At 63.3% G+C, this 110420-nt stretch carries 113 protein-coding genes and 1 pseudogene (1 of these 114 running past the window's edge); 65 read left to right on the top strand and 49 right to left on the bottom strand.

Annotation, left to right across the window (positions count from 1 at the left end; genetic code table 11):
- The 9 genes from AC5ZG1_RS27255 to AC5ZG1_RS27215 all read left to right on the top strand — a co-directional run.
- A protein-coding gene (locus AC5ZG1_RS27255; RefSeq protein WP_496134602.1) for a glycoside hydrolase family 113 crosses the window boundary here: on the top strand, nucleotides 1–1562 show its 3' portion. 1285 nt of this gene lie to the left of the window's left edge; only the last 1562 of its 2847 coding nucleotides appear in the window; its start codon lies off the left edge, out of view; it ends in the stop codon at nucleotides 1560–1562.
- A gap of 83 nt (nucleotides 1563–1645) precedes the next feature.
- Nucleotides 1646–2773, top strand: a complete 1128-nt coding sequence (locus tag AC5ZG1_RS27250; RefSeq protein WP_496134601.1) for a zinc-binding dehydrogenase — start codon at nucleotides 1646–1648, stop codon at nucleotides 2771–2773.
- Nucleotides 2774–3001: 228 nt separating this feature from the next.
- The gene (locus AC5ZG1_RS27245) at nucleotides 3002–3553 is read left to right on the top strand and encodes an NADPH-dependent FMN reductase (protein WP_456644381.1); all 552 of its coding nucleotides are present in this window, start codon (nucleotides 3002–3004) and stop codon (nucleotides 3551–3553) included.
- A gap of 44 nt (nucleotides 3554–3597) precedes the next feature.
- Nucleotides 3598–3915, top strand: a complete 318-nt coding sequence (locus tag AC5ZG1_RS27240; protein WP_208822764.1) for an FtsB family cell division protein — start codon at nucleotides 3598–3600, stop codon at nucleotides 3913–3915.
- A 326-nt stretch (nucleotides 3916–4241) separates the two neighbouring features.
- Nucleotides 4242–5207, top strand: a complete 966-nt coding sequence (locus AC5ZG1_RS27235; RefSeq protein WP_496134600.1) for a GAF domain-containing protein — start codon at nucleotides 4242–4244, stop codon at nucleotides 5205–5207.
- A gap of 131 nt (nucleotides 5208–5338) precedes the next feature.
- Nucleotides 5339–6850 (top strand): helicase HerA domain-containing protein, encoded by a 1512-nt coding sequence (locus AC5ZG1_RS27230; RefSeq protein WP_496134599.1) that lies wholly within the window; start codon nucleotides 5339–5341, stop codon nucleotides 6848–6850.
- A 363-nt stretch (nucleotides 6851–7213) separates the two neighbouring features.
- Nucleotides 7214–7636 (top strand): DUF2721 domain-containing protein, encoded by a 423-nt coding sequence (locus AC5ZG1_RS27225; protein WP_245475074.1) that lies wholly within the window; start codon nucleotides 7214–7216, stop codon nucleotides 7634–7636.
- Between the two features lie 124 nt (nucleotides 7637–7760).
- A complete protein-coding gene (locus tag AC5ZG1_RS27220; protein ID WP_496134598.1) occupies nucleotides 7761–8081 on the top strand; it encodes an ArsR/SmtB family transcription factor in 321 nt (106 codons plus the stop codon).
- Nucleotides 8078–8476, top strand: coding sequence for a VOC family protein (locus AC5ZG1_RS27215; protein WP_456644378.1), 399 nt, complete (start codon nucleotides 8078–8080; stop codon nucleotides 8474–8476). Before AC5ZG1_RS27220 ends, AC5ZG1_RS27215 begins: the two co-directional genes overlap by 4 nt.
- Nucleotides 8477–8635: 159 nt before the next feature.
- Here the strand turns inward: AC5ZG1_RS27215 and AC5ZG1_RS27210 are convergent, their stop codons facing one another.
- The 6 genes from AC5ZG1_RS27210 to AC5ZG1_RS27185 all read right to left on the bottom strand — a co-directional run bounded on the left by AC5ZG1_RS27210 (nucleotide 8636) and on the right by AC5ZG1_RS27185 (nucleotide 13428).
- Nucleotides 8636–9577, bottom strand: a complete 942-nt coding sequence (locus AC5ZG1_RS27210) for a PDR/VanB family oxidoreductase (protein WP_496134597.1) — start codon at nucleotides 9575–9577, stop codon at nucleotides 8636–8638.
- Nucleotides 9574–10152, bottom strand: a complete 579-nt coding sequence (locus AC5ZG1_RS27205) for an MOSC domain-containing protein (protein ID WP_496134611.1) — start codon at nucleotides 10150–10152, stop codon at nucleotides 9574–9576. Before AC5ZG1_RS27205 ends, AC5ZG1_RS27210 begins: the two co-directional genes overlap by 4 nt.
- Before the next feature lie 9 nt (nucleotides 10153–10161).
- Complete coding sequence (locus AC5ZG1_RS27200) at nucleotides 10162–10551, bottom strand: RidA family protein (RefSeq protein WP_130229886.1); 390 nt, start codon at nucleotides 10549–10551, stop codon at nucleotides 10162–10164.
- Between the two features lie 39 nt (nucleotides 10552–10590).
- Nucleotides 10591–11211 carry a DJ-1/PfpI family protein gene (locus tag AC5ZG1_RS27195; protein WP_496134596.1) on the bottom strand — a complete coding sequence of 207 codons (621 nt, stop codon included), beginning with the start codon at nucleotides 11209–11211 and terminating at the stop codon, nucleotides 10591–10593.
- 91 nt (nucleotides 11212–11302) lie between these two features.
- The gene (locus tag AC5ZG1_RS27190) at nucleotides 11303–12514 is read right to left on the bottom strand and encodes an MFS transporter (RefSeq protein ID WP_496134595.1); all 1212 of its coding nucleotides are present in this window, start codon (nucleotides 12512–12514) and stop codon (nucleotides 11303–11305) included.
- A 323-nt stretch (nucleotides 12515–12837) separates the two neighbouring features.
- Nucleotides 12838–13428: a helix-turn-helix domain-containing protein gene (locus AC5ZG1_RS27185; protein ID WP_245475073.1), complete on the bottom strand. Its 591-nt coding sequence runs from the start codon at nucleotides 13426–13428 to the stop codon at nucleotides 12838–12840.
- 319 nt (nucleotides 13429–13747) lie between these two features.
- Between AC5ZG1_RS27185 and adh the strand changes: the two genes are divergently transcribed.
- From adh to AC5ZG1_RS27135, 10 genes are all read left to right on the top strand, one after another.
- Entirely contained in the window at nucleotides 13748–15265 is a 1518-nt protein-coding gene (adh, locus tag AC5ZG1_RS27180) for an aldehyde dehydrogenase (protein ID WP_130229882.1), read from the top strand.
- Between the two features lie 199 nt (nucleotides 15266–15464).
- Nucleotides 15465–16487, top strand: a complete 1023-nt coding sequence (gene pdhA, locus AC5ZG1_RS27175; protein WP_028167546.1) for a pyruvate dehydrogenase (acetyl-transferring) E1 component subunit alpha — start codon at nucleotides 15465–15467, stop codon at nucleotides 16485–16487.
- Nucleotides 16488–16525: 38 nt separating this feature from the next.
- On the top strand, nucleotides 16526–17926 hold the full coding sequence (locus AC5ZG1_RS27170) for a pyruvate dehydrogenase complex E1 component subunit beta (protein ID WP_456644373.1): 1401 nt from the start codon (nucleotides 16526–16528) through the stop codon (nucleotides 17924–17926).
- A gap of 3 nt (nucleotides 17927–17929) precedes the next feature.
- Nucleotides 17930–18235 (top strand): DUF5076 domain-containing protein, encoded by a 306-nt coding sequence (locus tag AC5ZG1_RS27165; protein ID WP_028167548.1) that lies wholly within the window; start codon nucleotides 17930–17932, stop codon nucleotides 18233–18235.
- A gap of 2 nt (nucleotides 18236–18237) precedes the next feature.
- Complete coding sequence (locus AC5ZG1_RS27160) at nucleotides 18238–18690, top strand: nucleoside deaminase (RefSeq protein ID WP_028167549.1); 453 nt, start codon at nucleotides 18238–18240, stop codon at nucleotides 18688–18690.
- 96 nt (nucleotides 18691–18786) lie between these two features.
- Nucleotides 18787–20151, top strand: a complete 1365-nt coding sequence (locus AC5ZG1_RS27155; RefSeq protein ID WP_496134594.1) for a pyruvate dehydrogenase complex dihydrolipoamide acetyltransferase — start codon at nucleotides 18787–18789, stop codon at nucleotides 20149–20151.
- Between the two features lie 3 nt (nucleotides 20152–20154).
- Nucleotides 20155–20340 carry a hypothetical protein gene (locus tag AC5ZG1_RS27150; RefSeq protein WP_130226390.1) on the top strand — a complete coding sequence of 62 codons (186 nt, stop codon included), beginning with the start codon at nucleotides 20155–20157 and terminating at the stop codon, nucleotides 20338–20340.
- Complete coding sequence (gene lpdA / locus AC5ZG1_RS27145; RefSeq protein ID WP_130226389.1) at nucleotides 20340–21761, top strand: dihydrolipoyl dehydrogenase; 1422 nt, start codon at nucleotides 20340–20342, stop codon at nucleotides 21759–21761. Before AC5ZG1_RS27150 ends, lpdA begins: the two co-directional genes overlap by 1 nt.
- Before the next feature lie 18 nt (nucleotides 21762–21779).
- A complete protein-coding gene (locus AC5ZG1_RS27140; protein WP_496134593.1) occupies nucleotides 21780–23021 on the top strand; it encodes a threonine synthase in 1242 nt (413 codons plus the stop codon).
- A 27-nt stretch (nucleotides 23022–23048) separates the two neighbouring features.
- The gene (locus tag AC5ZG1_RS27135; protein ID WP_496134592.1) at nucleotides 23049–24017 is read left to right on the top strand and encodes a tripartite tricarboxylate transporter substrate binding protein BugD; all 969 of its coding nucleotides are present in this window, start codon (nucleotides 23049–23051) and stop codon (nucleotides 24015–24017) included.
- Between the two features lie 259 nt (nucleotides 24018–24276).
- Here AC5ZG1_RS27135 and AC5ZG1_RS27130 read toward each other — a convergent pair whose 3' ends face one another.
- A complete protein-coding gene (locus AC5ZG1_RS27130; protein ID WP_496134591.1) occupies nucleotides 24277–26478 on the bottom strand; it encodes a lytic transglycosylase domain-containing protein in 2202 nt (733 codons plus the stop codon).
- Between the two features lie 809 nt (nucleotides 26479–27287).
- On the opposite strand from AC5ZG1_RS27130, the gene ilvD reads away from it, so the two are divergent.
- Together ilvD and AC5ZG1_RS27120 are read left to right on the top strand one after the other, a co-directional pair.
- On the top strand, nucleotides 27288–29012 hold the full coding sequence (ilvD, locus tag AC5ZG1_RS27125; RefSeq protein WP_130226392.1) for a dihydroxy-acid dehydratase: 1725 nt from the start codon (nucleotides 27288–27290) through the stop codon (nucleotides 29010–29012).
- Nucleotides 28999–29838, top strand: coding sequence for a tetratricopeptide repeat protein (locus AC5ZG1_RS27120; protein ID WP_028165610.1), 840 nt, complete (start codon nucleotides 28999–29001; stop codon nucleotides 29836–29838). The genes ilvD and AC5ZG1_RS27120 overlap by 14 nt, the downstream gene beginning before the upstream one ends.
- A gap of 78 nt (nucleotides 29839–29916) precedes the next feature.
- Here the strand turns inward: AC5ZG1_RS27120 and xth are convergent, their stop codons facing one another.
- On the bottom strand, nucleotides 29917–30714 hold the full coding sequence (xth, locus tag AC5ZG1_RS27115) for an exodeoxyribonuclease III (RefSeq protein ID WP_130226386.1): 798 nt from the start codon (nucleotides 30712–30714) through the stop codon (nucleotides 29917–29919).
- 16 nt (nucleotides 30715–30730) lie between these two features.
- Entirely contained in the window at nucleotides 30731–31237 is a 507-nt protein-coding gene (locus tag AC5ZG1_RS27110) for a GNAT family N-acetyltransferase (RefSeq protein ID WP_496134590.1), read from the bottom strand.
- A gap of 202 nt (nucleotides 31238–31439) precedes the next feature.
- Between AC5ZG1_RS27110 and AC5ZG1_RS27105 the strand changes: the two genes are divergently transcribed.
- Complete coding sequence (locus tag AC5ZG1_RS27105) at nucleotides 31440–32573, top strand: efflux RND transporter periplasmic adaptor subunit (RefSeq protein ID WP_496134589.1); 1134 nt, start codon at nucleotides 31440–31442, stop codon at nucleotides 32571–32573.
- Between the two features lie 3 nt (nucleotides 32574–32576).
- Nucleotides 32577–35699: an efflux RND transporter permease subunit gene (locus tag AC5ZG1_RS27100; RefSeq protein WP_456644365.1), complete on the top strand. Its 3123-nt coding sequence runs from the start codon at nucleotides 32577–32579 to the stop codon at nucleotides 35697–35699.
- A 43-nt stretch (nucleotides 35700–35742) separates the two neighbouring features.
- On the opposite strand, the gene erpA is transcribed toward AC5ZG1_RS27100, so the two are convergent.
- A complete protein-coding gene (erpA, locus tag AC5ZG1_RS27095) occupies nucleotides 35743–36072 on the bottom strand; it encodes an iron-sulfur cluster insertion protein ErpA (protein ID WP_130226383.1) in 330 nt (109 codons plus the stop codon).
- Nucleotides 36073–36211: 139 nt separating this feature from the next.
- On the opposite strand from erpA, the gene AC5ZG1_RS27090 reads away from it, so the two are divergent.
- The 12 genes from AC5ZG1_RS27090 to surE all read left to right on the top strand — a co-directional run bounded on the left by AC5ZG1_RS27090 (nucleotide 36212) and on the right by surE (nucleotide 48130).
- Nucleotides 36212–37423 carry a deoxyguanosinetriphosphate triphosphohydrolase gene (locus AC5ZG1_RS27090; RefSeq protein ID WP_496134588.1) on the top strand — a complete coding sequence of 404 codons (1212 nt, stop codon included), beginning with the start codon at nucleotides 36212–36214 and terminating at the stop codon, nucleotides 37421–37423.
- Between the two features lie 9 nt (nucleotides 37424–37432).
- Nucleotides 37433–39229, top strand: coding sequence for an arginine--tRNA ligase (argS, locus tag AC5ZG1_RS27085; RefSeq protein ID WP_496134587.1), 1797 nt, complete (start codon nucleotides 37433–37435; stop codon nucleotides 39227–39229).
- A gap of 117 nt (nucleotides 39230–39346) precedes the next feature.
- Nucleotides 39347–40879 (top strand): SPOR domain-containing protein, encoded by a 1533-nt coding sequence (locus AC5ZG1_RS27080; protein WP_496134586.1) that lies wholly within the window; start codon nucleotides 39347–39349, stop codon nucleotides 40877–40879.
- Nucleotides 40880–40925: 46 nt separating this feature from the next.
- Nucleotides 40926–41948: a beta-N-acetylhexosaminidase gene (gene nagZ, locus AC5ZG1_RS27075; RefSeq protein ID WP_496134585.1), complete on the top strand. Its 1023-nt coding sequence runs from the start codon at nucleotides 40926–40928 to the stop codon at nucleotides 41946–41948.
- Nucleotides 41945–42775 (top strand): segregation and condensation protein A, encoded by an 831-nt coding sequence (locus AC5ZG1_RS27070; RefSeq protein WP_455997429.1) that lies wholly within the window; start codon nucleotides 41945–41947, stop codon nucleotides 42773–42775. The genes nagZ and AC5ZG1_RS27070 overlap by 4 nt, the downstream gene beginning before the upstream one ends.
- 21 nt (nucleotides 42776–42796) lie before the next feature.
- The gene (gene scpB, locus AC5ZG1_RS27065) at nucleotides 42797–43597 is read left to right on the top strand and encodes an SMC-Scp complex subunit ScpB (protein WP_496134584.1); all 801 of its coding nucleotides are present in this window, start codon (nucleotides 42797–42799) and stop codon (nucleotides 43595–43597) included.
- 157 nt (nucleotides 43598–43754) lie between these two features.
- Nucleotides 43755–43991, top strand: coding sequence for a twin-arginine translocase TatA/TatE family subunit (locus AC5ZG1_RS27060; RefSeq protein WP_028165598.1), 237 nt, complete (start codon nucleotides 43755–43757; stop codon nucleotides 43989–43991).
- An 87-nt stretch (nucleotides 43992–44078) separates the two neighbouring features.
- Nucleotides 44079–44609: a Sec-independent protein translocase protein TatB gene (gene tatB, locus AC5ZG1_RS27055; protein ID WP_028165597.1), complete on the top strand. Its 531-nt coding sequence runs from the start codon at nucleotides 44079–44081 to the stop codon at nucleotides 44607–44609.
- On the top strand, nucleotides 44606–45415 hold the full coding sequence (gene tatC / locus AC5ZG1_RS27050) for a twin-arginine translocase subunit TatC (RefSeq protein WP_496134583.1): 810 nt from the start codon (nucleotides 44606–44608) through the stop codon (nucleotides 45413–45415). Before tatB ends, tatC begins: the two co-directional genes overlap by 4 nt.
- A gap of 111 nt (nucleotides 45416–45526) precedes the next feature.
- Nucleotides 45527–46870, top strand: coding sequence for a serine--tRNA ligase (gene serS, locus AC5ZG1_RS27045; protein WP_028165595.1), 1344 nt, complete (start codon nucleotides 45527–45529; stop codon nucleotides 46868–46870).
- A 14-nt stretch (nucleotides 46871–46884) separates the two neighbouring features.
- Nucleotides 46885–47274 (top strand): hypothetical protein, encoded by a 390-nt coding sequence (locus AC5ZG1_RS27040; protein ID WP_130226375.1) that lies wholly within the window; start codon nucleotides 46885–46887, stop codon nucleotides 47272–47274.
- Between the two features lie 88 nt (nucleotides 47275–47362).
- Nucleotides 47363–48130, top strand: a complete 768-nt coding sequence (gene surE / locus AC5ZG1_RS27035) for a 5'/3'-nucleotidase SurE (RefSeq protein WP_028165593.1) — start codon at nucleotides 47363–47365, stop codon at nucleotides 48128–48130.
- A gap of 58 nt (nucleotides 48131–48188) precedes the next feature.
- On the opposite strand, the gene AC5ZG1_RS27030 is transcribed toward surE, so the two are convergent.
- Nucleotides 48189–48566: a response regulator gene (locus AC5ZG1_RS27030; RefSeq protein WP_028165592.1), complete on the bottom strand. Its 378-nt coding sequence runs from the start codon at nucleotides 48564–48566 to the stop codon at nucleotides 48189–48191.
- Nucleotides 48567–48855: 289 nt separating this feature from the next.
- On the opposite strand from AC5ZG1_RS27030, the gene AC5ZG1_RS27025 reads away from it, so the two are divergent.
- Nucleotides 48856–49506 (top strand): protein-L-isoaspartate(D-aspartate) O-methyltransferase, encoded by a 651-nt coding sequence (locus AC5ZG1_RS27025; RefSeq protein ID WP_496134582.1) that lies wholly within the window; start codon nucleotides 48856–48858, stop codon nucleotides 49504–49506.
- Between the two features lie 110 nt (nucleotides 49507–49616).
- Nucleotides 49617–51011 (top strand): peptidoglycan DD-metalloendopeptidase family protein, encoded by a 1395-nt coding sequence (locus AC5ZG1_RS27020; RefSeq protein WP_496134581.1) that lies wholly within the window; start codon nucleotides 49617–49619, stop codon nucleotides 51009–51011.
- 141 nt (nucleotides 51012–51152) lie between these two features.
- Here the strand turns inward: AC5ZG1_RS27020 and AC5ZG1_RS27015 are convergent, their stop codons facing one another.
- Nucleotides 51153–52124 carry an ATP-binding protein gene (locus AC5ZG1_RS27015; RefSeq protein ID WP_456644354.1) on the bottom strand — a complete coding sequence of 324 codons (972 nt, stop codon included), beginning with the start codon at nucleotides 52122–52124 and terminating at the stop codon, nucleotides 51153–51155.
- A gap of 183 nt (nucleotides 52125–52307) precedes the next feature.
- Here AC5ZG1_RS27015 and yajC point away from each other — a divergent pair, with 183 nt between their 5' ends.
- Genes yajC through AC5ZG1_RS26990 form a run of 5 tightly spaced genes read left to right on the top strand, consistent with a single transcriptional unit; the run spans nucleotide 52308 to nucleotide 56600 of the window.
- A complete protein-coding gene (gene yajC, locus AC5ZG1_RS27010) occupies nucleotides 52308–52670 on the top strand; it encodes a preprotein translocase subunit YajC (protein WP_028165588.1) in 363 nt (120 codons plus the stop codon).
- A gap of 38 nt (nucleotides 52671–52708) precedes the next feature.
- Nucleotides 52709–54313, top strand: a complete 1605-nt coding sequence (gene secD / locus AC5ZG1_RS27005; RefSeq protein ID WP_496134580.1) for a protein translocase subunit SecD — start codon at nucleotides 52709–52711, stop codon at nucleotides 54311–54313.
- 10 nt (nucleotides 54314–54323) lie between these two features.
- Nucleotides 54324–55349, top strand: a complete 1026-nt coding sequence (secF, locus tag AC5ZG1_RS27000) for a protein translocase subunit SecF (protein WP_496134579.1) — start codon at nucleotides 54324–54326, stop codon at nucleotides 55347–55349.
- A gap of 4 nt (nucleotides 55350–55353) precedes the next feature.
- Nucleotides 55354–55737 (top strand): Mth938-like domain-containing protein, encoded by a 384-nt coding sequence (locus AC5ZG1_RS26995; protein ID WP_028165585.1) that lies wholly within the window; start codon nucleotides 55354–55356, stop codon nucleotides 55735–55737.
- Nucleotides 55734–56600: a phytoene/squalene synthase family protein gene (locus tag AC5ZG1_RS26990; protein ID WP_496134578.1), complete on the top strand. Its 867-nt coding sequence runs from the start codon at nucleotides 55734–55736 to the stop codon at nucleotides 56598–56600. Before AC5ZG1_RS26995 ends, AC5ZG1_RS26990 begins: the two co-directional genes overlap by 4 nt.
- A 9-nt stretch (nucleotides 56601–56609) precedes the next feature.
- On the opposite strand, the gene AC5ZG1_RS26985 is transcribed toward AC5ZG1_RS26990, so the two are convergent.
- From AC5ZG1_RS26985 to AC5ZG1_RS26970, 4 genes are all read right to left on the bottom strand, one after another.
- The gene (locus tag AC5ZG1_RS26985) at nucleotides 56610–56885 is read right to left on the bottom strand and encodes a DUF1488 family protein (protein WP_130226368.1); all 276 of its coding nucleotides are present in this window, start codon (nucleotides 56883–56885) and stop codon (nucleotides 56610–56612) included.
- A gap of 75 nt (nucleotides 56886–56960) precedes the next feature.
- Nucleotides 56961–58064 carry a serine/threonine protein kinase gene (locus AC5ZG1_RS26980; RefSeq protein ID WP_496134577.1) on the bottom strand — a complete coding sequence of 368 codons (1104 nt, stop codon included), beginning with the start codon at nucleotides 58062–58064 and terminating at the stop codon, nucleotides 56961–56963.
- A gap of 3 nt (nucleotides 58065–58067) precedes the next feature.
- Complete coding sequence (gene trmFO, locus AC5ZG1_RS26975; RefSeq protein ID WP_496134576.1) at nucleotides 58068–59501, bottom strand: methylenetetrahydrofolate--tRNA-(uracil(54)-C(5))-methyltransferase (FADH(2)-oxidizing) TrmFO; 1434 nt, start codon at nucleotides 59499–59501, stop codon at nucleotides 58068–58070.
- A 126-nt stretch (nucleotides 59502–59627) separates the two neighbouring features.
- Complete coding sequence (locus AC5ZG1_RS26970; protein ID WP_080663824.1) at nucleotides 59628–59780, bottom strand: DUF1127 domain-containing protein; 153 nt, start codon at nucleotides 59778–59780, stop codon at nucleotides 59628–59630.
- Nucleotides 59781–60612: 832 nt separating this feature from the next.
- Here AC5ZG1_RS26970 and AC5ZG1_RS26965 point away from each other — a divergent pair.
- A complete protein-coding gene (locus AC5ZG1_RS26965) occupies nucleotides 60613–60876 on the top strand; it encodes a hypothetical protein (RefSeq protein WP_028165580.1) in 264 nt (87 codons plus the stop codon).
- A 152-nt stretch (nucleotides 60877–61028) separates the two neighbouring features.
- Here the strand turns inward: AC5ZG1_RS26965 and AC5ZG1_RS26960 are convergent, their stop codons facing one another.
- Entirely contained in the window at nucleotides 61029–61841 is an 813-nt protein-coding gene (locus AC5ZG1_RS26960; RefSeq protein ID WP_496134575.1) for a lytic murein transglycosylase, read from the bottom strand.
- Between the two features lie 215 nt (nucleotides 61842–62056).
- Nucleotides 62057–62965, bottom strand: coding sequence for a DUF2189 domain-containing protein (locus AC5ZG1_RS26955; protein WP_496134574.1), 909 nt, complete (start codon nucleotides 62963–62965; stop codon nucleotides 62057–62059).
- 297 nt (nucleotides 62966–63262) lie between these two features.
- On the opposite strand from AC5ZG1_RS26955, the gene AC5ZG1_RS26950 reads away from it, so the two are divergent.
- Nucleotides 63263–63658: a DUF3597 domain-containing protein gene (locus tag AC5ZG1_RS26950; protein WP_456644347.1), complete on the top strand. Its 396-nt coding sequence runs from the start codon at nucleotides 63263–63265 to the stop codon at nucleotides 63656–63658.
- Between the two features lie 88 nt (nucleotides 63659–63746).
- Nucleotides 63747–64538, top strand: coding sequence for a fumarylacetoacetate hydrolase family protein (locus tag AC5ZG1_RS26945; RefSeq protein ID WP_456644346.1), 792 nt, complete (start codon nucleotides 63747–63749; stop codon nucleotides 64536–64538).
- Nucleotides 64539–64553: 15 nt separating this feature from the next.
- Here the strand turns inward: AC5ZG1_RS26945 and AC5ZG1_RS26940 are convergent, their stop codons facing one another.
- Together AC5ZG1_RS26940 and AC5ZG1_RS26935 are read right to left on the bottom strand one after the other, a co-directional pair.
- On the bottom strand, nucleotides 64554–64826 hold the full coding sequence (locus tag AC5ZG1_RS26940) for a GNAT family N-acetyltransferase (protein WP_028165575.1): 273 nt from the start codon (nucleotides 64824–64826) through the stop codon (nucleotides 64554–64556).
- Between the two features lie 17 nt (nucleotides 64827–64843).
- Nucleotides 64844–65122, bottom strand: coding sequence for a GNAT family N-acetyltransferase (locus AC5ZG1_RS26935; protein ID WP_456644345.1), 279 nt, complete (start codon nucleotides 65120–65122; stop codon nucleotides 64844–64846).
- Nucleotides 65123–65334: 212 nt separating this feature from the next.
- Between AC5ZG1_RS26935 and AC5ZG1_RS26930 the strand changes: the two genes are divergently transcribed.
- From AC5ZG1_RS26930 to AC5ZG1_RS26920, 3 genes are all read left to right on the top strand, one after another.
- A complete protein-coding gene (locus AC5ZG1_RS26930) occupies nucleotides 65335–65739 on the top strand; it encodes an SPW repeat protein (RefSeq protein ID WP_028165573.1) in 405 nt (134 codons plus the stop codon).
- Nucleotides 65740–65872: 133 nt separating this feature from the next.
- Complete coding sequence (locus tag AC5ZG1_RS26925) at nucleotides 65873–67513, top strand: acyl-CoA synthetase (RefSeq protein WP_496134573.1); 1641 nt, start codon at nucleotides 65873–65875, stop codon at nucleotides 67511–67513.
- A gap of 2 nt (nucleotides 67514–67515) precedes the next feature.
- Nucleotides 67516–68382 (top strand): PCC domain-containing protein, encoded by an 867-nt coding sequence (locus AC5ZG1_RS26920; RefSeq protein WP_130226359.1) that lies wholly within the window; start codon nucleotides 67516–67518, stop codon nucleotides 68380–68382.
- A 954-nt stretch (nucleotides 68383–69336) separates the two neighbouring features.
- Here AC5ZG1_RS26920 and AC5ZG1_RS26915 read toward each other — a convergent pair.
- Nucleotides 69337–69675: a hypothetical protein gene (locus tag AC5ZG1_RS26915; RefSeq protein ID WP_496134572.1), complete on the bottom strand. Its 339-nt coding sequence runs from the start codon at nucleotides 69673–69675 to the stop codon at nucleotides 69337–69339.
- Between the two features lie 92 nt (nucleotides 69676–69767).
- Here AC5ZG1_RS26915 and AC5ZG1_RS26910 point away from each other — a divergent pair, with 92 nt between their 5' ends.
- The 4 genes from AC5ZG1_RS26910 (at nucleotide 69768) to AC5ZG1_RS26895 (ending at nucleotide 72990) form a co-directional block, all read left to right on the top strand.
- Nucleotides 69768–70550, top strand: a complete 783-nt coding sequence (locus AC5ZG1_RS26910; protein ID WP_456644341.1) for an AAA family ATPase — start codon at nucleotides 69768–69770, stop codon at nucleotides 70548–70550.
- Nucleotides 70551–70564: 14 nt separating this feature from the next.
- A complete protein-coding gene (locus tag AC5ZG1_RS26905; RefSeq protein WP_496134571.1) occupies nucleotides 70565–71356 on the top strand; it encodes an AAA family ATPase in 792 nt (263 codons plus the stop codon).
- Between the two features lie 156 nt (nucleotides 71357–71512).
- Nucleotides 71513–72055, top strand: a complete 543-nt coding sequence (locus AC5ZG1_RS26900; RefSeq protein ID WP_496134570.1) for an SRPBCC family protein — start codon at nucleotides 71513–71515, stop codon at nucleotides 72053–72055.
- 2 nt (nucleotides 72056–72057) lie between these two features.
- Nucleotides 72058–72990, top strand: a complete 933-nt coding sequence (locus AC5ZG1_RS26895) for a YVTN family beta-propeller repeat protein (RefSeq protein ID WP_496134569.1) — start codon at nucleotides 72058–72060, stop codon at nucleotides 72988–72990.
- A 304-nt stretch (nucleotides 72991–73294) separates the two neighbouring features.
- Here the strand turns inward: AC5ZG1_RS26895 and AC5ZG1_RS26890 are convergent, their stop codons facing one another.
- The 4 genes from AC5ZG1_RS26890 to AC5ZG1_RS26875 all read right to left on the bottom strand — a co-directional run bounded on the left by AC5ZG1_RS26890 (nucleotide 73295) and on the right by AC5ZG1_RS26875 (nucleotide 78792).
- Entirely contained in the window at nucleotides 73295–73948 is a 654-nt protein-coding gene (locus AC5ZG1_RS26890) for an HAD-IA family hydrolase (protein WP_496134568.1), read from the bottom strand.
- 117 nt (nucleotides 73949–74065) lie between these two features.
- Entirely contained in the window at nucleotides 74066–74629 is a 564-nt protein-coding gene (locus AC5ZG1_RS26885) for a hemerythrin domain-containing protein (protein ID WP_496134567.1), read from the bottom strand.
- A gap of 123 nt (nucleotides 74630–74752) precedes the next feature.
- Nucleotides 74753–77728 (bottom strand): excinuclease ABC subunit UvrA, encoded by a 2976-nt coding sequence (uvrA, locus tag AC5ZG1_RS26880; protein WP_130226931.1) that lies wholly within the window; start codon nucleotides 77726–77728, stop codon nucleotides 74753–74755.
- 308 nt (nucleotides 77729–78036) lie between these two features.
- The gene (locus AC5ZG1_RS26875) at nucleotides 78037–78792 is read right to left on the bottom strand and encodes an outer membrane protein (protein ID WP_028165564.1); all 756 of its coding nucleotides are present in this window, start codon (nucleotides 78790–78792) and stop codon (nucleotides 78037–78039) included.
- Nucleotides 78793–79243: 451 nt separating this feature from the next.
- Here AC5ZG1_RS26875 and AC5ZG1_RS26870 point away from each other — a divergent pair, with 451 nt between their 5' ends.
- Both AC5ZG1_RS26870 and gyrA read left to right on the top strand, forming a co-directional pair.
- The gene (locus tag AC5ZG1_RS26870; protein WP_130226929.1) at nucleotides 79244–79741 is read left to right on the top strand and encodes a single-stranded DNA-binding protein; all 498 of its coding nucleotides are present in this window, start codon (nucleotides 79244–79246) and stop codon (nucleotides 79739–79741) included.
- A gap of 415 nt (nucleotides 79742–80156) precedes the next feature.
- On the top strand, nucleotides 80157–82895 hold the full coding sequence (gene gyrA / locus AC5ZG1_RS26865; RefSeq protein WP_496134566.1) for a DNA gyrase subunit A: 2739 nt from the start codon (nucleotides 80157–80159) through the stop codon (nucleotides 82893–82895).
- A 181-nt stretch (nucleotides 82896–83076) separates the two neighbouring features.
- Here the strand turns inward: gyrA and AC5ZG1_RS26860 are convergent, their stop codons facing one another.
- Both AC5ZG1_RS26860 and AC5ZG1_RS26855 read right to left on the bottom strand, forming a co-directional pair.
- A complete protein-coding gene (locus AC5ZG1_RS26860) occupies nucleotides 83077–84987 on the bottom strand; it encodes a potassium transporter Kup (protein ID WP_035690748.1) in 1911 nt (636 codons plus the stop codon).
- Between the two features lie 120 nt (nucleotides 84988–85107).
- The gene (locus AC5ZG1_RS26855) at nucleotides 85108–85368 is read right to left on the bottom strand and encodes a hypothetical protein (protein WP_456644333.1); all 261 of its coding nucleotides are present in this window, start codon (nucleotides 85366–85368) and stop codon (nucleotides 85108–85110) included.
- Nucleotides 85369–85583: 215 nt separating this feature from the next.
- Between AC5ZG1_RS26855 and coaD the strand changes: the two genes are divergently transcribed.
- The 5 genes from coaD (at nucleotide 85584) to queA (ending at nucleotide 88768) form a co-directional block, all read left to right on the top strand.
- Nucleotides 85584–86081 carry a pantetheine-phosphate adenylyltransferase gene (gene coaD / locus AC5ZG1_RS26850; protein WP_028165554.1) on the top strand — a complete coding sequence of 166 codons (498 nt, stop codon included), beginning with the start codon at nucleotides 85584–85586 and terminating at the stop codon, nucleotides 86079–86081.
- A 38-nt stretch (nucleotides 86082–86119) separates the two neighbouring features.
- Entirely contained in the window at nucleotides 86120–86683 is a 564-nt protein-coding gene (locus AC5ZG1_RS26845; RefSeq protein ID WP_456644332.1) for a peptidylprolyl isomerase, read from the top strand.
- Nucleotides 86684–86692: 9 nt separating this feature from the next.
- Nucleotides 86693–87127 (top strand): UCP034077 family protein, encoded by a 435-nt coding sequence (locus AC5ZG1_RS26840; protein ID WP_130226925.1) that lies wholly within the window; start codon nucleotides 86693–86695, stop codon nucleotides 87125–87127.
- Nucleotides 87103–87570 carry a peptidylprolyl isomerase gene (locus tag AC5ZG1_RS26835; RefSeq protein WP_130226924.1) on the top strand — a complete coding sequence of 156 codons (468 nt, stop codon included), beginning with the start codon at nucleotides 87103–87105 and terminating at the stop codon, nucleotides 87568–87570. The genes AC5ZG1_RS26840 and AC5ZG1_RS26835 overlap by 25 nt, the downstream gene beginning before the upstream one ends.
- Before the next feature lie 106 nt (nucleotides 87571–87676).
- Nucleotides 87677–88768, top strand: coding sequence for a tRNA preQ1(34) S-adenosylmethionine ribosyltransferase-isomerase QueA (gene queA, locus AC5ZG1_RS26830; RefSeq protein ID WP_496134565.1), 1092 nt, complete (start codon nucleotides 87677–87679; stop codon nucleotides 88766–88768).
- A 209-nt stretch (nucleotides 88769–88977) separates the two neighbouring features.
- Here queA and AC5ZG1_RS26825 read toward each other — a convergent pair whose 3' ends face one another.
- The 4 genes from AC5ZG1_RS26825 to AC5ZG1_RS26810 form a co-directional block, all read right to left on the bottom strand.
- On the bottom strand, nucleotides 88978–89601 hold the full coding sequence (locus AC5ZG1_RS26825; RefSeq protein ID WP_456644330.1) for a PepSY domain-containing protein: 624 nt from the start codon (nucleotides 89599–89601) through the stop codon (nucleotides 88978–88980).
- Nucleotides 89602–89652: 51 nt separating this feature from the next.
- Nucleotides 89653–89931 carry a hypothetical protein gene (locus AC5ZG1_RS26820; protein ID WP_456644329.1) on the bottom strand — a complete coding sequence of 93 codons (279 nt, stop codon included), beginning with the start codon at nucleotides 89929–89931 and terminating at the stop codon, nucleotides 89653–89655.
- Between the two features lie 308 nt (nucleotides 89932–90239).
- Nucleotides 90240–90953 (bottom strand): TetR/AcrR family transcriptional regulator, encoded by a 714-nt coding sequence (locus AC5ZG1_RS26815; RefSeq protein WP_456644397.1) that lies wholly within the window; start codon nucleotides 90951–90953, stop codon nucleotides 90240–90242.
- A 100-nt stretch (nucleotides 90954–91053) separates the two neighbouring features.
- Entirely contained in the window at nucleotides 91054–92091 is a 1038-nt protein-coding gene (locus AC5ZG1_RS26810; protein WP_496134564.1) for an aspartate-semialdehyde dehydrogenase, read from the bottom strand.
- A gap of 306 nt (nucleotides 92092–92397) precedes the next feature.
- Between AC5ZG1_RS26810 and tgt the strand changes: the two genes are divergently transcribed.
- The gene (gene tgt, locus AC5ZG1_RS26805; RefSeq protein WP_496134563.1) at nucleotides 92398–93531 is read left to right on the top strand and encodes a tRNA guanosine(34) transglycosylase Tgt; all 1134 of its coding nucleotides are present in this window, start codon (nucleotides 92398–92400) and stop codon (nucleotides 93529–93531) included.
- A 3-nt stretch (nucleotides 93532–93534) separates the two neighbouring features.
- Here tgt and AC5ZG1_RS26800 read toward each other — a convergent pair whose 3' ends face one another.
- Nucleotides 93535–93750, bottom strand: a complete 216-nt coding sequence (locus AC5ZG1_RS26800; protein ID WP_028165546.1) for a hypothetical protein — start codon at nucleotides 93748–93750, stop codon at nucleotides 93535–93537.
- A 231-nt stretch (nucleotides 93751–93981) separates the two neighbouring features.
- On the opposite strand from AC5ZG1_RS26800, the gene cysK reads away from it, so the two are divergent.
- Nucleotides 93982–94959, top strand: coding sequence for a cysteine synthase A (gene cysK, locus AC5ZG1_RS26795; RefSeq protein WP_496134562.1), 978 nt, complete (start codon nucleotides 93982–93984; stop codon nucleotides 94957–94959).
- 2 nt (nucleotides 94960–94961) lie between these two features.
- Nucleotides 94962–95201 (top strand): BrnA antitoxin family protein, encoded by a 240-nt coding sequence (locus tag AC5ZG1_RS26790; protein ID WP_028165544.1) that lies wholly within the window; start codon nucleotides 94962–94964, stop codon nucleotides 95199–95201.
- 72 nt (nucleotides 95202–95273) lie between these two features.
- On the opposite strand, the gene AC5ZG1_RS26785 is transcribed toward AC5ZG1_RS26790, so the two are convergent.
- Together AC5ZG1_RS26785 and AC5ZG1_RS26780 are read right to left on the bottom strand one after the other, a co-directional pair.
- Nucleotides 95274–96716 (bottom strand): caspase family protein, encoded by a 1443-nt coding sequence (locus AC5ZG1_RS26785; protein WP_496134561.1) that lies wholly within the window; start codon nucleotides 96714–96716, stop codon nucleotides 95274–95276.
- Nucleotides 96717–96898: 182 nt separating this feature from the next.
- A complete protein-coding gene (locus tag AC5ZG1_RS26780; protein WP_496134560.1) occupies nucleotides 96899–97777 on the bottom strand; it encodes a DMT family transporter in 879 nt (292 codons plus the stop codon).
- A 163-nt stretch (nucleotides 97778–97940) separates the two neighbouring features.
- Here AC5ZG1_RS26780 and AC5ZG1_RS26775 point away from each other — a divergent pair, with 163 nt between their 5' ends.
- Together AC5ZG1_RS26775 and AC5ZG1_RS26770 are read left to right on the top strand one after the other, a co-directional pair.
- Nucleotides 97941–98339, top strand: coding sequence for a RidA family protein (locus tag AC5ZG1_RS26775; RefSeq protein WP_456644325.1), 399 nt, complete (start codon nucleotides 97941–97943; stop codon nucleotides 98337–98339).
- Nucleotides 98340–98348: 9 nt separating this feature from the next.
- Nucleotides 98349–98549, top strand: coding sequence for a hypothetical protein (locus AC5ZG1_RS26770; RefSeq protein ID WP_496134559.1), 201 nt, complete (start codon nucleotides 98349–98351; stop codon nucleotides 98547–98549).
- A gap of 51 nt (nucleotides 98550–98600) precedes the next feature.
- Here the strand turns inward: AC5ZG1_RS26770 and AC5ZG1_RS26765 are convergent, their stop codons facing one another.
- The 6 genes from AC5ZG1_RS26765 to AC5ZG1_RS26740 all read right to left on the bottom strand — a co-directional run bounded on the left by AC5ZG1_RS26765 (nucleotide 98601) and on the right by AC5ZG1_RS26740 (nucleotide 102573).
- Nucleotides 98601–99152: a hypothetical protein gene (locus AC5ZG1_RS26765; RefSeq protein WP_456644324.1), complete on the bottom strand. Its 552-nt coding sequence runs from the start codon at nucleotides 99150–99152 to the stop codon at nucleotides 98601–98603.
- A complete protein-coding gene (locus AC5ZG1_RS26760) occupies nucleotides 99097–99453 on the bottom strand; it encodes a hypothetical protein (RefSeq protein ID WP_496134558.1) in 357 nt (118 codons plus the stop codon). The genes AC5ZG1_RS26765 and AC5ZG1_RS26760 overlap by 56 nt, the downstream gene beginning before the upstream one ends.
- Nucleotides 99454–99650: 197 nt before the next feature.
- Nucleotides 99651–100250 (bottom strand): formyltransferase family protein, encoded by a 600-nt coding sequence (locus AC5ZG1_RS26755; RefSeq protein WP_028165538.1) that lies wholly within the window; start codon nucleotides 100248–100250, stop codon nucleotides 99651–99653.
- A gap of 196 nt (nucleotides 100251–100446) precedes the next feature.
- Entirely contained in the window at nucleotides 100447–101736 is a 1290-nt protein-coding gene (locus AC5ZG1_RS26750) for a hemolysin family protein (RefSeq protein ID WP_496134557.1), read from the bottom strand.
- 271 nt (nucleotides 101737–102007) lie between these two features.
- Nucleotides 102008–102256: a hypothetical protein gene (locus AC5ZG1_RS26745; RefSeq protein ID WP_028165536.1), complete on the bottom strand. Its 249-nt coding sequence runs from the start codon at nucleotides 102254–102256 to the stop codon at nucleotides 102008–102010.
- 113 nt (nucleotides 102257–102369) lie between these two features.
- The gene (locus tag AC5ZG1_RS26740; RefSeq protein WP_496134556.1) at nucleotides 102370–102573 is read right to left on the bottom strand and encodes a hypothetical protein; all 204 of its coding nucleotides are present in this window, start codon (nucleotides 102571–102573) and stop codon (nucleotides 102370–102372) included.
- A 1266-nt stretch (nucleotides 102574–103839) separates the two neighbouring features.
- On the opposite strand from AC5ZG1_RS26740, the gene greA reads away from it, so the two are divergent.
- Complete coding sequence (gene greA / locus AC5ZG1_RS26735; RefSeq protein WP_130226912.1) at nucleotides 103840–104325, top strand: transcription elongation factor GreA; 486 nt, start codon at nucleotides 103840–103842, stop codon at nucleotides 104323–104325.
- 30 nt (nucleotides 104326–104355) lie between these two features.
- Here greA and AC5ZG1_RS26730 read toward each other — a convergent pair whose 3' ends face one another.
- The 9 genes and pseudogenes from AC5ZG1_RS26730 to AC5ZG1_RS26690 all read right to left on the bottom strand — a co-directional run.
- Nucleotides 104356–104586 carry a hypothetical protein gene (locus AC5ZG1_RS26730; RefSeq protein ID WP_028165532.1) on the bottom strand — a complete coding sequence of 77 codons (231 nt, stop codon included), beginning with the start codon at nucleotides 104584–104586 and terminating at the stop codon, nucleotides 104356–104358.
- Nucleotides 104587–104828: 242 nt separating this feature from the next.
- On the bottom strand, nucleotides 104829–105002 hold the full coding sequence (locus AC5ZG1_RS26725; protein ID WP_456644320.1) for a hypothetical protein: 174 nt from the start codon (nucleotides 105000–105002) through the stop codon (nucleotides 104829–104831).
- Nucleotides 105003–105058: 56 nt separating this feature from the next.
- Entirely contained in the window at nucleotides 105059–105328 is a 270-nt protein-coding gene (locus tag AC5ZG1_RS26720; RefSeq protein ID WP_130226911.1) for a hypothetical protein, read from the bottom strand.
- Nucleotides 105329–105937: 609 nt separating this feature from the next.
- Entirely contained in the window at nucleotides 105938–106144 is a 207-nt protein-coding gene (locus AC5ZG1_RS26715; RefSeq protein ID WP_028165531.1) for a hypothetical protein, read from the bottom strand.
- Nucleotides 106145–106367: 223 nt separating this feature from the next.
- Nucleotides 106368–106808, bottom strand: coding sequence for a hypothetical protein (locus tag AC5ZG1_RS26710; protein ID WP_208822928.1), 441 nt, complete (start codon nucleotides 106806–106808; stop codon nucleotides 106368–106370).
- A gap of 3 nt (nucleotides 106809–106811) precedes the next feature.
- Entirely contained in the window at nucleotides 106812–107180 is a 369-nt protein-coding gene (locus AC5ZG1_RS26705; protein ID WP_456644318.1) for a nuclear transport factor 2 family protein, read from the bottom strand.
- A gap of 81 nt (nucleotides 107181–107261) precedes the next feature.
- Entirely contained in the window at nucleotides 107262–107732 is a 471-nt protein-coding gene (locus AC5ZG1_RS26700) for a MarR family winged helix-turn-helix transcriptional regulator (protein WP_496134555.1), read from the bottom strand.
- 1813 nt (nucleotides 107733–109545) lie between these two features.
- Nucleotides 109546–109731 carry a hypothetical protein gene (locus tag AC5ZG1_RS26695; RefSeq protein ID WP_130226907.1) on the bottom strand — a complete coding sequence of 62 codons (186 nt, stop codon included), beginning with the start codon at nucleotides 109729–109731 and terminating at the stop codon, nucleotides 109546–109548.
- 456 nt (nucleotides 109732–110187) lie between these two features.
- Nucleotides 110188–110390, bottom strand: a pseudogene (locus tag AC5ZG1_RS26690) (ATP-dependent DNA ligase); the annotation flags it as partial.
- Nucleotides 110391–110420: the final 30 nt, after the last annotated feature.

Raw genomic sequence — 110420 nt, 5'->3', positions numbered from 1 at the left:
CTTTTTCCGTCACCTTCAACAATCCGGGCACCGTCCACAGCCTCGACATCGAACTCGTGAATTCGACGCCGGGGCGAGCCCTGCACCTGAAGAACGTCTCGATCAACGGCATCGCCGTCAGCCCGAGCGATGCCACCAATGCCAGCGCGCCGGGAACGTTCGATCTCTACGTACGCATGATCCACTTCGATACCACCAACCACCAGGACTGGTTCCTCGGCGGCACCACCGATAACGATGTGATCGATGGGGGCGCCGGCAATGATTACATCAGCGGGGGCGCTGGCAACGACGTCGTCGACGGTGGTGAGGGCCTGGATACCGCGCTGTTCTCCGGCAAGAGGTCGGACTACGACATCGCCGTCTCCGGCAACACGATCACGGTCAACGACCATGTCGCCGACCGCGACGGCGCCGATCGTCTGACCAACGTCGAGTACCTGAAATTTGCCGACACCACGGTCGTCACCAGCACGATGCTGGCAGCCCTGGCCGGCGTGCAGGAAACGCGGACGCTCGATGTCACGGGGTCGCAGACCACCGAGACCATCCGTCACACCGACGGTTCGCGCGATATCTTTATTTCGGGCGTTGCCGACAAGGACTACGCCTCGCAGCATGTCGTGACCGACACGTCGGGCCACAGCATCCTGATCGAGCAGTTCCGCACTGATGGATCGCTGCTCTTGACACAAAGCATCGACATGAACGGCGTCAGGACGCTGGATCGGTACGATGCCAGCATGCACCTTGTCGAGGAGACGGTGACGCAGACCGATGGGGCCTACCAACAGTCGACCTACGCGGCGGACGGCAGCCTGGCCGCGGAGATCTTGCGTCATGCCGACGGCTCACGTGATGTCTTCAATTTCAATTTCGTCGACAAGCCCTATGCGTCGCAGCATGTTCTTAGTGACGCCGCCGGCCACAGCCTTTTGGTGGAACAGTTCCGTGACGACGGCTCGCTTTGGCTGAAGCAGATGGTGGATGCCGCGGGCGTCAAGACGCTCGATCTCTATGACACTGCCGGGCACGTGACCCTGCAAACGGTGACTCAGACCGACGGCAGCTACGTCCAGTCGAACTATGACCCCGACGGCGGGCTGACGGTGCAGACCACGCGGCACGCCGACGGCACCCGCGAGGTCGATACCTACCAAATCCAGAGCCAGGCTTATTCGGCCAAGCATGACCTTCTCGACACCGCGGGGCACCGGCTCGCGACCACCTACGACAACAACGACGGCTCGCACACGATGTCCGCTGCCGTGCCAGGCGTCACCCTGGCCTCGACCGCCGGCAAGGATATCATGAACAGCGCCGGTGGCGACACCTTCGTCTTCAAGGAAGCCTCGGGTCACGACGTCATCAACCATTTCAGAGCGGGCGAGGGGCCCGGCCACGATGTCCTGCAGATCGATTCCTCGGTCGCCAGCGACGTCTCGCACCTCGCAGTCCACCTTGTTGGGCACGACACCGTCATCGATCTCGGCCATGACGCCTCGATCACGCTGACCGGCGTCACGGCACCGCTCACGCAGCATGATCTCCTGATCGTCTGACAGACGCCTCTTTCGGGCCCTTGTTTGTTGCGGCCGCCCCGCCTAACTGAAGGCGGCCGGACAACAGGCAAGGGAGGGCTACGATGGCATCCGACGGCAAGACTGGGCTTCAGCTTCGTTCGTTGAGCGGCGAGCTGGAAATTTCGCTTGTAGAGGTGCCAATCCCCGAACCCGGCCCGGACGAGATCGTGGTCCGCGTCGAGGCCACGCCGATCAATCCGTCCGACCTCGGGCTCCTGATCGGCCCTGCCGACCCCTCGACCGCCAAGGCTTCCGGTACCAAGGAATTTCCGGTTATCTCCGCCAAGGTGCCGCAAGCGGCGCTTGGCGGGCTTGCGGCGCGGCTCGACCAGTCGATGCCGGTCGGCAACGAAGGCGCCGGCGTCGTCGTGAAGACCGGATCGTCTGACGCGGCGAAGGCGCTGCTCGGCAAGACGGTCGCGCTGCTCGGCGGCGCGATGTATGCGCAATATCGGCTGGCGCGGGCGAAGGACGTGCTGGTGCTGCCCGAGGGCACCACGGCTGCGGAAGGCGCCTCCTGCTTCGTCAATCCGCTGACGGCGCTCGGCATGACCGAGACCATGCGGCGCGAGGGCCACAAGGCGCTGGTGCATACCGCGGCCGCCTCCAATCTCGGCCAGATGCTGAACAAGATCTGCCTCAAGGACGGCATTCCCCTGGTCAACATCGTGCGCAACAAGGCGCAGGCCGACATCCTGCACAAGATCGGCGCCAAGTACGTCGTCGATTCCTCCGCGCCGACATTTATCGACGATCTCACCAATGCGCTGGTCGAGACCGGCGCCACCATCGCCTTCGATGCGATCGGCGGCGGCAAGCTCGCCGGCCAGATCCTCAATGCGATGGAAGTCGCGATCAACAAGACCGCCAAGGAATACAGCCGCTACGGCTCGGCCGTGCACAAGCAGGTCTATGTCTATGGCAGCCTCGACACCGGACCGGTCGAATTGCCGCGCGGCTTCGGCATGGCGTGGGGCGTCGGTGGCTGGCTCCTGACCTATTTCCTGCAGAAGCTGCCGCCGGCGGATTTCGCAAGGTTGCGTCAGCGTGTGGTCGACGAACTCAAAACGACCTTTGCAAGCCACTACACGCAGGTGGTGTCGCTGCCGGAAGCGCTGTCGCTTTCCAACATCGCCATCTATGCCAAGCGCGCAACCGGCGAGAAATTCCTGATCAATCCGAATAAGTAGCGTCGTAGCCCGGGTGAAGCGCCAGCGTAACCCGGGACCTTCCTAGACGTTGATGCAGATGCCCCGGGTTGCGGGTTCCGCTCCACCCGGGCTACGGGCGCCACATTTCCCGCCAGGCTCATTTCCGCGAACGCTGTGTTTCTGCAATTGCATGTTCCATGCACTTGCATTCTTTTCGGCGTGGCGGCTTAAGTCCCCCGTCGAACTCCTCGATCAAAGGGAAACCAAATGGCCTACACCGTCGTCACCATCGCAGGCAGCCTGCGCAAGGAGAGCTTCTCGCTGAAGATCGCTCGCGCGCTTGCCAAGCTTGCGCCGTCCTCGCTGAAGCTCGACGTCATCACGCCAGCCGGCATTTCCTTCTTCAACCAGGACCTGGAGGCCAACCCTCCGGCCGACTGGCTGGCGTTCCGGGAGAAGCTGCAGCAGTCGAACGGCATCCTGTTCGTGACGCCGGAATACAATCGCTCGATCCCGGGCGTGCTGAAGAACGCCATTGATGTCGGCTCGCGCCCCTATGGCAAGAGCTCGTTCAACGGCAAGCCGGTCGGCATCGTCAGCAATTCGCCGGGGCCGCTCGGCGGCGTGTTGGCCGCCAAGCACCTGCAGAACATTCTTCCGGGGATTACGGGGCCGATCCTGCAGCAGCCGGAGATCTATCTGAATGCGATCGGCGACGCCTTCGACGCCAATGGCGAGGTCACCAAGGACGCGCTGCGGCAGGTGCTGCAGCAGTATATCGACGCGTTCGCGGCGCACGTTGAAAAGCACAACAAGTGATTTCGTTTTAGGAGTCCATTAACCGCGGCGTCCCAAGCTGCGGCATGGTCTCCCGCACGCGCCTCAAGTCGATCCTGACCGGGCTCGCCCTCTACACGATGGCGGCCCTGATGATCGGCTATTTCGGCGTCAATGCCTATACCGGCAAATACGGCCTGAACGCGCGGCAGGAGCTCGACCAGGAGATCATCGCGCTAACCTCCGAGTTGCAGCGGCTGAAGAAGGAACGCGCTGAGGGCGAGAAGCGTGTCGCGTTGCTCCGGTCCGAAAGCCTCGACCCCGACATGCTGGATGAGCGCGCCCGCTACCAGCTCGATTACGCCAGCCCGCGCGACCTGGTGCGGATCAGCAGGCCGAACTAGAGCATTTTTCGGTTCTGATTGAATCAGAACCGAAGCTCTAGATTCTTGTTTTGACGCGTTTTCTTTACGCGAACCGGCGTCCACCCTCGGATCGAGTCCGAGGGCATGCTTCGCTTGAAAACGCTCTAATTGTCGAGTCGTCCCAACTGCCGTAAGGTGGAAGCGCTTCGAGCGCAGTAGCCCCGTTGGGGCAAAAAGAACGCATCAAACGCCGGCGAGCCCCGCGATGGCGGTCCAGCTCCTACCGTGACTGACTTTGACGAAGGTCAAGCAAGCCATGGTCCGCAGGCCCTATATTATTGGGTTAAGGGAGGAGTATCAGCGGGATGAAGGAGCTCAAGCTCGCTCATCATGCGGCCCGTGTCGAGGTCGCGATCGAATCCGGCCAGGCCGCGCGATCCGCGCTGGTGGCGTCATGGCGACGGTCTTCCCGATTGCATCAGCTTGATCCCGCCGGCACACGGCCGCCGCAACGGCTGACCGAGGCTGAGTTCCAACAGGCGCGGGAGCGCATCGCGCCGCTATTGCGCGCGGCGCAAGCCAGCATGGATCGGCTGTACCAGGCGGTGGGTGCCGCCGGCTGTTGCGTGCTGCTCGCCAATCACGATGGTATTCCGCTGGAACGGCGCGGGCATGCGGCTGATGATTCCACCTTCGAGGAGTGGGGCTTGTGGACGGGGGCGATCTGGAACGAGGAGCATGAGGGTACCAATGGGATCGGCACCTGCCTGATCGAGCAGCGCGTCCTGACCATTGACCGCGAACAGCATTTCTTCACCCGCAACACGCTGCTGAGCTGCACCGCAGCCCCGATCTATGACGAGCATGCAAGGCTCGTCGGCGTGCTCGATGTGTCCTCGTGCCGTGCCGACCGCACTGATGCCTTTGCCAGCCTGATTGCGCTCGCGGCGGGCGAAGCGGCGCGGCGGATCGAGGCCGAGCTGTTCCGCAACGCCTTTGCGAATGCCCGGATCGTGCTGACGCCGCCGACCGAGGCCCATGGCGGCGGCTTGCTCGCGATCGACGGCGACGACCTCGTGATCGGCGCCACGCGTTCGGCGCGGCTCGCCCTGGGTATCCCGCCCGACCGCGCCCTCCGGCCGGTTCCGGCCGCCGACCTGCTCGATGGCCGGGCAGGGCGCTGCGAGCACCTCGGCGACGCGCAGCGTGCGGCCCTGCAGCGGGCGCTGGCGCGGGCACAGGGCAATGTCTCGGCCGCGGCGAAAGCGCTCGGCGTCAGCCGCGCCACCTTGCACCGCAAGCTGAAGCGCTTCGACCTCAAGGGGCATTAAGGCGGAACCGCGCGATTCGGCGCTGACGGTGGACGCTGTGTGTGGAACACGGGATGATTGGCCGTGTGGCGCTCGACGGGCTGTGATCAGGTTGATAAGCCCCTCTCCGCAAGGAGAGTTTGAGTCGGGACATGACCGTTGCGATCGAGATGGGGCACACGACAGCCGGCGCCCCGGCTGTTCTGGATCTCGAGGAATTGCTGGCGACCCGCCTCTTGGTGCAGGGCAATTCAGGCTCCGGCAAATCCCATCTGCTGCGTCGGCTGCTCGAACAGAGTGCCGCCTGGGTGCAGCAGGCCATCATCGACCCCGAAGGCGACTTCGTGACGCTGGCCGATCGTTTCGGTCACCTCGTGATCGATGCCGAGGACCATACCGAGCGCGGCCTGCAGGTTGCCGGCGAGCGGGCGCGCATCCATCGCGTCTCCACGGTACTCAATCTGGAGGGACTGGACGCAGAGAACCAGATGCGCCGCGCCGCCGCCTTCCTCGGCGGACTGTTCGACGTCGAGCGCGACCATTGGTACCCGATGCTTGTGGTGGTGGATGAGGCGCAGCTCTTCGCGCCGGCGATCGCCGGGGAAGTGTCGGACGAAGCGCGCAAGCTCTCGCTCGGCGCCATGACCAACCTCATGTGCCGTGGCCGCAAACGTGGGCTTGCGGGGATCATCGCGACCCAGCGACTTGCGAAGCTCGCCAAGAACGTCGCGGCCGAGGCCTCCAATTTCCTCATGGGCCGGACTTTCCTTGATATCGACATGGCGCGTGCCGCCGATCTTCTCGGCATGGAGCGGCGGCAGGCGGAGGCCTTCCGGGACCTGGAGCGCGGACAATTCATGGCGCTGGGTCCGGCACTGTCCCGCCGTCCGCTAGGGCTGCGCATTGGCGCGACGGATACCCACGCGCGCAATGCGACGCCGCGCCTGCTGCCGCTGCCGGAAGCGACGCTGGAAGATGCGCGCGCCGTGATCCTCGCAGCGCCGCCGCCCGAGGCTGGCCGGCCGCAGCGCCGGCCGGCGCCGGATCTTCTCGAGCAACTCAGGGCGGCGAAGTCCGCGGTCCCGGATATCAGCCCCGAGGCGATCGAGCTGCCAATCAGCGACGAGGAGCTGGCCGAGCGGCGCGAGCAGGTGGACCGGATCCTGAGCGCGGTCCTGGCAGAGCCCGATGCGGGCTTCCGCGCCATCGGCGTGCTCTATCAGGAGTTCGTGGTCCGCTGCCGGATCGAGGGTCTCGGTTCGGCCGTGCCGGACCTGAATGACTTCCGCCGCATGCTGACGCGCGCCCGCGCCGGGCTCGGCTCCGATCTGGTCGAGGATGACGCATGGCAGGATGTCTCGCTTCGCGCCTCCATTTTGCCGGAGGACATGCAGGGCGTCTTCATGATGATCGCTCGCGCGGCGAAGGAGGGCTGGCCGTGCCCCAGCGATGCAGCGATCGCGCGCGCCTATGGCTCGCACTCGCTCCGCCGCGCCCAGCGCCTGCTGACCTATATCGAGGATCAGGGCCTGATCGTCTGCCAGCTTGACGGTGCAGGTCGGCGGATCGTGACGCTCGTCGAGCTGGCCTGGGCGACCGCCCCAGGCGGCCCGAATGCCGAGGAACTGCCGGCGGAGCAAAGCTGCAGCACTGCGTCGCTGTGATGCGACGATCGGGCTGGGCTTTCTTGTCGGCCCCCTACCTGATAGTGTGAAGTTATGAGGCTCGATTGGCGACTGCCTTTGAAGGCGGGATACGCTGTTGATTGCGGTTGGGCCTAACCGTCGTACCCGGAATCGGCAGTATCGATTGAAACGGTGAAACTCGTTCGCTGCGAGTAACCTATGGGCAACGTCGGGTTTGCGACACGCGTACCGTTATCGCATGATTTCCACCATCCGGGCATGACCTGGATTCCAGGCGGCACATTCCGGATGGGGACAGACAATTGATGAATGGAAGCATCCTTAGGCGCTCTCCTTACTGCCTGTCGAACGATGCAAGGTGTAGCGGATTTGATGCCAGTCATGCCTTCGGTCGACCAACTCGGTCGTATCATCGCCACTGTCGCAGCTCCGGCGTTCCTTCTTGGAGCCGTCGCCGCCTTTATCTCTGTGCTCGTTTCCCGGATCAACCGGATCATCGATCGCGCGCAGTTTATTCACGGCATTCCTGACGATGATTCCTCCAAATCATTCCTCAAGGCTGATTTGCCCCGCCTCAAACGGCGGGCCGCGCTTCTGAACAGGGCGCTGTTCTGCGCTGTTGTCTCGGGAATTCTCACGGCGCTCATCATCATTGTCGCTTTCGTCAGCGCGATGTTCGATCTGGCGCACGAGTACGGGGTCGCGCTGTTGTTCATCGGCGCGCTCGTCCTGTTTTGCCTGTCTCTGATCGACTTGGCGCGCGAGACGCGAATTTCCCTTCATGACAACGATCTGCGCGGGTAGGCCCAAAGGCCATCCCGTCAACGGCGTTTGCGTAATCGTGGGCTGCGCCGTCATCGCATCACTCGGAGACATATGGTCGCTGCTCCCTTGCGACGCGCAGCTTGACATGCAGTAAAATTACTGCATGTTGATCTCGGTGGACGACGACCAACTCGACAATGTCTTCAAGGCGCTCGGCGATCCCGTGCGTCGCCGCATCCTTGATCGCCTGGCGAAGCGTCCCGGGCAGTCCTTGTTTGAGATCTGCGCTTCGTCGGTCGCAGAGGATGGCAGAAGCCTGTCGCGACAAACGATCTCGCAGCACCTCGACATGCTGGAGCGGGCTGGGCTGGTCCAGACGCATTGGAGCGGGCGCACCAAGATGCATAGCTTCGACACTGCGCCTCTGCGGAAAGCAGCCGATGCCTGGCTCAACAAGCATCTGAAAAAAGGGAGTGGAACATGAGGATCTATGTCATGAGCGTCTTCGTTGACGATCAGGCCAAAGCCCTGGATTTCTACACGGAGAAGCTGGGCTTCATCGTCAAGCACGACATCCCGCTCGGTGGCGATCATCGCTGGTTGACTGTTGTGTCGAAGGAGGCGCCGGAAGGAACCGAACTCCTGCTTGAGCCGAGTGAGCACCCTGCCGTCGGGCCATACAAATCTGCGCTCGTGAACGATGGGATTCCTGCAGCGTCGTTCAAGGTGGATGATCTCGAAAAGGAATTCGAGCGGTTGCGCCAGCTTGGTGTCGAATTCACGGTACAGCCGATGGATGCTGGCCCCGTCAGAATGGCTGTCTTCGATGATACATGTGGCAATCTCATTCAGCTCGTCGAAATGGTCGACGGAAGGTGAGGGCGGCAACGTCAACGGCGCGGCCTCACATATCGGCTACGGGTCGGAAGCGGCGAAGCCTAGCGCATGTCATACCCGATCTGTCGTCGGCGGCAGGTGTTCGAGCCGGTTCTGGCGGCGTCGGGCTCCTTTGACGCGCGTGAAATGAAGGAACCTTCACTACAGCTCCAATGTTACACTCACCCGAGCGCGCGAGACGCATAGCATCAGCCGGTCCTGCCGCTTCGACGTCGGCAACACCTTGTCGCGATGCAGGACAATACCGTCGCGATAGCCACATTCGCAGGAGCCGCAGACGCCCATCTCGCAGGACGACGGCAGCGGGAAATCATGCTCGCGCAGCACATCGAGCAACGACTTGTCCGCAGGCACCAGAATCCGCTGCCCGGTGGACGCCACGGTGGCTTCGAACGGCTCGGGCTTGAAGTTCTCATCCACCGTCATCTGAAAATGTTCGCAGTGAATCTGCTCCTCGGACCATTCCGACAGCGACGACTGCACGGCATCAAGCAACCGTTGCGGTCCACAGATGTAGACGTGGGTGCCGGGACTGGGCGGACCGATCACCGCCGGATCGAACCGTTCGCCGTGTTTAGAGAACCAGCACTGCAGGTGATTGCCGCAGACCTGCGCCAGTTCAGCGAGCAGCGGCGCCTCCGACGGCGACCTCGCACAATAGTGGAGCGTAAATGCCTTGCCCCACTGCTTCAGGCTGCGCGCCATCGCTAGCAATGGCGTGATGCCGATCCCGCCCGCGATCAGGACATAGCGTTCTCCGTCCGACATTAGAGGAAGATTGTTGCGCGGCGCGGAGATGTGGACCTCGCAGCCCTCCTTCAGCGTCTGATGCGCCCACACCGAGCCGCCACGGCCGTTCGCCTCCCGTTTGATGGCGATCTCGTAGCGCGCGGTGTCGGCCGGATCGCCACACAGGGAGTATTGCCGCACGCGCCCGTCGGGCAGGCGCATATCCACATGGGCACCCGCGCTCCATTCAGGCAGAGCGGGCCGCAGGGGATGAACGAGCTTCAGGTGAACAACGTCCGGTGTCGAGAAGCTCAGCTTCTCGACACGCAGCTTCATGATCAAACGTGCTGTCATGGGCTGAGCAACTCGATCTCGTCGCCTGGGCGGATGATGCCGCCGCGCTCGATGCCGCAGTTCAGTCCGGAGCGATTGTAGAGCGGGAGGAAGACCGGCAGACCCAAAAGCTCTTCCAGGTACTTGCACGGAAAGTTTAGCCGCCCGCCGCGCAGGATCACGTCGCCGACGCGAAAGCGCCTCCCGACGAGATGGTTCAGCGGCACGCCCTTCACTGTCAGATTGCGGCGGTGGTCGCGCGGCTCCAGCGCGATCGGCCCCTGCTGCAACGGAGGATCGTTGCGGGAGAGCGCATCCAGCGCTTCCTGCTCGATCAGCGTGACCTCGCGCACATCGGGCTTCGGCGAATAGGTGCCGAGACCGTTATAGTAGCGGTCGCCGACGATTCCCCGCCCGGCCACGCATTCCGCTTCGGCAAGCTCTTCCATCTCGTAGCTGGCGCTTGGCGCGACGTGGATGTGCAGCAGGACGCCGCGCCACTGCGTGGCGCCGCCGTCTTTGATGATGGCGACCGAACCTGCGGGATGCGCGAACGCCTCGATCATTTTCGGCGGCGGCCGCTCTGGCGAATGCATGTTCACGGCTCATCCTTTCGTGCGTAGCGCAATGGCTTCGACTTCCACCAGCGCATCCTTCGGAAGCCGCGCGACCTCGATGGTCGAGCGCGCCGGAGGCGCATTGCTGAAGAACTCGGCGTAGATCCCGTTCATCACGGCGAAGTCGTCCATGTTCTTCAGGAACACCGTGGTCTTGACGACGCTCTCGAAGGAAGCGCCGCCTGCTTCCAGCACCGCGGACAAATTGGCCAGCGACTGGCGTGTCTGCTGTTCGATGCCCTCCGGAATCGTCCCGCTTACAGGATCGATCGGAAGCTGCCCGGACGCAAACACGAGCTGGTCGGTGCGCACGGCCTGCGAGTACGGACCCGCAGCGGGCGCGGCTTTGTCGGTGCTGACGAGGAATTTGGTGGTCATGTGGTCTTCGCTTTCTTTTTCTGACGTTCGAGTCCGGGTCTATCCCGCGAGAAATTCCTCGCGGTTCATGTTGGCTTTGCGTGCGCGCTGATACTCGATGATGCGCGCGGTTTCGCTGGCGACGGCTTCACCCAGCATGCGCTGGATGATGTGCAGCGTGGTGTCGATGCAGAGCGATACGCCTCCGCCCGTCACCACCGCACCGCTGTCGACGATGGGAGCCTCCTGCGCATCGATCTGCGGATACGTGCTGCGCATCCGCCCGAGCGGTGACACCTCCGGTGGTACGATCGCGCGTTTCGTGGTGGCGGCGATGCCGTCGAGCACGCCGCTGGCCGCGAGGATCATGCCGCCCGTGCATACGGACGCCACCTGCGTCGAGGCATGGACGCGCCTGACATAGTCGAGCGTTGCCTCCGACGCGGCCTGCTGCTCCCACCCCGGACCGCCGGTCACGATGACGACATCGCACACCGGAGCATTGTCGATGCCGAACTGCGCGATGACGTCGAGACCATTGGACAGGCGGATGATGCCCGCCTTCGGTGCGATGGTGCAGATGCGGATGCGAGGAGCGATCCGGCGTGCCATGGACAGCACGCCGAAGGTTGCGAGATCAATCGGCTCGACGCCGTCGTAGATGAAGATGCCAAACAGCATGGAGCTTTTCCGCTTCAGCCGATAGTTTCATCCTTGGTTTCCCGCGCGGCAAAGGCCGCCCACAGCGTCAGGATGGCGATGCCGATCATCATCACCGAGACGCCCGTGGTGCCGCCGAAGTAACCGACCAGCGCCGTAGCGATGATCGGCGAGAATCCGCCGCCGATGGCGGCCGCCGTGCGCCGCTGTAGCGAACCCGCGGCCCGAACAGTTCGGGAAAGTAGCTGGATTCCAGTCCGAACATCATGCCGTGCCCGAAATTCATGGCGATGATGATGGCCAGCGTCACCGTGGCGACGCTCTTGGTTTCCAGCATCCAGAACAGGGGAAACGCGAAAGCGATGGTGAACACTGCGCCGAGCATGAAGAACACGCGGCGACCGATCTTGTCCGACAGCCAGCCGAACAGAGGCAGCGTGATCAGCTCGAACAATGCGGCATACATCACCGCATCGAGCATCATCTGCTTGGGCAGCGCCAGTGTCGTTGTGGCGTACACGACCACGAACACCGTGAGCATATAGACCCAGGACACTTCGGACAGCTTCAGGCCGACGGCGATGAGGAATGTCTTGAAGTTTTTGCCGAGAGCCTCGCCGAACGGGTTCTTCGAGAACGAGTCGGTGGCCTTCATCTTCTCGAAGACCGGCGTCTCCGGAACCCGCGAGCGGATGAACGTACCTAGCGCGAGCAGCAGGACGCTGGCCAGGAACGGAATGCGCCAGCCCCACGCCTGGAAGTCGGCCTCGGGAAGCTTCGTCGCCAGCGCAAACACCAGCGTCGCCAGCACCAGGCCGATGGGAAAACCGATCTGCACGAAGCTGCCGTAGAAGCCGCGCTTGTCGGCGGGCGAATGCTCGATGACCATCAGCGAGGCGCCGCCCCACTCGCCGCCAAGGCCGATGCCTTGAATGATGCGCAGCAGGATCAGGAGGATGGGGGCGAGCACACCGATGGAGGCGTAGTTCGGCAGCAATCCGATGCAGAACGTGCTGAGGCCCATGATGAACATCGTGAGCACGAGCATCGACTTGCGTCCCATCCGGTCGCCAAAGTGCCCGAACAGCGCGCCGCCTAGCGGGCGGGCCACAAAGCCGACGGCGTAAGTGCCGAGCGCGGCAAGCGTTCCCGTCAGCGGATCAATGGTCGGAAAGAACGCCTTATTGAACACGAGCGCCGCAGCGGTCGCATAGATCAGGAAGTCATACCACTCAATGATGGTGCCGACGCTGCTCGCAATCACGATCGATCGCATCTTGGAGCCAGCCGTTCGGGTGTCAGATATGGTCGCAGCAATGCTCATTTCCAACTCCTCAAAAAACCCCGGGAACACATTTCCCGTTTATGAGAGGTTTTTCCAAAGTAGTGGATGCAAGCGGTGTGCCGGAATTCTTCCGCCGAAAACGCTGAGCTTTTTCGCAAGCTCGAATGCTTTGATGAATTTGGAAGCTGCTGGCGCTCAAAAAAGCCCGCAAATTCGGCGCTGCATGCGATTGCGGCAAGGCGCCCGCGACCGCGCGCCGACGCCCATCAATTGACCGAAGTGACTGAAAAAGCGGCTCTGGCCGCAGCATCGGTCACGGCGGATCACGTCGCGGTTAGAAGATTAGTTTCCACTTCAGTGGATCACGATCGTACCTTCGCGGTGTCGATCACGAGGAAATACTCGCACGGCGTCTTGCCGAGATTGAGGAATGAATGGTCGGCATCCGCCTGGAAATAAAGCGAATCCCCCTGATTGAGATTGACGCGCTGATCGCCGATCGAGACCCGCATCCGTCCGCGCAGCACGAAGATGTACTCCTCCACGCCCCGACGATGGGCCACGAAGTTTCCGGTGTCCGCTTCCGGCGGTAGCGTGTTGAGCACCCAGTCGATCCCGCGCCCGGGAAGCACGGGAGAAATACACCGCCGCAGGAAGCCGGATTCCTCGTCCCTCAGGATCGGCTGGCGGGCGGCCGGGATATAAACGATTTCGCGTTCGACCGCGGGCGCCATCAGTTGCGAGAACGTGACGCCCAGCGCTTCCGCCAGCTTGGACAGGATCACGGTGGAGGGAACCGTCTCGCAGCGCTCGATCTTGGAGATCATGGAGCGGCTGACACCGGATGCCTCGGCGAGCTGTTCGAGCGAGAAGTTGTTCTTCTTCCGGAAATGACGAATCTCTTCGGCGAGAACCGAAAGCTGAGAACTGTCACTGGGATCTAAAGTGCTCAAACCGGTAATCCTTTTGATGAGCACTACTCTTACGGATTCAGAGTGGTAAGGGCAATCTGGAGGTTGGATGGGGGCAGTCGCTGTCCTTGTGGTTTATCTGCGCTTCGAGAGAAGTTTCTGGAAGCTCACGCAGCCCTGTCGTCCTCCAGAATGAAACGCGGCGGTCCCTCCGCTGCGAGTGTCGCAAATCTGCGACAGGTCGGTGCCGTGTTCTGATGTCACCCCGCTGACATCCTTGCTTCCGCCCGACATGTTTTTCCTGCCGTCGCGCGGCATGAGCCGGCGATGGTCAGCAATCAAACAATAGCGGGAGTGAAGCATGAACAAGCCTGAATTCCTCACGACATCGACGAACCCGTTCGCGGAGCGGTACGACAATTTCATCGGCGGCAAATGGGTCGCGCCGCGCGCGGGCAAGTATTTCGACAACGCCTCGCCGGTGACCGGCAAGGTGGTCTGCAAGATCGCGCGCTCGGATGCGCAGGACATCGAGCTCGCGCTCGATGCCGCACATGCTGCCAAGGACGCCTGGGGACGCTCCAGCGTCGCGGAGCGGGCCAACATCCTCAACCGGATCGCCGACCGCATGGAGGAGAACCTGGAGCGGCTCGCGATCGCCGAGACCTGGGACAACGGCAAGCCGATCCGCGAGACCCGCGCTGCCGACGTGCCGCTCGCGATCGATCATTTCCGCTACTTCGCCGGCGTCGTGCGCGGGCAGGAGGGGAGCCTCGCCGAGATCGACCACGACACGGTGGCCTATCACTTTCACGAGCCGCTTGGTGTGGTCGGCCAGATCATCCCGTGGAACTTCCCGCTTCTGATGGCGTGCTGGAAGCTGGCGCCTGCGCTGGCCGCCGGCAATTGCGTGGTGTTGAAGCCCGCCGAGCAGACCCCGGCCTCAATCATGGTGTGGATCGAGCTCATTGCCGACCTGCTGCCTGCCGGCGTGCTCAACATCGTCAACGGCTTCGGGTTAGAGGCTGGCAAGCCGCTGGCGTCGAGCCCGCGGATCGCCAAGATCGCCTTCACGGGCGAAACCACGACAGGCCGGCTGATCATGCAGTATGCCAGCCAGAACCTGATCCCGGTCACGCTTGAGCTCGGCGGCAAGTCACCGAACATCTTCTTCAAGGACGTGGCGGCGGAAGATGACGATTTCCTCGACAAGGCGATCGAGGGCTTTGTGATGTTCGCGCTGAACCAGGGCGAGGTCTGCACCTGCCCGAGCCGCGCGTTGGTGCAGGAAGATATCTATGAGCGCTTCATGGAGAAGGCGCTGAAGCGCGTTGCGGCGATCGAGCAGGGCGACCCGCGCAATCCCGCCACCATGATCGGCGCCCAGGCCTCGAACGAGCAGCTCGAGAAGATTCTTTCCTACATCGATATCGGCAACAAGGAAGGGGCCAAGCTCCTGACCGGCGGTGCGCGGGCCATGCTTGGCGGCGATCTCGAAGGCGGCTTCTACGTCCAGCCCACCGTGTTCGAGGGCAACAACCGGATGCGGATCTTCCAGGAGGAGATTTTTGGACCGGTCGTGTCGGTCACCACGTTCAAGACCGATGAGGAGGCGCTCGCCATCGCCAACGACACGCTCTACGGCCTCGGCGCCGGCGTCTGGAGCCGCGATGCCAATCGCTGCTACCGCTTCGGGCGGGCGATCCAGGCCGGCCGCGTCTGGACCAACTGCTACCACGCCTATCCGGCGCACGCGGCGTTCGGCGGCTACAAGCAGTCGGGCATCGGCCGCGAGACCCACAAGATGATGCTCGACCACTACCAGCAGACGAAGAATCTCCTGGTCAGCTACAGCCCCAAGAAGCTCGGCTTCTTCTAATTCCGCGGCGTGATGACGGCGCGAGGTCCGCCCGCGCCGTCATCACGCAATGAAATTCCGAACAAACGCAATCGCTAGCAATATTTTGATTCACGCTGCACTGCGGCATAGCAATTGCTGTGCGACATCACGCAATCCTTCCACGGCCGTTTGAGTTGGGATAGAGAGGGCCAAATCATCCCTCTCATCCGGAAATGCCATGGCCGCACCCAAGAAAAGCGTCACGAAGGACTCAGGGCAGGAGAAGGGGGACGGCTCCCCGCCGGAATTCACCAAGGAGCAGGAACTCAAGGCGCTGCGCGACATGCTGCTGATTCGGCGCTTCGAGGAGAAGGCCGGCCAGCTCTATGGCATGGGCGCGATCGGCGGCTTCTGCCATCTCTATATCGGCCAGGAGGCCGTCGTCGTCGGCATGCAGATGACCCTGAAGAAGGGTGACCAGGTCATAACGGGCTACCGGGACCATGGGCACATGCTGGCCTGCGGCATGGATGCCAAGGGCGTGATGGCCGAGCTGACCGGACGCCGCGGCGGCTATTCCAAGGGCAAGGGCGGCTCCATGCACATGTTCAGCGTGGCCGAGCATTTCTACGGCGGCCACGGCATCGTCGGCGCGCAGGTCTCGCTCGGCACCGGGCTCGCCTTCGCCAACCGTTACCGGGAAAACGATTTCGTGAGCCTGGCCTATTTCGGCGACGGCGCCGCCAACCAGGGCCAGGTCTATGAAAGCTTCAACATGGCTGAGCTGTGGAAGCTGCCGGTAGTCTACATCATCGAGAACAATCGCTATGCCATGGGCACCTCGGTGACGCGCTCCTCGGCGCAGACCGATTTCTCCAAGCGCGGCATCTCCTTCAACATCCCGGGCCGGCAGGTCGACGGCATGGACGTGCGCGCGGTGAAGGCGGCAGGCGAGGAGGCGGTCGCCTGGTGCCGCGCCGGCAAGGGCCCCTATATCCTGGAAATGCAGACCTACCGCTATCGCGGCCACTCGATGTCCGATCCGGCCAAGTACCGGACCCGCGAGGAGGTGGAGAAGGTCCGCCATGACCAAGACCCGATCGAGCAGGTCCGCAACCGTCTGCTCGCTGCCGATGTCAGCGAGCAGGACTTGAAGTCGATCGATGCCGAGGTGCGCGATATCGTCAATGCCGCCGCCGACTTCGCCCAGCACGATCCCGAGCCCGATCCGTCCGAGCTCTACACCGACGTCTACCGCTAAGCGCAGACTGAAAACGAAAGAGTTATCCGGGAGCAGATATGCCCATTCAAGTTCTCATGCCTGCGCTGTCGCCCACGATGGAGAAGGGCAACCTCGCCAAATGGCTGAAAAAGGAAGGCGAGCCGATCAAGTCGGGTGACGTCATCGCCGAGATCGAGACCGACAAAGCCACCATGGAGGTCGAGGCCACCGATGAGGGCACGCTCGGCAAGATCCTGATCCCGGAAGGCACCGCCGACGTCGCCGTCAACACGCCGATCGCGACCATCCTGGCCGACGGCGAAAGCGCCGCCGATCTCGCCAAGGCCGCCAGCCCTGCCAAGCAGGAGAAGGCCGCCGAGTCGGCGCCCCCGGCGCAGGCCAAGGCCGAAGCGCCTGCGCCCAAGGCAGAAGAGAAAGTGCCGGCCGCACCGAAGGCGGTCAGCGAGCCCGAGGCGGAGGTGCCCGCCGGCACCGAGATGATCACCCAGACCATCCGCGAAGCGCTACGCGACGCCATGGCGGAGGAGATGCGGCGCGATCCTGATGTCTTCCTGATCGGCGAAGAGGTCGCCGAATATCAGGGCGCCTACAAGGTGAGCCAAGGACTGCTGCAGGAGTTCGGCGCGCGGCGCGTGATCGATACGCCGATCACCGAGCATGGCTTTGCCGGCATCGGCATCGGCGCGGCGATGGCCGGCCTGAAGCCTATCGTCGAGTTCATGACCTTCAACTTTGCCATGCAGGCGATGGATCAGCTCATCAACTCCGCCGCCAAGACGCTCTATATGTCCGGTGGCCAGATGGGCTGCTCGATCGTGTTCCGCGGGCCGAACGGCGCCGCCGCCCGCGTCGCCGCGCAGCACAGCCAGGACTATTCGTCCTGGTACTCGCACATTCCGGGCCTCAAGGTGGTCGCGCCGTTCTCGGCCGCCGACTACAAGGGCCTGCTCAAGGCCGCTATCCGCGATCCCAATCCGGTGATCTTCCTCGAGAACGAGGTGCTGTACGGCCATTCCGGCGAGGTGCCGAAGCTCGACGACTATATCGTGCCGATCGGCAAGGCGCGGGTCGCGCGGAAGGGCCAGCACGTCACCATCATCTCCTGGTCCAACGGCATGACCTATTCGCTGAAGGCCGCCGACGAGCTCGCCAAGGAAGGCATCGAGGCCGAGGTGGTCGACCTGCGCACGCTGCGGCCGATGGACACCGAGACCATCGTCGAGTCCGTGAAGAAGACCGGCCGTGCGGTGACGGTCGAGGAGGGCTGGCAGCAAAGCGGCGTCGGCGCCGAGGTTGCCGCCCGCATCATGGAGCATGCTTTCGATTATCTGGATGCGCCGGTTACGCGCGTATCCGGCAAGGACGTGCCGATGCCCTACGCAGCCAATCTGGAGAAGATGGCCTTGCCTTCGGTCGCCGAGGTGGTGGAAGCCGCCAAAGCCGTTTGTTACCGGTGACGCATGACGGGCCCGCAGGAACAGCCGCTACCGCCTGACGTGATGGGTCGCGACGACGCGATCGAGGTGCTGCGCGCCTTTGTCGTCGACGGCGGGCTTTCGATCGCCTTCCAGCGCGCCTTCGAGGAGCCGGATATGTGGGGCCTGATGCTGGTCGACATCGCCCGTCATGCCGCACGCGCCTATGCGCGCGAGAGCGAGTACACCGAGGAAGAGGCGCTCGCTCGCATCATCGACATGTTCCAGGCTGAGGTCGCGCGGCCGACCGATCCGGGCAGCACCACGCCGCGATCGAAACAGGGGCATTGATCGTGACCGTCGAGCAATACCACTACGACTTCATGGCGGAGGCGATCCGCGAGGCGGAGATCGGCATCTCCGAGGGCGGTTTGCCGATCGGCGCGGTGCTGACGCGCGACAACAAGATCGTCGCGCGCGGCCATAACCGGCGGATGCAGGAGAAGAACGTCATCCTGCACGGCGAGATGTCGTGCCTGCGCGACGCCGGCCTGATCTCGTTCCATGATACGGTCATGTACACGACGCTGTCGCCATGCTCGATGTGCGCCGGTGCGATCGGATTGTTCAAGCTGAAGCTGCTCGTCATCGGGGAGTCCGTGACGTTCCCGGGCAGCAAGGACATCCTGACGCAATTCGGTATCCCCTTCATCGATCTCGCCGACACGAGGTCGATCGACATGATGAAGAACTGGCGCTCGGATCCCGCCAACGAGCGCACCTGGCAGGGCGATATCGGCAATTGAGGCGTCCTCTGCCCATACCGAACCGCCCAGACGATTCCGGCTGGTTTCCTCACGCGACGGAAGCCGCCATGCAAAAGTTAGCTTTGTGAGGTCACCATGCCCATCAACATCCTGATGCCCGCGCTGTCGCCAACCATGGAGAAGGGCAATCTGGCCAAATGGCTCAAGAAGGAGGGCGACAAGGTCAAGTCCGGCGACGTGATCGCGGAGATCGAGACCGACAAGGCGACGATGGAAGTCGAGGCGGTCGACGAGGGCACCATCGCCAAGATCCTGGTGCCTGAAGGCACGCAGGACGTTCCGGTCAATGACGTGATTGCGGTGCTGGCCGGCGACGGCGAGGACGTGAAGGCGGCCGCAAGCGGCGCCGGAGCTGCGCCGCCGAAAGCCGCTGAGGCGCCTGCCGCAAAGCCCGCTCCGGCACCGGCGCCAGCGCCGGCTCCCGCCCAACCAGCGCCGGCACCGAAAGCTGCTGCGCCTGCGGCAGCACCAGCGCCGCAAGCCGCAGCACCGGCGCCCCGAGGCAACGGTCACGCCCGCATCTTCTCGTCACCGCTGGCACGACGCCTTGCCAAGGAAGCCGGCATCGAGCTCGGGCGCATCAACGGCAGCGGCCCGCACGGCCGCATCGTCGCGCGCGATGTCGAGGAGGCGAGGTCCGGCAAGGGCCTGAAGGCGCCGCCGGCCGCGCCCAGCGCGACGCCGTCCATCGCGCCGTCGATGTCAGACCAGCAGATCCTCGCGCTGTTCGAGCCGGGTTCGTATGAGATCGTGCCGCATGACGGCATGCGCCGCACCATCGCGCAGCGCCTCACCGCGTCGATCCAGCAGATCCCGCATTTCTATCTGACGATCGACTGCGACATCGGCAAGCTGCTCGTCGCGCGCGAGGAGATCAACGCCGCCGCGCCGAAGGACGCCGACAAGAAGCCGCTCTACAAGCTCTCGGTCAATGACTTCGTCATCAAGGCGATGGCGGTCGCGCTGCAGAAGATACCGAACTGCAATGTGAGCTGGACCGAAGGCGGCATGGTCAAGCACAAGCATTCCGACGTCGGCGTTGCGGTAGCGATGCCGGGCGGCCTGATCACGCCGATCATCCGGAGAGCGGAGACCAAGACGCTGTCGGTCATCTCCGGCGAGATGAAGGACTTCGCCGCCCGAGCCCGCTCGCGGAAATTGAAGCCGGAGGAATATCAGGGCGGCACCACGGCAGTCTCCAACCTCGGCATGTACGGCATCAATCACTTCACCGCCGTGATCAACCCGCCGCATGCGACGATCCTGGCCGTCGGCGCCAGCGAGGAGCGCCCCGTGGTGCGGAACGGCAAGATCGAGATCGCCAGCATCATGAGCGTGACGCTGTCCTGCGATCATCGCGCCATCGACGGCGCGCTCGGCGCCGAGCTGATCGGCGCCTTCAAGCAGCTCATCGAAAACCCCGTCATGATGATGGTGTGATGCGTGACCTCCAACGCATTGCTCTATGGTCCCTATGTTCTCGCAATAGCGCTGGCGATTGCTGCGCTGATCGTCCGTGCGCGTGATCTGGCATCGACCACCCAGTTCCGGATGATGCTGGGCGGCGCCGGGCTGCTTGCGCTTGGATGGACCGGATTCCTGGTTGCTCTGGCTAGATCGGATTTGTGATGGCTGACACTTCCTTCGACGTTATCATCATCGGCGCTGGCCCCGGCGGCTACGTCACCGCGATTCGCGCCGCGCAGCTCGGCTTCAAGACCGCTGTGGTGGAGAAGGCCTATCTCGGCGGCATCTGCAACAATTGGGGCTGCATCCCGACCAAGGCGCTGCTGCGCTCGGCGGAAGTCTATCATCTGATGCAGCACGCCAAGGATTACGGCCTGTCGGCGGACAACATCTCGTTCGATCCGAAGGCGGTGGTGCAGCGCTCGCGCAACGTGGTGAAGCGGCTCAACGAGGGCGTCGGCTTCCTGTTCCGCAAGAACAAGATCACGACGATCTGGGGCGAAGCGACGATCGATGCGCCAGGCAAGCTGACGGTCAAGAAGTCTTCCGTCGAGGCGCCGAAGGGCGCGCTCGGCGAGGGCACCTACCAGGCAAAACACATCATCATCGCGACCGGCGCGCGGCCGCGCGTACTGCCGGGACTCGAGCCCGACAAGAAGCTGGTCTGGACCTATTTCGAAGCGATGGTCCCCGACAAGATGCCGAAATCACTGCTTGTGATCGGCTCCGGCGCGATCGGCATCGAGTTCGCCTCGTTCTACCGTACCCTCGGCGCGGAGGTGACGGTCGTCGAAGTGCTGCCGCAGATCCTGCCGGTCGAGGATACCGAAATCGCGAAATTCGCGCACAAGGCGTTCGAGAAGCAGGGCATCAAGATATTCACCAACACAAAGGTGACAAAGCTCGACAAGAAGAGCGACAGCGTGGTCGCGACCATCGACGACGGCAAGGGCAAGCCGCAGACCATGGAGTTTGACCGCGTGATCTCCGCCGTCGGCGTGGTCGGCAATGTCGAAGGCATCGGGCTGGAGAAGCTCGGCGTGAAGGCCGAGCGCGGCATCATCGCGATCGATGGCTTCTGCCGGACCAACGTCCCCGGCATCTATGCGATCGGCGACGTCGCTGGTCCCCCGATGCTCGCGCACAAGGCCGAGCATGAAGGCATCGTCTGCGTCGAGGCGATCAAGGGCCTGCATCCGCACCCGATGGACAAGAACATGATCCCGGGCTGCACCTATTGCTATCCGCAGGTGGCGTCCGTCGGCATGACCGAGGCCAAGGCCAAGGAAGCCGGACGCGACATTCGTGTCGGCCGCTTCCCGTTCGTCGGCAACGGCAAGGCGATCGCGCTCGGCGAGGACCAGGGTATGGTCAAGGTGATCTTCGACAAGAAGACCGGCCAGCTCCTCGGCGCGCACATGGTCGGCGCTGAGGTCACCGAGCTGATCCAGGGCTATGTGATCGCGATGAACCTCGAGACGACAGAAGAAGAGCTGATGCACACCATCTTCCCGCATCCGACACTGTCGGAGATGATGAAGGAAGCGGTGCTGGACGCCTACGGGCGCGTCCTCAACATGTAACGAGAGGGACGGCGAACCGTGAAAGACAACGACAATCTCACCATCGAACGCCCGACCTTCGTCACCCATCTCGAATGCGCGATGGAGGGGGATCACTATCCCGCCGACCAGGTGCACAACCTCTCCAAGGCCGGCAAGCCGCTCTTGGTGCGCTATGACCTCGAGGGCGTGAAGAAGGCGCTGAGCAAGGATGCGCTGAAGCAGCGTCCCGCCGACATGTGGCGCTATCGCGAATTGTTGCCGGTGCGCCAATGCAAGGACATCGTCAGCCTCGGCGAGGTGACGACGCCGTTGATCCGGCTGCCGAAACTCGGCGCCAGGCTCGGCGGCGGCGAGATCATCGTCAAGGACGAGGGGCGGCTGCCGACCGGCTCGTTCAAGGCGCGCGGCCTCGTCATGGCGGTGTCGATGGGCAAGGCGCTCGGCATCAAGCACATGGCGATGCCGACCAACGGCAATGCCGGTGCCGCGCTCGCCGCTTACGCCACCGCCTGCGGCATCAAGACCACGATCTTCTGCCCGGCCGACACGCCGGAAGTGAATGTCAGCGAGATCGAGTTGCAGGGCGCGACCGTTTACCGCGTCAACGGCCTGATCGATGATTGCGGCAAGATCGTCGGCGAGGGCAAGGCCAAGGTCGGCTGGTTCGACACGTCGACCTTGAAGGAGCCGTACCGGATCGAGGGCAAGAAGACGATGGGGCTCGAACTCGCCGAACAACTCGGCTGGGACGTGCCCGACGTGATCTTCTATCCGACTGGCGGCGGCACCGGCCTGATCGGCATGTGGAAGGCCTTTGCCGAACTGGAGGCGATCGGCTTCATCGGCAGCAAGCGCCCGCGCATGGTCGCGGTGCAGGCCTCCGGCTGCGCGCCGATGGTGCGTGCTTTTGAAGCAGGCACCGAGCACGCGACGCGCTGGGAAGACGCGCACACCATCGCCTCCGGCATCCGCGTGCCGCAGGCGATTGGAGATTTTTTAATCCTGCGCGCGGTCCGCGAGAGCAAAGGTTTCGCCATTGCGGTCGAAGACGAGAAGATTTCTGCTGCGCTGAGCGAAGTCGCGCGGGAGGAGGGGCTGTTGCTGTGCCCCGAGGGCGCGGCCACTTACGCGGCCTACAAGCAGAGCCTCGCCGACGGACGCGTCATGAAAAACGATCGCGTGATGCTGTTCAATTGCGCGACAGGTCTTAAGTACCCGCTGCCGCCGGTCACGCGCACGCTCGATCGTTTCAAGCCGATCGACTTCGCGCAATTCTAAGCCGGACATTTTCGAATGGAGTAGGCGATGCGAAAGGTAGTCTTGGCGTTCCTTGCGGTGTTGACATGGTGCGGCGCCGCCGTCGCCCAGAACTATCCTTCGCATCCGATCACTATCATCGTGCCGTTCTCCGCCGGCGGGCCGTCGGATGCGATGGCGCGTATCCTCGCCGAGCGGATGAAGGCCTCGCTAGGAGAGACGCTCCTGATCGAGAACGTCACGGGAGCGGGCGGCTCGATCGGCGTCGGCCGCGCAGTACGCTCGCCGGCGGACGGCTACACGATCTCGTTCGGCCATCTCGGCACGCATGTCGCCAACGGCGCCGTCTACAAGCTCGGCTATGACCTCGTCGCCGATCTCGAACCGGTGGTGCTGTTGCCGAGCAATCCGATGATCATCGTCAGCAAGAACGCGATCCCCGCCAAATCGCTAAGCGAACTCTTGGCCTGGCTGAAGTCGCGACCGTCGCCGCCGACCGCCGGCACTGCGGGCGCCGGCTCCGGCAGCCACATCGCCGGGCTCTATTTCGAGACCGTCTCCGGCATCAAATTGCAATATGTGCCGTATCGCGGCACCGCGCCGGCGTTGAACGATCTCGTTGCGGGGCAGATCGACATCATGATCGATCAGACCTCCAACTCGATCAACCAGGTTCGCGCCGGCACCATCCGCGCCTATGCCGTCACCGACGACAGGCGCGTCGACTCTGCGGCCGAGGTCCCAACCACCGATGAAGCCGGTCTGCCGGGCTTCCACATGACGCTGTGGTCCGGCCTTTGGGTGCCCAAGGGCACGCCGAAGGAGATTGTCGCCAAGCTGAATGCTGCCGCGGTGGAGGCGCTGAACGATCCCGTGGTCGTAAAACAGCTCGAAAACCTCGGCCTGCGCATGCCGCCGAAGAATCAGCTCACGCCCGAAGCCCTCGGCGCCTGGCAGAAGGCCGAGATCGCAAAATGGTGGCCGATGATCAAAGCCGCCGACGTCAAGGTGGATTGACGTTGTAGTCGGTAGCCCGGGTGAAGCGAAGCGCAACCCGGGACAGCTCCATCCACGTGTACGAGCGGCCCCGGGTTACGCTGACGCTCCACCCGGGCTACGAAGCTCGCGCCCTGCCGCATGTGAGATCCTCATCCTGAGGAGCCTGCGAAGCAGGCGTCTCGAAGGATGGCCGCGGGCGAGATCGGGGCCTCATGGTTCGAGACGCGCTGCGCGCTCCTCACCATGAGGGGCTGGTACAGTGCGAGCCGCAAGGGAATCACTGCGCCGCGCCTGCCGGCGCGGTCGCTGCGGCGTTTGTTTCCTGCGTAACCACGCGCTGATCGGTCTTCGTTGCCACCGCCGTGCCGCTGCCAAAGCGCGCGCGGTAGACCAGCAAATTCTCCATCACGCGCTGCACATAGTTGCGCGTCTCGGAGATCGGGATGCGCTCGACCCAATCGACCGGATCCACATTCGGATCGCGCGGGTCGCCATAGGCTTTCACCCAATCGCGCACGCGACCGCGGCCGGCGTTGTAGCCGGCGAAGGTCATGATGTGACAACCCTTGTAATCCGCGAGCAGGGCGCTGAGTTCGGCCGCGCCCATCTGGGTGTTGTAGACGGGATCGGAAACCGTCCGGTCCCAGTCATAGGTCACGCCGAAGCGCTTGGCGGTGTCACGGCCGGCTTCCGGCGTCACCTGCATCAGTCCGACCGCATTGGCCGGCGACTTGTCGCGCTGGTCGAAGGCGCTCTCGGTGCGGGCCACCGAATAGATCACGCTGCGCTCGACCTCGGGCGCGACCTGAGTGTGGTTGGGGATCCCGATGGTTGGGAAGGCATAGCGCTCGAGCGCAAGGCCGCGCCCGAGCGCCGATTTGCCGAGTTGCAGCATGGCGGCCGCGTCGTTGCGACGGGCCGTAAGCTCGCCGAGCGCGTTAAGCGTGGCGACGTCGGTGCTCTGCTCGCCGAGATCGGTGGCGAAATACAGCGCCACGTCGCGTTCGCCAATCTGGTAGAGCATATCGGCGGCCCGTACGCGCTCGTCTGCGGCCGCCATATCGTCGGAGGCAGGGGCCGGCGAGGGCGTCCGCAGCTCGATTGCATCAAGGCCCAGCCTGGCGCGCGCGAGCTGTCCGTAATAGGCGGTCGGGTAGCGCGCGGCGGCCTCAAAGCTGGCGCGCATCGCGTCCTTTTCTCCAAGCGCTTCGGCGGCGCGTCCGCGCCAGTAATTGGCGCGCGCCAGCACGATCGGATTGGCCGCGCCTTCGTCGATGCGCGCGAAGTGCGTCGCCGCCGTCACGGGATCGTTGAGATAGCGCAAGGCGATCCAGCCGCACGTGGAGTGGAAATCAGCGCGGTAATATTCGTTGGCCGGCAGCGCGGCGGCCGCAACAACCTGGTATGCGGTCTGGAACTTGCCCTGATCGAGCAGCTTGCGGGCCAGCGAGCGCCGCTCGCGCCACCATTGATCGGTGTCCTGCAGCGCCATGGCCTCGGGCGCGGCCGATAGCACCAGGTCCGCCGCGTCATCAACGCGGTTCTCGCCGAGCAGCCACTGCAGGCGGCAAAGCGTGTAGCCGAGATCCTTGCGGGCCTCGGTTGCGACATCATTGAGCTGGTCGAGCGCCTTGCTCGATTTCGCGGCCACCGCGCCGCACGCCTTCACGATCGCAAGCTCGTCGCTGCCGAGCCGTTGTGCCGCACGCTTGGCGCCGGCAAGATCCTTGGCGCCGATCCGCTTGTCCATGCGCGCGCGGTGATCCTCGCGGGTGAGGAGATCACCGAACACCTCGTACGCGTCGCCTTCCAGCCGATCCGACAATTCCTCCGAGCGCCAGGCGTCGCTCACCAGACGCGCAGCACCATCGCGGTCGCCTTCGGTCAGGAGCACACGCGCCAGCGCGAATTTGCCCTTGGAGCTGGTGGGCCGATCGCGGGTGAAGCGATGAACCGTGGCCGCATCGCTGCGCTCCTGCCACAGCCGCCCCTCGGCCTTGCGGCGCAATAGCGCCATGCTCGGCCAATCCGGATTGGCGGCCATGAACGCCGCATACCGGCTGAAATTCGCCGTCGTCTCCGTGTGGCGCAGGATGTACCATTCGACCAGCTTCTGGCCCGCGGGGTCGGTGATCTTGTCTCTGGTGGCGGTCGCCTCTTCCGTCTTCGCCTTGCGCGCCAGATCGATCCCGTCTTTCACCAGCGCGAGATCGCCCGACAGTGCTGGCGTCGGCGCAGCAGCTTCCTTCGCAGATGCATCCTTCGATTGCTTCGACTTGCGGCGCGCATCGGCGTGCTTGCCACGTCCGCGTTTTCCGCCTGCGGCGTCACGTTGGTTGCGCGCCTTCGACGCCTTCGCGTCGCTCGTCTTCTTGATGTGCGCTTGCTTGTGGCTCGAGCGCGCCGTCGCATCCGTCGAGAACAGCGCGAGCACAGCCACCGTGAGGAGACAAGACAGCGAACGTAAGCACTGGTTCATTCCATGGTCCCCCTGCGAACCATTAGACAAACCAAGTCGCAAACCGTGCGGCTTGAGTGACCTAAGGTTATCACAGCGTCGATTCACAACTGTCGCGCTCAGGCCACAGAGCGCAAAAAACGCTGAAGTGAATGGAACTCTAACCGCGGTTGAATTGCGGATTGATCGAGATGGAACTTCGCATCTGCCAATGGTCGCGTTTGTCGTATGATGTTCCCACCGAACAGACGCGAACGGCGCGAACTCAGCCGATAATCTTGGCCAAAGAGAGGTGAAGCGAGGTGTAACCTCGGGCACATCGCCTCGCGAGAACGGGACCTCGCATCCTCTTCGCTATTCGAAATTTCAATTCAATCCGGCCTCGCGTCGTTCGCCCGCTTGACCAGAGACTGATAATCACCGGGCTTGCTGATCTGGAAAGCGGCGGCGGCTGGATAGCGTCACGTCAACCTCTGGTGGCTATGAACCGCCGCTTTCCGAAGCGAGAATCGCAGCGTGAGTCGAACCGAGCGAAACCCGGCCTTCGTGATGACGGTCTTCCGTGTTGGGTTTTCGCGCGCCCTAAAAACGCCTGCTAGGCGCCCGGAACCGGTCCAAATGGTTGCTAAGGGGCAACGTTTGTTGCGATGAGGCAACAGTTCTCTAAGATTTAACCGTTTAATTGGCCGGGTCTTGCACCCGCCGCTTTTTAGCCACACCCCTGCATGAAATGATGCTTTGTAAGGCTAAAGCCACGGCACTCGCGAAGCGATGGGATGATCACCATTTCCCGGGTCAAGGCAGAGATGGCTAGGGAAACTGGGTTCGCGATGGACGCCAAGACCAAGCTCAAGAACAGACTGCCAAGCCGCCACGTGACGGAGGGTCCCGAGCGCGCCCCGCATCGTTCGTATCTCTATGCCATGGGGCTCACCACCGAGCAGATCCACCAGCCGTTCGTCGGCGTGGCCACCTGCTGGAACGAAGCCGCGCCGTGCAACATCTCGCTGATGCGCCAGGCCCAGGCGGTGAAGAAGGGCGTGGCCTCCGCCGGCGGCACCCCGCGCGAATTCTGCACCATCACCGTCACCGACGGCATCGCCATGGGCCATGACGGCATGCGCTCGTCGCTGCCATCTAGGGAATGCATCGCCGACTCGGTTGAACTGACCGTGCGCGGTCACTCCTACGACGCCTTGGTTGGCCTCGCCGGCTGCGACAAGTCGTTGCCGGGTATGATGATGGCGATGGTCCGCCTCAACGTGCCCTCGATCTTCATCTATGGCGGCTCGATCCTTCCAGGCAACTTCCGCGGCCAGCAGGTCACCGTCCAGGACATGTTCGAAGCCGTCGGCAAGCACTCGGTCGGCGCCATGTCGGATGCCGATCTCGACGAGATCGAGCGTGTGGCCTGTCCGTCGGCCGGTGCCTGCGGCGCCCAGTTTACCGCCAACACCATGGCGACCGTGTCGGAAGCGATCGGGCTCGCACTCCCGTATTCTGCCGGGGCGCCGGCGCCTTACGAGATCCGCGACGCGTTCTGCGCCGCCGCCGGCGAGAAGATCATGGAGCTGGTCGCCAAGAACATCCGGCCGCGCGACATCATCACCCGTAAATCCCTGGAGAATGCTGCGGCCGTGGTCGCCGCCTCCGGTGGCTCGACCAATGCCGGCCTGCATCTGCCGGCGATCGCCAATGAATGCGGCATCAAGTTCGATCTGTTCGACGTGGCGGAAATCTTCAAAAAGACTCCGTACGTCGCGGATTTGAAGCCGGGCGGCCGTTATGTTGCCAAAGACATGTTTGAAGCTGGCGGCATTCCGCTGCTGATGAAGACGCTGCTCGATAACGGATACCTGCACGGCGATTGCCTGACCGTGACGGGCCGAACGATCGCCGAAAACCTCAAAAGCGTGAAATGGAATCCGCATCAGGACGTGGTTCGTCCGGCGGACAAGCCGATCACCGTCACCGGCGGTGTCGTCGGCTTGAAGGGTAATCTTGCGCCGGAAGGAGCGATCGTGAAGGTCGCGGGCATGTCGAACTTGAAGTTTACCGGGCCTGCCCGTTGCTTCGACCGCGAGGAGGACGCCTTCGAGGCGGTCCAGAAGCGGACCTATAAGGAAGGCGAGGTCATCGTCATCCGCTATGAGGGGCCGAAGGGCGGTCCCGGCATGCGGGAAATGCTGGCAACGACGGCAGCGCTGACCGGGCAGGGCATGGGCGGCAAGATCGCGCTGATCACCGACGGCCGGTTCTCGGGCGCCACAAGAGGCTTCTGCATCGGTCATGTCGGACCGGAAGCCGCCATCGGCGGACCGATCGCGCTGTTGCAGGACGGCGACATCATCGAGATCGACGCGGTGGCCGGGACTCTTAACGTAAAGTTGAGCAACGCCGAACTCGCCGAACGCAAGACCAAATGGGCCCCTCGCGCGACTAACCACACATCTGGTGCGCTGTGGAAGTATGCCCAGCAGGTCGGGCCTGCGGTGGATGGCGCGGTCACCCATCCAGGTGGCGCGCACGAGAAACAGTGTTATGCGGACATTTGAGCGTACGATTATTGCGTTGATTTTGGGGGCCATTCCGGTGGCGGGCCCTGGATTTGCGTTCGACGGCGCCCCGGTCAATCCATCGGACGCCACGCTGCCGATGGTTTCCCCTCAGCCCAGCGCTGGGGGCGGATTGAAGCGGATCGCGGTTCCGCCGCCCACGGCGAATGCCGCCAATTCCACGAGTTCCTTCTCGTCGCTGCAATTTGCCGCAGAGGGCGGCCATCCCGTCGCCCAGTGGAAGCTCGGGCGGATGTACGCCGAGGGCGACGGTGTCGCCCAAGATGACCTACGCGCCTTCGAATATTTCAGCCGCATCGCCAATGCGCATGCCGAAGATAGTCCCTCGGCGCCGCAGGCGACGATCGTGGCCCAGGCCTTCGTGGCGCTGGGGCGGTACTACCTCAACGGCATCCCGAACTCGAAGATCAAGGCGGACACCGACCGGGCGCGGGAGATGTTCTCTTATGCCGCCTCCTATTTCGGCAATGCCGACGCCCAGTATGACCTCGCCCGGCTCTATCTGAAAACGCCGGACGCCTCGCGGGAAGATTTCCGCTATGGCGCGCGCTGGCTCGGGCTTGCCGCCCAGAAGGGCCAGCACCAGGCCCAAGCGCTGCTCGGACAGATGCTGTTCAACGGCGACCGGCTGCCGCCGCAGCGGGCCCGCGGCCTGATGTGGCTGACGCTCGCCCGCGACAGCGCCGCTCCCGACGAGATGTGGATCAAGGAAAGCTATAACCGCGCGTTCGCCAAGGCCTCCGACGACGACCGCGCGATGGCGCTGCAGATGCTCGAGCACTGGGTGCAGGGCCGCCGCGACTAGCCAAGATTGGGTCGCCTGCATCCTCGACTGGAGGCCGCACTTCCTCGTCCGTTAGCGGGAAGGGCGAAGCCGCCGTTTTTACGCAGCCTCGAAATCGAGATCGGCCCACACCGGCACGTGGTCTGACGGTTTTTCCCAGGCGCGGACGTAGCTGTCGACCCCGACGTGGGTCAGCCGGTCGCTGGCCTGGGGCGACATCAAGAGGTGGTCGATCCGCAGGCCCCAGTTCTTCTGCCAGGCCCCGGCCTGGTAATCCCAGAACGTGTACTGGCCGGGCGCGTCGGTGACGGCGCGCAGCGCATCGGTCAGGCCGAGACCGAGCAGGGACTGGAACGCTTCGCGGGTGGTCGGACGGAATAGCGCGTCTTCCACCCAGGCCGGCGGGTTGTAGACGTCCGAGGCTGCCGGGATCACGTTGAAGTCGCCGGCAAGGATCAGCGGCTCTTCCGCTTTAAGTCGCTCCCGCGAGTACTCAAGAAGTCGCGACATCCATTTGAGCTTGTAGGGATATTTGTCGCTGTTCGCCGGGTTGCCATTGGGCAGATAGAGGCAGGCGATCCTGAGCACGCCATGCTTGTGCGTGACCACCCCTTCGAGGAAGCGGGCGTGCGCGTCTTCGTCATCGCCGGCGAGGCCCGACTTGGTCTCGTCGAACGGCAGCTTGGAGAGCAAGGCGACGCCGTTGAAGGTCTTCTGCCCATGCGTGACGACGTTGTAGCCGAGCGATTCGATCTCCAGCCGCGGAAACGCTTCGTCGGTGCATTTGATTTCCTGCAGGCAGACGATGTCAGGGGAGCACTCCTTCAGCCAGGTGAGGAGAAGCTCGAGCCGCTGCCGGATCGAATTGACGTTCCACGTAGCGATGCGAAGTCCCATTCGAAGTCCTCTATTTTTACGAGACCAAGCGTTTCCGCATCTCGATGTGCGGGATGCCGGCCTCCTCGAATTCCTCGCCGACCCGCTCGAACCCGACGCGCGCGTAGAACGGCTCGGCGTGCGTTTGCGCGTTAAGGATCAGTTCGGGATAGCCGAGTTCGACCGCCTTGGCCATCAGCGCGTCCAGCACTCGGGCGCCCATGCCCGTGCCGCGCGCCGCCTTGAGCACGGCCATGCGGCCGATATGGCCGTCGGGCAGCAGCCGGCCCGTGGCCACGGGTGTGCCGTCCTCGGCAAACGCCAGCGCGTGCCAGCTCGGCGCGTCCATATCGTCCCACTCCAGTGCCTCCGGCACGCCTTGCTCTTCGACAAAGACGCCGTAGCGGATGGTGCGGGCGCGTTCGCGGGCTTCTTCCCAGGTGCAGGCAAGGACGGCGGCGGACATGAGGCAGCGATACGGAAAGCTCATTGAAGAGGTGAAATGATACGGCCCGTTTGCCGCCAGCGGTGTCGCGGTCGCCATTCTGGCACATTGTCGAATCGCGACGGGGCGGTGGCGCGTGCCGTATCACCTAATAGTCGCAATTTCGGCCGTTGGCATACCATCAGCCGCTCGGCTGTGATAACCGTTTAAGAATTAATGGCGCAAAATGCGCCGTCGAGGGGCAGGCAGGGGCAGGATTGGGTCGTCACGGCCGTTGTGGGCCGGCGGACGAGCAAAAGGTATGAAGAAACGTAATTTGATTCTCGTTGCAGGCGTCATCGGCATCGCTGCCGTCGCCGCCTACGCCACCCGCTCTTCGTGGCTCGCCGGTGGCGGCGCGAACGCGCAGGCGCCGCAGCGGCCGCGCGCGGTTTCGGTCGAACTCGCCAAGGCGGAGCGTCGGTCGGTGCCCGTCGATGTCGACGCCATCGGAACCGTGACGCCGATTGCCAGCGTGGCGCTGAAGTCACGGCTCGAGACCACGATCATTGGCGTGCATTTCGAGGACGGCGCCAAGATCAATGAGGGCGACCTGCTGTTCACGCTCGACGCGCGGCAAATCGACGCCCAGATCGAGCAGGCGGAGGGCGTGCTGGCCAGGGACCAGGCTCAGTTCGAGGGCGCGCAGCGCGATCTGCGCCGCTACAACGATCTCGTCGCGAAGGGCGCGACCACCCAGGTCAATGTCGACAATGCCAAGACCCAGTCCGACATCCTGATCGGCACCATCAAGGCCGACCAGTCGGCACTGGAAAATTTGCGGGTCCAGAAAAGCTACACTGTCATCCGCGCGCCGTTCGCGGGCCGCATCAGCGCTGCCAATGTGAAGGTCGGCAATTTCGTGCGCCCCGCCGACACCCAGCCGCTCGCCACCATCAACCAGATGGCGCCGGTCTACGTCACTTTCGCGATCCCGCAGCGCGTGCTGGTCGACCTCCGCGACGCGATGGCGAAAGGCGATTCCAAGGTGATCGCGACCGTTCCCGGGCACAAGCGCTCGGAAGATGGCAAGGTCGCGATGGTCGAGAACACCGTGGACTCGACCACGGGCATGGTGACCGTCCGCGGCATCATGGACAATAGAAATGAGACTCTGTGGCCGGGCATTCTGGTGCAGACCAAGCTGATCATCCGTAACGAGGATGCCGTGGTGGTTCCGACAGTCGCGGTCCAGCGCAGCCAGAACGGCAACTATGTCTTCGCCGTGAAGGACGGCGTGGCCAAGGTCATGCCGGTCAAGGTCGACCGCACCTTCGGCGGTTTCTCTGTCATCGCCGAGGGGCTCTCCGGCGGCGAAGATGTCGTCGTCGACGGCCAGCTTCTGTTGTCGGACGGCACGCGGGCCGAGCCGCGCGCCCGCAAGGCCGGGGCGTGAGCGATGTCACTGCCCGAACTTTGCATCCGGCGACCGGTGATGACGACGCTGATCACCGCGGCGATCATCGCCTTTGGCATTTTCGGCTTCCGCCTGTTGCCGGTCTCGGCGTTGCCGAAAGTGGATTTCCCGACCATTGCCGTGACCGCGACGCTGCCGGGCGCGAGCGCCGACACCATGGCGGCCTCGGTCGCCGGCATCATCGAGCGGCAGCTCTCGACGATCGCGGGCATTTCCTCGATGTCCTCGAACTCCTCTCAGGGCACGAGCGTCATCACCATCCAGTTCGATCTGAACCGCAACATCGACGCCGCGGCGCTCGACGTGCAGACCGCGCTGACGATCGCGCAGCGCCGGTTGCCGATCGAGATGACGACACCACCCAGCTTCCGCAAGGTGAACCCGGCGGACTTCCCGGTTCTCTTCATCTCGCTGAATTCGGCGACACTGCCACTCTCGACCGTCAACGAGTATGGCGACATCACCATCGGTCAGGCACTGTCGCAGCTTCCGGGCATCGCCCAGGTCCTGATCTATGGCGCGCAGAAATTCGCGATCCGGGTCCAGGCCGATCCTGTCGCCGCGGCGGCGCGCGGGGTGTCGCTCGAGGACATCAGGTCCGCGGTGTCGCGCGCCAATTCCTCGACCCCCGTCGGAACGCTGAACGGGCCGAAGCAGGACGTCGCGCTGCAGGCCTCCGGCCAAATGGACAAGGCGGCTGACTACCGCCAGATCTATGTCGCCTGGCGCAACGGTTCGCCGGTCAGACTCGACGAGATCGCAAAGGTCTATGACAGCGTCGAGAATGACAAGGTCGCGACCTGGCTGAACGACGAGCGCGCGATCGTGCTCGCGATCCAGAAGCAGCCTGACGCCAATACGGTCGCGGTCGTCGATTCCGTGCTGGCGAAGCTGCCGGCACTGCGGGCCTCGATCCCGCCTTCCGTGACCATGCAGGTGATGATGGACCGCTCGGTCTCGATCCGGCAGGCGGTCAGCGACGTCGAGGAAACCCTGCTGATCGCGATCGGGCTGGTCATCCTGGTGATCTTCCTGTTCCTGCGGTCGCTGTGGGCCACCTTCATTCCGGCGCTCGCGGTCCCGATCTCCCTGCTCGGCACCTTCGCGGCGATGTATGCCCTGGACTACTCCGTCAACAACATGACGCTGCTGGCGCTGACATTATCGGTCGGCTTTGTGGTCGACGACGCCATCGTCATGCTGGAAAACATCGTCCGCCACATCGAGCGCGGCATGCGACCGTTCGAGGCGGCACTGAAGGGCGCGCGCGAGATCGGCTTCACTATCATTTCGATCACCTTCTCGCTGATCGCCGTGTTCATCCCGGTGCTCCTGATGGGCGGCATCGTCGGCCGCGTATTCCGCGAATTCGCGGTGACGATCTCGGTCGCGATCATCGTGTCCGGGTTCGTCTCGCTGACCTTGACGCCGATGCTGTGCGCGCGCGTGCTGCGGGCTCATGACGAGACCAAGCGCCCGAATGTCGTGCTGCGGGCGTTCGAGGCGATGTTCGATGCCTTGCTGCGGGCCTACGAATGGGCGCTCGACTGGGTGCTGGCGAAAAAGGCGCTGATGCTCGCCGTCACCCTGGCGACGCTCGCGGGCACCTTCTATCTCTACATGATCGTGCCGAAGGGCTTCTTCCCGCAGGAGGACACCGGCTTCCTGATCGGCGTGACCGAGGCCGCAACCGACACCTCGTTCGAAGCGATGAAGGTGCGCCAGCAGGCGCTGGTCGACGTGCTTCGCACTGACCCTGCGGTCGACTACGTCAACTCGACCGTCGGTTCCGGCGGGCCCAACCCGACCGCGAATTACGGCCGCCTGTTCATCGCGCTGAAGCCGCAGAAGGAACGCGACAACGCTAGCGTCGTGATCGGGCGGCTGCGCCAGAAGGCCCGCGCCATCCCGGGCATGCAGGCGTTCTTCCAGAGCGTCCAGAATCTCAACATCGGCGGCCGCGTCTCCAAGAGCCAGTATCAATATGTGCTGCAGAGCGGCGATACCGAGTCGCTGTACCGGATCGCGCCCGACATGCGCGACAAGATCGAGAAGATCCCGGGCCTGCTCGACGTCACCACCGATCTCTACATCAAGAACCCGCAGATGACGGTCGACATCGACCGCGAGAAGGCCGCGGTCTACGGCGTCACCGTCGATCAGGTGCGCAACCAGCTCTACAACGCCTACGGCGCGCGCCAAGTCGGCACCATCTACATGCCCTCCAATGACTACCAGATCATCCTGGAGGTGCAGCCGGAGTTCCGGGTCGATCCGTCCAATCTTTCCAAGCTCTACATGAAGACCGGGAGCGGCCAGACCATTCCGCTGGATGCGGTCGCAAGGCTGGTGCCGTCGGTCGGGCCGTTGCAGATCAACCACCAGGGCCAGCAGCCGGCGGTGACGATCTCGTTCAACCTCGCGCCCGGCACTTCGCTGGGCTATGCGGTCGACCAGATCACGGCGCTAGAGCAGAGCTCGAACCTGCCGGCGACGATCGCGACCGGCTTCTCAGGCACCGCGCAGGTGTTCCAGGATTCGCTGCGCGGGCAGGGCGTCCTGATCCTCGCCGCGGTGTTCGCGGCTTTCGTGATCCTCGGCATTCTCTACGAGAGCTTCATCCATCCGATCACGATCATCTCCGGCCTGCCGTCGGCCGGCATCGGCGCGATCCTCACCTTGATGCTGTTCAACATGGAGCTGTCGGTCATCGCGATGATCGGCATCGTGATGCTGGTCGGCATCGTCAAGAAGAATGCGATCATGATGGTCGATTTCGCGCTCGAGCGTCGTCGCGTCGGCCTGAGCGCCGAACACGCGATCCGTGAAGCCGCGCTCTTGCGCTTCCGCCCGATCATGATGACGACGTTTGCCGCGATCTTCGGCACGCTGCCGATCGCACTCGGCGCGGGCGCCGGCGCCGAACTGCGCCAGCCGCTCGGCGTGGCCGTGGTCGGCGGACTCTGCGTCTCGCAACTGCTGACGCTGTTCATCACACCGGTGATCTATATCTATCTCGACCGCATCGACCGTCGGCTGCGCCGCAAGCTCGAGCCGCAGGAGGAGGGTGGCGAGGATCGTCCGCACGTAGTGGCGGCGGAGTGATGATGCACGCAGGCGCTGTTTGCGACCTGCTTACAGACGAAAATCAGATCGAGAAGCTGGTGCCGCAGCCGCAGGAGGCGGTCGCATTGGGGTTGACGACGCGGAAGGACGCGCCGATCAGATCGTCGACAAAATCGACCTCGGACCCCGCCAGGAACGGCGCGGACGCCGAATCGACCAGCACCACCGCCTCTTCACGGGAGATCACGAGATCGTCTTCCGCCTTGGCGCGGTCGACGTCGAACTTGTACTGGAAGCCGGAGCAGCCGCCGCCTTCGACCGAAATGCGCAGCATCGCACCGTCACCCTCGCTCTTGAGGATTTGACCGATCCGGTGGGCGGCCCGCTCGGTGATGGTGACGGAATCAGTCATGGCAAGCTCCGAAGCCTTGTTTGAGCATGATCTTTGCGGACCATGTTCGCAACGTCATACCCATTTCATTTGGTATCCCGCGCTCACCATAGTTAAGTGCGGAAGGAAGCGGAATCAAATGGATAAGGACTAAAAAACCGTGTCGGTCGGAATGGCTGCCCCCCGCGCGCCCTATGCCTGCGACCCCGATCGCAGCCGCGGGCGGCTGTTCGCGGAGGCCCCGAGCAAGACCCGCAGCGCCTTCCGCCGGGATTGCGACCGCGTGATCCATTCCACCGCGTTCCGGCGGCTGAAGTACAAGACCCAGGTCTTCGTGTTCCACGAGGGCGACCACTACCGTACGCGGCTGACCCATTCGCTGGAAGTCGCGCAGATCGCCCGTGCGCTGGCCCGCCAACTCGGGCTGGACGAGGACCTGACGGAGACCCTGGCGCTGGCGCACGACCTCGGACACCCGCCGTTCGGCCATGCCGGCGAGCGGGCGCTGGACACGTGCCTGAAACCTCATGGCGGCTTCGATCACAACGCACAGGCGCTGCGCGTGGTCACCACGCTGGAGCACCGCTATCCCGAATTCGACGGGCTCAATCTCACCTGGGAATCGCTCGAGGGCATCGTCAAGCATAACGGGCCGCTGATCGAGCGTAGCGGCGCGCCGGCCGGTCGCTACCTCGAAACCGGCGGAATCCCCATCGGTATTTCCGAGTACAACAAGACCTACGATCTGGAGCTATGGAGTTTTGCTTCGCTCGAAGCCCAGGTCGCGGCCTTTGCCGACGACATCGCCTATGACGCCCACGACATCGACGATGGCCTGCGCGCGGGGCTGTTCAGTGTCGACGAGCTCAAGGTGATGCCGCTGACTGCGGAAATCATTGCGGCAATCGACCGGCACTATCCCGGCCTGGATGAAGTCCGGCGTGGCGCGGAACTGGTGCGTGAATTGATCTCGCATTTCATCAGCGCGGTCTTCGCGGAGGCGAGCCGGCGCCTGGACGCCGCGCAGCCGCAATCCGCCCAAGATGTGCGGCGTCATAACGGGCCGCTGATCGCGTTTCCTCCGGCCATTGCCCAGGAAGAGGCAGAGATCAAGGCGTTCCTCTGGCAGCGAATGTACCGCCACCAGCGGGTGATGCGGGTGATGGACGAGGCCGAACAGATCGTGTTCGACCTGTTCGCGCGCTACCGGCAGTCCCCGGGCGACCTGCCGCCCGAGTGGGTGGAGGGCAGGGAGGCGGAGACCGAGGCGGAACGCGCCAGGCGGATCGGCAATTTCATTGCCGGGATGACCGACCGCTACGCCCTGATCGAGCATAACAGGCTTTTTGACTCGACCCCGGATTTGCGTTAGGCGGCGCCCATGGCCGACAAACCTGCTTCTCCGCATCCTTTTGCCGATGTGCTCGCGCGCGTGCACGCGATTTGCGCTGTGCTTGCGACCGAGGACAAATGGCCTGATGGCATCGACTTTTCGCGGGTGGTGGTCGAGCCGCCGCGCGAGGCCAGCCATGGCGACATGGCAACCAACGCCGCAATGGTGCTCGCCAAGGAAGCCAAGGCCAAGCCGCGCGATCTCGCCGAGAGGATCGCAGCCAAATTGCGCGCCGACGAGCTTGTGGCGTCCGTCGAGGTCGCCGGCCCCGGCTTCATCAACCTGACCCTCAAGCCAAACGTCTGGACTGATGCCCTGCGCGCCGTGCTGCGCGAGGGCGCCGGCTACGGGCAAAGCGCGATCGGGGCCAAAGAAAAGGTCAATGTCGAGTACGTCTCGGCCAACCCCACCGGACCGATGCATGTCGGCCATTGCCGTGGCGCGGTGTTCGGCGACGCGCTTTGCAGCCTGCTGCAGTTCGCAGGGTTCGACGTCACGCGTGAATATTACATCAATGACGCCGGTGCTCAGGTCGACGTGCTCGCACGCTCGGCCTATCTGCGCTACCGCGAGGCGCTCGGCGAGGACATCGGCGCGATCCCGGAAGGGCTTTATCCTGGCGACTATTTGAAGCCGGTCGGGCAGGCGCTTGCCAAGGAATACGGCGACAAGCTGCTTTCGATGCGCGAGGCCGCCTGGCTGCCGGTCGTGCGCGACAAGGCGATCGCGATGATGATGGCCGAGATCAAGGACGATCTCGCCGCGCTCAACATCAAGCATGACGTGTTCTTCTCCGAGCGCTCGCTGATCGACACCGGCAACAACAAGGTCGCCGAGACCATCGATTTCCTGCGCGACAAAGGCGACATCTACGAGGGGCGTCTGCCGCCGCCGAAAGGCAAGCCGGTCGAGGACTACGAGGACCGCGAGCAGACGCTGTTTCGCGCCACCGCCTATGGCGACGATGTCGACCGGCCGCTGATCAAGTCGGACGGCTCCTACACCTATTTCGCGTCCGACATCGCCAATCATCGCAACAAGTTCGAGCGCGGCTTTCACAATCTGATCGATGTGTTCGGTGCCGATCATGGCGGCTACGTCAAGCGCATGCAGGCGGCGGTGAAGGCGGTGAGCGCGGGCAAGGCGGAACTCGACGTGAAGATCGTGCAGCTCGTCCGGCTGCTGCGTGACGGCGAGCCGGTGAAGATGTCGAAGCGCGCCGGCGAGTTCGTCACGCTGCGCGAAGTCGTCGACGAGGTCGGCTCGGACGCGGTGCGTTTCATGATGCTGTTCCGCAAGAACGATGCAGTGCTCGATTTCGATCTCGCCAAGGTGATCGAGCAGACCAAGGACAATGCCGTGTTCTACGTCCAGTACGGACACGCTCGCGGCCACTCGGTTTTCCGTAACGCGCGGCAGGAGGTATTACCCGACCTCCCGGACGAGGACGGCGCGCGGCGGGACTATCTTGCAGGGGCGGCGCTGGAGCGGCTGTCCGATCCGGCGGAACTCAGCCTTCTCAAGCAGTTGGCGCTCTATCCACGCATGATCGAGGCAGCGGCCGTCGCCCATGAGCCGCATCGGATCGCTTTTTATCTGTATGACCTGGCCAGCGAGTTCCACGCGCTGTGGAACAAAGGGGGCGATCTGCCCTATTTACGCTTCATTATGAATAATGATGCAGAGATCACAAGGGCGCGACTGGCAATGGTTCAGGGCGTCGTCTCGGTTCTGGCATCGGGTCTAGCTGTTCTAGGCGTCCACGCCCCAACCGAGATGCGGTAGCAGCAGGGGCGAAGCCTCTCGCGATGGGGATCGTGGGGGTACTTGGCAGGACCAACTCGTTCGCACCAGGAAGTTGCAGGCGACTTGGCGCTGTCCCGAAGGGGATGCAAGATCACGATGGCTGATCGATATCAAAACCGAACTTTTCCCGCCGACCTCGACTATGATCGCGGCAGCAATGCCGCGGGTCGGGCCGAAAGCGACCCGTTGGCCGAACTGGCGCGGCTGATCGGGCAGGCCGATCCGTTTGCCGCCAATCCGCCCAAGCCGCAGCCGGCGCCGCATCCTCTGCAGCCAGCGTCGCGTCCGCTGCAGTCGCGGGCCAATGTTCGCCCGCAGACCTATCAGCCGCAGGCTGAGGATGAGGAGGTGGACCTGCCGGCCAGCCCACCGCCCTGGATGCAGCGCGCTCGCCATGAGGTCGCGCCACCGCAGCAATATGCTGCGCCGTCGCAGGACTATGCTGGGCCGTCGGAGGACTACGAAGAGCCGGATCTTCACCCGAGCGCCGTGCACCCGCTGCACCGCTACACCGCGCAGCACGCCGCGGCGCCCGTGCCGACGCCGGAATATCGCACGCCGGTGCCGGAATATCGCGAGGAGTTGCCGCTCGATGAGCCCGCGCAGCAGCTTGATCCGTCGCGCTACGACGATGCACTCTATGGCCAGATCGAAGCCGGCGGGCAGGATTTTCAGCGCGAAGCGGCGTATCCCGACGACCCCTACGCATATCAGAACGACGCTTACGAGGACGAGGAGCCTCCGCCGCGCAGGCGCTCCAGCGGACTGATGACGGTAGGAGCCGTGCTCGCGCTCGCGGTGGTGGGCACGGGCGCAGCCTTTGCCTACCGGACCTATGTCGGCTCGCCCCGCAGTGGCGAACCGCCGATCATCAAGGCCGACAACAGTCCGACCAAGATCATGTCGCAGCCTGACGGTGCCGGCAAGGCGCCAGACCGCATCGCGTCCGGCGACGGCACGGAAAAGCTCATCTCGCGCGAGGAGACGCCGGTCGACGTCACCTCCAATACCGGTCCCCGCGTGGTGTTTCCGCCGTTGAACCAAAATGCCAACCCGCCGCCGGTGGCGAGCGTCGCTCCGTCGGCAGCTTCGCCGATGACCACGAGCGGCACGCTGCCGAACAATGAGCCGCGACGGATCCGGACGCTTTCGGTCAAGGGCGACGCGACCGATGCCGGCGTACCGGGATCGGCCCCGCCTCCGCCGGCCAAGCCCGCGCCTGTCACGCGGACGGCGTCTGCGAACCCGTCACACGGCAATCCGGCCTCCGCCAATGCGAGCGCCAACACGCCGATGTCGCTGGCGCCCGGCGCACCTCAGCCCGATCCGGCGCCGACCCGTGTCGCTTCGACCAATCCGACGGCCACCGTAAGCAGCGGAGGGTACGTCGTTCAGGTCTCCTCGCAACGAAACGAGGCGGATGCGCAGTCCTCCTACAAGGCGCTGCAGGGCAAGTATCCAAGCGTGCTCGGCTCGCAGTCGCTGGTCGTGAAGCGCGTCGATCTCGGCGAGAAGGGTGTGTACTACCGGGCGTTTGCCGGTCCGTTCAGCTCCCTGGATCAGGCGACGCAGGTTTGCAGCAGCTTGAAGGCCGCCGGCGGGCCGCAGTGCCTCATCCAAAGGAATTAACGGCGGTTTCCTTGACGCTCAGGATACATGCGGCCTAATCGGCCGCATGGTAAACCGAGCATTCATCACCGGCGTATCCGGGTTTGAGCTGACCGATGCCGAGCGCGAGTTCATTCGCGCCGAGCGGCCATGGGGCTTCATCTTATTCAAACGGAACGTCGAAACTCCCGATCAAGTATCTGCACTTGTTCGTGAATGCCGCTCCGTCGCAGGTCAAGCCGACGCGCCGGTCCTGATCGACCAGGAGGGCGGCCGAGTGCAGCGGCTTGGACCGCCCCATTGGCCCGTTTATCCCGCTGGAGCGGCGTTTGGAGCGCTGTACGATCGCGATTCGCAGCTCGGGCTTGCCGCGGCGCGGCTCAGCGCGAGGCTGATTGCCGCCGATTTGGGCGCTCTCGGGATCACCGTCGACTGCCTGCCGCTGGCGGATGTGCCGGTTGAGGGCGCCGACGCCGTGATCGGCAACCGCGCCTATGGAACTGATCCGGCCAAGGTGGCCGCCATCGCCCGCGCCGTTACCGACGGACTGGAGCAGGGTGGTATTTTACCGGTACTGAAACATATACCGGGTCATGGACGGGCCACGGCGGACACCCATTTCCGGCTGCCGACCGTTGATACGGCGAGGTCAGAGCTGGAACGGACCGACTTTGCGGCGTTCCGGCCGCTTGCGGACCTGCCGATGGCGATGACTGCACATGTTGTGTTTAGCGCGCTGGATCCCGCCCAACCGGCGACGACTTCTGCGACAATCATCCAACAGGTGATTCGCGACGGTATCGGGTTCCAGGGTTTGTTAATGAGTGATGACGTGTCGATGAACGCGCTCTCGGGATCGATCGCAGAGCGGACCCGGGCGATCATCAGCGCAGGCTGCGACATGGTCCTGCACTGCAACGGCAAGCTCGACGAGATGCGCGAAGTTGCGCGCGAGGCGCCGGAATTGACCGGCGAGGCGCTCGAGCGCGCCAAGCGCGCGCTGGCAGCACGGAAACCGCCGCTTCCGTTCGACCGGCTGGCGGCACGGGCCGAACTGGATGCCTTGATAGGACAAGTAGGTACGGCATGACCGCAGAAATTCTGTCGTTTGAGACCGGCCGGCCGGCTGAAGTCAGCGAGGACGAGCCGGCCCTGGTGGTCGACGTCGGTGGCTATGAGGGCCCGCTCGACCTCCTGCTGACGCTCGCGCGGCAACAAAAGGTCGACCTGGCCAAGATCTCGATCCTGGCGCTCGCCGACCAGTACCTGCAGTTCATCGAGGCGGCGCGGAAGATCCGGCTGGAGCTTGCCGCCGATTATCTGGTCATGGCGGCCTGGCTCGCCTACCTGAAATCACGACTGCTGTTGCCGGAGCCGCCGGCGGCGGAAGGGCCGAGCGCCGAGGAGATGGCGACCGCGCTCGCCAACCGGCTGCGGCGGCTTGAGGCGATTCGGGAAGCGGCGAACCGGCTGATGAACCGGCCGCAGTTCCAGCGCGATATCTTCCCGCGCGGCAATCCGGAGTCGATCGCCGAGATCAAGCATCCCAAGTTCACAGCGACGCTCTACGACCTGCTCACGGCCTACGCCACGCAGCGCCAGCAGCGGGTATTGGCCAGCGTACATCTGGCCAAGCGCACGGTGTGGTCGCTCTCCGAGGCGCGTGCCTCGCTGGAACGGCTGGTTGGTGCGGCCGATAGCGAGAACTGGAGCTGCCTCGACGAGTACCTGATGAACTACGTCGTCGAACCGTCGCAGCGGGCGACCGTGTTCGCGTCGAGTTTCGCTGCCGCGCTGGAATTGGTGCGGGAAGGCGAGATGGAACTGAACCAGAGCCGAGCGTTTGCGCCGCTCTATTTTCGTAAGCGTTTGCCGCAAGTGCCCGGTGCCACCGCGCCGGACCTTACGGCCGAGTAAGTGGAAGAAGGAGACCGAGCCATGGCAAGCCTGGCGGAAAAGCGCATGGAAGATGCCGAGGAGCACGTCACCGATCCGCAGGCGCGGCCCGAGGAATTGCGGGTTCTGGAAGCCCTGCTGTTTGCCTCCGCCGAGCCGATCGACCAGGCCACCTTAGCCAAGCGCATGCCCGAGGGCGTCGACGTCAAGGCTGCGCTGGCGCAACTGCAGGCGGAATACGCCCCGCGCGGGGTCAATCTGGTGCGCGTTGCCAACAAATGGACCTTCCGCACTGCAGGCGATCTCGCCTGGCTGATGACGCGCGAGACCACAGAGACGAAAAAACTGTCGCGCGCGGCGATCGAGGTGCTGGCGATCGTCGCCTATCACCAGCCGGTGACCCGCGCCGAGATCGAGGAGATCCGCGGCGTGGTCACCTCCAAGGGCACGCTCGACGTGCTCCTGGAAACCGGTTGGATCCGCCCCCGCGGGCGCCGCAAGACGCCGGGACGGCCGCTCACCTTCGGCACGACGGAAGCGTTCCTCTCGCAGTTCAGCCTGGAGGCGCTCGGCGACCTGCCGGGTCTGGACGAATTGAAGGGAACCGGTCTCTTGGATTCGCGCCTGCCCTCCGGCTTCAATGTTCCGACGCCATCGGACGATCCGACGCTTCGTGAGGACGAGGATCCGCTCGAGCCCGGCGACAATCTGGAACTGTTCCTGGCGCCGGTTGCCGAGCCCGAGGAGGGCAGTGGCAAGGATTCGGACTCAGAGGGCGCCGCCAAGGATTCGGATTCAGAGGGCGGTGGCGCTGCAGAGGATGATGGCAAGGATTCAGCCTAACCTCCGCAGCCGGAACGCCGTAGGTTAACGGTAGCAATATTGCGTAGCCGCGACAGCGATTTGCCGCGGCTTGAGTCCTTGTTTTTGACGCCCCGCGGGCCTACTTTCCGCTCGAAGCTTAGGCCGGTGCGCCGGTCGTCTTTGGAGGGTTTGCAGGATGGGTTCGCTTAGCATTTGGCACTGGATCGTGGTGATCGCAGTGGTCCTGCTGTTGTTTGGTCGCGGCAAGATTTCCGACCTGATGGGCGATGTCGCGCAGGGGATCAAGGCCTTCAAGAAGGGCATGCAGGACGATGACAAGACTGCAGAAAAGCCCGCCGAGCCGGTGAAGACCATCGATCACAACGCGGCGCCGTCGGCAGCGCGGTCGGACGTCGGCAGCAAGGCCGTCTAAGTTAGACGTCCCTTTGAGAAAAACCGCGCGCGCCCCCAAATCCTGTTAGAAGGGCGGGGGGCCATTTGCGCGTGAGCGGAATCTTTCATGTTCGATATCGGGTGGAGTGAACTGCTCGTCATCGCGGTCGTCGCGCTGATCGCCATCGGCCCGAAAGAGCTCCCCGGTGTGCTGCGGATGGTGGGCCAGTGGATGGGCAAGGCGCGCCGGATGGCCGCCGAATTCCAGGGCCAGTTCCAGGAGGCCATGCGCGAGGCCGAGATGGCCGATCTCAAGAAGAGCTTCGACGAAGTCAAGGAAGCCGCCACGGGCTTTACCAGCAATAACGTCATGACGTCGCTGCAGAAGGACGTCAACGACGCCATGCAGATCGGCGACATCGAGAAGCCCCCGGAGGTCAAGCCTGCGGATGCGCCGGCCGCTCTGCCGCCGGCATCGGAAAGTGATACGCCGGTCATTCCAACGACGCCGGCAGCGCCCACGCCGGAAACCTTTGTTGAAGCCGAGGCGCACGCGGCGGCAAACGAGCCGCTCGCGATCGTCAAAGAAGCTGAGCCGGCAGCGCCGCAGGACACGCCTGAGGTGCCCGACATGCAAAAGAGCGCGAAAGCGTCATGAGCGCCGAAGACATCGAAGCCAGCAAGGCGCCGTTGATGGACCACTTGATCGAGCTGCGCTCGCGGCTGATCAAGGCGCTGCTCGGATTCGGCGTGGCGTTCATCTTCTGCTTCTTCTTCGCCAAGCAGATCTACAACGTGCTGGTGTGGCCGTTCGTCTGGGTCGCAGGGCCTGAGAATTCGAAGTTCATCTACACCGCGCTGCTGGAATATTTCATCACCCAGCTCAAGCTTGCGCTGTTTGGCGCCGGCTTCATCTCGTTCCCGATCGTCGCCACCCAGATCTACAAGTTCGTCGCGCCCGGCCTCTATCGGCACGAGCGCAACGCGTTTCTGCCATACCTGATCGCGACCCCCGTGTTCTTCGTGGCTGGTGCGATGCTGGTCTATTTCGTGGTGTTGCCGATGCTGGTGCGGTTCTCGCTCGGCATGCAGCAGATGGGCGGCGCGGAGACGGCGCAGATCCAGCTCCTGCCGAAGGTCGGCGAGTATCTGTCGCTGATGATGTCGCTGATCTTCGCCTTCGGCATCGCGTTCCAGCTTCCGGTGATCCTGACGCTGCTCGGCCGCATCGGCATCGTGACGTCGAAGATGCTGCGCGAGAAGCGGCGCTATTTCATCGTCATCGCTTTCATCATTGCCGCGGTCCTGACCCCGCCGGACGTGCTGAGCCAGGCCTCGCTCGCGATCCCATTGCTGGCGCTCTATGAGGGCGCGATCATCGCCGTGCGCATGGTGGAAAAGAAGGCAGCCGCCTCCCAAGCCTCGACCGGCGGCACACCCAACGCCGCCAATCCGGCGGAGTAGGGCGTTATTCGTCATGCCCGGGCTTGTCCCGGGCATCCACGTCTTTTACAGACCGTGCAATCGAGGCGTGGATGGCCGGGACAAGCCCGGCCATGACGTAGGAATGTGGTCATGCACGACATCAAAGCGATCCGCGACAACCCCGAAGCTTTCGACGCCGCAATGAGCCGGCGCGGCTTTGCGCCCCTGTCGCCGTCGCTGCTGGCAATCGACGAGAGGCGCCGCGCGGCAATTCTGGCGTCCGAGCAGGCGCAGGCGCGGCGCAATGCGGCGTCCAAGGAGATTGGCGAAGCCAAGAAGGCGAAGGACGAGGCGCGCGCTGCCAAGCTGATGGCTGAAGTCGCCGACCTCAAGACCTCGCTGCCGGAGCTCGAGGCCGCCGCAAAAGTTGCCGATGAGGAGCTGAACACGCAACTCGCCGCGCTTCCGAACCTGCCGGCACAGGATGTGCCTGATGGCGTCGACGAGCACGGCAACGTGCAGCACCACGTATTCGGCGCACCGCGGCAGTACGGCTTCGCGCCGAAGCCGCATGACGATCTCGGCGGCGCTCTCGGCTACATGGATTTCGAGGCGGCCGCGAAATTGTCGGGCGCACGCTTCGTCGTGCTGAAGAAGGGATTGGCGCGGTTGGAGCGGGCGATCGGGCAATTCATGCTCGACCTGCACACCAATGAGCACGGCTACACCGAAATCAATCCGCCGCTGCTGGTGCGCAATGAGGTGATGTTCGGCACCGGGCAATTGCCGAAATTCGAAGACGATCAGTTCTGGGCGATCAAGGGCGAACTGCTGACGGCGGGTGAAGAGCGGCTGAAGAGCGAACGTCTCGGATTGATCCCGACCGCCGAAGTCTCGCTGACCAACTTGGTCCGCGAATCCATCGTCGACGAAAAAGAGCTGCCGATGCGGCTGACCGCGCTCACTCCGTGCTTCCGCGCCGAAGCGGGCGCTGCTGGCCGCGACACGCGCGGCATGATCCGCCAGCACCAGTTCACGAAGGTCGAGCTGGTCTCGATCACGACGCCGGAGACCAGCCGCGACGAACATGAGCGCATGCTGGCCTGCGCCGAGGAAGTGCTGCGTCAGCTCGATCTGCATTATCGCGTGATGACGCTGTGCGCCGGCGATATGGGCTTTTCCGCGCAGAAGACCTACGACATCGAAGTCTGGATGCCGGGACAATTTTCAGGTCAGGGCGATGGTGGCGCCTATCGTGAAATCTCGAGCTGTTCGGTCTGCGGCGATTTCCAGGCCCGGCGAATGGATGCGCGCTATCGCGCCGGCGATGGCAAGCCGCGCTTCGTGCATACGCTGAACGGCTCCGGCACCGCGGTCGGCCGAGCGCTGATCGCCGTGATGGAAAACTATCAGCAGCAGGACGGCTCGATTGCCGTTCCCGACGTGCTGCAGCCCTATATGGGCGGCTTGAAAGTGATCGAGCACGACAAGTGAAGTGAATCTGCAAGATGGCGCTGCATCGCGACATCTACTGGATCGGACGGCAATGGGCCGTCACCGGTTTCGGGATGCAGCTCATCGATCAAAGGCACGAGGGAAAGTTCGATATCGAGATCGCGAGGCTCTGGGACGAGGGGCTCGCGGGCGATCTGGGCGCGCAGAAATGGTTCGATCCGGTCGATTTCGGCAAAGGGCTTTGGGTCGCGCGGCAGCGCCACACGAAACCGCCGGCACCCGCTCAGGTCGACGTGGCGCCCGACGCGTCGGTCGCCGGGAAAGCGGAGGTTGCAACGGCTGGTGCCGTTGAGCCGCCACCGCGGAAAACCACTGGATCTCAGCTTCGGATCGCCGGCAGCGCCAAATTCCTGCGTCCCTGGCGAGTCCGGATGAAGCAGTAACAACCCGCAAGTCACCGGGTTTGCCTCTGCGGCGTTTGCCGGTTAAGACCTTTGGCAAGACAGGCGATCGAACAGGGCATTTTGACGGATGCGAATTCTCTGCACCAATGATGACGGCATCCACGCGCCCGGGTTGAAGGTCGTCGAGCAGATCGCGCGCGCTTTGTCCGACGATGTCTGGGTCGTGGCGCCCGAGCTCGACCAGTCCGGCGTATCGCATTCCCTGTCGCTGAACGATCCCTTGCGGCTGCGCGAGATCGGCCCGCGGCACTTCGCCGTCAGGGGTACGCCGACGGACTGCGTGATCATGGGCGCACGCCATATCCTCGGGGCCAAACTGCCGGATCTCGTGTTGTCGGGCGTCAACAAGGGCCGCAACGTCGCCGAGGACGTGGTCTATTCCGGCACCATCGCCGGCGCGCTCGAGGGCACCATTCTGGGCTTGCCGTCGTTCGCGCTGTCGCAGGAATTCAGCATCGAGACCCGTGAAAAGCCGCTCTGGGACACCGCGCTGCAATTCGGCCCCGACATCGTGCGCAGGGTGATGGATGCCGGCATCCCCAAGAACACGGTGATCAATGTCAATTTTCCGGCCTGCGTGCCTGACGACGTCAAGGGGATCCGCGTTACCCGGCAGGGTAAGCGCAATCTCGGTTTCCTGAAGATCGACGAGCGCCGCGACGGCCGCGGCAATCCATATTTCTGGATCGGCTTTGAGCGCACGGCGATGATGGATACGCCCGCGGAAGGCACCGATCTCGCGGCGCTCAGGGCGCACTACGTGTCGGTGACACCGCTGCGGCTTGACCGCACCGATGAAGCGTTTTCGGAAACGCTGACGTCGACGTTGAAATAGGGTTCGTAGCTTCGTTGCCCGGATGAAGCGAAGCGCAATCCGGGCTACGGATTCGATGCTAAACCGGCGCGCTCTTCAGCGTGCTGTCGATCAGTTGGGCGAGCGTTTCAAGCTGGAATGGCTTCTGCAGCGCGGGCCGATCGCGATATTCCTCCGGCAGGCCTGACGAGCCATAGCCGGTCGCGAAAATGAAGGGGCGGTTGCGCGCGTTGATCAATTCGGCGACGGGCGTGATTACCTTGCCGTTGACATTAACGTCGAGGATCGCGAGGTCGAACTCAGTCGATTGCGCGAGCTTGACCGCTTCTGAAATTTCCCCGGCCTCGGCCGCAACGCTGTGACCCAGCTCTTCCAGCATGTCGGCGACCATCATCCGGATCATGACCTCGTCCTCGACGAGAAACACAGAACAGCCCTCAGGCCGTGCGGTAGTCATGTCGGAATCCTTGCCTGTCCCTGCGCCACGTTCGCAAATATCTCCCGCAGGCGCAACGTAAACGTTCGCACTCATGCTCGCCTCACAGAGCCTCGATCATGCGTCGTTGCCGATCATATGGGTAATAAAAATACTTGCTCGCCAACGCCGCGCCATGGCTATGGTTCCGGGGAGGGAACGCGATCGTGAGGGAAATTTTCCTCAACGCGGGATTTCGAGTTGGTGTGGCATTAATCGGTTAGGATCGTGCTCGGCAACCGTGCCGCGCAGCAAGCTTACGAGACCCGCTATGGCCAGCACATCTGAGCCGCCCGAGAAAATGATGTTTCAGCTCGCGCTGCGGCGGCGCGGCATCAGCGACCAGTCGGTGCTTCGTGCGATGGAGGAGGTGCCGCGTGAGCGGTTTGTCGCGGCCAATGACCGCGACCATGCTTACCGCGACAGCGCGCTCGGCATTGCCTGCGGGCAGACCATCAGCCAGCCCTTCGTGGTCGCCTACATGACCGAACAGCTCCAACTCAACCGGGAGCACCGGGTGCTCGAGATCGGCACCGGCTCCGGCTACCATGCCGCGGTCCTCTCGCGGCTGTGCAAGCATTTGCTGACCATCGAGCGCTATCGGACATTGGCCGATACGGCCCGCCAGCGGCTGGAGAAGCTCGGCTACTACAATATCGAGGTCATGCTTGGCGACGGCTTCGACGTGCCTGCCGGGGGCGGCGATTTCGACCGCATCATCGTCACCGCCGCGATGGAGCAAATTCCGGAGAAGCTTTTGCAGCGGCTCGAGGTCGGCGGCATCCTGATCGCGCCGGTCGGCCCACACCATGGTACCCAGACCTTGGTGCGGGTGACCAGGACCGAGACCGGCTTCGAGCGCAAGGAACTGGTCGACGTGCGCTTCGTGCCGGCCCTGCCGGGGGTGGCGCGGGAACTGTAGAGTCTGGGGATTGCTGCCTCGCGCCAATACCTTATTCCGAAGGTTAAGCGGTTATTTACTCGGTACGTGTTTACTCAAAACAGTATTTTGTTGCGTACGAGTGAGTAACCATGTCCGCTCTTGTCGAGTTGCTTCGCTCGCGCCGCGTCCCGCAGGTGACGGTGCTGGCGCTGATGTCGGTCGGTTTTGCCGGGTGCAGCGGCGACATGTCGACGCGCTTCTCGCAAAACTCTTATTCCAGCAATCCTTTCGCCTTCGAGCCCCAGGCGACCGGCTCTGTGCCGCAGCAGCCGGTCGAGCGGCGTGAGTTGCCGCAATATGCGCGGCCGCAATCGCCCTATTCGCAGTCCCAGCCCTATCAGTCCCAGCCGCTGCCGCCGCCGGTTGCTGCGCCGCAATCCTATCCGGTCTCGAACTCCGGCGTAGCAGGGGGCGGGCGGGGCGTGGCATCCTATGCGCCGCCACAACAACCGCCGCGCCTTGAGGCGCCCCAGCAGCAACGTCTCGAGACGACTGCTGCCGTGCCGCAGTCGGTGGCGCGCGCGCCCGCAGGCCATGGCGGCACTACGATCATCGTCGGCACCAGCGATACGCTGGAAGTGCTGTCGAAGCGCTACAACGTCTCGACAGCCGAGATCCTGCGCGCCAACGGCTACAAAGGGCCGCGCGCGCTGTCGCCCGGCCAGCAGCTTGTCATCCCCCGTCCGGCTGCCGTTGTGGCGGCGCCGGCACCTGCCGTGGCGCCGCCGGCAAGCAAGCCGGTCGCGGTCGCAGCCACGGTCGGAGGCGTCCATTACGTCAACAAGGGCGACACGCTGCACAGCATCGCGCGCCAGCATCACGTCTCGCCGGCCGAGCTTGCCAAGGCCAACCATCTCGATCAGTCGGCCAGGCTCAGCCTAGGCATGAAGCTGACCGTCCCGGGCGCCAAGACCGCTGCGGCCGCGCCCACGGCGCCGGCAGTTGCGCCGGCTCCCGCTGCCGCGCCAGCCGCTCCGGCATCGAAGGTGGTTGCGACCGCCCAGCCGCAAAGCGCCCGGCTGGTTCAGCCCGCGGCGAATGTCGAAGCGCCTGCTCCGGCCGCGGAACCGGTGGCGGTCAAGCCCAGCGAGACCACGAGCTCGTTGCCGACCTTCCGCTGGCCGGCCCGCGGCAAGGTGATCACCGGCTATGGCGCCAAGACCAACGGCAAATCCAATGACGGCATCAACCTCGCGGTGCCCGAGGGCACGCCGGTGAAGGCCGCCGAGGATGGCGTGGTCGCCTATTCCGGCAACGAATTGAAGGGCTATGGCAACCTGGTCCTGGTGCGGCACTCGAACGGCTACGTCACCGCTTATGCCCATGCCAGTGAGCTGCTGGTGAAGCGCGGCGATACGATCAAGCGCGGCCAGGTGATCGCCAAGTCGGGCCAGTCGGGAGAGGTGAGCTCGCCGCAGCTTCACTTCGAGATCCGCAAGGGATCATCGCCGGTCGATCCGCTGCAATTCCTCAACGGCGCGTGAGGCCGTCTTCGTCATTGCCGGGCCTGACCCGGCAATCCATCTTTGAACAAAGCGCTTTTGTGAAGATCGATGGATACGCGGGTGAAACCCCGCGTAGGACGATCGAAATCTTGGCCTGCTCTGCGCGCCATGCTGGGCGCCTTACTTGCCCGCTAGCCTCACGCCAAGCCGGCCGGCCAATTCCTGCGTGAACTGCCAGGCGACGCGGCCGGAGCGGGAGCCGCGGGTGGTCGACCATTCCAGCGCCTCGCGCTCCAATTCCTCGCCATCGACCTTGATGCCGAAATGGTCGCAATAGCCTCTGACCATGGCGAGGTATTCATCCTGGCTGCAGCGGTGGAAGCCGAGCCACAGGCCGAAGCGGTCGGACAATGAGACCTTCTCTTCGACCGCTTCGCCGGGATTGATCGCAGTGGAGCGCTCGTTCTCGATCATCTCGCGCGCGAGCAAATGCCTGCGGTTGGACGTGGCATAGAGGATGACGTTCTCGGGACGTCCCTCGATGCCACCTTCCAGCACCGCCTTCAGCGACTTGTACGAGGCGTCGTTGCCGTCGAAGGAGAGGTCGTCGCAGAACACGATGAAGCGGAAATCGGAGGCGCGCAGCACTTCCATCAGCATGGGCAGGCTCTCGATATCCTCGCGATGGATCTCGATCAGCTTCAACCGGTCCGCGGGCTTGCGGTCGAGATTGATGCTGGCATGTGCGGCCTTCACCAGCGAGGATTTCCCCATGCCGCGCGCGCCCCAGAGCAGCGCGTTGTTGGCGGGCAGCCCGTTGGCAAAGCGCTCGGTATTTTCGATCAGGATGTCGCGCATCCGGTCGATCCCCTTGAGCAGGAAGATCTCGACGCGGCTGACGCGGGCGACGTTCGAGAGCCGTCCGTCCGGATGCCAGACGAAAGCATCGGCCGCACCAAGCTGCTCGCTTGCATCGGAGGCCGGGGCGGCGGCGGAGAGGTGGCGCGCGATCGCTTCCAGGGCGTTCGCGATCCGCTCCGCGGTGTCGCCGTTGGGCGCGCTTGCCGGACCTTTTGTCGCGGTTTTGCGGGGGCCTTTGGAGGCCAGTTTGGGCATGGCGCGAGGCGCTGATTTTTTGGCTTTTTTCGACATTTGCGCAGTTCCTGAGGGGGCAGCCTTTAACGGGCCTTGGCGGTTGCCGCAAGCGGCCTAAATGAGGGGCTGTTAACGTTGCAATTGGGCCGGCCGCCGCTATAGTCCGCGCGAATTTGCCCGGACCGGGCTTGACGCGCCAGGCGTCGCCGGTCCTTTTCCCGTCTCACGAGGATTGTCCGAATGCTGATTACTCCTGCGTTTGCCCAGGCCGGAGCCGGCGGCGATGCCAACAGCATGTTGATGTCGCTTCTGCCGTTCGCCCTGATCTTCGTGATCATGTACTTCCTGATTCTGCGCCCGCAGCAGAAGAAGGTGAAAGACCATGCCGAGCTCGTCAAAAACATTCGCCGCGGCGACACCATCGTGACCTCGGGTGGCCTCGTCGGCAAGGTGACCAAGGTGGTCGACGACGACCAGATCGAGTTCGAAATCTCCGATGGCGTCCGCGTGCGGCAGATGCGGCAGATGATCTCGGGCGTGCGCACCAAGGGCGAGCCGGCGAAGGAAAAAGCCGAGGCCAAGGACGAGACATCCGCGAAGTGATCGTCGCGCCGCAATTTTCGATCTGACAGGTCAAGGCGATGTTGTATTTCACGCGGTGGAAGGCGCTGGGGATCATCCTCACGGCGCTCGTGGTGTGCCTTTGCGCCGTGCCGAACTTTTTCCCGGAATCGCAGGTCAAGACCTGGCCGGGGTGGGCGCAGCGGCGCCTGGTGCTCGGCCTCGACCTGCAGGGCGGCTCCTATCTGCTGCTCGAGGTCGATTCCAACTATGTGAAGAAAGAGAAGCTCGACCAGATCCGCGACGACGCGCGGCGCGTGCTGCGCGACGCCAAGATCGGCTACACCGGTCTCAACGCGCGCAACGATGCCGTGGAGGTACGGATCAGCCGCGATACCGACCTGCCGACCGCGCTCTCCAAGTTGCGTGAGCTCTCGCAGCCGCTCGGCGGCTTGCTTGGTTCCAGCGGCCAGCGCAGCCTCGAAGTGTCCGATGCGGGCGGCGGGCTGATCCGCCTGACCGTGCCGCAGGCTGCCATCACCGAGCGCATCCGCCAGACGATCGAGCAGTCGATCCAGATCGTCGAACGCCGCGTCAACCAGCTTGGCACCGTCGAGCCGGTGATCCAGCGCCAGGGCACCGACCGCATCCTGGTGCAGGTGCCGGGTCTGCAGGACCCGACACGTCTGAAGGAACTGCTCGGCAAGACCGCGAAGATGGAATTCCGGATGGTCGACACCTCGGTGCCGCCCGACCAGGCCCAGCAGGGCAGGGTTCCGCCTGATTCCGAACTGCTGATGAGCGCGTCGACGCCGAAGATCCCATACGTCGTCAAGAAACAGGTGCTGGTCTCCGGCGGCGACCTGACCGACGCGCAGCCGGGATTCGACCAGCGCACCGGCGAGCCGATCGTCAGTTTCCGCTTCAATACCTCGGGCGCGCGGAAATTCGCCCAAGCCACGACCGAGAATGTCGGCCAGCCCTTTGCCATCATCCTCGACAATGAGGTGATCTCCGCGCCCGTGATCCGCGAGCCGATCACCGGCGGGCAGGGCCAGATCTCCGGCAGCTTCACGGTTCAGTCCGCCAACGATCTCGCGATCCTGTTGCGGGCCGGCGCGCTGCCGGCGCCGCTGACCGTGATCGAGGAGCGCACGGTCGGGCCGGGGCTCGGCCAGGATTCGATCGAGAAGGGCGAACTGGCGGCCTATGTAGGCTCGATCCTGGTCATCGTGTTCATGCTTCTGACGTATCGGCTGTTCGGCGTGTTCGCCAACATCGCCGTGGCCGTCAACGTCGCGATGATCTTTGGCCTGTTGTCGCTTTTGAACGCCACGCTGACGCTGCCCGGCATCGCCGGCATCGTGCTCACGGTCGGCATCGCGGTGGACTCGAACGTGCTGATCTATGAGCGTATCCGCGAGGAATTGCGGGGCGGGCGCAACGCGATCTCGGCGATCGATGCCGGCTTCAAGCGTGCGCTTGCGACCATTCTCGACTCCAACATCACCACCTTCATCGCCGCTGCGGTGCTGTTCTACATCGGTACCGGCCCGGTGCGCGGCTTTGCCGTCACGCTCGGGATCGGCATCATTACCACGGTCTTCACCGCGTTTACGCTCACGCGGCTGATCGTCGCGTGGTGGGTGTGGTGGAAGCGGCCGCAAAAGACCGTGCCGATCTGAGAGGCCCATTGTGACTCATTACGTTCTCATCGGCCTTGGCATCCTGATCGCCGTGCTGACCGTCGTCGCCGCGCTCGGCATCCTGCCGCCGCTGCGCATCGTCCCGGACAACACGCATTTCGATTTCACGCGTTTCCGCCGCATCAGCTTCCCGATCTCGGCGGTGCTTTCGATCATCGCGATCACGCTGTTCTTCACCCACGGCCTGAATTTCGGCATCGACTTCCGGGGCGGCACGCTGCTGGAAGTGCAGGCCAAATCCGGCAATGCCGCTATCGCCGCGATGCGCGCCACGCTCAGCACCTTGAACCTCGGTGAGGTCCAGTTGCAGCAGTTCGGCGGTCCGGCCAACGTCTTGGTCCGCGTCGCGGAGCAGCCCGGTGGCGACAGCGCGCAGCAGGAGGCCGTGCAGAAGGTCCGCGGCGCGCTCGGCGATTCCGTCGAGTATCGCCGCGTCGAGGTGGTGGGCCCGCGCGTCTCCGGCGAACTGCTGGCTTACGGCATGCTCGGCCTGATGGTCGCGATCGTCGGCATCCTGATCTATCTCTGGTTCCGCTTCGAATGGCAGTTCGCGCTCGGCGCCATGATCGCCAACGTCCACGATATCGTGCTGACGATCGGCTTCATGTCGGTCTCGCAGGTCGATTTCGACCTCACCAGTATCGCCGCGCTGCTGACGATTCTCGGGTATTCGCTCAACGATACGGTCGTGATCTACGACCGGATCCGCGAGATGCTGCGGCGTTACAAGAAGATGCCGATGCCGCAGCTCCTCAACGAATCGATCAACTCGACGCTGTCGCGCTCGATCATCACCCACGTCACCGTGACGCTCGCGCTGCTGGCGCTGCTGCTGTTTGGTGGCAACGCCATCCACAGCTTCACTGCGGTGATGATGTTCGGCGTGGTGCTGGTCGGCACCTACACCTCGATCTTCATCGCGGCGCCGATCCTGATCTATCTCGGCGTGGGCACCGTACGCGGCGACGCGCCGGAAACGCCGGCCAAGAAGCCGGAAGCAGCGGTCAAGAAGTAGCTCCATGGCTCAATCCTCGGACGCTCCACATCTTCCGAGGTCGGCGCCGATCGAGGCCTACGGCAAGGGCGGCTTCGCCTTTGCCGACATGTCGCATCGGGGCTCGCTGCTCTGCCTGCCCGATGGCATCTGGGCCTGGCCGGTGACGACGCCGCAGCAGATCGACCGATACTCGCTCGAACGTGTGTTCGCGAAGGCCAACATCATCGACACGCTGATCGTCGGCACCGGCACCGAAGTATGGATAGCGCCCAAGGCGCTGCGGGATGCCTTGCGCGCGGTGCATGTGGTGTTGGATACGATGCAGACGGGGCCTGCGATCCGCACCTACAACATCATGTTGGGCGAGCGTCGGCGGGTGGCGGCGGCGCTGATTGCGGTGCCATGACCGAGTCCGGGTCCGGCCGCACGGACGCCGCGGCATTCTGCGCCGACCTGGTGCGCACGCATGATTTCGCGCGCTATGCCTCCACGCTGTTCGTGCCGGCGCGCGAACGCCGCGCGCTGCTCGCGATCTACGGCTTCAACGCCGAAATTTCCCGCGTTCATGAGCTGGTCAGCCAACCCTTGCCCGGCGAGATACGCCTGCAATGGTGGACCGACATGCTCGCAGGCAGCGGCCATGGCAGCGTCGAAGGCAACCCGGTGGCTGCGGAACTGCTGCTCGCGATCAGGAATTTCCGGCTGCCCGTTGAGCCGCTGTCGCGGCTGGTCGAGGAGCACCAGTTCGATCTCTACAACGATCCGATGCCGTCGATGGCGGCGCTCGAGGGCTATCTCAACGAGACCGCCTCGGCGCTGTTCTCGCTCGCTGCGCGCGTGATGGCCCAACCCTCCGAGGAGATCGATCACCTCGCACAGCACGCCGGGCTCGCGCAAGGTATCGCGCAAGTGATCGCCGCATTGCCGCGCGATGCTTCGCGGCGGCAATTGTTCCTGCCACTGCAGTTCCTTGAGCAGCACGGCGGCGGAATCGAAGACGTGTTCTCCGGCAAGCAGACGCCCCAACTGCGCGCGGCGATCGACCAGCTCATCAGTGAGGCGAGCAGTCATCTGAAGACCGCGTTCTCGCTGCTGCCGACGGTCCCGCCGGCGACGCGGCCGATCTTCCTGCCATTGGCGCTGGCCGAGCGCGATCTCGCGCGGATATCGCGGGCCGGCAGCAATCCCTTCGCCCTGCAGGTCACATCACGGCTGCGGGTCCTGTGGACCACGTGGCGGGCGTCGCGGCGACGGGAGTTCGGCGGCTAACACCGCGCATTACTTGCCGATGTGCTTGGTGAAGATCCTGATCGTGCGGCCTTTCACGACCGGGCCGGCATCGAACAGGCCGGACGCGATCTTCTCGATCTCGTCGCGCAGCGACACAAACTGCCCCTGCCGCGCGATGCTCGGTGTGCCGCGCGTTCCCGCAAGCTCGTCCATCGCGGCGTCGCTGATCTGACACTCCACGGCTTCGCCGTCGTTCAACATCGTGAACGTGAATGCGAGCCGTTCGGAATCATGTCCGCCAATCTTGCCACGCGTCAGCGGCATTGAAGCACTCTCCTTGGGATCGATTCCAAAGGTGCTTCGCAACGATGGCATTGTCGAGGTGGCGATGCCGAACGGTTACCGCGTCAGCCGATCCATTTCCGCGACCTCGAAATTGAATCGGTCGCGAAGATTCTTGCGCTGCTCAAGGATGTCCTTGAGGAAGGCGCGGTCGGTCTCGTTCTGCATCATCGGCTCGATCAGGTCGATCTGGTTCATCGCCACGAGCTGCAATATCTCGGTGCGCGGCTTGCCCGCGGCATCGCGCGGCAGCGCATGGACGACCTGGATATGCTCGGGCGGCTTGACGCCCTTGGCTGAGGCAAGCGTGTTGCGCAGCTTCTTCTCCAGCGCGGCCTCGTCGGCTTCCACAAAGGCATAGAGCCCGACGCCGACGCGGCGGTCGGCGAAAGCGACGATCGCGGTGTCGCGCACTTCAGGGTTCTTCCGGATCAGATCAATCAGGACCGGCGCGTCATTGACCAGCCGCCGGCCGCCGCCTTCGCGATCGGTGAAATTGAAGAGTCCGCGGGTGATCGCCTGGTAGACCTTCTTGCCGGTCTTGAGCCAGACGCTGGCGACGACGGACTTGCGTGCGAGGATCTTGCGTTCCTTCGGGGTCAGCGCCTCCGGCGCATAGCTGCGCTTGTGCTTCAGCAGGTGCCGCAAGTCCTCATAGGCCGCGATGCGGAACAGACGGCTGCGGCGCTTGAAGCAGGCGGCGAGCTGGAAATCGGTGAGATAGGCGCGGCCGTTGCGGCCGACCAGCCAGTTCTGCTCCTTGGCGAGATCGTTGTGGCAGATGCCGGCGCGGTGCAGTCTGCGCAGCGCATCCTTGGCCGAGCGGAAATAGGCGACATCGCCATGTGGCTTGGCCAAGTGCAGCGCCACGCCGTCGATGAACCCGCGTACCAGCGCGCGTTGTCCCGCCCACAGCATTTTCGGTCCGACGTCGAGGTCGCGCGCCAGCGACAGCGCGCGCCGCTCGCGCGAAAACAGGTGCAGCGCCAGTGGAAACGACCAGAACGGCACCAGGTCGAGTCGGCGCAGCACCGCATCGGTTTCGCCGGTCTCGATGCGGAAACGGCCGCGCTCGACGGTCGAGAACACGTCGCGCTTGAGCAGGACTCCTTCGCGCCATCGCGCCGACAGGGTGGCGGCGTCGTGTTTCGGCAAGCTCATGGCTCAAGCCGCCGCCGCGACGTGCAAATGCTCCGATATCCAGCGGTCGAGATCGGCAAGCGCGCGGGCGGACATCGCCTGCTTCTTCGCTACCGTCTTCTCGTTGCCGCGGAGCCGCGTGCCGTCGGATTTCTTCGTTGGCGGGCTGGCCAGCGGCGGGAACAGGCCGAAATTGATGTTCATCGGCTGGAACGAGCGCGGACCCGTGTCGATGGTCTCGATATGGCCGCCGGTGATGTGGCCGAGCAGCGCGCCAAGCGCCGTGGTCGAAGGCGGCGGCGCCAGCGAATGGCCGCGAGCGTCCGCTGCGGCATAGAGGCCGGTGAGCAGGCCGATGCTGGCGGACTCCACATAACCTTCGCAGCCGGTCATCTGGCCGGCGAAGCGCAATCGCGGCTCGGCGCGCAGCCGTAGTTGTGAATCCAGAAGCTTGGGCGAGTTCAGGAAGGTGTTGCGGTGCAATCCGCCGAGCCTGGCGAATTCGGCATGCTCGAGACCCGGAATGGTGCGGAACACGCGCTGCTGGGCGCCGTGCTTCAGCTTGGTCTGGAAGCCGACCATGTTGTAGAGCGTGCCGAGCTTGTTGTCCTGGCGAAGCTGTACGATCGCGTAAGGCTTTGTTGTGGGATCGTGAGGATTGGTGAGGCCAACCGGCTTCATCGGACCGTGCCGCAGCGTCTCGCGCCCGCGCTCGGCCATCACCTCGACCGGCAGGCAGCCGTCGAAATAGGGGGTGTTGGTCTCCCAGTCCTTGAAGTCCACCTTCTCGCCGGCCAGCAGCGCGTCGACGAACGCGTCATACTGCTCCTTCGTCATCGGGCAGTTGATGTAGTCGGCGCCGGTTCCGCCTGGGCCGACCTTGTCGTAGCGCGACTGGAACCACGCCACGTTCATGTCGATGGAGTCCTTGTGCACGATCGGCGCAATGGCATCGAAGAAGGCGAGCGCGCTTTCGTCGGTGAGCTCGCGGATGGCGCCCGCCAGCGGAGCCGAGGTGAGGGGGCCTGTCGCAACGATCACATTGCGCCATTCGGCGGGCGGTAGGCCCGCGATCTCCTCGCGGCGAATCTCGATCAGGGGATGGTCGTTGAGGGCCTTGGTGACCGCCGTGGAGAACCCCTCGCGATCGACCGCCAGTGCCCCGCCGGCGGGCACCTGGTTGGTATCGGCGGCGCGCATGATCAGCGAGCCGAGCCGGCGCATCTCGGCATGCAGCAGGCCGACCGCGTTGTTGGCGGCGTCGTCGGAGCGGAAGGAATTGGAGCAGACGAGCTCGGCAAGGCCATCGGTGCGATGGGCCTCGGTCATCCGTTGCGGGCGCATCTCGTGCAGCACCACGCGCCCGCCGGCGCTCGCCACCTGCCAAGCGGCTTCGGAACCGGCAAGGCCGGCGCCGATGATGTGGACAGGATCTGGAAAAGGTTTGGTCGCAGTCATCGCGCAGGGTTAGCGCGTTTTTTCCGCGAGCGCATCTGAAACCGGGCAGAGAAACTGGGGAGAGAATACGAGAACGCCCGCGTAAAGCAGCGGGCGTTATCCGTTCATTGATGGGCTGACAAACGATCAGCCGTTGTAGTGCCCAGAGGCGACGCGCGGGATATCGGAGCGATCGAGGCCGATGTCCGCCAGCTCGCGATCGCTAAGCTGCGACAGCTCGGCAACATTACGCTGATAATCCCGGAAAGCCCGGATCATGCGGATGAGCGAGAGTAACATGGTAGTCTCCTAGAAATTACGATTCAGCGTTTCGGCACGCGTCATCGTTGATGAAGTGAACATAAGTTGAGTTGATGCGGTGCGGTAGCGCTTATGTTGCGATGCAGCTAAGTGAAAAATGCATGACAAAGTAAGGGTCGATTAACCCTTCATGGGGCTGCCCGAGAAGGCGCGGGCGCCCCGGGTGTGAGGCCTGTCGGAGATCAGAAAAGGCCCGTAAAATCACTGGCTTGTTATAAGAATAGCATCTCTGTCGCCCCTAAAGCATATCGTTGCCATCAGTGCCGAAATCAAACGTTGAAACCCGGTTGGCGTCATGCGGAGGTCAACTCGCAAGGGCTCGCTTCTCATGCGTGATTCGCATGCGTCTCTTAGAAATGAAATAAAAATCATTTCTTCTGGGGCAGATTTAGAAGAACATTTCTTCGCCATCTTAGGAGTTGGCGGTCGGACCGAGCGCCCGAAGCCAGGCGCAGGATCATCGTCTGGCAGACCGTCCACCCCTCAGCGTAGTCACCCAAGGATGTTCGCACGAAGGGCTCGTTGCCGACGCTGAACCCGCAGTTCCCGGTCCGCGGGAATTCGGTTTCGTGAGGAGAGGAGACGGCACGTCGCACCGGGCGAGCGGCAACGATCTCTTACGCGGCGTTTCCTTACCGGGCTGTAATGAAAAATCGATGCAACGCATGCGTGCTTTGCTCGCAGCGTCGATCACATCTCTATCGCGCGGAATTCATTCTGAACTTTTCGATGATGAGCGAACAATCGCTGTCACGGATTCCGGCAATGACGTCGGCTTCCGTTCAAAGAAGACGGAAATGGGGAAAATACTATGCGCAACAAACTGATTGCAGCGACTGCGATGGCTGCCATTGCTTACGCGGCCATTCCTGCCCACGCCGCCAAGGTGAGCGCCGGCTGCAGCGGCGACAATCTCACCAAGACTGAATCCATGGTCGAGAACATGGCGGACGGTCCAGGCAAAATCGTGGCGCAAAAGGAGATTGCCCAAGCCCAGGACGCTCTGCTCGGTGGCAAGATGGGCGTGTGCGCGGCGCATCTGAACAAGGCCATGCACGCGGGCGAGGCGAAGTAGGAGGCAAGGCTTCTCGAAGGTGCCGATCGTCCTGCGGCGATCGGCTCCTTAAAGACAGAGGGGCGTCAGATTTCTTTTTGACGCGTTTGCTTGACGCGAACCGGCGTCCACCCTCGGATCAAGTCCGAGGGCATGCTTCGCCCGCAAACGCTTTAGGGCGCTCGGGTAAGCTGGGTGGCAAAATAGGCGACGGTCCGGGCGTAAACCTCGCTCTTGTTCCATTGCTGGATTACCGCGAAGTTCGGATTGCCTGGCTCCCAATTCTTGCCGCGTTGCCAGCCATGGTTGGCGAAGAAATTCGCGGTCGAGGCCAGCACATCGGGCGCGCTGTGCAGGAGATCGCGGCGGCCATTGCCGTCGAAATCGACTGCGAATTTGATGTAGTTCGACGGCATGAACTGGGTCTGGCCGATCTCGCCGGCCCATGCGCCGCGCAGTTCCTGCGCAGGGACATCGCCGCGCTCGATGATGCGGAGCGCATCCAGAAGCTCGGCCCTGAACATATCGGAGCGGCGGCAATCATAGGCGAGCGTCGCCAGCGCCCGCATCGTCGGGAATTTGCCGATGTTGACGCCGAAATCGGTCTCCAGTCCCCAGATCGCCACCAGCACTTCGCCTGGCACGCCATACGCCTCCTCGATGCGGGACAGCACCGAGCCGTACTGCTTCATCATGTTGGCGCCACGGGTGAGGCGGGGCGGCACCATGCGTCCCGAGAATTCCTCGAAAGTCTGACTGAACACCTTCTGCGACTGGTCGCGCGTGAGCACGTTCTTGTCGAGCGTGACCCCGTTCAGGCCGACCTGGATCGCGGACTGCGAAATCCCCTTCGACGCCGCCTCCTTCTTGAAGTCGTCCAGCCACGTATCGAACGAGCCGCTGCCGCAGGGCGCGGCGAACGAAGGCGTGCTGAGAGTCAGGAGCAGGGCTCCCAGCGCAGTCCGGAGGGAAAAGCGAAAGCTCATGAAATCATTCACTCCATGTCGACGCACCATCGACACTAATCTCGAAACGCTACCAAAATGTTTGCGGCAACAGCGGCCAAAACAAGGCTTCTGGGCGTTACGCGAGCAAGTCAATCCATCATGCCGGGGCGATAACATATTTTGGAGCTGGCCCCTGCGCATCTCCGATCCGGTGCTCGCGCACCAGGCCGGAGATGAATGGATTTGCCGAAGATCTACGAGCTGTCCTTCCGCCGCCCTGGGAACAGGTTGGCGGGGAAGTCGGCGGCAGGCTTGCGCTCGCGCGAGCGCGGCGGGAGCGGTCGCACATTGGGATCGGGAACGATCACCTGCCGGTAGAGATGCCAGGTGGCATGGCCGAGCAGGGGAATGACAACGGCGAGGCCGAGGAAGAAAGGCAGCGTTCCCAGCACCAGCAATGCCGCAACGATCAGGCCCCAGGCGGCCATTGGTAGCGGATTGCGCGCGACCGCGCGCAGCGAGGTGACTATGGCTTCACCGGTCGTGGCGTGACGGTCGAGCATCATCGGGAACGACACCACGCTGATGCAAAGCGCGAGCAGGGCGAAGAGGAAGCCGACGCCGCAGCCGACCAGGATCAACCACCAGCCTTGCGTTGTCGTCAGCACCTGCGTGAAGAAGTCGGGAATCCCCGCAGCCGTCGCATAACCGAATGCCGAGACGTAGATGGCCTGCGCCGTGGCGATCCAGGTCACGAACAGTGCGAACAGCAGCGTGCCTAATCCAAGCATGGCGCCGAATGACGGCGAGCGGACGATCTCGATCGCGTCCCATGCAGAAGGTTCTTCGCCATTTTCACGACGGCGACTGAGTTCATAGAGACCGATCGCCGCGAATGGGCCGAGCATGGCGAAGCCCGCGGCCAACGGGAACAATAGCGGCAGCACGGAATAGCCGTGCACGACGCGGGCAAGCACCAGGCCCAACACCGGATAGACCACGCACAAGATGACGGCGTGGCTTGGCACGGCCTTGAAATCCTCCCAGCCGAGCTGCAGGGCGCGATGCAGATCGCCAAGACCGATGATGCGAATCTCGGGCGCAATCGCGACTTCCTGTCCGTTCTGCGTCAATGATGTGACATTGTCGTGATAGGTCGCCATAGTCATTGTCTCCCTGCGCGGCCGCATTTCTGTGCCCGCCAGCGAGGGCACGACGTGCCGTCTCCTAAGCGATCACGAACAGGCCAGACGCGAAGACACCCAACCGGCCATGTCGCGAACTGAGATCCCACGGTACTCCCAAACCGGGACAGACGCGCTCACGCTTCGGTGAATGTCGCATTGGCAACCTTGGCTGGTCCGGGTAAAATCATTTTGCGACCCCGGCGGGTGCTGCCGGTCGAAAAGAGCCCCGAGAGAACCACCTGACACCACATCTCAAGTTTTTTGGAGTGAACGATGAGCATTTTCGGAAAGATCATGAGCTCGATCTTCGGCAGCAGCACAGCGACTGCGGCGCCGGCTAGCGGTGCGCCTACGGGGAGCGCGCCCGCCGCCGGGGCCTCGCCGACTGCCACGGCTGCAGCGCCTGCGCAGAGCGTCGACGTCGCTCCGATTTTGGATGCGGCCGTCGCCGCGAAGAAGGAGAAGCTCGAGTGGCGCACATCGATCGTCGACTTGATGAAGGCGCTCGACATCGATTCGAGCCTGTCCGCGCGCAAGGAGCTTGCCAAGGAGCTTGGCTACACCGGCGACACCAATGATTCCGCGAGCATGAACATCTGGCTGCACAAGCAGGTGATGACCAAGCTTGCCGCCAATGGCGGCAAGCTGCCGCCGGAAATCAAGCACTAAGGCGACGCTCGTACTTAGGATTCGAAGGCCCGCGATCGTCGCGGGCCTTTTTTTGACCCCAGCTAACAACAACGAAGGAGAAACGCCCATGACTACGATCAATCGCAGGACCATGCTGGCCACCGGCGCGCTCGCGCTGGCGGGAACGGCTGCGCAGGCTACGTCCGCTGAGGCGCAGGCTGGGCCGAAGGCGATGTTTCCGGTGACGGCGACGACGATCCCGATTGTCGGCGAGACCGAGGTATTCCAGGTCCGCCGCATCTATTGCATCGGCCGCAACTATGCCGCGCATGCGATCGAGCGCGGCTCCGATCCGACGCGCGAGCCGCCGTTCTTCTTCCAGAAGCCGACCGATGCGATCCAGAATGTTGCGATCGGGACAGTTGCCGATCATTCCTATCCGTCGCTGACGAAAAACTATCATCACGAGGTCGAACTCGTCGCCGCGCTGAAATCCGGCGGCACCAACATTGCCGCCGACAACGCGCTGGATCACGTCTACGGCTATGCGCTCGGTCTCGACATGACCCGCCGCGACCTGCAGAACGGCATGGCCGCGGAAAAGAAGCCGTGGGAGATCGGCAAGAGCTTTGACCACGCTGCCGTGATCGGCCCGATCCATCCGGCTTCCAAGACCGGACATTTCACCAAAGGCGCAATCTCGCTCGCGGTCAACGGCACCGTCAGGCAGAACTCGGACCTGCGGAACATGATCTGGAGCGTCGCCGAGCAGATCGCAAAACTGTCGGAAGCCTTCGAGCTGAAGGCTGGCGACATCATCTATTCCGGCACGCCGGAAAATGTCGGCCCGGTGGTCAAGGGCGACGTGCTGCTGTGCAAGCTCGAGGGCCTGCCGGACGTGTCAATCCGGATCGTGTAGCAGGCCGCCCGACTCTCACGCCACGAGATCCCGATATTCGGGGTGCTTGCTGAGATAGTCGACGACAAAGCCGCAGCCGGCGATCACCTTGTGGCCGTCGGCGCGGATCAATTCCAGCGCGCCCTTGACGAGTTCGGAGGCGATGCCGCGGCCGCGCAGCGCACGCGGCGTCTCGGTGTGGGTGATGATGATGGCCGACGGCGTCGCGCGGTAGTTTGCGAAGGCGACGCCGCCTTCGACGTCGAGTTCGAAGCGGCTTTGTGCGCTGTTATTGCGGACCGATGTCATGTCTGATGTCTACGCTTTCAGTGTTTCAGCAGATCCTGGTAATCCGCGTGTTTCTCGATGAAGGCCTTCACGAACGGGCATTGCGCGATCACCTTCAAGCCCTCGGCGCGCACCTGGTCCAGCGCGCCGCGGATCAGCTTTGAGCCGATACCCTTGCCGCCGAGCGCCGGCGGCACTTCGGTGTGGATAAAGGTGATCACACCATCCGCTTTCTCGTAGTAGGTCGCGGCAATATGTCCGTCGGCCGCGAGCTCGTAGCGCTTGCGCCCGGGGTTGTTGACTACGGCTTCGTTCACACGTCCATCCATTATCTCATTCCCGTTGTTTGCATCGCGGCATCGCCCCGTGGTTGTCCCGCGAAATGGCAATCGCCCGCCTTGCAAGCCGATCATAACCGGCCTAGGTTTTTTTCAAGACATACGCCCCGAAGCGGCCAGATGGTCGTTTGGTCCTGCAATGTCATAATCGCTGGCTGCTGACGTATGCCTCTTTTCCAGGGAGGTCTACCATGTCGGATAAGCGTTTCTTTAGCACCCATAGACCTTGGGAGGACTGGTTCGGCATGCTGCTCGGCGTGCTGATCGTGGTCTCGCCGTGGTTTCCGATGCAGGCCGGCCGCGACGTCGTCGACGCCGACCGCAGCATCATGATCCTCAACACCTTCGTGATTGGCATGCTGGTGTTCGGCCTGGCCCAGCTCGAATATGTCGCCCTGCAGCGCTGGGAGGAGGTGGCAGCCATCGTGCTCGGCTGCTGGCTGATCGCTTCGCCGTTCCTGTTCGGCTATTCCGGCGACACCCTGCTGCAGGTGTGGCACGGCATCCTCGGCGCGCTGGTGGTTCTGCTGGGTGCGCTGCAGCTTTGGCAGGACTGGGGCAGGAGCGACCAGGAACTCGCCGACCATCCGCAGTGAGCGCCCTCGTCGCGGAGCGGTGGCTGGGCAGCCGGAGGCGCCGGGTCCGCCCTTGCCGAACACCGTGCGGAGGCGATAAACCGCAGAGGGGTGGCGAGAAGCCCCGCGTGATGAAATTCCCGATGGGACGGAAATGAGCGGAGAGACGGGTAGCGCGGCCACGCCGCGCGGCGGCCAGTTGCGGATGTCGCGCCGGGTCATGAACCTGGCGCATATCGTGACCCAGAATGCGCGCCGGCATGGCGATCGCGCAGGGTTCATTTGGCAGGACCGAAGCTGGACGTGGCGCGAGATCGATGGCCTCGTCTCAGTACTTGCCGCTGAGCTGGCGGCGCGGGGCATCGGCAAGGGTGACCGCATCCTGGTCCACTCCAAGAACTGCGACGAGATGTTCTGGTCGATGTTCGCCGCCTTCCGCCTCGGCGCGGTCTGGGTCCCGACCAATTTCCGCCTGATGCCCGACGAGGTCGCCTATCTGGCCGCAGCCTCCGGCGCCAAGGCTTTCCTCTGCCACGGCGACTTTCCCGAGCACGCCGCGGCCGTCGCCAATCCGGCGCTGCAATTCACCTGGCGGATCGGCGAGGAGGGGAGCTTTGGCGAGCGGACCGTCAGCGACGCGATCGCGGCGCATGCCGGCGCGAAGGTCGATAATGTCGCGGTCGAGCATGACGATCCCTGCTGGTTCTTCTTCACCTCCGGCACCACCGGCCGCTCCAAGGCCGCCGTGCTGACCCATGGTCAGATGGCCTTCGTGGTGACAAACCATCTCGCCGACCTGACGCCCGGCGTGAGCGAGCAGGATGCCTCGATCGTGGTCGCGCCGCTGTCGCATGGCGCCGGCATCCATCAGCTTATGCAGGCCGCGCGCGGCGTGCCGACCATCCTGCTGCCATCGGAGAAATTCGATATCGCCGAGACATTCCGGCTGATCGAGCAGCATCGCGTCAGCAATCTCTTCACCGTGCCGACGATCCTGAAGATGATGGTCGAGCATCCCGCCGTCGACCAGTCCGACCATTCCTCGCTGCGTCACGTGATCTATGCGGGGGCGCCGATGTATCGCGAGGACCAGAAGCTGGCGATGCGGAAGCTCGGCGCTGTGCTGGTGCAGTATTTCGGCCTTGGCGAGGTCACCGGCAACATCACCGTGCTGCCGCCGGCGCTGCACGATCCGGAGGACGGCCCGCATGCGCGGATCGGCACCTGCGGCTTTGAGCGCGTCGGCATGCAGGTCTCGATCCAGGACGACCAGGGACACGAATTGAAGCCGTTCGAGACCGGGGAGATCTGCGTGATCGGCCCGGCAGTGTTCGCGGGCTACTACGACAACCCCGAAGCCAATGCGAAGGCGTTTCGCGACGGCTGGTTTCGCACCGGCGATCTCGGCCACATGGACGAGGAAGGGTTTGTCTACATCACCGGCCGCGCGTCCGACATGTACATCTCCGGCGGCTCCAACATCTATCCGCGCGAGATCGAGGAGAAGATCCTGACGCATCCGGCTGTCGGCGAGGTCGCGGTGCTCGGCGTGCCCGATCCCTTCTGGGGCGAGGTCGGGGTTGCCGTCTGCGTCGCGCGCGAGGGCGCCAGCGCGGTCGGCGAGGCGGAGCTTGCCGCGTATCTTGCGCCGAAGGTGCCGCGCTACAAGATGCCGAAGCGCTTCTTCTTCTGGGATGCGCTGCCGAAGTCGGGCTACGGCAAGATACCCAAGCGCCTGATCCGCGATGAGCTGGAAGCGCGCGGGCTGCTCGACATCTCCACCAAGCAGACCTGACGATGCGCAGCATCGCCCAACCGGGTCCCATCGCGCGCGAGCGCATTCAATGGGTCGAAGCGCGAGGGCGCGCGTTTTCGTTTACGCTGCAGGCCGGCATTCCGCTGCTTGAAGCTGCGCGCCGCGGCTTCGCGGCGGAAGGGTTTTCCGGCGGCGTGTTGAGCGCAAGCGGCGGCGCGCTCGGCCCGTTCGCCTACGTGATGCCGGCACTGTCGAAGACCGGCGCCAACGCCGCATTCTACAGCGAGACATTTCGCCCTGATGGCATCACCCGGCTCAAGTTCGCCACGATGACGCTGGGCGAGCGCGACGGTGCGCCGTTCTTCCACTGCCACGGATTGTGGACCGAGGCTGACGGCCGCTTCAACGGCGGCCATATGCTGCCGGAGGAGACGGTGGTCGCCGAACCTTTCGAGGTGCAGGCCTTCGGTCTCAATGGCGCGATGTTTGTCGCCGAGCCTGATGCCGAGACCAATTTCAAACTGTTCGGCCCGGTGCCGCGCCAGGCGACCAGTGCTGAGACCGCCAGCCGCGCCTTTGCGCTGCGGCTGCGCCCGAACCAGGATTTTGCCTGCGCGCTGGAGAAGTTTTGCCGCCAGCATGGCATCCTGCACGCGCGCCTGCATGGCGGCGTCGGTTCGACCATCGGTGCCTGCTTCACCGATGGCCGCACAGTGGTGCCGTTCGCGACCGAGCTCGCGGTCCGAGCCGGCACGATCGCTCCCGATGCCGATGGCCAACTTGAAGCCGAGCTCGAGATCGCGCTGGTCGACTATCTCGGGGGCATCGCCGAAGGGAAATTGGTGCGCGGCGACAATCCAATGCTGATGACGATGGAGCTCGTGCTCGAAGTGCTGGACGAGGAGTAGGCTCTCTCCGACGTTGTAGGATGGGTAGAGCGAAGCGAAATCCATCGACTTCATAGCAAGCGGCCGCATGGCGGGTTCGCTTCGCTCTACCCACCCTACGATTCCGATTCAAATTTCAAACAGCTCTCCGCTGTCATCGTCCGGCTTGACTGGACGATCCAGTATTCCAGAGGCCATCGTGCTTGAGCCGAGAGGCCGCGGGTTACTGGATGCCCGCCTTCGCGGGCATGACGCTGGAGTTTGAGAGAGGGTGTGCGTCCGCGTTCTCGCGGCGCATTGCGTCCGAGGTTTGCTTCACTTTCCACCCTCCTCGAGATCAGAGGGCGCAGGGAAAGCCGGGCGCCGATTGCACCCATGGGTCCCGTGCAACAAAAAGCACGGGGGTAGGACCACAGGTTCAACCGGGATCACACCGGCTTTCCCTGCGCGACGGCTTTACGGCTTACTTCGTACTCTCCCCGGTGACCGGGCTTTCTTGCCACCGTCGCCCGCGGCAGCTCTTGCTGCTCGCGCGCTTAGCGCCAGCGTCGGGGCGCCAGGACCACACGACTTCGCCGTACGCAGCTACGCCATTCGTCCGGCGCTTTGCGCGCGCCTGACACAGCCACGTCCATCGCATCCCGCTTCCAACGTCCGTGACGATCGCGATACGCCCCTCCAAGTGGAGGCGGGACGGCGGGGTTTCTAAGATGATTTGCGGTGAGAACGAAGCGGAATGTTTTTCGTGGGCCGACTGGACGAGGCAAATCACGTTGATATTGCAGGAGAATTTTCGTTCACGAGAAATCCGCTACTGGTTACCACCAGCTCCGCCCTCATCCTGAGGAGCCTGCGAAGCAGGCGTCTCGAAGGATGGGCCGCGGGGCGGGACCGGGGCCTCATGGTTCGAGAGGCGCTGCGCGCTCCTCACCATGAGGGTCTGGCGTTGCGCGGGCGGCTAGGACGCAAACATCCTTACCGCCGCTTGCGGACGTGGATGTTGATGTCGAGATCGATGTTGCTGACGCAGGTCTGCTCGGTGCGATGCGAGCCGCCTTCGTGCCAGCGTCCTTTGGGCAGGCGGGCATCGCGCACATTGGCGAGCCGCAGGCAGCGCCATTGCGGGAGCATGCCTGAACTCTCGCCGGCGAACTGCCAGGCCAGCACGACTTCTTCGCCTGATTTGTTGGTGCCGATGATGTGCGGGCAAAGCTCGCGCGGCCGGCCCTCGTAAGTGCAGACGACCTGCTGCTCGCCGAGAATGGCTTTGCGGAAAAGAGCGTAGGTGGCGCTCGGCGCGCGGCGGACGCTCATCGGCAGGATCGTTCTTGTTGTGTTCCGTGATCTGTGCCAGATAATCATCCCGGGATTGAAGCTCTGAACTGCGTCGGTTGTTAGGTGCGCCCATGGCCTCGCGAAGAAGCCGAACGATCAATCTGCCGGCGCCCTACCTCAGGCGCGTCTGGCTCGATCCGTCCCGCATCACGGACCGGGAGGCTTATCCGTTCTGCCTGCCATTACTGCGGGATGACTTCGAGCTGAGCTTCGATCGTGCGATCACCATCATCGTGGGCGAGAACGGCACCGGCAAGTCGACGCTCTTGGAAGGTATAGCGGTGCTGGCCGGCTTCGACGAGGCCGGCGGCAGAAATGGCTACATGCCGGTCGATCACTCGAAGGCGATCGAGAAGATGGGCGGGCAATTGTCGACCGCGCTTCGCGCAAGCTGGTTGCCGAAAATCACCAATGGCTGGTTCTTCCGGGCGGAAAGCTTCTTTTCGGTTGCGAGATATCTGGACGAGGTCAACAACGAATTTATTCCGGGAGTGGGTCGCGGCATCCCTCCAGACTTCCTCTCCCATTCTCACGGCGAAGGCTTTTTGCGTTTCTTTAACGAGCAGTGCCAGCGTCAGGGCATCTTCATCTTCGACGAGCCGGAATCGGCGCTGTCGCCTGCGCGCCAGATCGAATTCCTGAAACTGCTGCGCCGCATGGACGTAACAGGACATTGCCAAGTGCTGATGGCCACGCATTCGCCGGTGCTGATGGCCTATCCCAACGCAACGCTGCTCCGGCTGACGAAATACGGGCTCGAGCCTGTTACCGTCGAGCAGACCGACCACTACAAGGTGATGCGCGAGTTCTACGCGGATCCGAAGGGCTTCGTGAACGCGGCAATCGCGGAATAGAGGGGGGCGGCGACATGGGCCGAAAGCGAAACCGCACGATCAATCTTCCTGCGCCTTATCTGAAGCGGGTCTGGCTCGATCGCTCCCTCGTTCCGGATTGGGACGCCTATCCATTCTGCCTTCCCATTTTCAGGGACGAGTTCGATCTGAGTTTCGAGTCCGCCATCACCATCATCGCCGGCGAGAACGGGACCGGCAAATCGACCATCCTCGAAGGCATCGCAGCGCTTGCCGGATTCGACAGCGGTGGGGGCGGCAAGGGACACAGGTTGGTCGATCATTCCGACGCCATCGAAGTGACCGGCGAAGATCTTTCGGTTGCCCTGCATGCCGGCTGGTTACCCAAGGTCAACTACGGCTGGTTTTTCAGGGCAGAGACGTTCTTTTCGGTCGCAAGACACCTGGATCGCGCCGCGCAGGAAGCTGAACAACTGCTTGGCGGGCAGGCCAGGCAATCGGCACCCGACTATCTCTCCTATTCCCACGCGGAGGGCTTCCTCTATTTCTTCGAAGAACGCTGCCAGCGTCAGGGCATCTTCATCTTCGACGAGCCGGAATCCGCGCTGTCGCCCTCGCGCCAGATCGAATTCCTGAAGCTGATGCGCCGGATGGACGAGACTGGCCAATGCCAGATCATCATGGCCACGCATTCGCCGATCCTGATGGCCTATCCAAATGCGACGCTGTTGCGATTGTCGAAATACGGACTCGAGCCGGTGAACGTGAAGGACACGGATCATTACAGGGTCATGCGCGAGTTCTGCGATGATCCCCATGGGTTCGTCGAGGCGGCGATCGAGGAGTGAGGCGAGCAGGGCGCTGACCCGCGGGGCGCTCGTCTTTCTGGTCCAGCACCGCTCCCGCCCGCGCCACAAACCAGCCGCGTTTGGTCTGAAAATGCCTTACGATATGGCAGCCCGCGCGCCTGCGGGCCGCCAAGATAAGATAAATGGGGAAACGACATGAGAGTGACGATCGCGAAGGTGGGAGCCGTGGTGGCGGCGCTGGCTGTGGTAGGGGCGGCTTGGGCCCATGGACCGACCCGGCAAAAGGTGCGGGAATCAATCGAGATCAGCGCGCCGCCTGCAAAGGTATGGGCAGTGATCGGGAATTTTCAGGACATGAGCTGGCTGCAGCCGGTCAGCAAGACCGAAGGTGAGAAAGGCAACGAGATCGGCGCCACGCGGCGGCTGACGCTTGCGAGCGGCGGCACGCTCGACGAGGAGCTCTACAAATACGACGCCGAGAAGTTGAGCTATTCGTACCGGATTACGGCTGTTGACGTGAAGGTGCTGCCGGTCACCAACTATTCCTCGACCTTGACGATATCGCCAGGGGCCGACGGCAAGGGCAGCGTTCTGGAGTGGGCCGGCGCCTTTTATCGCGGCTATCCCAACAACGACCCGCCACCTGAGTTGAACGATGAGGCCGCGGTGAAGGCGGTGAGCGGGCTTTATCGTTCAGGGCTTGAGGCGCTGAAGAAGAAGGTCGAGAGCGGAAGCTGATCATGCGGGCCATCGTTCTGGCGGCTGTGGTCGCCAGCATCGGCTCAGCCTCCGCCGAGGAGGCGTTCGTCACCAATCAGCTCAGCGAAAACCTGACGGTCGTGGACCTCGCAACGGTGCAGCCGGTCGCGACCATCGCGATTGGCGGCAAGCCGGCCGGCGTTGCCGTCACGCTGGATGGACGCTTCGCCTATGTGACAAGCCCCGAGGCCAAGGCGCTCACGGTGGTTGATGCCGCCGCGCGCCAGGTCGTCGGGAAAGTCACAGTCGGCGGCGGTCCGCTCGGTGTCGCGGTATCGCCGGATGGCGCGGCGGTCTATGTTGCTGACTGGCATGCCGCGGCTGTGCGGGTGATCGATCCGCTGGCGCTGCGCGTTGTCGCTGATATCGCGGTCGGCGCATCGCCCTCGGGCCTCGCGGTGACGCCCGACGGCCGGCTCCTGCTCTCGGCGGACCGCGACGACAACACTGTATCCGTCATCGATACCGCAACGCGCGACCGGCGGGCGGTCATCAAGGTCGGGATGCATCCGTTTGGAGTCACTATCGATGCAGAAGGCCGGCGTGCCTACACCGCCAATGTCGAATCAAACGACGTGTCGGTCATCGATATCGCAGAGGGCCGTGAGATCGGTCGTGTGAAGGCCGGCCTGCGCCCCTATGCGGTTGCGCTGGCGCAGGGCCGTGGCTTCGTCACCGACCAATATGACGGCACCGTCAGCGTGTTCGATCTCGCGACGCTGGCGCCGATCAAGCGCATCAGCGTCGGTGACTATCCGGAAGGGATCGCCGCGACGGCGGATGCGCGTCGCGTCGTCGTGGCAAACTGGGAGAGCAACACGCTCAGCGTCATCGATGCGGCCGAGCTTAAGGTGATCGGCGAGACCAAGGTCGGCGACGGTCCGCGCGCGTTCGGAGCTTTTCTGCGGCACTAGAGCGGGATGACTTGTCTTCGAATCGGCGTGACCGCGGTTGTCCACCTCTCCCATAGGGAGAGGCATAGGCCGCCTTCGGCGGCCGTCATAAGACACGCCGAAGCATAGCTTCGGCTACGGCGCAGCGCCGGGTGAGGGGTTATGGTTCCTCGATCGAGCTCATCCCCCTCACCCGGATCGCATCTCACGATGCGATCCGACCTCTCCCCGACGGGGAGAGGTAAGGCACCTCCGACGTGGCGCCAACTCGACCTGATCTCATCATGCTCTAACGCGCGGATGGAGGTTCGTGCCTAGGCCCATATTAGCGAAGCGTAACCCGCCCTTCGGCGCCGCCGCAAAGGGACGAAGCAATATCCTCCATTCGCTCGAACATCATGTCAGGCCCGAGCGCCCGCAGCTTGGCGGGCGCTGCATAGCCCCACGACACGGCGCCGCATGCGATGCCGACGGCGCGCGCGGCTTCGATGTCGCGGGTTTCGTCGCCGATCGAGATCACCTGCGACGGCGCAAGGTCGGCGCGCTTGAGGACGCGGCTGAATTTAGCGGCCTTGCCGAAGATCGACGCGCCGCAATCGAACGAGGAGAACAGCGCGGCTGTCTCGCCAAGCAGCCGGCGTGCGTTCGCCTCGTTGTCCGAACTGACCAGCGCCAGTTGCAGGCCGCCGTCCTTGAGTGTGCGCAGCATGGTTTCGGTACCTGGAAACAGTTCGATATCGGCCAGGTGCTCCGCTTTCAGCCGGCGCATATGCCGGGCGATGATGGGTATCTTCCACATCGGCACTTCAAGCCGCGCGACGATCTCGCGCGAGCCGGCATGCCGCAGCTCTTCGACGTCCTCGTCCGCGACGCGGCGGAAACCGAAGCGGTCGGCAACATCGTTTACGTTGCGCAGGAACCAGGGAAAGCTGTCTGCAAGCGTGCCGTCGAGGTCGAAGATGACAAGGGAGTAGGGCATTCGGCGGGAGAAGAGATAGCACGCGCCGAGACAATTGCGAAATTAACAAATGGAAAAGCAGTCGCAAAGCTGCGATCGGCATTGGCTGTTGTCGCATGCCGCCAGATGGCAGTTGCACTAACGTCGCTCGGCTTCGGCCTCCTGTTCGAGTTGCAGGATATGGGCCCGCAGCGCATCGAACCTGGCTTCCGTGGCGTCGCTGAATAGCGGATCCTTGTGGGGGGACAAGGCTGACGCGATTTCGGTCCAATCCTCGGACTGCAATGCCTTCAGCGCGGCCGGAAAGAAATCACGATCTTCCATCCTGATATGACGCCGCTCATGCTCCAGGAAATCGCGAACGATGCGGTCCACGTCCTGACGAAGGAACTCGCGATCGGCAAGCACGCCGTCGACGGCTTTGGCGACGCGGTGCAAACGCTTGGCGCCTTCCCGGTGCTCATGCGCGAGATCGCCGATCTTCTCCACGGCGGCGGGATCGCGAATTTTCAGCTTGGCGAAGACGCGGTCTTCCTGAGCGTGGTGGTACATCTCAGTATAGACTTCGAAATAGGCGATGATGGCGCGGATGACCTCGTAGTCCGGTCGGCCCGAGCGATCGAAAATATCCAGCTCGTGCTCGAGGACGGCAAGCAGCCGTTCAATGTTGCGGTGCTCTTGGCTTAGCAGCTCGATGATCATTGCGGTGATCCACAAGGGGGTGAACCATCGCAGAAAAGTAGACGCTCAAATCATCGTGGCATTGCGTTAGATCAAGGTCGGAACCGATTTGCACCGGAACGCGTCCGAAGCGTCGGAAAATCCTCACTCCGCTGCTTCGCTCGCGCTGCTCTTGCGTGGCTTGCTGTTCGCCTTCTTCAGCACCGGCGCCAGGAATTTGCCGGTGTAGCTCCGCGGCGCTTTCGCGATATCCTCCGGCGGACCCCAGGCGACGATTTCGCCGCCGCCGTCGCCGCCTTCGGGGCCGAGGTCGATCACCCAGTCGGCGGTCTTGATGACTTCGAGGTTGTGCTCGATCACGACGACCGTGTTGCCCTGGGCGACCAGCTCGTGCAGCACCTCCAGCAGTTTTGCGACGTCGTGGAAGTGCAGGCCGGTGGTCGGCTCGTCAAGGATGTAGAGCGTGCGGCCGGTGGCGCGCTTTGACAGCTCCTTTGCCAATTTGACGCGCTGGGCTTCGCCGCCCGAGAGCGTGGTCGCTTGCTGGCCGACATGGATGTAGTCGAGGCCGACGCGGTGCAGGGTCTGGAAGGTTTCGCGCACGCGCGGCACCGCCTTGAAGAAGTCGGCGGCTTCTTCCACGGTCATGTCGAGCACGTCGGCGATCGACTTGCCCTTGAACAGCACCTCCAGCGTCTCGCGGTTGTAGCGCTTGCCTTTGCAGACATCGCAGGTGACGTAGACGTCCGGCAGGAAGTGCATCTCGATCTTGATGACGCCGTCGCCCTGGCAGGCCTCGCAGCGGCCGCCCTTGACGTTGAAGGAGAAGCGGCCGGGCTCGTAGCCGCGTGCCTTGGCCTCGGGCAGGCCGGCGAACCATTCGCGGATCGGCGTGAAGGCGCCGGTATAGGTCGCGGGGTTCGAGCGCGGGGTGCGGCCGATCGGCGACTGGTCGATGTCGATGATCTTGTCGATATGCTCCAAGCCCTCGATGCGGTCGTGCGGCGCGGCGGCTTCGCTGGCATTGTTGAGCTTGCGCGCGATCGCCTTGTAGAGCGTGTCGATCAGGAGCGTCGACTTGCCGCCGCCGGAGACGCCGGTGATGCAGGTGAACAGCCCCAGCGGAATCTCCGCCGTGACGTTCTTCAGGTTGTTGCCGCGGGCGTTGACGACCTTGATGGTGCGGCGATGGTTTGGCGGCCGCCGGTCGGAGATCGGCACCGAAAGCTCGCCGGTGAGATATTTGCCGGTCAGCGATTTCGGATTGCGCATGATCTCGGCGGGCGTGCCTTGCGCGACGATATGCCCGCCATGCATGCCGGCGCCGGGGCCGATGTCGAGCACGTAGTCGGCGAGGCGAATGGCGTCCTCGTCATGTTCGACCACGACCACGGTGTTGCCGAGGTCGCGCAGCCGCTTCAGCGTATCCAGGAGCCGCGCATTGTCGCGCTGGTGCAGGCCGATCGAGGGCTCGTCCAGCACATAGAGCACGCCTGTCAGCCCCGAGCCGATCTGGGACGCGAGTCGGATGCGCTGGCTTTCGCCGCCGGACAATGTGCCGGAGGAGCGGGACAGCGTGAGATAGTTGAGGCCGACGTCGAGCAGGAAGGTCAGTCGCTCGCGGATTTCCTTCAGCACGCGCGCGGCGATCTCGTTCTGCTGCGTGTTCAGCGCTTCCGGCACGGTCTCGAACCACTCGCCGGCGCGCTTCACCGACAGGTCGGCGATCTCGCCGATATGCTTGCCGCCGATCTTGACGCACAGCGCTTCCGGCTTGAGGCGATAGCCACTGCAGGCGGCGCAAGGAATGTCGGTGAAATATTTCGCCAGCTCCTCGCGCGCCCACTCGCTCTCGGTCTCGCGGTAGCGGCGGTTGATGTTGGTGATCACGCCCTCGAACGGCTTCTTGGTGTCGTAGGAGCGGACGCCGTCCTCATAGGAGAACTTGATCTCGTCGTCGCCGGAGCCGTGCAGGATGGCGTTCTGCGTCTTCTTCGCCAGGTCCTTCCACTTGGTGTCGAGCGTGAACTTGTAGTGCTTGCCGAGCGCGGTCAGCGTCTGCAGGTAATAGGGCGAGGAGGACTTGGCCCACGGCGCGATCGCGCCCTTGCGCAGGGACAGATCCTTGTCGGGAATGACGAGGTCCTCGTCGACATGCTGCTCGATGCCGAGGCCGCCGCAGGCGGGGCAGGCGCCATAGGGATTGTTGAACGAGAACAGCCGCGGCTCGATCTCGGGGATGGTGAAGCCGGAGACCGGGCAGGCGAACTTTTCCGAGAACAGGATGCGTTCCGGTCCGCTCTTGTCGTGGATCTTTGCGGTCTTCTTCTTTTCTTCGGCGGGAGCTGCCGCCGGGGCGTCGGCGAATTCGATCACCGCAAGGCCCTCGGCAAGCTTGAGCGCGGTCTCAAAGCTCTCCGCGAGACGCTGACCGATGTCGGGGCGCACCACGATGCGGTCGACGACGACGTCGATGTCGTGCGGAAACTTCTTGTCGAGGCTCGGCGCTTCGGCGAGCTCATGGAAGGTGCCGTCGATCTTGACGCGCTGAAAACCCTTCTTGAGATATTCGGCGAGCTCTTTCCGGTACTCGCCCTTGCGGCCGCGCACGACCGGCGCCAGCAGATAGAGGCGAGTGCCCTCGGGCAAGGCGAGCACGCGATCGACCATCTGCGAGACGGTCTGGCTCTCGATCGGCAATCCCGTGGCCGGCGAATAGGGCACGCCGACGCGGGCCCAGAGCAGGCGCATGTAGTCGTAGATCTCGGTGACAGTGCCGACGGTGGAGCGCGGGTTCTTCGAGGTGGTTTTCTGCTCGATCGAAATGGCGGGCGAGAGGCCGTCGATCTGGTCGACATCAGGCTTCTGCATCATCTCCAGGAACTGGCGGGCATAGGCCGACAGCGATTCGACATAGCGGCGCTGGCCCTCGGCATAGATGGTATCGAAGGCAAGCGAGGACTTGCCGGAGCCGGACAGGCCGGTGAAAACGACGAGCTTGTCGCGGGGAATCTCGACGTCGATGTTCTTGAGATTGTGCTCCCGCGCGCCGCGGATCGTGATGGCACGCGTTGAGGAGCCGGCGGTCGGTTGGCGCTTCGCCCTGAGCACTTCATCCATATCGGCATTTCCAGGCGCTTGTAAGCGCGCCACGTTATGGGCGCGCGTCGTCGGAAATCCCTACCACGGCGCCGATGGGGTGATGCCGGAACATAGGAAGAACGGGCGACGATTTCCAGTGCTCAGCACGAATCATCAACGATTTGTTTCTGATCGCATTTCCTGCGTGCAGCTTTGGCAGTAGCTGGCAGCAAGAGGGGCTCGCGCAAGCGGAGCTTCGCAGATGAGCGGCTCGGAACTAACGACACGCAAACAAAAAGGCCGGCACAAGGCCGGCCTTTTCTTAAGATTGATATCCGATCGCGAGATCAGTACCGTCCGATGATCGGAGCGCCGCCGAGGCCGAACTTGTAGTTCACGCGGACGGTGACGAGGTCGATGTCCTGCTTGATATTCTCGGTGGCGAAGAGGCTGCCGGCCGGGCCGGCGAAGCCATTGTTGATGAAATCGTAGGAGCGATTGCCCAGGAAGATGTGATTGTACTCGGCGCCGACCGACCAGTTCGGCGCAAAGCCGTACTCGATGCCAGCGCCAACCGAGGCTCCCCAGCGGGTGTCGTTGATGTCGTTGGTGATCGGGAAACCGGTGAAGGCGTCACGCACGCGGTAGCGATCGGCGACCACGGCCGCGCCGCCCTTGACGTAGAACAGCACATTGTTGGCAGCATAGCCGATCTGGCCGGTGATCAGGCCGAAGGCGTCGACCCTGGTCTCGTTGGTGTCGATGCCCGTCAGCAGGCTGACGTTGCTGCCCTTGAAGTCAGCCCAGTTGCCCTGACCTTCGACACCGAACACCCAGGTTCCGGTCTGCCAGCGATAGCCGATCTGACCACCAGCAGTGCCGCCGTCGGCGTTATGGGAGCCGTCACTGAAACCAAGGACGTCCCAGCGGTTGCGGCTCGTTCCCCAGCCGCCGTTGCCGCCGATATAGAACCCGGTCCAGTCGTAGACGACGGCGACGGGCGCCGGCGGAGCCTTGACATAAGGGCGCGCGGCAAGATCGGCAGCCGAGGCGGGCGCAGCCAGCGCAACCAAGGCAACCGTTCCAAGCAAAAACTTCTTCATCGTAGCTCTCCAGCCTTTGTTCGCTTCAATTTGGTCCCGAAGCGTTACGGTATTAAAGACGCGAGCGCCGCGCCGTCGTTTTAGGCATATACTCCGATTCAACCGGAAATACCGTCGCCGAAACGCAACACTTCCCGGCGAAGTAGCGGGAACATAAGTTAATGATTTTCTTGATGTTTTATGGAACCCGAGGGTCGATTTCGGGTTCCATCCTGTCTGCACCAAATTTAGGCCACAATGTCACCACGATTACGTCAAGTTGCATGGAACAAAACTGGAACAATGGCGCGGCTGGTGCTATATGTGGATAACCGCGTAATGGACGGGGAATGGCTGCGCCCGACGGTGTCGGCGAGCGTATAGGTCCGTCAGCAATGTAAGATGTGGTTAGCGAAGACTGAATGTGGCCGCCGTGTAACCGGCCGGCCCAGCGATTGAGTGGAGAGCGGCGATGGCGGGAAGCGTAAATAAGGTCATTCTGGTGGGCAATCTCGGCAAGGACCCAGAAATCCGGCGGACCCAGGACGGCCGTCCGATCGCCAATCTGAGCGTCGCGACCTCCGAGACCTGGCGCGACCGGGCCACCGGCGAGCGCAAGGAAAAGACCGAGTGGCACCGTGTCGTCATCTTCAATGAAGGGCTCGCCAAGGTCGCCGAGCAATACCTGAAGAAGGGCGCCAAGGTTTACGTCGAGGGCCAGCTCCAGACCCGGAAATGGACCGATCAGAGCGGGGTCGAGAAATATTCGACCGAAGTGGTGCTGCAGGGCTTCAACTCCAACCTCACGATGCTGGACGGCAGGGGCGGCGGTGGCGGCAGCTTCTCCGACGACATGGGCAGCGGTGGCGGCGATTTCGGCGTCAGCGGCCCCTCGAGTTCCGCGCCACGCCGCGCCGTGCCGGCCGGCGCCCGCAACAACAACGACATGGACGACGATATCCCGTTCTGATCGAGCGGTACGTTGCCGGAAAGATCGCGTGAGGATGAAAATCTCCCTCGCGCGATACAGCTTGCGTCGAACTTATCCTCTTCAATGACTGCAGGATATCAGCGTCAAGCGATTGATATGGCTTGATGTGCCGCGGCCGGGTTGCTTGTGGCTCCGGTTAATGTGAATTCTGAGGAAATCGATCTAACCGACAGGGCGGGGCGATGCGGGCGCCGCCAACGGCCCGCGGGCGGTTTCCTGACCTCGGAGGGCGCCTTGCCGCACGCCGCTGGGGTGTTCCCGCGGCGCGCCGGTCGACCCCGTAAGTCTATGAAAAAACGAAGGGAAAAACCGGTCGCCGAGGCCGTTCCGGGGTGGTGGTCGGGCCCCCGATACGCTATATGATTCTGCAGTAGAACCGACCCGGATTCCCCCTTTGTCAGAACCTGAAGACGACAAGCCCGGCGAGCCGTCGGGGCCCTCCGACATTCGTCCCGTTTCCATCCTCGACGAGATGAAGAAGTCCTACCTCGACTACGCCATGAGCGTGATCGTGGCGCGGGCGCTCCCCGATGCGCGTGACGGGCTCAAGCCGGTCCACCGCCGCATCCTGTATTCGATGTACGACCAGGGGCATACGCCGGACAAGAAGTACGTCAAGTCCGCGCGCGTGGTCGGCGACGTCATCGGTAAGTATCACCCGCACGGCGACCAGTCGATTTACGACGCCATGGTGCGCATGGCGCAGGATTTTTCGATGCGCGTGCCGCTCATCGACGGCCAAGGCAATTTCGGCTCGGTCGACGGTGATCCGCCGGCGGCCTATCGATACACCGAAGCACGCCTGACGCGGGCGGCAGAGGCTGTGCTGGCGGACATCGAGAAGGACACGGTCGACTTCCAGCCCAACTACGACAACAGCGAGCAAGAGCCGTCGGTATTGCCGACGCGGTTTCCGAACCTCCTGGTCAATGGCGCGGGCGGCATCGCCGTCGGTATGGCCACCAACATCCCGCCGCACAATCTCGGCGAGGTCGTCGACGCCTGTGTGGCGCTGATCGACAACCCGGCGCTCGCCATCGACGACCTCATCAACATCATTCCGGGGCCGGATTTCCCCACCGGCGGCATCATCCTCGGTCGAGCGGGCATCCGGGCATCCTATCATCTCGGCCGCGGCTCGATCGTGATGCGCGGCAAGGTCACGATCGATACCCTGCGAAAGGATCGCGAGGCGATCATCATCACGGAGATCCCGTACCAGGTTAACAAGGCGAACATGGTCGAGCGGATCGGCGAGCTGATCCGCGAGAAGAAGATCGAGGGGATTTCCGACCTGCGCGACGAATCCGACCGCGAAGGTTTCCGCGTCGTGATCGAACTGAAGCGCGAGGCGATGCCGGACGTGGTGCTGAATCAGCTCTACCGCTTCACGCCGCTGCAGACCAACTTCCCGGCCAACATCCTGGCACTCGATTCCGGCCGTCCGCAGACGATGAACCTGAAAGATCTGCTGACGATCTTCGTCAACTTCCGCGAACAGGTGGTGACCCGGCGAACCAAATACCTGCTCGGCAAGGCGCGCGACCGCGCACACCTCCAGGTGGGCCTAGCCATCGCGGTTGCCAATATCGACGAGGTCATCCGCGTCATCCGTTCTTCGCCGAATCCGGCGGCCGCGCGCGAAACGCTGATGTCGCGCGATTGGCCGGCGCGGGACGTCGAAGACATGATCACGCTGATCGACGATCCGCGCCACCGCATCAATCCGGACGGCACCATCCGCCTTTCGCTGGAGCAGGCGAGGGAAATCCTCGACCTCCGGCTGCAGCGCCTCACCGCGCTCGGCCGCGACGAGATCGGCGAGGAACTCACCAAGCTCGCCGCCGAGATCTCCGACTATCTCGACATCCTGCGCTCGCGCGCCCGGGTGCAGGCGATCGTCAAGACCGAGCTTGCCGAGGTGAAGGCCGAGTTCGCCACCCCGCGCAGGACTGTTATCGTCGAGCAGGAAGGCGAGGTCGAGGACGAGGATCTGATCCAGCGCGAAGACATGGTGGTGACCGTGTCGCACGCCGGCTACGTCAAGCGCGTGCCGCTGTCGACCTATCGCGCCCAGCGCCGCGGCGGCAAGGGCCGGGCCGGCATGCAGACCCGCGACGAGGATTTCGTCAGCCGCGTGTTCGTGGCCTCCACCCACACGCCGGTCCTGTTCTTCTCCTCGCGCGGCCAGGTCTACAAGGAAAAGGTGTGGCGATTGCCGATGGCCGCGCCGAATGCGCGCGGCAAGGCGCTGATCAACATCCTGCCGCTGGAGCAGGGCGAGCGCATCACCACCATCATGCCGCTGCCGGAGGATGAATCTTCCTGGAAGAATCTCGACGTGATGTTCGCCACCACCGGCGGCAACGTCCGTCGCAACAAGCTGTCCGACTTCGTCGACGTCCGCCGTTCCGGCATCATCGCCATGAAGCTGGAGGAGGGCGAGGCGATCGTCGACGTGCAGATCTGCACCGAGCATGACGACGTGCTGCTGACCGCCGCCGGCGGCCAGTGCATCCGTTTCCCCGTCACCGATGTGCGCGTCTTCACCGGCCGTACCTCGATGGGCGTGCGCGGCATTTCGCTGGCCGAAGGCGACAAGCTGATCTCGCTCGCGATCCTGCGCCATGTCGAGACGACCTCGGACGAGCGTTCGGCCTACTTGAAGATGCGCCGCGCGGTCGCAGGCGAAGCGACCGCCGAGGAGCCGGTCGAGACCGAGGCCGAGGAGGCCACAGGCGCGATCCAGCTCTCGCAGGAGCGCTATGTCGATATGTCGGCGCAGGAGCAGGTGGTGCTGACGGTGTCCGAAAACGGCTACGGCAAGCGGACCTCATCCTACGAGTACCGCACCACCGGCCGCGGCGGCAAAGGTATCGTCGCCATGAGTGTCAACAGCCGCAACGGCAAGCTGGTGGCCTCGTTCCCGGTCGAGGAGGCCGACCAGATCATGCTGGTGACCGACAAGGGCCAGCTCATCCGCTGCCCCGTCGGCGACATCCGCATCGCCGGCCGCTCGACCCAAGGCGTCATCGTGTTCGATACCGCCGACGACGAGCATGTCGTCTCGGTCGAGCATATCGGCGACGACAGCGAGAATGGCGAGAACGGCAACGGAAACGGCGGCCAATGACCCGTAGCCCTGGTGAAGCGCAAGCGTAGCCCGGGACCTTCGTGGGTCCCGGGACCTTCGTGGGTAAGGATGGAATCCCGGGTTGCGCTTCGCTCCACCCGGGCTACAGCTACGGACTTCACCAACTCCAGCGAAAGCCAATGTCGCGACGCGCGACGTCAGGGCGGCTGTTGTCAGGTGGTCAGATCTCGATTTCCGTCCCGAACTCCACCACCTGTCCGGTCGGCACGCCGAAGAACGCCGCGGTGCGTTCGGCGTTGCGTTGCAGGAATGCGAAGATTGATTCCCGCCAAACCCACATGCCCGGAACGTCCTCGCGCGGGATGATGGTCTCGCGGCCGATATAGTAGGTGACATCGGAAAGATCGATGCCGGGCAGCTTGCCCTGTCGGCAGGCGAGTTGCAGGCCCTCATAGATGGTCGGGTATTGCATGAAGCCGTAGTGCAGGATCACCCGCGTGATGCCCGGGATGATGTCGATGATCTCGGCGCGGTCGTCCTCGGAAATGCGCGGGGATTCCTCGATCTGCACGGTGACCAAAAGAACGCGTTCGTGCAGGACGTGGTTGTGCTTGACGAACTGCGTCAGTGCGAGCGGCACGCCGCTCGGCGCGGCTGCGAGGAACACGGCAGTGCCCGGCAGCCTGGCGCGGCACTTGGTGATCGCGGTCTCGATCAAATCCTCTTCCGGCTGGCGCAGTCTTGCGCGGGCGCGCTCGACCAGTTTTACACCGCCGCGCCAGGTGAGCATCAGGAACGCGATCAAGCCTGCAAGCAGCAGCGGAAACCAGCCGCCTTCGTGCAGCTTGGTCGAGTTGGCCGCGAAGAAGATGAGGTCGATGACAAGGAAGAAACCGTTGACGGCGAGCACGATCAGCGGCGAGTAGCCCCACTGGATCGCAACCAGCGCCGCCAGCAGCGTGGTGATCGCCATCAACAAGGACACCGCGATGCCATAGGCGCCGGCGAGGGCGTCCGAAGTGCCAAAGCCCAGTACCGCGCCAAGCGTCGCGGCGGCGAGCAGCCAGTTCACCAGCGGCACATAGATCTGGCCGATCGCGTCGCTGGTGGTGTGGAGGATGTGCATCCGCGGCAGGAAGCCGAGCTGGATCGATTGCTGGGTCAGCGAGAACACGCCCGAGATGATCGCTTGGGAAGCGATCACGGTGGCGATCGCGGAGAAAGCGACCAGTGGGTAATGCAGCCAGTCGGGCGAGAGCTGGAAGAACGGATGGTCCAGCGCGCCCGGATCGGTGATCAACAGCGCGGCCTGCCCGAAATAATTGAGCACCAGCGCGGGCAGGCAGACGGCGAACCAGGCGAGCCGGATCGGAAACCGCCCAAAGTGCCCCATGTCGGCGTACATCGCCTCACCGCCCGTGACCGCGAGAAAAGCTGCGCCGAGGATGGCGAAGCTGATGTGGAAGTTCTGGTGGATCAGGAAATTGAAGGCATAGAACGGGCTGAGTGCCGCGAGCACCGCCGGCGCCTGGACGATGCCGTGGATGCCGAGCGCCGCGAGAACAAGGAACCAGCCGAGCATGACCGGTCCGAAAATCCGGCCGATGAAGCCGGTGCCCTGCTTCTGCATCGCGAACAGGCCAACCAGAATCACGATGGTGATCGGCACCACCGCCGGCGCCAGCGATGGCGCGTCCACCTTTAATCCCTCGATCGCGCTCAAGACCGAGATCGCCGGGGTGATTGCGCCGTCGCCGTAGAGCAGGGCGGCGCCGATGAGGCCGACGACCAGAAGCTGCGCACGCCAGGTGCCCGGCTGGGCATGGCGCGCGTGCAGCAGCGCCAATATCGCCACGATCCCGCCTTCGCCGCGGTTGTCTGCACGCAGGATCAGGAGCGCGTATTTAATCGAGATGATCAGGATCAGCGCCCACAGGATCAGCGATACCACGCCCAGGACGGCGTTCGGCGCGATCGTGCCGCCATGGGCGGCCGCCCTGGCAGCCTCCTTCAATGCATAAAGGGGACTGGTCCCGATATCGCCATAAACGACGCCAAGCGCGCCGATGGTTGTTGCAAGAGGAAGGGGGCTCGGCGGATGGCCTGAGGCGATGGCGGGCGTGCTTGACATCAGCGAGACCCCCGATTGCACCGCGCCGACCGGATCATCCTCAAGGGCGCGACCAAACGGCAGTCTGCGACGAGACGTCGCAAATTACCACTATGTTCCTGCGGAGGCGGGGGATCGGGGTTACGGGGTGCGGTCGGCGGTGACCAGACGGGCTTCGCGGACCGCGGCATTGCCGCCGGCCTTGCGGAGGCAGGAGGCATCAAAATTCGGCCAATTCTGCTGCGCGCAGGTGTCCTTGGCGGCGGGGCGGATGTCTAGCCGGTCAGCCTTGGCAAGAGCGCGGGGCACGCTGGCCTCGACCTGGGGCGCAAAGCCCGGAAGAACGGTGAGAGCGGCGGCAATGAAGGCGGCAACGGCGACGGCGGAAAGTGCCTTGATCATGACGGTTCCCTGTCAGTGGGCCTTGGCGGCCCGTCGTTTCGTTGGCGGCGGTGATAGAGGCCGCCAGTTTCCTGCTGTCTTCGCCGGAGGCGAAAATGATTTCGTTCCCTGGGCATTTTGTTTCGTCGGCGCCAGATCAATGAAACATTGGGGTTCAGGGCCGCCTGGGAACCCGGCTGGCTTGCCGGCCAGCCCCGGGCAGGCTAGAGGGGGATATGCCTCGCACCGCGCTTTATCCCGGCTCGTTCGACCCGGTCACCAACGGCCATCTCGACGTGGTCAAGCACGCCGTCGTTCTCTGCGACCGCCTGATCGTCGCCATCGGCGTCCATCCGGGGAAGAAGCCGCTGTTTTCGGTCGAGGAGCGCCTGGTGATGCTGCAGGAGGTATTCGGCCCCGTCGCCGCCAAAGCCGGCTGCGGCTTCGATTGCATCACATTCGATGACCTGGTCGTCACCGCGGCGCAACGCGCCGGTGCTACGATTCTGATCCGGGGCCTGCGGGACGGCACCGACCTGGACTACGAGATGCAGATGGCCGGCATGAACGAAGCCATGGCGCCCGAGGTGCATACCGTTTTCCTGCCGGCCTCGCCGACAGTCCGGCCGATCACGGCCACTCTGGTGCGCCAGATCGCCGGCATGGGCGGCGATGTCTCCAACTTCGTGCCCAAAGCCGTCGCCGCCCGACTCAAGGCCAAATTCGCCAGCTAGCTCTCGCGCTCTTCTCAGACATCCGTTCCGGAGTTTTCATGATCCGAATCCTCGCCGTTCTCGCCGCGCTCCTCTGTGTGGCTCCCGCGGTCGCGCAGCCCTTGCCGGCCAATCTGGACAAGGCCAATGCGATCGTGATCGACACCAACAAGGGCCGCATTGTCGTCAAGCTCAGGACGGACATCGCGCCGCAGCATGCCGAGCGCATCAAGCAGCTCGCGCGCGAGGGCTATTACAACAACGTGCCGTTCCACCGCGTGATCGACGGCTTCATGGCGCAGACCGGCGACGGCCAGAAATTCGACGGCACCGGCGGCTCGAAATACCCGAACCTGAAGCAGGAATTCTCGAACGTGCCGTTCAAGCGCGGCATCGTCGGCATGGCTCGACGGGGTGACAGCGTCGACAGCGCCAACTCGCAGTTCTTCATCATGTTCGCGGACGGCCCGAGCCTGAACAACCAATACACCGTAATCGGCGAAGTGGTGTCCGGCATGGACGTGGTCGACAAGTTGAAGAAGGCCCCCGCAGGCTCCCCGAGCGGTGCGGTAACCGATCCCGACAAGATGGTGAAGGTGCAAGTCGCATCCGACGTCAAGTGAGGCTTGCCGATGCTGCGCGGCAAACCATTTCTCTGGTTTGCAGCGCCGCTGATGCTGCTTGCCTGCACGGCGCGGGCGCAGCCGGCGCCCGAGAAGCTTGATACGCTCAAGGACCTTTTCATAAAGCTGCACAGTTGCTTCAAGCCGCCGCCGCTGTCGCAGGCCAACCCGATCGACATCACCGTGATCGTCAGCTTCACCCGCCAGGGCGCGATCCTCGGCCGTCCCAGGATCACCTATGAGACGGCGGAGGCCAGCGAGAATGACCGGTTGCAATACCGCATCGCCGTGATGCAGGCCTTGGAACGTTGCACGCCGTTGCCATTTACCGATGCACTGGGCGGCGCGGTTGCCGGCCGGCCGATGGCGATCCCTTTCCGAACCCGCAAACGTCAACCCGAAGCCAAAGAGAGGCGAGCATGGCTGTTACCGAAAATACTTTGATCCTCGAGACCACCCAGGGTCCCGTCACCATCGAGATGCGCCCTGATCTCGCGCCGAACCACGTCGCCCGCATCAAGGAATTGGTGCGCGAGGGCTTTTACGACGGCATCGTGTTCCACCGCGTGATCGAGGGCTTCATGGCCCAGACCGGTTGCCCCCATGGCACCGGCACGGGCGGCTCCGGAAAGAAGCTGAAGGCCGAGTTCAACAAGGAGCCGCATGTCCGCGGCACCGCCTCGATGGCGCGCGCCGCCAACCCGGATTCCGGCGACAGCCAGTTCTTCATCTGCTTCGACGACGCCGCCTTCCTCAACGGCCAGTACACGGTCTGGGGCAAGGTCACCGAGGGCATGGAGAACGTCGACAAGATCAAGCGCGGCGAGCCGGTGCAGAACCCGGACAAGATCGTCAAGGCAAGGATGGCTGCCGACGCGACAGCCTGACACTCAATCGTCATACCCGGGCTTGACCCGGGTATCCATCGCTCTTCAGAAGAGTCTTTCCTAGGAGATGGATTGCCGGGTCAAGCCCGGCAATGACGGCTAGAAAATGCGCACCGACCTCTTTGACTTCGACCTCCCGCCTGAACGGATCGCGCTGCGGCCCGCGAGTCCGCGCGACGCCGCGCGGATGCTGGTGGTGCAGGGGGACGGCGTGCTGCGCGACCGCACCGTGGCCGAGCTGCCGCAATGGCTCGAGCCGGGCGACCAGCTCGTGGTCAACGACACCAAGGTGATCGCGGCGCAATTGAAGGGCCGCCGCATCGGCCGCGAGACCGAACCGAAGATCGAGGCGACGCTGATCAAGCGGCTCGACGGTTCGCGCTGGCAGGCGCTGGTGAAGCCGGCGAAGAAATTGGCGGAAGGCGACACTGTCCGCTTCGGCAATGAGGGCAGGGTCTGCCTGCTTGGACATCTCGATGCGCAGGTCGAAGCCAAGGGGCAGGAAGGCGAGGTGACGCTGTCATTCTCCTTCCACGGGCCCGCGCTCGACCAGGCCATCGCCGATCTCGGTAACCCGCCGCTGCCGCCTTACATCGCCTCGAAGCGCACGCCAGACGATCAGGACGCCGCCGACTACCAGACCATGTTCGCGGCCAATGAGGGCGCGGTCGCAGCCCCGACCGCGGGCCTGCATTTCACGCCGGCGCTGGAAGCTGCAATACGTGGCCACGGCGTCGATATTGTCAGACTGACCCTGCATGTTGGGGCAGGGACGTTCCTGCCGGTGAAGGTGGACGACACCTCCGAGCACAGGATGCATTCCGAATGGGGCTGCGTCTCCGCAGAGACCGCCGCCGCGCTGAACGCGGCGCGCGCCAAAGGCGGGCGCATCATCGCGGTCGGCACGACCTCATTGCGACTGCTCGAAAGCGCTGCGAGGGAGGATGGCACGATCCAGCCATTCACCGGCGACACCGCGATCTTCATCACGCCCGGCCACCGCTTTCGCGGAGTCGATATCCTGCTGACCAATTTCCATCTGCCACGCTCGACCCTGTTCATGCTGGTGTCGGCCTTCTCCGGCCTCGAGACGATGAAGCGGGCTTATGCACATGCGATCGCTGCGGGCTATCGTTTCTATTCGTATGGCGATGCGTGCCTGCTCTTTCGCGCGCACGAGGGACGCGAGTTTCTGTAGATTGTGTAGCGTCGGATTGCGCAGGAGCTTTATGCGTTCGCGCTGCCAGTTGATGTGCCCTCGCCCCTTGTGGGAGAGGGCTGCTCCGCTGCTGCTATTTGACTCATTCGGGTGAGGGGTTGCCTCCGCGGGCACGGTCGCCCGTGGCGACAACCCCTCATCCGGCGCTTCGCGCCACCTTCTCCCACAAGGGGAGAAGGGAATGAGCGTCAACGGCTCTTGCGGCGGGGCGGTTCGAGGATCACCTGCTTCAGATCCAGTCCGCTGACGATGATGACCACGAAGCTCAGCTTGCCGCGTTCGCGTGTCAGGCCTCCGCTGATCGCCTTGCCCGAGGCGGCCCGTTCCGCCACGCGCACCGCATCCGACAACTGCTGGTCAACACCCGACAGCGAAGCGATGTTGGTGCGGTCCTCCGCATTGAGTTCTTTCAGGGACGACACCAGCCGATCCGTCGAGATCTCGCCGGTGGCAGCATCGATGGCATGTTCCCAGAGCTGGCCGTCATGAAACGTCCTGACCCGGTACACCGGCGCACCTGACCCCCCATCGAAGCTGACATCGGAGGTCCTCGCGCCGGCGTGCGCCCGCTCGGCGATCTCGATGGCCCGGCTGAGCGACACCTGGGCGGTCCGGAACAGCTCAATTTGATGGGCGACCGCCTTGTCGTCAGACTCCGTTGCCTGCTCCTGGCCGGAGGAAGCCTCAGGAGCAGAAGGTGCGGCGACAGTGAAGGAGGGCGCGGATGCGAGCAGCGTCAGCAGACCGATCACGAGCAGGTGCCGTGTCGTTCTGGACTCTGTGCTCGTGGCGAGCGTGCGCGGATTCACCATCGATCCTCCTCCGTGGCGCGAAGCATCTGTTTCGCAGCCATGCGTCTCCCATCATTTGGGACTTCGATCCGGCATTTTTGAGTTCCGAACCGAGATCACATCGCGGCATTTTTCGCTCAACCGCCGCTTATTTGCGTGAAGGCACGAAACAATCTCTTCGGTGTTCGGGATGGAACCGGAGCAGAATCGAAAGACATCGGGCGTGCAGGCCTCGCGCTGTTCCGGCGTTCCCCGATCTTCTGCATCGGCTCGCGATGCGCATGACAGCGCCGTGATCGCAAGACCGACGGCCATGAGCTGGACGCTTCTTTGCAACAGGGCGGGGGCCAATGAGAGGATCCTTGCTGGTCCGGACGACTATCGCGCGTCGCGTTCGTGCGCCGAAAGGACACGGCCGACCCGTGTCCGGGTCGGCCGTCCGAGCAGCGCAAGCCGGCTTGGGGGCCAGGAAGACACAGGTTGCGCCGATCGAAGTCTGCGACGGCGTGAGCACTGGGCGAGTCCGGTGCGGCGGACATCGTCGGCTCACTTAACGAAACCGTACGGTATCGTTTAGTTATCGTCAACAGCTCTCGGGTGCCGGGGAGCCACGCAAATCGCGGGGCTGCCCGCGGCGTCGGGCATGGCTTGTCGAAATGTCAGCGGGGCGGGCGGGTGCGTGCGCCGGATTTCTGCGGCCGACCGCCAGGTCCGCCGATGCCGGTCATCAAGAGGCGCAAGGAAGCCCGCAAGCGTTTTTCCTCAGCCTTCCGGTCAATTGGAATGCCGTTGGTCGCTTGCCGGAAGGTGTGGCCGACGGTGATGTTGAGGTAGACCTCGGCGGCGATCGTCGTGTCCTCGATTTGGACCGCTCGCTCGGCGACCAGGCGATCAAACAGACGGGTCATCGTCGAAACGGCTTTCAGGTAGCCTTCTTCCTCGGCGAGCCTTGCGAGCTCGGGAAAATTGGTTGCCTGCGCCGCCACAATGCGGCCCAGAGCCCCCGGCTCAGGCCCGCTGATCAAATCGAGCATCTGCCGCGCGAGATCGAGAAGAACTTGCTCGACGGAAACGCCGGAAACATCGCTGCACTGCATTTCCGCCGCTGTCGAGAGCGGAGAGAGCCAGCGCGCAATCTCGCGCCGCAGCACGGCCTCGAACAGGCCGCGCTTGTCGCGATAGCGGGCGTAGACGGTGGGCTTGCTGACCCGCGCCGTTTCAGCGACGGCGTCGATCGACGTCGCCTCGAAGCCGCGCTCCAGAAAAAGCCGGGTGGCAACCTCGATCAGCCGCAGGTCGCGCTGGATGGCGGCGCTTTTTGTCGGGCGGCCGCCGCGGGATTTCGCAACGCTCTGCCGTGCCGCCCGTGCCATTAACCTCGTCAGTGGTTCCGTCCTGTCTGCGCTACTGTACCTCAGCTCTATATCGCGCCTCCGTGCAGCCGTCATCGCCAATCTGCCGGCGACGCCGGTCTCACGCCATCACGCGCTCGGGCAACAGCTCCGCGATCTGGACCGCGTTCAGCGCTGCGCCCTTCAGGAGCTGGTCGGCCGCCACGAAGATCGAGATCGAATGGCCGCTCGGGTCGCTCAGATCCTTGCGGATGCGGCCGACCAGCACGTCGTCCTGGCCGGAGGCATCGATCGGCATCGGGAAGTAATTTGCGGCGCGATCGTCCACGATCCGCACGCCTGGCGCGGCCGCAAGAAGCGCGCGCACCTGGTCCTCGCTGATCGGCTTCTCGCATTCGAAGGTGATGGCCTCGCAATGCGCGCGCAGCACCGGCACGCGGACGCAGGTGATGCCGACTGCGATGCGGTCGTCCTCGAAGATCTTGCGGGTCTCCTTGATGACCTTGGTTTCCTCGTCGTTGTAGCCGGTCTCGGGATCGACGGCGGTGTTGTGGTTGAACAGGTTGAAGGCATAAGGATGCGGCATCACCTTCGGCGTATAGACCTGTCCGTTCAGATTGGCGCGGGTCGATTCCACCAGCTCCTCCATGGCTGCGGCGCCGGCGCCGCTCGCGGCTTGATAGGTCGAGATGATCACGCGCTTGATCCGGTTCTTCTGATGGATCGGCCACAGCGGCACGAGCGCGGTGATCGCGGCGCAGTTCGGGACGGCGATGATGCCCTTGTGCTCGCGGATGCGGGACGCGTTGATCTCCGGGATCACCAGCGGCACGTTCGGGTCCATGCGGAAGGCGGAGGAATTGTCGACGACAACGGCGCCGGCCTTCACCGCAAGCGGTGCGAACTTCTTCGAGACGCCGCTGCCGGCCGAGAACAGGGCGATGTCGACGCCCTCGAAAGAGCGCTCGTTGAGCTCCTCGATGACGACCTTTTGGCCGCGGAAGTCGATGGTCTTGCCCGCCGAACGGCTGCTCGCCAGCGGCTTCAGCTTGCGCACGGGGAAGCCGCGCCGGTCCATGGTGGCGATGAACTCGGCACCGACGGCGCCGGTCACGCCGGCAATGGCAACTACGGGATCGTTCTTCACGGAAGTCTCCATCTTGTTTAAGCATGATCTTTTCGGAAAACCGGTGCCCACTTTTCCGGATCATGCTGTAGGGCAATAAAAAAAGCCCCGGACCTTCATCAGGCGGGGCTTCGGTTTGAGATGATGCGGTCGGTCCGACTACACGCGCACGCCTCCCAAGGCCCCGGAGAGCTTTTTGGTCGTGGTGGTGCGTTTGGTCGCGGTCATCATGGTGTTGGAACTTATGCGGGAGAGTTTTTGCGCCGTCAACGGCTTTGCGGCAGAAAAACGACGTCGGCGCGGTTGAACGAGCCACGCTGGCGCGCCATAAGCGGCCGCATGAGCCTTCCCAATCATTTCGAATTGCTCGCAACTGACGGCAATGCCCGTACTGGCCGGCTGACCACGCCGCATGGCGTGGTGCGCACGCCGGCATTCATGCCGGTCGGCACGGCCGGCGCGATGAAGGGCATGCACTGGCGCGAGGTGCGCGACGCCGGCGCCGACATCGTGCTCGGCAACACCTATCATTTGATGCTGCGGCCCGGCGCCGAGCGCATCGCAGCCCTCGGCGGGCTGCAGACGTTCACCGGCTGGAACGGGCCGATGCTGACGGACTCCGGCGGCTTCCAGGTGATGTCGCTGTCGGAGCTGCGCAAGGTCAGCGAGAACGCGGTGACCTTCCGCTCGCATATCGATGGCGCCAAGGTCGAGCTGTCGCCGGAGCGCTCGATCGAGGTGCAGCGATTGCTTGGCTCCGACATCGCGATGCAGATGGATGAATGCGTGCGGTTGCCGGCGGAGCGCGACGATATCGAGCGCGCGATGCGGCTGTCGCTGCGCTGGGCCGAGCGCAGCAAGCGCGCCTTCGAGACTGCACCCGCCGGCTACATGCTGTTCGGCATCGTGCAGGGCGGCGATCTCCCCGAGCTGCGCCGGCAAAGCGCCGAGGCGCTGGTCGAGATCGGTTTTCACGGTTACGCGATCGGCGGCCTCGCGGTCGGCGAGCCGCAGGCCGTTATGCTGGCGATGATCGAGGAGACTGCGCCGGCGCTGTCAGCGGATCGTCCGCGCTATCTGATGGGCGTCGGCACGCCCGAGGACATCCTCGAAGCGGTGGCGCGCGGCATCGACATGTTCGACTGCGTGATGCCGACGCGGAACGGACGTCATGGCGTGGCGTTCACCCGGTTCGGGCCGGTGAACCTGCGCAACGCACGACACGCCGACGATCCGCGTCCGCTGGACGAAGAGAGCGTGTGGCCTTCCGCGCGCAACTATTCGCGCGCCTATCTGCATCACCTCGTGAAATCGGGTGAGACGCTCGGTGCGATGCTGCTATCGGAAATCAACATCGCCTATTACCAGCAGCTCATGCAGGACATACGCGCCGCGATCGCGGGCGGAAGTTTTGAGGACTTCCAAAACCAAACGCGCGCCGATTGGGCGCGCGGTGACATCGCCGCCAGATAGGGCTTAGTTGCAGACGAAGCGCTTGACCGCGTGCTTGGTCACGAAACCGTAACCGCAGGTGTCGCAGGTCCAGAGATAGCTGATGATGCTGTCGTACAGATAGGCAGACGCTTCCGCAGCTATCATGGTGTCTGCGCACACCGGGCAGGTCGGCAGATCGCAGCCGCGCGGATTCGGACGAACCGCAATGGTCGACGGGATTTCAGCGATTGCTGTCATCGTGACCTCCTGGCGATCTGTGGGGAGCTTAACTTGGAGGTAACTTATACACCGATTTATTTGACGTTGTCGCAACACAAATGCGTTGGTTTATCGCTATTTAGAAACATTTCGCTGTTGCGATGCAGCGATTTGTTAATCGATCGTTTCCCTTCTTGCGCTGCGGTGGGCCCTGTTCCTAACTAACGAGAACCGCGATTTTCGCGGCACATTTTGCACAGGAGCCCCGTGATGGATGCGCCTTCAACTACGCGTGCAGCGCAACGGCCGGGACGAGGGCTGGTCTATGACTCCATTGTGGACGCGATCGGCAACACGCCGATCGTCCGCCTGCGCCGGTTGCCGCAGGCGCATGGCGCGCACGCGACGATCCTCGCCAAGCTGGAATATTTCAATCCGGCGGCGAGCGTGAAGGATCGCATCGGCGCGGCGATGATCATCGCGATGGAGAAGGCCGGCATCATCAATGCCGACACCGTGCTGATCGAGCCGACCTCGGGCAATACAGGCATCGCGCTGGCGTTCGTCGCGGCCTCGCGCGGCTATCGGCTGAAATTGGTGATGCCGGAATCGATGTCGATCGAGCGCCGCAAGATGCTGGCGTTTCTTGGCGCCGAGCTCGTGCTGACGCCGGCAGCGCAGGGCATGAAAGGCTCGATCGCGGCCGCCGAAGAGCTGGTGCGCACGACGCCGAATGCGGTGATGCCGCAACAGTTCAAGAACCTCGCCAATCCGGAGATCCATCGCCGCACCACCGCCGAGGAGATCTGGAACGATACCGGCGGGAACATCGACTACTTCGTTGCGGGAGTCGGCACCGGCGGGACCATCACCGGCGTCGGGCAGGTCCTGAAGCCGCGCAAGCCCTCGCTGCGCATCGTCGCTGTCGAGCCCGAAGAAAGCCCGGTGCTGTCAGGCGGCCAGCATTCGCCGCACAAGATCCAGGGCATCGGCGCCGGTTTCATTCCTGACATCCTCGATCGCTCCGTGATCGACGAGATCGTCAAGGTCAACAGCACCACCGCGATCGAGATGTCGCGCGCGCTGGCGCGCAACGAAGGCATTCCCGGCGGCATATCTTCCGGGGCGGCAATCGCCGCGGCGCTTGAGATCGGCAAGCGGCCGGAAGCTGCGGGAAAGACTATCCTGGCCGTGGTGCCGTCGTTCGCCGAGCGCTATCTGTCGACGGCGCTGTTTGAGGGGATCTAGCAATGGCCGATCAACCGAGGCGACCGCGCACGCTGAACGACGCCCGCAGCGAGGCGGAAGCGGCGTTCAAGCGCGCCACCACGAAGGTGGCCGAAGCGCCGCCCAAGAAGAATGCCGCTCCCGGCGTGCGCGAGCAAGTTACGCTGCGCATCGACCAGGACGTGCTGGAGTGGTTCCAGGAGGGCGGCCCGGGCTGGCAGGACCGCATCAACGAGGCGCTGCGCAAGGCGGCGGGGAAGTAGCTCCGACGAGGAGCCGCCAGAAACTGAAAAGCCCGGCGTGAGCCGGGCTTTTCGTTGAACGTTTCAAGGGCGTTAGCGACGGAACGCGCCGCCCAGCATGCCACCCACGACGCCGCCGACGAAGGCGGCTCCCGGATCGATGCCACCGCCGTGATGGCGGGGGGGAGGGGGAGCGCTGCCGCCACCACCTCCGCCGCCACCGCTGCTGGCGCGACGGCGCGGACGCTCTTCATCGCTCGAGCTCGTCGACGTGGTCGCCACGACCTCGGTCAGCAGCGCCTTGTGCTGCAGCCTATTGAGGTAGCCGCTCTTCGGATAGCCGCGCGCGGCCTGCCAGCGCGTGATCACGGCGCGGGTGGGCTCGTCGAATTTGCCGGTGGCCTTGACGTCGAAGCCGAGCCCGTTGAGGCGGCGCTGCACGTCGCGGCGCTGGCCCTTGTCGAGGCCGATCTGGTCCTCGGTGACCTGGCTTGCTTCCTCGGTGAAGGTCGCAGGATCGATGCCGGCGCTAAGGTTACGCGTCTGCGTGCTCGGAGCCGCGGCGCTCTCAAGCGCGGCGATGCGGGCGAGCGCGAGCGAACGGAACTGGCCGTTCGGATAGCTCGAGAGATAGGCGTTGAACTCTTCGGTCTTGTTGGAGTCCTTGATCGAACGCCAGAACTCGAGCTCGACGTCCGAACTCGGCGCGGCTGCAACCGCGGTCGATGCCACAGGCGTGCCCGCCGCGGTGGCCGGGTTGTTCGCCGGCGCGCCGTTGAGATAGACCGAGCCGATCAGGTTGGTGTGGCCCCAGGGCAACTGGCCCTTGCTGGTCTCCTCGTTGACCTGGGCGCGGACCTTGGTCATCGCCTGCTGGATCTCGACGCCGGGCTGGGTGATGTTGGCGATCAGCGCGCGCGTGAACGGGCTGTTGGCGCCTTCCTGGCCGTCGAGCGCGGTCTGGCCCGGGCCGGTTGCGAACGCGATCAGCGTGCCTTCGCCGGATTTCATTTCGGCAAGGCCGGTCTGCACGTTGACGCTGCGGGTCGCCGAGTTCGACTTGATCTTGGCGGCGAACGGATTGTCGCGGCAGGCATCGAGGAACACCAGCTTGACCTTGGCGTCGCTCATGGTCTGGTCGAGCGTGAGGTCGATGTTGATGGCAGAGCCCAGCTTGACGTCCATCTCCGACTTGATGTCGGCATCGACGGGCAGAAGATAGTTGGTGCCACTGATCGCGATGCCGTGGCCGGCATAGTAGAACACCGCGATGTCGGCTCCTTGCGCCTTCTTGCCGAAGTCGAGCAGCTTCTCGGTCATCTTGTCGCGGGTGAGGTTGGTGCCCTCGACCACCTCGAATCCGACGTTGCGCAATGCGCTGGCCATCGACTTGGCGTCCATGGTCGGATTGGGCAGCGGCGTCACGTTCTTGTAGGCGCCGTTGCCGACGACGAAGGCGACGCGTCTGTCGGCCCGGGCGGCAGTTGCGGTCAGCGCCACGCAGATCAGCGAGGCGAGGAGGGTAAGGGTGCGCATTGAAATCCCCCAGCAGAATCGAAAAGGCTTTGGCTCTATCGCATTGTGTCAGACTACACGATAACACTACCGTTCGCGCAGCATAAAAATACCGCTGCGGTCGACGAGAGAATCGCGTTGCCATAAGGCATGCCATGAAATGCGCGGCGGCTACGTGATCTACGTCACAACCGCGCAGATCGTCAGGTCCCTGCGCGGGCGTGAGCCGGCGCGTTCGGTTTCAAGTTCAGGAGATTGCCGGTCAGGATCAGCACCGCGCCGAGCACGGTGAACAGATCGAGCTGCTCCGAATAGATCAGCCAGCCCGCGGTCGCGGTCAGCGGCACCCGGAGGAAGTCCATCGGAATCACGACGGTCGCGTCCGCGTACAGCAGCGCGCGCGCCATGCAGTAGTGCGAGAAAGTGCCGCAGAAGGCGATCAGGACGACCCAAACCCAGACATATGCCGGCGGCCATGTCCAGACATAGAGCGACGGCAACAGGCCTGCGGCCGACTGCACGACCAGCATCCAGAAGATGATCGCCAGCGTCTGCTCGGTGCGGGTCAGCGACTTCACCATCGCAACCGAGATGCCGAAACCTACGGCAGCTGCAAGCGCGATCAGTTGGCCCGGATTGATCTCGCCCGTGGCGGGGCGGACGATGATGATTACGCCGATCAGGCCGAGCACGATCGCTGTGATCTTCCACATCGTCATGCGCTCGCCGAGGAAGGCTGCCGCGAGGATCGCTGTCCAGATCGGCATGGTGAACTCGATCGCCACCACCTGGCCGATCGGGATCAGCGTCAGCGCGAAGAACCAGCCGAGCTGCGCGCCGTAATGGATCAGATTGCGCGCGACGTGCATGTGCACGCGCGCGGTCTTGAGGATCGAAAATCCGCCACTCGCGTGGATCAGCGGATAGAGCATGAAGAAGCCGAGGATCGAGCGCGCTTCCATGAGCTGAAACACGTTCATGTCCCGCATGGCTTCGCGGCCGGCAATCGCGATCACCAGCATCAGCGTGAGCCAGCCCGCCATCCACAACGCGGCCTTGATCTTGGAAGGGGTGCGGTCCATCGGCGATGCGGAGAAGGAGGGGGACGGGCGGGAACATCGGTATCGGCGAGGCCCACGCGATTTGCAACTCGCGATTCCGAGAAGGCAGCGATGCAGGCCCTCAGCTTTGCCGTGATGGCCCCTTAGGTGCTAAGCATCGTCCCGCTTCTGGGAGGATAAATTCATGCATGTCTTGCAACCGGCCGAATGGTCGAAACCCCGCGGCTTCTCGCACGGCGTCAGCTTCGACGCATCAGGCAAATGGATCGTGCTGGCGGGCCAGACCGGCGGCGATGAGAAGGGCGATTACGCGCCGGAGATGGCAGCGCAGGTCGCCACTGCACTGAAGCGGATCATCAGGCTCTTGAGCGAAGCCGGCGCCGGGCCTGAGCACATCGTGCGCCTGACCTGGTATCTGACCAATCGTGCTGAATACGAGGCCGCGGGCGCCGGAATCGGCGCGGCCTGGAAGGAGACGCTGGGGCGCAATTTCCCGCCGTCCACTCTGCTTTATATCGACGGCCTGGTCGATCAACGCGCCAAGGTCGAGATCGAAGTCACCGCCTTCGTTCCCGCGGCATAGGTGGCGCTGATGGCAAACCGTAAGACGTCGGCGGATTTCGTGACCGGCTTCGCCACCGGCTGGCCCGAACATCAGCCCGACATCATGGTACTGTCGCTGACGACGCACAAAGGCGTGCAGGATTTTGCGTTCAACAAGGAGCAGGCTCTGCTGATCGCCAAGACCATCAAGGACACCGCCGAGCGGCTGGCGAACCCAAAGACGAGCTGAACGGGTTTCCTGAATTATCGCCCGCTTCCGCGGGCGAGCGGCGTGCGCGAGCTATCTCGATAGCGAGATGTCCGCTTCGCGGAACCCGTTATCGGCCCTGATGCTGACAGATTGCTTGTTGCCGCTCGTCCGCATGCTGAGGTTCGCATTGAACCCGCCGGCATTAACGGCAACCTGGAAATTACCGCCGCCGCCGCGACCCTGCAGGCTCCCGCTGATCCCGCGGCTACCCTCGGTCCAGTTACCGGAGATCGCGCTACCCTGGGCGACGACATCGGCTTGCAGGTTGAACTTGTAGGCATCGCTGGCGCAGGTCAGCGACATCGCCATGTTGACGCCGCCGACGCGGTAGGTCGCGCGGCAGCGGATGCGCTCCCTGGAGCCGTCGTCCAAGGTTACGCTGCCACCGCCAGACCAAGTGCCGGCCATCCCGGCAAACGGGCCGGACTGAGCATGGCCGGGGGAGACCAAAAACGTTGCCGCAGCAAATGCCGCCGCGACAGTCAGCCGCCGTGCGGAGGGGAACAGCTTCGAGGTCCGGTGGATCTTACTGACGGGAAGCTTCCCATCGACCGCTGCACGGTACGCCTGCTGATGCCCCATTCCACTTCCCCGATCCGGAGTTGCCACTGAGCTGTCCGTTGGCATATGCACCATTGATCGAGACTCGCACAAGGCCCTCACGGCCGACCCTGCCCGAGATGCCAGCGCCCGGCGCGGAGATTTGACCGTCCGTGACCGTAACCGTGGAAGAGGTCGAAGGCTCGCAGGTTCCAGTTTTGGTGACCACGGTGACCTGCCAGAGGCCGTCATAGGGCTGCTGGGCCGAAACAGGGGCAGAAATCAGGGCAGCAGAACCGAGAAAGGACGCAAACAAGAGCGCGCGAATGCGGGCAGGACGCATGGATCAGATTTCCTTGAAATGTGTGTGATCAGTCCGGCTTATCCGGACACAATGTGTTCAAAATGGGCCGTCCTGTGGAAGGCAAAAAGTTCCTGCGAGATCAAACACATCATGGTGAACTTGCATGGTGAATCCGCAGAGTGAATCCGCACATCGAAAGACAGGCGCGTTCGATTCTTGCGGCAGACTTTGGGCGTTCAGTGCCTGGCGTCAGGGAGACTGGGTGCCTTGGTCGCGAATTGCTCATCCTGCGGCTTGGCAGGAAGACTGCCATGAGCTCTGGCATAGTCGATCACTTCGGCGAGCAGCCGGAGCCCCAGCGGCGCAAGTGCACGCTCCCAGAGCTCGCGTGCGGTTTCGCCCTTCTTGACGAACACCCAGTCCTGCGCCGCGATGGCGCCGGCATCCATGCGATCGGCGAGATGATAGATGCTGCCGCCCGCGATCGGATCGCCTTCCTTGATGGTCCATTCCACGGCAGCCATGCCGCGATGTCGGGGCAGTAGCGAGGGATGGTAGCCGATCCCGCCGAGTTTCGCGGCGGCCAGCGCTTCCTTGCCGACGCGGGCGTGGCTGTGGGCCGTTACGATCAGATCGGTGTCGGGGGCGATCTCGGAGGCTACAACGAGCTTCGGATTGGCCTGCACCACCACATCGATCCCTGTGGCCCGCGCAGCCGCCGCCAGCCGGTCTTCGCCATCGTGCACCACGACCCTGACGACATCGACTTCGCGTTGGCGCAGCATATTCAAGGTCGCCACGCCGAAATGGCGGGAACCGACGAGGGTAATCCGCATATCTGTGTTCCGTACCTGATCTTGCCGTTATGCCGATAGCACAGGGCAGCCGATTGTCCTGCCGCCGGGAATGGACAAGTTCCTGGTTATCAACAGAACGGCGCTGCAGCGAGCCGGTCTGGCGCATGGGACGGGTGCGCAACAGCCGTCACGGCAGGGCCGGGAACCGGTGGGTTTCCAGGCCATAAGAGATAGGTCACGTCTCTTCCACGCGGCTGACCAAGGCCTTGTCGATCCTCCGGCCGTCGAGATCGACGATCTCGAACTGCCAGCCATGGGCCGTGACCTTTTCGCCGACATTGGGGATCGCGCCGAATTCCTGTAGCAGGAAGCCCGCAAAGGTCTGGTAGGGCCGCGGCGAGGGAAGGGTGATGCCGAGCAGGTCGGCAAATTCGAGCGCCGGCATCCAGCCCGAGATCAGGTAGGAGCCGTCATCGCGCCTGACGTAAGCGGGTTCCGCCGGCCCCTCCTCGGTGTGGAACGCGCCGACGATCGCTTCCAGAATGTCGGCGCTCGTCACCACGCCCTGGAAGGTGCCGTATTCATCGTGCACCAGGCCGATATGGACGGCAGAATCGCGCAGGATCGCGACCACGTCGCGTGCATCGACGGTCTCCGGAATCACCGGCGCCTGACGGACGAGCGAGCGGATGTCCGGCGTTCCGCCGGACAGATAAGCATCAAGCAGATCCTTGGCTTGAACGATGCCAAGTGCAACGTCGCCATTGTCGTCGAATACGACCACGCGAGAGTGGTTGGTCTTGAGCAGCGTTGCATGAATCTCGGAAGGGGGATCGGTGAGGTCGATCGAACTGACTTCGTGGCGCGGTGTCATCACCGCGCCGACCGGAAGATCGCCGAGCCGCATTACGCCCGCGATCATCTCTTTTTCGCCGGGCTCGAGCACGCCGGCGTTTTCGGCTTCGACCACCAGCGTCCTGATTTCTTCCTCGCTGACTTTCTCTTCGGCTTCGCCACGATGGCCGAGCAGCCAGAGCAGCGCCTTGCCGGAGCGGTCGAGCAGCCAAACCAGCGGCAGCGAGATCCTCGCCATCCACACCATGGCCGGCGCGACCCTGACCGCAATCGCTTCCGGATCGCGCAGCGCGATCTGCTTAGGCACGAGCTCGCCGACGATCAGCGAGGCATAGGTGATGACGGTGACGACAAAACCGACGCCGATGGCATCGGCGAGCGCTGGGGAGACACTGAATCCGAGCAGCCATTGCGAGACCCGCTGCCCAAGCGTTGCCCCGGAAAAAGCGCCCGAGAGCACCCCGATCAGGGTAATGCCGATCTGCACGGTGGAAAGGAATTTGCCCGGGTCGGATGAAAGCGCCAGCGCTTGCCGCGAGCCGCTCACGCCTTTTTCGACCAATCCCGCCAGCCTTGCTGGCCGGGAGGAGACGATCGCCAGTTCCGACATCGCAAGCAGGCCATTGACGACGATCAGGACAAAAACGATCGCAAGTTCCAGATAAAGCACGATTAAACCTTCTTTAACGCTCAGCCGCGACAGCACCGAACATATAGGAAACGCAACCCGTTTGGCTGCGGCTTGCCGACCGCCGTCGGGAACAGCCGCGCCGCGCGAAGGTGTTAACACAGGTTCGGCTCGGTGTGAGGGGCGTCACATCGTGAAGCCGGGGAGCGGCGGTACAAACTCGGCCACCGCAATAGCTGGCGATAGAGCGACGCAGGTGGATGCTCCAGGCCTGACGGCCTGGCGCATGTTCGGTTCTGATCGAATCAGAAGTCTAGCGCCAAGCGAGAATCCGCATCTCTGGTCTTGCGAAGCTGCGCTCCGGCTGCCCGCTCTGCTTCGGCTGGGGCGCGGCAACGCGCTCGAGACGCGCGCGCAGATCGGCGTTGTATTGCTTCATCTGGTTGCGCAGTTCGCGCCGGCCGAAAGCGGTCAGCGAGGGATCAGCGAGTTGCAGCCAAGCGGCGCGAAGCCATTCCTGCAACGCGCGGATGTCTTGATCCAAGATCTCTGGTTGGGTCATGCCGCCAAACCGTGTGAGAATCGATCAAGACGCGAGTAGGTCTGATTCGTCAGAGAATACCTAGGACAAAATAGCGTCAGGGTTGCATTTCGAACGGCTGATCAGTGCCATCCTCATTCGACCTCATCCGGATTCGAGCGCAGCATGTCCATCGCGACCCAGATGCCGGCAAGCACCGCGGCGATCATCGCGACGTGCCGGATCTGCGTGGTGGAAAAGCCGAGATCCTCATGAGCGACATATTCCAGTATGATTGCCGCGTACCCCGCGACAACGACGGCGGCGATGATCGTGGGCAGGTCGAACTTCTTTTCCATGGCGGCACCGCGGTCCTAGGGCGCCCTGTCTAGCGCGCCGAAACGCCGACCGCTGTGACGTGGTTCACGTCAGCTATTCAAACCGTGCCGCTGTCTCGTGTCGGCCCTGGACGGGTAGAGAAAGATGACTTGGGCCTCGGGGAGTTGGAGCGGGACGTGCGGCGACGTGCTGACCACGCGCTGACTTCCGTCGGTCTCGGTGTAGCTCCTCAGAGTCTCCAACAACAGGAAGAATTTTTCGGCAAGCACGGCAGCCTCCATCAGTGCTTTCTAATCTGTGCGAGGCGCGCCGCTAGCAATTCAATCAACTAAACGAGAGGTTGCAGGCGCAAACCGCTGCTGCAGCGCAATCGCAGGTGCCGGTGACGAAGCCAGACAGAGCTTGCTGGACCGTTCTGTCATGCTGCGCCGATCGCAAATGCTCGACGTCCCGTAGTCGCCCGGATGGATCGCGCCTCAGATTTTGCGTATGACACGATCGTTCCACCAGACATCATCGCGCTGATGGGGCGGGGGATGATGCGACGAGGCTCGGTCTCTAGGTTGACCGGGCCTCGTCCTTTTTGCTTTGGGCGGTTCACGAATATCGGCACGGCGGGCGGGTCGACCTCGCTCTAACAAGCATTCTCCTGAGCCCGCTTTTTCAACTCGCGATCGATCAGCGTTTGCGTCCGGCGTATCGCGAGCGCCTCCAATGGCGTTCGCATCAGGCCGGTCCTCGCTTGATCGCCGATCCAGAATATCCAGCGCCAGACGTGGCGCTGCCTGGTTTTCTCGACGGTGAATTCAATCCCTTGGTGCTGCATGGCCAGCGGCTATGATGAATCTCTGCGCCCCTCATCGTGGACTTGCCTCACCAGAGTCGAATGGTCTGCTGATATTGTCGTGATATCGCGATGTGTCTGCATCGTTCGGTACGAAGAAATCCAGCGCGTTCAATCTTTGCTTCTCAAAAAGTTGGGCCCCGGCTTGCTCGGGGGACAATCGCCGGGGCCCTTGGGAAGGTGGATCATGTCGTCCCAATCGACGGGACGATAACCTAGGAGGCGGCCAGGCGTTCCGAATTTTCCTAAGAATGATGCCGAACTATCCCGATTTACGTGAAGGTGATCGAGGAACGACGCCGGTTCGGACCCGTTGCAAATATCCAGTCTCGGAGTCGAAGATGCCAGAAGAGAATGATCTTGAAGGGCCGCAGGACCAAGGCGCCGAACGCAAGAGCGAAGTGATGGGTCCGCGCGTTGGCCCGACGCGCATGAGAGCAACATGAGCCGCGCTTTTGTCAGGGAAGGCGAGGGTAAGCTCGACGATCTGCCCGATCGGCCGATTTCGGACGCGCGAAACGATGTCACCAGGGAAGGCCTTGCCCAGATCGAGGCCGCAGTCGCGGCCGCGCAAGAAGCGTTGGTGGCGGCACAGGCGGAGGGCGACCGCTCGGCGATCGCGAGCGCCTCACGTGACTTGCGTTATTGGAGCGCGAGGCGCGCTTCCGCCAATGTGGTGGCAGAGCCCGAGGACGACGGCCAGGTTCGGTTCGGACATGCCGTTACAATCCTCCGCGATGACGGTCGACAACAGACCTTTCGGATCGTCGGCGAGGACGAGGCGGATCCTGCTCACGGCACCGTCTCGCACGCCTCACCATTGGCGCGAGCGCTGTTTGGCAGGAGGGTGGGAGACGTTGTCCGCGTTGGCAGCGGTGAGGCGGAAATCCTCAACGTCTCCCGTATGAATGCGCTTGGCGAGGCGTGACCGCTCGTGCCGCGAGCGCTTGGTCTCAAACTACATCACATCGGCAAAAACGTCGTCGATCACGGCAAGAGACACCGGGATCACAGCCAGTTCGTCCTGCTCCGAAGGACCTGACGTTCCCTTGATGTCCTGGACCACCCGGCTCTTGAAGTTGCGGAGCCACTGCATCGGCTCCTCGCCACTCTGCAGTGCTTGCTCGGCCAATATGTGGCGCATGAGAACAAGCATCGCATGCTGGTAACCGACAAAATCACTATCCATAGCGCTTCCTCGAAATGAGCTGGGCAATTCCTCACGGGCCCATCTTATACTTTTTCTTCGGGCCGATCCGCTTGATGAAAAACAAAACCCCCACCGACCGGGAGGAAGGCGGGGGCTCTTGCGGGTGGATGGCACGAGGCCAGGTGAAACCCTAGGTGTCGCCCCAAGGACCCACAATTCTGAGAAAAGCGCCGAGATACGGTTCCGGCAAGGCGATTTTGTAGGCAGCCATCCGACCCACGCTAGTCGGACTCTTCGCAGGAGCCGCTGGAGCCGGCTTCATCGAGCAGATTCAACGCGGTGTCGATCTGCTCGAGCAGCCGCTCGATCTCCGCGCGTTCGTTCGCCCCGGGATTCTCCTGCAGCCGCTCGAGCAATTGCTGCTTTTGCGCGAGGAGCTTTGCCGCGGTCGTCATTCGGATCTCCTGGCGCAGTCGCCGTGGTGTCAGAGGTCTCGCTGATTGGCTGCGCGCTATCGATTTCTTCCGCCCGATCCAGAACCCTGGCTGCCGGTTCCATTGCTGGATCCTGTCGTCTGGCTCTGGTCAGACTGACCGGGAACGCGCGCGCCCTGCTTCTCCTGGCCGGCCACATAGCCTGACTCGCCCGAGTTGCGGGTCTTGACGCCCTTGTTGGCGTCGTCCTGCATCTGTTGCTTGCCGGGTGTCATCTGCTGCGCCGCTGCCGGCAGCGCGATCGCGCTTCCCAGGGCGATGAGCATTGCGATAGTTGAGGTCCGCATGCGCGCTCCTCCCATGTTGGCTCCTTGCAAAAACGCGCAAGGCGGCAAACGTTTCCGGAGGCGCTGGAATTTAGGCCGGTGCGCTCGGCGAGGGCTATCACGGTACGGCAGCAGCGCTATGAGACATCGCCCGCTCAAGATTGCTAGAGCGGGAAGGCATCCAGACGAAATCAGGTTCGCGCTAGCCGGTCCGATAAGCGTCGAGCGCGTGCGCGAGGAAGATACCCACGCTCACCAGCGCGAGGATTGCTGCAGAGGTCTCGATCATTGCTGCACCTCCTGTTGTGCCAGGGAGGCGAGATATGTGCTGCACGATTGTTCCCAGAACAGGTCCAATATGAACTGCATGTTTGCCATCCCTGTTTTCCTTTTGAAACGTAGATAGCTCGCACTTTGTTTCAGGACGTTTTCGTCATTGGTGGAAAATGGTTTCGTGCGATGCAAACGGTCCGGCGCCTGACACAGTCCGCCACGCGAGCGACAAGATCAGGCCACAATCCACGGAGAGCTCGGCCGCGGCGGCGAAGGCATGCAGCGCGTCCGGATCAAGCGCCGGACATCCACACATCATCGTCGCCGCGCCTTGAGCAGAGAGATACTTTCCGTGGATCAATTCTTGCCCGCGGTACCCGGGCTTGATCCTCCGTACTGCGACGATCCGGTGCCACTCAGCGAGGTGGGGCCGGCGGCTGTGCCGTTCGGATTACCCAAATTTTTCGCGTGGTGCGCGCGGTGATGACGCTTGGCGGCATCCGCCGGCACGAAGGTCAGCGAGAGCATGGCCAAAGTGGTCAAGGCGACTGCAACGAATTTCATTTCACTTCCTCCTGGAGGGATAGGTTCGTGTAGTTGGGCGCCCTGCGGAGGAAAACGAGATCAGGTTTGCATCGCCGCCAGCGAGTTTCGTGCGAAATGAAAACGTCAGCGAGTATGAAAGTCTTCTTGGAAAGAAAGCAGAGCAGGCGAGGCGGAAAGCGCGGAGACGCTCATCAACGCGATCGCCGCTCTGGGAAGGCGACACCGCCGCGACGGCGGAGCATCAGGAACGCGACGCCAGCAGCAAAACCGCGGCAAGATTTGCCACGAACAGCGTCGCATCGATGACGAAAATCCTGAGCATCGGGCCCTTCAATACGGGCCAGTATGCCACCCCGACGCGACCCCCGCGCATCAGGACCGGGAGGTTATAGGCGAACTGGCTGAAGTGGCACGCGGCGAAGAACAGGAACAGCGCAAGCTGCGCGTCAATCGCCTGAAAGAAGGGCGGCCGGGCGAGAAGATAAAGCGACAAGAGACCGATTGGCAGATTGATCCCGCCCAGAAATGCCACGCTGGCGGACAAGGTCGGTGCAATCGGATTGCCGCGCTCTTCCCGGGGCACCAGGATCTTCAGCGTATTGCGCTGGGCAATGCTGAACTGGATGAATGCGCCGCCGAACCAGAGTGCGTTGAGGAGCAGGACGAAATCCGAGAATCGCATGGGCTACTTTCCGTAGAAGGCTTCGCTGCGCACCACACGGCCGGCATCATCGAAGTCCATGAACTCGCTGGCGCGCGTGTCGCCCAGTTGCCACCACACCGTTAGGCGCGCGATCGTTTCGTCCCAGCTCCAGTCCAGGATTTTCAGGTCTGCGTTTTCGATGCCTCCATAAGCCTTGCGCCAGTAGGCGCGAATGTTCTGGGCGCCAACGACCACGGGAGAATCCGTCAGTTTGAGCGCCAGGGGGCTGCGCATCTCGGCGTTGTCGGCCAAGTGCGAGACGACGGCATCGATATCAACCTTGCACCAGTTGGCGCACCACGCCTCGACGAAGCGCCCGGCGGCCGCCCGGTCCATTGTCCGTCCGCTCATGCTTCCGCCCTCCTCAAGTGCAACCGCTGAAGAGTGGCACAGTGAGATATTGACGTCAATCAGGTTGACCTGAGAGCGCAGTCAGTTGTTGTCGGCGATGGCTTCCATAACGGCCATCCACGCGGCTGCGCCGGACGGCCCAGCACGATCAAATGCCTCGCGCAGGACCTCCCGCTCGTAGCCCGATGCTCGTTGTTCGATGCGTTGCCCTGCCTGCGTCAGGCGCAGCAATTTGGATCGATGCTGCTCGGGCGACCGCTTCGATGTCAGGAGCTTGCGCTCGAGCAACAGGCCGAGCGGCCGGTTCAAAGCTTGCTTGGAAATGCCGAGGACCTCGATCAGCGAGCCGATCGAGATGTCGGGCCGCCGTGCGACGACATAGAGAATGCGATGGTGCGGGCGTGATAGGCCGAGCGTGGCGAGATACCGGTCGGCCGAGAGCGTCATCCCGCGCCAACCATAGTACATGAGCTCCAGCGCCGCGTCCAAATCGTGGAGCTTGTTGAGGGAGGCGCGGTGCAGGCCCGCGGCGTGAGAAGCGGTTTTTTGCATTTGCCTATCGTGTCGAATTTGCCGAAGAGAATCTATCCTCGCGCGCGCAGCTCCGGTCGCAGCACCTTCCCCGTTACCATTATCAGTAGCGTCTCAGGAAGCGACTGCGCCGCCGCTAGCGTGCAAACGCGTGAGGACATATGACGCTGCCCTGGACGCGCGAAGGCGCTCCTCAAAGGGGCGCTCTTACCCACACACCAACTTCCACCACCAGGCGAACACGCCCGCGAGGAGGGGGGAAGACGTCTGGGAAACCGCCGCGGCTCTCGCGTAGTTGCCGGCGATCTCGAGCATGGCGTTGCGCGACTCGTCGAGGAGGCACAGCGCAGCTTGTTCGCGGGCTACTCGCTCCAATCGACGAGGCTCTTCTGCCTCGTTCATTGTGGTCCAATTCGGGGGAAAGAGAAGCATTTCCAAACGGTAAATGGGTAGGTCAGGCCTGCTGTCATAAATCTATCACTAAACTCCACTGGGCCCCCCATCACTTTTGCTGGATCGATCCCCACCCGAGGAGGCTACGGGGCGTCATGGGTGTGAGTTAATTGAAATCATGTCGTCGCTTGCGGGCTCGAGTCCGACGCCTGGCGGACATAAAAGCTCTGACGGCATAGCCAACCAGAGCGCCGACAAGAAAGACGCCCGCCAACAAATCTGGTGCAGGCAACTCCATGGGAGGATCCCTGCTGGGGTCAATAGCTGATTAATGGCCCAAACGCGCCGAAACTCCCCACACAAACCGGTGAGATTCTGTCCATGGGTGATTAACTCACGCCACAATCACGACTGACAGGCTCAATCAGCGGCGTCTCGGCTTCCTGGAAGGCTGGCAGGTCCAGCGAGGTCCGGCCGAACTTGTTATGGGCCATCCGACAGCTGCGCGCGCAAACCGGCCCGACGCTCTGAGCTGTCGCATTGAGACGGATGCGGCCGGCTAAGGTGACCTCGACCATATCGCTGATGATATCATCGCGTATGTTCGTCGTCTGAGTTTTGGCGCAAGTGTTTTGGCGCAAGTATTTGAGCGGCCCGAGACATAGGTGACAAAACGTACCGGACACATGGGTTACACTTTCTGAACAGCGCTGTCTCGTAGAATATCCCACCACGTTCTTTTCGCTGGAAAGTCCACCAGGACGAAATGATCTGGTGCGTCTTGCGGCTACAGCGTCGATTATACGGCCGTGCGGCACGTCCATCTGTCCTGGGATACGGGCGGACCGCTGAAAATCGTTTGGTGCTTGTCGCCCTGCAGCCGGAACAGATCCGCGGCTGCTCATTTACTCTCTGCTGCTGCCACTCTACATTGCCTGGTGACGCTATGAGAGAAGGTGATCGCATCATTCTGCTGCTTCGTATTACCAAGAATCTATCAGACCGTCTTACGCAGGGGGTACGCTTGAGTCGTACTGCCGAGGATCTATCAGCCCGCCTTCAGCAGGTGGCGCGCTTGAGAGCAGAACTGGAAGGACGCCTCGGGCGGCGACCACCTGATCGGATCGCCTGAGCTTAGGAACTCGATTTCCCAGCTGACTACCGGAACGAGACGCGCGGCTGATCGTTGTCGATGTTCCAGCGGGCCGTCATTAGGTCCTCTGGCTAGCCAATCTCGACCTCCAGCAGCACCATCGCGACTGCGACACGATAGTCTTCTTCGTTTTTGCACCGCCGCCAGATTAGGGACAAAGGCTCCGCGCGCGAATTGTATGGTGTGCCCACACGATCACCAACCGGGTGTGCACAGCCCCCCCCCCGCAGCTCGGTCTTACCCCCGGCCGGGCTGCGCCTTAATGCCCGCAACGGCTGGCGGTAGGATTCAATCGCTCGGATCTACCGACGAGGCCGCGATGGCTTGCTCTACATCCCTGACCAACGCTCGGTGGTGTTCGGCAAGCTTTGCAAAGAGTGCTTTCTTCGTCGCGTTTGTCGCGAGCTTGCTGATTAGATCGCACTCCTCGGCTTCATTCCGAAGCTTTTCCAGGTGCGCCTGCATATCCTTCATGGTTCTTTCCGGGTTCCAGGAAGACCCAGGAATAGGGCAGGCAGGTATCCCAAGGCAATAACCTGCGGAAGCTCATGCCGGGGCCAATGCCATGCACTGGGCTCGACGCGTCCCGACATCTTGAATCGAGGCGCAGCGGACCGGCCCAATTTTCCCTGACGTCTTAACTTACTTGAATGTAGCTCTAGACTGTCCGCGATTAGCGTTTTTACATGGAAGGCAAACGTAAGCGCAATCGGGCCAAACGACCACTTCACTCCAGGAACGACTGATCAGCTCTGCCGAAGAGGCTCGCGCTCGCGCAAGACACCTATCGCCTGGTGCCGAGCGGGAGAAGCTGCTTCGAAAAGCGCGGCAAGCCGCGCGCGCGGCGGAGCTGGATGAGGTTCTTAGCTTGGGCCCATCGAAATGACGTGCAGATAGACTTCACGAGGCTCGGGGTGGCGCATGGGCGAAAGCCGAGATGTGCCAGGCGTCGTCGGCGATCTTGCGAAACCGCCTGGTCCAGTCGTTGCCGCGGCGGGTGAACATCTTGATCGTCTCATTGGCGAGGTGGACCTGGACGCGATAGCCGTCGAACTTGATCTCATGGATCCATCTGGCGCCGGGTAAGGGGCCTTGGTGCCGAGGGCCGCCGGCTTCTTACGCTGAAACGCCACTCGCATGACTCCACGCGACGAAGGCCGATT

This window comes from Bradyrhizobium sp. Leo78 (assembly GCF_059512425.1).
The sequence above is the reverse complement of the archived record's forward strand: the minus strand, read 5'-3'. Positions and strand labels throughout refer to the sequence as shown.

What these genes read in the sequence shown, in the direction of transcription:
- AC5ZG1_RS26845 (WP_456644332.1), top strand. Translation starts at nt 86,120, where the DNA reads ATGATCCGAATCCTCGCCGTTCTCGCCGCGCTCCTCTGTGTGGCTCCC.
- AC5ZG1_RS27210 (WP_496134597.1), bottom strand. Translation starts at nt 9,577, where the DNA reads ATGACAGCACGTTTGATCATGAAGCTGCGTGTCGAGAAGCTGAGCTTC.
- AC5ZG1_RS26815 (WP_456644397.1), bottom strand. Translation starts at nt 90,953, where the DNA reads ATGGCACGGGCGGCACGGCAGAGCGTTGCGAAATCCCGCGGCGGCCGC.
- AC5ZG1_RS27250 (WP_496134601.1), top strand. Translation starts at nt 1,646, where the DNA reads ATGGCATCCGACGGCAAGACTGGGCTTCAGCTTCGTTCGTTGAGCGGC.
- serS (WP_028165595.1), top strand. Translation starts at nt 45,527, where the DNA reads ATGCACGACATCAAAGCGATCCGCGACAACCCCGAAGCTTTCGACGCC.
- AC5ZG1_RS26980 (WP_496134577.1), bottom strand. Translation starts at nt 58,064, where the DNA reads ATGAGCTTGCCGAAACACGACGCCGCCACCCTGTCGGCGCGATGGCGC.
- AC5ZG1_RS27070 (WP_455997429.1), top strand. Translation starts at nt 41,945, where the DNA reads ATGACCGCAGAAATTCTGTCGTTTGAGACCGGCCGGCCGGCTGAAGTC.
- AC5ZG1_RS27130 (WP_496134591.1), bottom strand. Translation starts at nt 26,478, where the DNA reads ATGAACCAGTGCTTACGTTCGCTGTCTTGTCTCCTCACGGTGGCTGTG.
- scpB (WP_496134584.1), top strand. Translation starts at nt 42,797, where the DNA reads ATGGCAAGCCTGGCGGAAAAGCGCATGGAAGATGCCGAGGAGCACGTC.
- AC5ZG1_RS27230 (WP_496134599.1), top strand. Translation starts at nt 5,339, where the DNA reads ATGACCGTTGCGATCGAGATGGGGCACACGACAGCCGGCGCCCCGGCT.
- AC5ZG1_RS26960 (WP_496134575.1), bottom strand. Translation starts at nt 61,841, where the DNA reads ATGAGCTTTCGCTTTTCCCTCCGGACTGCGCTGGGAGCCCTGCTCCTG.
- AC5ZG1_RS26910 (WP_456644341.1), top strand. Translation starts at nt 69,768, where the DNA reads ATGGCCTCGCGAAGAAGCCGAACGATCAATCTGCCGGCGCCCTACCTC.
- AC5ZG1_RS27215 (WP_456644378.1), top strand. Translation starts at nt 8,078, where the DNA reads ATGAGGATCTATGTCATGAGCGTCTTCGTTGACGATCAGGCCAAAGCC.
- AC5ZG1_RS26915 (WP_496134572.1), bottom strand. Translation starts at nt 69,675, where the DNA reads ATGAGCGTCCGCCGCGCGCCGAGCGCCACCTACGCTCTTTTCCGCAAA.
- AC5ZG1_RS27240 (WP_208822764.1), top strand. Translation starts at nt 3,598, where the DNA reads ATGGTCTCCCGCACGCGCCTCAAGTCGATCCTGACCGGGCTCGCCCTC.
- ilvD (WP_130226392.1), top strand. Translation starts at nt 27,288, where the DNA reads ATGGACGCCAAGACCAAGCTCAAGAACAGACTGCCAAGCCGCCACGTG.
- AC5ZG1_RS26770 (WP_496134559.1), top strand. Translation starts at nt 98,349, where the DNA reads ATGGCAAACCGTAAGACGTCGGCGGATTTCGTGACCGGCTTCGCCACC.
- AC5ZG1_RS26955 (WP_496134574.1), bottom strand. Translation starts at nt 62,965, where the DNA reads ATGGCGACCTATCACGACAATGTCACATCATTGACGCAGAACGGACAG.
- tatC (WP_496134583.1), top strand. Translation starts at nt 44,606, where the DNA reads ATGAGCGCCGAAGACATCGAAGCCAGCAAGGCGCCGTTGATGGACCAC.
- argS (WP_496134587.1), top strand. Translation starts at nt 37,433, where the DNA reads ATGGCCGACAAACCTGCTTCTCCGCATCCTTTTGCCGATGTGCTCGCG.
- AC5ZG1_RS27200 (WP_130229886.1), bottom strand. Translation starts at nt 10,551, where the DNA reads ATGACCACCAAATTCCTCGTCAGCACCGACAAAGCCGCGCCCGCTGCG.
- AC5ZG1_RS26965 (WP_028165580.1), top strand. Translation starts at nt 60,613, where the DNA reads ATGCGCAACAAACTGATTGCAGCGACTGCGATGGCTGCCATTGCTTAC.
- AC5ZG1_RS26925 (WP_496134573.1), top strand. Translation starts at nt 65,873, where the DNA reads ATGAGCGGAGAGACGGGTAGCGCGGCCACGCCGCGCGGCGGCCAGTTG.
- AC5ZG1_RS27220 (WP_496134598.1), top strand. Translation starts at nt 7,761, where the DNA reads ATGTTGATCTCGGTGGACGACGACCAACTCGACAATGTCTTCAAGGCG.
- surE (WP_028165593.1), top strand. Translation starts at nt 47,363, where the DNA reads ATGCGAATTCTCTGCACCAATGATGACGGCATCCACGCGCCCGGGTTG.
- AC5ZG1_RS26705 (WP_456644318.1), bottom strand. Translation starts at nt 107,180, where the DNA reads ATGAGCGGACGGACAATGGACCGGGCGGCCGCCGGGCGCTTCGTCGAG.
- AC5ZG1_RS27135 (WP_496134592.1), top strand. Translation starts at nt 23,049, where the DNA reads ATGCGAAAGGTAGTCTTGGCGTTCCTTGCGGTGTTGACATGGTGCGGC.
- uvrA (WP_130226931.1), bottom strand. Translation starts at nt 77,728, where the DNA reads ATGGATGAAGTGCTCAGGGCGAAGCGCCAACCGACCGCCGGCTCCTCA.
- AC5ZG1_RS26990 (WP_496134578.1), top strand. Translation starts at nt 55,734, where the DNA reads ATGACCGAGTCCGGGTCCGGCCGCACGGACGCCGCGGCATTCTGCGCC.
- AC5ZG1_RS27155 (WP_496134594.1), top strand. Translation starts at nt 18,787, where the DNA reads ATGCCCATCAACATCCTGATGCCCGCGCTGTCGCCAACCATGGAGAAG.
- adh (WP_130229882.1), top strand. Translation starts at nt 13,748, where the DNA reads ATGAACAAGCCTGAATTCCTCACGACATCGACGAACCCGTTCGCGGAG.
- AC5ZG1_RS27245 (WP_456644381.1), top strand. Translation starts at nt 3,002, where the DNA reads ATGGCCTACACCGTCGTCACCATCGCAGGCAGCCTGCGCAAGGAGAGC.
- AC5ZG1_RS26810 (WP_496134564.1), bottom strand. Translation starts at nt 92,091, where the DNA reads ATGGAGACTTCCGTGAAGAACGATCCCGTAGTTGCCATTGCCGGCGTG.
- AC5ZG1_RS27025 (WP_496134582.1), top strand. Translation starts at nt 48,856, where the DNA reads ATGGCCAGCACATCTGAGCCGCCCGAGAAAATGATGTTTCAGCTCGCG.
- AC5ZG1_RS27120 (WP_028165610.1), top strand. Translation starts at nt 28,999, where the DNA reads ATGCGGACATTTGAGCGTACGATTATTGCGTTGATTTTGGGGGCCATT.
- AC5ZG1_RS27190 (WP_496134595.1), bottom strand. Translation starts at nt 12,514, where the DNA reads ATGAGCATTGCTGCGACCATATCTGACACCCGAACGGCTGGCTCCAAG.
- AC5ZG1_RS26950 (WP_456644347.1), top strand. Translation starts at nt 63,263, where the DNA reads ATGAGCATTTTCGGAAAGATCATGAGCTCGATCTTCGGCAGCAGCACA.
- queA (WP_496134565.1), top strand. Translation starts at nt 87,677, where the DNA reads ATGCGCACCGACCTCTTTGACTTCGACCTCCCGCCTGAACGGATCGCG.
- coaD (WP_028165554.1), top strand. Translation starts at nt 85,584, where the DNA reads ATGCCTCGCACCGCGCTTTATCCCGGCTCGTTCGACCCGGTCACCAAC.
- AC5ZG1_RS26745 (WP_028165536.1), bottom strand. Translation starts at nt 102,256, where the DNA reads ATGACCCAACCAGAGATCTTGGATCAAGACATCCGCGCGTTGCAGGAA.
- AC5ZG1_RS27040 (WP_130226375.1), top strand. Translation starts at nt 46,885, where the DNA reads ATGGCGCTGCATCGCGACATCTACTGGATCGGACGGCAATGGGCCGTC.
- AC5ZG1_RS26900 (WP_496134570.1), top strand. Translation starts at nt 71,513, where the DNA reads ATGAGAGTGACGATCGCGAAGGTGGGAGCCGTGGTGGCGGCGCTGGCT.
- AC5ZG1_RS27195 (WP_496134596.1), bottom strand. Translation starts at nt 11,211, where the DNA reads ATGCTGTTTGGCATCTTCATCTACGACGGCGTCGAGCCGATTGATCTC.
- AC5ZG1_RS26775 (WP_456644325.1), top strand. Translation starts at nt 97,941, where the DNA reads ATGCATGTCTTGCAACCGGCCGAATGGTCGAAACCCCGCGGCTTCTCG.
- AC5ZG1_RS27060 (WP_028165598.1), top strand. Translation starts at nt 43,755, where the DNA reads ATGGGTTCGCTTAGCATTTGGCACTGGATCGTGGTGATCGCAGTGGTC.
- AC5ZG1_RS27020 (WP_496134581.1), top strand. Translation starts at nt 49,617, where the DNA reads ATGTCCGCTCTTGTCGAGTTGCTTCGCTCGCGCCGCGTCCCGCAGGTG.
- AC5ZG1_RS27100 (WP_456644365.1), top strand. Translation starts at nt 32,577, where the DNA reads ATGTCACTGCCCGAACTTTGCATCCGGCGACCGGTGATGACGACGCTG.
- xth (WP_130226386.1), bottom strand. Translation starts at nt 30,714, where the DNA reads ATGGGACTTCGCATCGCTACGTGGAACGTCAATTCGATCCGGCAGCGG.
- erpA (WP_130226383.1), bottom strand. Translation starts at nt 36,072, where the DNA reads ATGACTGATTCCGTCACCATCACCGAGCGGGCCGCCCACCGGATCGGT.
- AC5ZG1_RS27080 (WP_496134586.1), top strand. Translation starts at nt 39,347, where the DNA reads ATGGCTGATCGATATCAAAACCGAACTTTTCCCGCCGACCTCGACTAT.
- AC5ZG1_RS26720 (WP_130226911.1), bottom strand. Translation starts at nt 105,328, where the DNA reads ATGCGGACCTCAACTATCGCAATGCTCATCGCCCTGGGAAGCGCGATC.
- AC5ZG1_RS26920 (WP_130226359.1), top strand. Translation starts at nt 67,516, where the DNA reads ATGCGCAGCATCGCCCAACCGGGTCCCATCGCGCGCGAGCGCATTCAA.
- AC5ZG1_RS26930 (WP_028165573.1), top strand. Translation starts at nt 65,335, where the DNA reads ATGTCGGATAAGCGTTTCTTTAGCACCCATAGACCTTGGGAGGACTGG.
- AC5ZG1_RS27235 (WP_496134600.1), top strand. Translation starts at nt 4,242, where the DNA reads ATGAAGGAGCTCAAGCTCGCTCATCATGCGGCCCGTGTCGAGGTCGCG.
- lpdA (WP_130226389.1), top strand. Translation starts at nt 20,340, where the DNA reads ATGGCTGACACTTCCTTCGACGTTATCATCATCGGCGCTGGCCCCGGC.
- AC5ZG1_RS26700 (WP_496134555.1), bottom strand. Translation starts at nt 107,732, where the DNA reads ATGCAAAAAACCGCTTCTCACGCCGCGGGCCTGCACCGCGCCTCCCTC.
- AC5ZG1_RS27030 (WP_028165592.1), bottom strand. Translation starts at nt 48,566, where the DNA reads ATGACTACCGCACGGCCTGAGGGCTGTTCTGTGTTTCTCGTCGAGGAC.
- yajC (WP_028165588.1), top strand. Translation starts at nt 52,308, where the DNA reads ATGCTGATTACTCCTGCGTTTGCCCAGGCCGGAGCCGGCGGCGATGCC.
- AC5ZG1_RS26840 (WP_130226925.1), top strand. Translation starts at nt 86,693, where the DNA reads ATGCTGCGCGGCAAACCATTTCTCTGGTTTGCAGCGCCGCTGATGCTG.
- nagZ (WP_496134585.1), top strand. Translation starts at nt 40,926, where the DNA reads ATGGTAAACCGAGCATTCATCACCGGCGTATCCGGGTTTGAGCTGACC.
- AC5ZG1_RS26725 (WP_456644320.1), bottom strand. Translation starts at nt 105,002, where the DNA reads ATGACGACCGCGGCAAAGCTCCTCGCGCAAAAGCAGCAATTGCTCGAG.
- AC5ZG1_RS26985 (WP_130226368.1), bottom strand. Translation starts at nt 56,885, where the DNA reads ATGCCGCTGACGCGTGGCAAGATTGGCGGACATGATTCCGAACGGCTC.
- AC5ZG1_RS26940 (WP_028165575.1), bottom strand. Translation starts at nt 64,826, where the DNA reads ATGACATCGGTCCGCAATAACAGCGCACAAAGCCGCTTCGAACTCGAC.
- AC5ZG1_RS26785 (WP_496134561.1), bottom strand. Translation starts at nt 96,716, where the DNA reads ATGCGCACCCTTACCCTCCTCGCCTCGCTGATCTGCGTGGCGCTGACC.
- AC5ZG1_RS27110 (WP_496134590.1), bottom strand. Translation starts at nt 31,237, where the DNA reads ATGGCGACCGCGACACCGCTGGCGGCAAACGGGCCGTATCATTTCACC.
- AC5ZG1_RS26890 (WP_496134568.1), bottom strand. Translation starts at nt 73,948, where the DNA reads ATGCCCTACTCCCTTGTCATCTTCGACCTCGACGGCACGCTTGCAGAC.
- AC5ZG1_RS26860 (WP_035690748.1), bottom strand. Translation starts at nt 84,987, where the DNA reads ATGTCAAGCACGCCCGCCATCGCCTCAGGCCATCCGCCGAGCCCCCTT.
- AC5ZG1_RS26780 (WP_496134560.1), bottom strand. Translation starts at nt 97,777, where the DNA reads ATGGACCGCACCCCTTCCAAGATCAAGGCCGCGTTGTGGATGGCGGGC.
- AC5ZG1_RS27165 (WP_028167548.1), top strand. Translation starts at nt 17,930, where the DNA reads ATGACGGGCCCGCAGGAACAGCCGCTACCGCCTGACGTGATGGGTCGC.
- AC5ZG1_RS26760 (WP_496134558.1), bottom strand. Translation starts at nt 99,453, where the DNA reads ATGCGTCCTGCCCGCATTCGCGCGCTCTTGTTTGCGTCCTTTCTCGGT.
- AC5ZG1_RS26870 (WP_130226929.1), top strand. Translation starts at nt 79,244, where the DNA reads ATGGCGGGAAGCGTAAATAAGGTCATTCTGGTGGGCAATCTCGGCAAG.
- greA (WP_130226912.1), top strand. Translation starts at nt 103,840, where the DNA reads ATGAGCCGCGCTTTTGTCAGGGAAGGCGAGGGTAAGCTCGACGATCTG.
- AC5ZG1_RS26835 (WP_130226924.1), top strand. Translation starts at nt 87,103, where the DNA reads ATGGCTGTTACCGAAAATACTTTGATCCTCGAGACCACCCAGGGTCCC.
- tgt (WP_496134563.1), top strand. Translation starts at nt 92,398, where the DNA reads ATGAGCCTTCCCAATCATTTCGAATTGCTCGCAACTGACGGCAATGCC.
- AC5ZG1_RS26765 (WP_456644324.1), bottom strand. Translation starts at nt 99,152, where the DNA reads ATGGGGCATCAGCAGGCGTACCGTGCAGCGGTCGATGGGAAGCTTCCC.
- AC5ZG1_RS27015 (WP_456644354.1), bottom strand. Translation starts at nt 52,124, where the DNA reads ATGTCGAAAAAAGCCAAAAAATCAGCGCCTCGCGCCATGCCCAAACTG.
- AC5ZG1_RS26790 (WP_028165544.1), top strand. Translation starts at nt 94,962, where the DNA reads ATGGCCGATCAACCGAGGCGACCGCGCACGCTGAACGACGCCCGCAGC.
- AC5ZG1_RS26855 (WP_456644333.1), bottom strand. Translation starts at nt 85,368, where the DNA reads ATGATCAAGGCACTTTCCGCCGTCGCCGTTGCCGCCTTCATTGCCGCC.
- pdhA (WP_028167546.1), top strand. Translation starts at nt 15,465, where the DNA reads ATGGCCGCACCCAAGAAAAGCGTCACGAAGGACTCAGGGCAGGAGAAG.
- tatB (WP_028165597.1), top strand. Translation starts at nt 44,079, where the DNA reads ATGTTCGATATCGGGTGGAGTGAACTGCTCGTCATCGCGGTCGTCGCG.
- AC5ZG1_RS26905 (WP_496134571.1), top strand. Translation starts at nt 70,565, where the DNA reads ATGGGCCGAAAGCGAAACCGCACGATCAATCTTCCTGCGCCTTATCTG.
- AC5ZG1_RS26800 (WP_028165546.1), bottom strand. Translation starts at nt 93,750, where the DNA reads ATGACAGCAATCGCTGAAATCCCGTCGACCATTGCGGTTCGTCCGAAT.
- AC5ZG1_RS27225 (WP_245475074.1), top strand. Translation starts at nt 7,214, where the DNA reads ATGCCTTCGGTCGACCAACTCGGTCGTATCATCGCCACTGTCGCAGCT.
- AC5ZG1_RS26715 (WP_028165531.1), bottom strand. Translation starts at nt 106,144, where the DNA reads ATGAAATTCGTTGCAGTCGCCTTGACCACTTTGGCCATGCTCTCGCTG.
- AC5ZG1_RS26875 (WP_028165564.1), bottom strand. Translation starts at nt 78,792, where the DNA reads ATGAAGAAGTTTTTGCTTGGAACGGTTGCCTTGGTTGCGCTGGCTGCG.
- AC5ZG1_RS26755 (WP_028165538.1), bottom strand. Translation starts at nt 100,250, where the DNA reads ATGCGGATTACCCTCGTCGGTTCCCGCCATTTCGGCGTGGCGACCTTG.
- AC5ZG1_RS27170 (WP_456644373.1), top strand. Translation starts at nt 16,526, where the DNA reads ATGCCCATTCAAGTTCTCATGCCTGCGCTGTCGCCCACGATGGAGAAG.
- cysK (WP_496134562.1), top strand. Translation starts at nt 93,982, where the DNA reads ATGGATGCGCCTTCAACTACGCGTGCAGCGCAACGGCCGGGACGAGGG.
- AC5ZG1_RS26945 (WP_456644346.1), top strand. Translation starts at nt 63,747, where the DNA reads ATGACTACGATCAATCGCAGGACCATGCTGGCCACCGGCGCGCTCGCG.
- AC5ZG1_RS26895 (WP_496134569.1), top strand. Translation starts at nt 72,058, where the DNA reads ATGCGGGCCATCGTTCTGGCGGCTGTGGTCGCCAGCATCGGCTCAGCC.
- AC5ZG1_RS26995 (WP_028165585.1), top strand. Translation starts at nt 55,354, where the DNA reads ATGGCTCAATCCTCGGACGCTCCACATCTTCCGAGGTCGGCGCCGATC.
- AC5ZG1_RS26730 (WP_028165532.1), bottom strand. Translation starts at nt 104,586, where the DNA reads ATGGATAGTGATTTTGTCGGTTACCAGCATGCGATGCTTGTTCTCATG.
- AC5ZG1_RS27105 (WP_496134589.1), top strand. Translation starts at nt 31,440, where the DNA reads ATGAAGAAACGTAATTTGATTCTCGTTGCAGGCGTCATCGGCATCGCT.
- AC5ZG1_RS26825 (WP_456644330.1), bottom strand. Translation starts at nt 89,601, where the DNA reads ATGGTGAATCCGCGCACGCTCGCCACGAGCACAGAGTCCAGAACGACA.
- AC5ZG1_RS26740 (WP_496134556.1), bottom strand. Translation starts at nt 102,573, where the DNA reads ATGGAAAAGAAGTTCGACCTGCCCACGATCATCGCCGCCGTCGTTGTC.
- AC5ZG1_RS26970 (WP_080663824.1), bottom strand. Translation starts at nt 59,780, where the DNA reads ATGTTACTCTCGCTCATCCGCATGATCCGGGCTTTCCGGGATTATCAG.
- AC5ZG1_RS26885 (WP_496134567.1), bottom strand. Translation starts at nt 74,629, where the DNA reads ATGATCATCGAGCTGCTAAGCCAAGAGCACCGCAACATTGAACGGCTG.
- secD (WP_496134580.1), top strand. Translation starts at nt 52,709, where the DNA reads ATGTTGTATTTCACGCGGTGGAAGGCGCTGGGGATCATCCTCACGGCG.
- AC5ZG1_RS26695 (WP_130226907.1), bottom strand. Translation starts at nt 109,731, where the DNA reads ATGAAGGATATGCAGGCGCACCTGGAAAAGCTTCGGAATGAAGCCGAG.
- AC5ZG1_RS27205 (WP_496134611.1), bottom strand. Translation starts at nt 10,152, where the DNA reads ATGCATTCGCCAGAGCGGCCGCCGCCGAAAATGATCGAGGCGTTCGCG.
- AC5ZG1_RS26710 (WP_208822928.1), bottom strand. Translation starts at nt 106,808, where the DNA reads ATGCGATTCTCGGATTTCGTCCTGCTCCTCAACGCACTCTGGTTCGGC.
- trmFO (WP_496134576.1), bottom strand. Translation starts at nt 59,501, where the DNA reads ATGACTGCGACCAAACCTTTTCCAGATCCTGTCCACATCATCGGCGCC.